This is a genomic window from Sutcliffiella horikoshii, assembly GCF_008180725.1.
Taxonomy (GTDB): Bacteria; Bacillota; Bacilli; order Bacillales; family Bacillaceae_I; genus Sutcliffiella_A; species Sutcliffiella_A horikoshii_B.
In genome coordinates, this window is the sequence record NZ_VTEV01000008.1 from 56,976 (window position 1) to 168,150 (window position 111,175).

At 39.4% G+C, this 111,175-nt stretch carries 110 protein-coding genes and 6 riboswitches (1 of these 116 running past the window's edge); of the genes, 65 read left to right on the forward strand and 45 right to left on the reverse strand.

Features of this window, described 5'->3' with window-relative positions; all coding sequences use genetic code 11:
- A protein-coding gene (locus tag FZC76_RS18355; protein WP_148989628.1) for an RluA family pseudouridine synthase crosses the window boundary here: on the reverse strand, nucleotides 1-444 show its beginning. Its footprint begins 453 nt before the window's first position; 444 of the gene's 897 nt are visible here — the first part of the coding sequence; it begins with the start codon at nucleotides 442-444; its stop codon lies off the left edge, out of view.
- Nucleotides 445-604: 160 nt separating this feature from the next.
- Here FZC76_RS18355 and FZC76_RS18360 point away from each other — a divergent pair, with 160 nt between their 5' ends.
- Nucleotides 605-1,018 (forward strand): DUF5365 family protein, encoded by a 414-nt coding sequence (locus tag FZC76_RS18360; protein ID WP_148989629.1) that lies wholly within the window; start codon nucleotides 605-607, stop codon nucleotides 1,016-1,018.
- A gap of 188 nt (nucleotides 1,019-1,206) precedes the next feature.
- On the opposite strand, the gene FZC76_RS18365 is transcribed toward FZC76_RS18360, so the two are convergent.
- Together FZC76_RS18365 and FZC76_RS18370 are read right to left on the reverse strand one after the other, a co-directional pair.
- Nucleotides 1,207-1,689 (reverse strand): thioredoxin family protein, encoded by a 483-nt coding sequence (locus FZC76_RS18365; protein ID WP_148989630.1) that lies wholly within the window; start codon nucleotides 1,687-1,689, stop codon nucleotides 1,207-1,209.
- Between the two features lie 2 nt (nucleotides 1,690-1,691).
- Nucleotides 1,692-2,126, reverse strand: a complete 435-nt coding sequence (locus tag FZC76_RS18370; protein WP_148989631.1) for a disulfide oxidoreductase — start codon at nucleotides 2,124-2,126, stop codon at nucleotides 1,692-1,694.
- Between the two features lie 227 nt (nucleotides 2,127-2,353).
- On the opposite strand from FZC76_RS18370, the gene FZC76_RS18375 reads away from it, so the two are divergent.
- Both FZC76_RS18375 and FZC76_RS18380 read left to right on the forward strand, forming a co-directional pair.
- Nucleotides 2,354-4,030 carry a glycoside hydrolase family 13 protein gene (locus FZC76_RS18375; RefSeq protein ID WP_148989632.1) on the forward strand — a complete coding sequence of 559 codons (1,677 nt, stop codon included), beginning with the start codon at nucleotides 2,354-2,356 and terminating at the stop codon, nucleotides 4,028-4,030.
- A 168-nt stretch (nucleotides 4,031-4,198) separates the two neighbouring features.
- Nucleotides 4,199-5,740, forward strand: a complete 1,542-nt coding sequence (locus FZC76_RS18380) for a bifunctional GNAT family N-acetyltransferase/carbon-nitrogen hydrolase family protein (RefSeq protein WP_148989726.1) — start codon at nucleotides 4,199-4,201, stop codon at nucleotides 5,738-5,740.
- A 617-nt stretch (nucleotides 5,741-6,357) separates the two neighbouring features.
- Here the strand turns inward: FZC76_RS18380 and FZC76_RS18385 are convergent.
- Nucleotides 6,358-6,774, reverse strand: a complete 417-nt coding sequence (locus tag FZC76_RS18385) for a DUF4395 domain-containing protein (RefSeq protein ID WP_148989633.1) — start codon at nucleotides 6,772-6,774, stop codon at nucleotides 6,358-6,360.
- A 175-nt stretch (nucleotides 6,775-6,949) separates the two neighbouring features.
- On the opposite strand from FZC76_RS18385, the gene FZC76_RS18390 reads away from it, so the two are divergent.
- The 8 genes from FZC76_RS18390 (at nucleotide 6,950) to FZC76_RS18425 (ending at nucleotide 16,597) form a co-directional block, all read left to right on the forward strand.
- A complete protein-coding gene (locus FZC76_RS18390; RefSeq protein ID WP_148989634.1) occupies nucleotides 6,950-7,852 on the forward strand; it encodes an AEC family transporter in 903 nt (300 codons plus the stop codon).
- A gap of 86 nt (nucleotides 7,853-7,938) precedes the next feature.
- Nucleotides 7,939-8,496, forward strand: a complete 558-nt coding sequence (locus FZC76_RS18395) for a glycerol-3-phosphate responsive antiterminator (protein WP_148989635.1) — start codon at nucleotides 7,939-7,941, stop codon at nucleotides 8,494-8,496.
- Between the two features lie 21 nt (nucleotides 8,497-8,517).
- Entirely contained in the window at nucleotides 8,518-10,008 is a 1,491-nt protein-coding gene (gene glpK / locus FZC76_RS18400; protein WP_148989636.1) for a glycerol kinase GlpK, read from the forward strand.
- A 148-nt stretch (nucleotides 10,009-10,156) separates the two neighbouring features.
- Nucleotides 10,157-11,863, forward strand: coding sequence for a glycerol-3-phosphate dehydrogenase/oxidase (locus FZC76_RS18405; RefSeq protein WP_222928520.1), 1,707 nt, complete (start codon nucleotides 10,157-10,159; stop codon nucleotides 11,861-11,863).
- Between the two features lie 178 nt (nucleotides 11,864-12,041).
- Nucleotides 12,042-13,805 carry a phospho-sugar mutase gene (locus FZC76_RS18410; protein WP_148989637.1) on the forward strand — a complete coding sequence of 588 codons (1,764 nt, stop codon included), beginning with the start codon at nucleotides 12,042-12,044 and terminating at the stop codon, nucleotides 13,803-13,805.
- A gap of 355 nt (nucleotides 13,806-14,160) precedes the next feature.
- Nucleotides 14,161-15,300, forward strand: coding sequence for a GAF domain-containing sensor histidine kinase (locus tag FZC76_RS18415; protein WP_148989638.1), 1,140 nt, complete (start codon nucleotides 14,161-14,163; stop codon nucleotides 15,298-15,300).
- Nucleotides 15,297-15,929 carry a response regulator gene (locus FZC76_RS18420; protein WP_148989639.1) on the forward strand — a complete coding sequence of 211 codons (633 nt, stop codon included), beginning with the start codon at nucleotides 15,297-15,299 and terminating at the stop codon, nucleotides 15,927-15,929. Before FZC76_RS18415 ends, FZC76_RS18420 begins: the two co-directional genes overlap by 4 nt.
- A gap of 128 nt (nucleotides 15,930-16,057) precedes the next feature.
- Complete coding sequence (locus FZC76_RS18425; protein WP_148989640.1) at nucleotides 16,058-16,597, forward strand: NADPH-dependent FMN reductase; 540 nt, start codon at nucleotides 16,058-16,060, stop codon at nucleotides 16,595-16,597.
- 541 nt (nucleotides 16,598-17,138) lie between these two features.
- Here FZC76_RS18425 and FZC76_RS18430 read toward each other — a convergent pair.
- A complete protein-coding gene (locus tag FZC76_RS18430; protein WP_060667079.1) occupies nucleotides 17,139-17,396 on the reverse strand; it encodes a YhdB family protein in 258 nt (85 codons plus the stop codon).
- A gap of 139 nt (nucleotides 17,397-17,535) precedes the next feature.
- On the opposite strand from FZC76_RS18430, the gene FZC76_RS18435 reads away from it, so the two are divergent.
- Together FZC76_RS18435 and mgtE are read left to right on the forward strand one after the other, a co-directional pair.
- On the forward strand, nucleotides 17,536-18,564 hold the full coding sequence (locus FZC76_RS18435) for a M14 family zinc carboxypeptidase (RefSeq protein WP_148989641.1): 1,029 nt from the start codon (nucleotides 17,536-17,538) through the stop codon (nucleotides 18,562-18,564).
- A gap of 415 nt (nucleotides 18,565-18,979) precedes the next feature.
- Nucleotides 18,980-20,338, forward strand: a complete 1,359-nt coding sequence (gene mgtE, locus FZC76_RS18440) for a magnesium transporter (RefSeq protein WP_148989642.1) — start codon at nucleotides 18,980-18,982, stop codon at nucleotides 20,336-20,338.
- 63 nt (nucleotides 20,339-20,401) lie between these two features.
- On the opposite strand, the gene FZC76_RS18445 is transcribed toward mgtE, so the two are convergent.
- Nucleotides 20,402-21,274: a sulfite exporter TauE/SafE family protein gene (locus FZC76_RS18445; protein ID WP_148989643.1), complete on the reverse strand. Its 873-nt coding sequence runs from the start codon at nucleotides 21,272-21,274 to the stop codon at nucleotides 20,402-20,404.
- A gap of 156 nt (nucleotides 21,275-21,430) precedes the next feature.
- On the opposite strand from FZC76_RS18445, the gene FZC76_RS18450 reads away from it, so the two are divergent.
- Nucleotides 21,431-22,846 carry a SpoVR family protein gene (locus FZC76_RS18450; protein ID WP_148989644.1) on the forward strand — a complete coding sequence of 472 codons (1,416 nt, stop codon included), beginning with the start codon at nucleotides 21,431-21,433 and terminating at the stop codon, nucleotides 22,844-22,846.
- Between the two features lie 25 nt (nucleotides 22,847-22,871).
- Here FZC76_RS18450 and FZC76_RS18455 read toward each other — a convergent pair whose 3' ends face one another.
- Nucleotides 22,872-23,477, reverse strand: coding sequence for an MEDS domain-containing protein (locus tag FZC76_RS18455; protein ID WP_262372720.1), 606 nt, complete (start codon nucleotides 23,475-23,477; stop codon nucleotides 22,872-22,874).
- Nucleotides 23,478-23,796: 319 nt separating this feature from the next.
- Between FZC76_RS18455 and FZC76_RS18460 the strand changes: the two genes are divergently transcribed.
- The 4 genes from FZC76_RS18460 (at nucleotide 23,797) to FZC76_RS18475 (ending at nucleotide 28,970) form a co-directional block, all read left to right on the forward strand.
- Nucleotides 23,797-24,543 (forward strand): DeoR/GlpR family DNA-binding transcription regulator, encoded by a 747-nt coding sequence (locus FZC76_RS18460; RefSeq protein WP_148989645.1) that lies wholly within the window; start codon nucleotides 23,797-23,799, stop codon nucleotides 24,541-24,543.
- Between the two features lie 4 nt (nucleotides 24,544-24,547).
- Complete coding sequence (pfkB, locus tag FZC76_RS18465; RefSeq protein ID WP_148989646.1) at nucleotides 24,548-25,459, forward strand: 1-phosphofructokinase; 912 nt, start codon at nucleotides 24,548-24,550, stop codon at nucleotides 25,457-25,459.
- A 14-nt stretch (nucleotides 25,460-25,473) separates the two neighbouring features.
- Nucleotides 25,474-27,339 carry a PTS fructose transporter subunit IIABC gene (locus FZC76_RS18470; protein WP_148989647.1) on the forward strand — a complete coding sequence of 622 codons (1,866 nt, stop codon included), beginning with the start codon at nucleotides 25,474-25,476 and terminating at the stop codon, nucleotides 27,337-27,339.
- Nucleotides 27,340-27,467: 128 nt separating this feature from the next.
- The gene (locus FZC76_RS18475; RefSeq protein WP_148989648.1) at nucleotides 27,468-28,970 is read left to right on the forward strand and encodes a phytoene desaturase family protein; all 1,503 of its coding nucleotides are present in this window, start codon (nucleotides 27,468-27,470) and stop codon (nucleotides 28,968-28,970) included.
- 30 nt (nucleotides 28,971-29,000) lie between these two features.
- Here the strand turns inward: FZC76_RS18475 and FZC76_RS18480 are convergent, their stop codons facing one another.
- The 3 genes from FZC76_RS18480 to FZC76_RS18490 form a co-directional block, all read right to left on the reverse strand.
- Nucleotides 29,001-29,711, reverse strand: coding sequence for a DUF421 domain-containing protein (locus tag FZC76_RS18480; protein WP_148989649.1), 711 nt, complete (start codon nucleotides 29,709-29,711; stop codon nucleotides 29,001-29,003).
- A gap of 704 nt (nucleotides 29,712-30,415) precedes the next feature.
- Nucleotides 30,416-31,603: a chromate transporter gene (locus FZC76_RS18485; RefSeq protein WP_148989650.1), complete on the reverse strand. Its 1,188-nt coding sequence runs from the start codon at nucleotides 31,601-31,603 to the stop codon at nucleotides 30,416-30,418.
- Nucleotides 31,590-31,919, reverse strand: a complete 330-nt coding sequence (locus FZC76_RS18490) for a PadR family transcriptional regulator (RefSeq protein WP_148989651.1) — start codon at nucleotides 31,917-31,919, stop codon at nucleotides 31,590-31,592. Before FZC76_RS18490 ends, FZC76_RS18485 begins: the two co-directional genes overlap by 14 nt.
- Nucleotides 31,920-32,427: 508 nt before the next feature.
- Between FZC76_RS18490 and FZC76_RS18495 the strand changes: the two genes are divergently transcribed.
- From FZC76_RS18495 to FZC76_RS18510, 4 genes are all read left to right on the forward strand, one after another.
- Nucleotides 32,428-32,865 carry a DUF6376 family protein gene (locus FZC76_RS18495; RefSeq protein WP_148989652.1) on the forward strand — a complete coding sequence of 146 codons (438 nt, stop codon included), beginning with the start codon at nucleotides 32,428-32,430 and terminating at the stop codon, nucleotides 32,863-32,865.
- 27 nt (nucleotides 32,866-32,892) lie between these two features.
- Complete coding sequence (locus tag FZC76_RS18500; RefSeq protein WP_148989653.1) at nucleotides 32,893-33,534, forward strand: protein kinase family protein; 642 nt, start codon at nucleotides 32,893-32,895, stop codon at nucleotides 33,532-33,534.
- Between the two features lie 306 nt (nucleotides 33,535-33,840).
- On the forward strand, nucleotides 33,841-34,083 hold the full coding sequence (locus tag FZC76_RS18505; RefSeq protein WP_148989654.1) for a hypothetical protein: 243 nt from the start codon (nucleotides 33,841-33,843) through the stop codon (nucleotides 34,081-34,083).
- A gap of 2 nt (nucleotides 34,084-34,085) precedes the next feature.
- The gene (locus FZC76_RS18510; RefSeq protein ID WP_148989655.1) at nucleotides 34,086-36,041 is read left to right on the forward strand and encodes an insertion element protein; all 1,956 of its coding nucleotides are present in this window, start codon (nucleotides 34,086-34,088) and stop codon (nucleotides 36,039-36,041) included.
- A gap of 128 nt (nucleotides 36,042-36,169) precedes the next feature.
- On the opposite strand, the gene FZC76_RS18515 is transcribed toward FZC76_RS18510, so the two are convergent.
- On the reverse strand, nucleotides 36,170-37,054 hold the full coding sequence (locus tag FZC76_RS18515; RefSeq protein WP_148989656.1) for an alpha/beta hydrolase family protein: 885 nt from the start codon (nucleotides 37,052-37,054) through the stop codon (nucleotides 36,170-36,172).
- 240 nt (nucleotides 37,055-37,294) lie between these two features.
- Here FZC76_RS18515 and FZC76_RS18520 point away from each other — a divergent pair, with 240 nt between their 5' ends.
- The 6 genes from FZC76_RS18520 to FZC76_RS18540 all read left to right on the forward strand — a co-directional run bounded on the left by FZC76_RS18520 (nucleotide 37,295) and on the right by FZC76_RS18540 (nucleotide 41,856).
- Nucleotides 37,295-37,816, forward strand: coding sequence for a hypothetical protein (locus FZC76_RS18520; protein ID WP_148989657.1), 522 nt, complete (start codon nucleotides 37,295-37,297; stop codon nucleotides 37,814-37,816).
- 307 nt (nucleotides 37,817-38,123) lie between these two features.
- Nucleotides 38,124-38,648, forward strand: a complete 525-nt coding sequence (locus FZC76_RS18525; RefSeq protein WP_148989658.1) for an RNA polymerase sigma factor — start codon at nucleotides 38,124-38,126, stop codon at nucleotides 38,646-38,648.
- Nucleotides 38,641-39,879, forward strand: coding sequence for a DUF4825 domain-containing protein (locus tag FZC76_RS18530; protein ID WP_148989659.1), 1,239 nt, complete (start codon nucleotides 38,641-38,643; stop codon nucleotides 39,877-39,879). Before FZC76_RS18525 ends, FZC76_RS18530 begins: the two co-directional genes overlap by 8 nt.
- Before the next feature lie 184 nt (nucleotides 39,880-40,063).
- The gene (locus FZC76_RS23240) at nucleotides 40,064-40,213 is read left to right on the forward strand and encodes a hypothetical protein (protein ID WP_187442146.1); all 150 of its coding nucleotides are present in this window, start codon (nucleotides 40,064-40,066) and stop codon (nucleotides 40,211-40,213) included.
- A 389-nt stretch (nucleotides 40,214-40,602) separates the two neighbouring features.
- Entirely contained in the window at nucleotides 40,603-41,238 is a 636-nt protein-coding gene (locus FZC76_RS18535) for an FMN-dependent NADH-azoreductase (RefSeq protein ID WP_148989660.1), read from the forward strand.
- 144 nt (nucleotides 41,239-41,382) lie between these two features.
- Nucleotides 41,383-41,856 carry a hypothetical protein gene (locus FZC76_RS18540; protein ID WP_148989661.1) on the forward strand — a complete coding sequence of 158 codons (474 nt, stop codon included), beginning with the start codon at nucleotides 41,383-41,385 and terminating at the stop codon, nucleotides 41,854-41,856.
- Between the two features lie 232 nt (nucleotides 41,857-42,088).
- Here the strand turns inward: FZC76_RS18540 and FZC76_RS18545 are convergent, their stop codons facing one another.
- Both FZC76_RS18545 and FZC76_RS18550 read right to left on the reverse strand, forming a co-directional pair.
- Nucleotides 42,089-43,411: a TrkH family potassium uptake protein gene (locus tag FZC76_RS18545; protein WP_148989662.1), complete on the reverse strand. Its 1,323-nt coding sequence runs from the start codon at nucleotides 43,409-43,411 to the stop codon at nucleotides 42,089-42,091.
- Nucleotides 43,412-43,413: 2 nt separating this feature from the next.
- Nucleotides 43,414-44,070, reverse strand: coding sequence for a potassium channel family protein (locus FZC76_RS18550; protein ID WP_148989663.1), 657 nt, complete (start codon nucleotides 44,068-44,070; stop codon nucleotides 43,414-43,416).
- 273 nt (nucleotides 44,071-44,343) lie between these two features.
- A riboswitch (cyclic di-AMP (ydaO/yuaA leader) is annotated at nucleotides 44,344-44,493 on the reverse strand.
- Nucleotides 44,494-44,909: 416 nt separating this feature from the next.
- Between FZC76_RS18550 and FZC76_RS18555 the strand changes: the two genes are divergently transcribed.
- Entirely contained in the window at nucleotides 44,910-45,485 is a 576-nt protein-coding gene (locus FZC76_RS18555; RefSeq protein WP_148989664.1) for a TVP38/TMEM64 family protein, read from the forward strand.
- Between the two features lie 56 nt (nucleotides 45,486-45,541).
- On the opposite strand, the gene FZC76_RS18560 is transcribed toward FZC76_RS18555, so the two are convergent.
- Nucleotides 45,542-45,907 carry a hypothetical protein gene (locus FZC76_RS18560; RefSeq protein WP_148989665.1) on the reverse strand — a complete coding sequence of 122 codons (366 nt, stop codon included), beginning with the start codon at nucleotides 45,905-45,907 and terminating at the stop codon, nucleotides 45,542-45,544.
- Between the two features lie 149 nt (nucleotides 45,908-46,056).
- Here FZC76_RS18560 and FZC76_RS18565 point away from each other — a divergent pair, with 149 nt between their 5' ends.
- The 5 genes from FZC76_RS18565 to FZC76_RS18585 all read left to right on the forward strand — a co-directional run bounded on the left by FZC76_RS18565 (nucleotide 46,057) and on the right by FZC76_RS18585 (nucleotide 51,742).
- On the forward strand, nucleotides 46,057-46,788 hold the full coding sequence (locus FZC76_RS18565; protein WP_148989666.1) for a DUF3784 domain-containing protein: 732 nt from the start codon (nucleotides 46,057-46,059) through the stop codon (nucleotides 46,786-46,788).
- Nucleotides 46,789-46,826: 38 nt separating this feature from the next.
- Nucleotides 46,827-47,780: a calcium/sodium antiporter gene (locus FZC76_RS18570; RefSeq protein WP_148989667.1), complete on the forward strand. Its 954-nt coding sequence runs from the start codon at nucleotides 46,827-46,829 to the stop codon at nucleotides 47,778-47,780.
- Nucleotides 47,781-47,792: 12 nt separating this feature from the next.
- Entirely contained in the window at nucleotides 47,793-48,605 is an 813-nt protein-coding gene (locus tag FZC76_RS18575; RefSeq protein ID WP_148989668.1) for an undecaprenyl-diphosphate phosphatase, read from the forward strand.
- A gap of 1,040 nt (nucleotides 48,606-49,645) precedes the next feature.
- Nucleotides 49,646-50,194, forward strand: coding sequence for a tyrosine-type recombinase/integrase (locus FZC76_RS18580; RefSeq protein ID WP_148989669.1), 549 nt, complete (start codon nucleotides 49,646-49,648; stop codon nucleotides 50,192-50,194).
- A 12-nt stretch (nucleotides 50,195-50,206) separates the two neighbouring features.
- On the forward strand, nucleotides 50,207-51,742 hold the full coding sequence (locus tag FZC76_RS18585; protein WP_148989670.1) for a potassium/proton antiporter: 1,536 nt from the start codon (nucleotides 50,207-50,209) through the stop codon (nucleotides 51,740-51,742).
- Between the two features lie 36 nt (nucleotides 51,743-51,778).
- Here FZC76_RS18585 and FZC76_RS18590 read toward each other — a convergent pair whose 3' ends face one another.
- The 4 genes from FZC76_RS18590 to FZC76_RS18605 all read right to left on the reverse strand — a co-directional run bounded on the left by FZC76_RS18590 (nucleotide 51,779) and on the right by FZC76_RS18605 (nucleotide 55,395).
- Nucleotides 51,779-52,333, reverse strand: a complete 555-nt coding sequence (locus tag FZC76_RS18590) for a CBO0543 family protein (RefSeq protein ID WP_148989671.1) — start codon at nucleotides 52,331-52,333, stop codon at nucleotides 51,779-51,781.
- 121 nt (nucleotides 52,334-52,454) lie between these two features.
- On the reverse strand, nucleotides 52,455-53,984 hold the full coding sequence (locus tag FZC76_RS18595) for an NCS2 family permease (protein ID WP_148989672.1): 1,530 nt from the start codon (nucleotides 53,982-53,984) through the stop codon (nucleotides 52,455-52,457).
- An 18-nt stretch (nucleotides 53,985-54,002) separates the two neighbouring features.
- The gene (locus FZC76_RS18600; RefSeq protein WP_148989673.1) at nucleotides 54,003-54,596 is read right to left on the reverse strand and encodes a xanthine phosphoribosyltransferase; all 594 of its coding nucleotides are present in this window, start codon (nucleotides 54,594-54,596) and stop codon (nucleotides 54,003-54,005) included.
- Between the two features lie 118 nt (nucleotides 54,597-54,714).
- Nucleotides 54,715-54,816, reverse strand: a riboswitch (purine riboswitch).
- 144 nt (nucleotides 54,817-54,960) lie between these two features.
- Complete coding sequence (locus FZC76_RS18605; protein WP_148989674.1) at nucleotides 54,961-55,395, reverse strand: hypothetical protein; 435 nt, start codon at nucleotides 55,393-55,395, stop codon at nucleotides 54,961-54,963.
- A gap of 218 nt (nucleotides 55,396-55,613) precedes the next feature.
- Between FZC76_RS18605 and FZC76_RS18610 the strand changes: the two genes are divergently transcribed.
- Nucleotides 55,614-56,606, forward strand: coding sequence for a hypothetical protein (locus FZC76_RS18610; protein ID WP_148989675.1), 993 nt, complete (start codon nucleotides 55,614-55,616; stop codon nucleotides 56,604-56,606).
- Nucleotides 56,607-56,749: 143 nt separating this feature from the next.
- Here FZC76_RS18610 and FZC76_RS18615 read toward each other — a convergent pair whose 3' ends face one another.
- The 4 genes from FZC76_RS18615 to FZC76_RS18630 form a co-directional block, all read right to left on the reverse strand.
- Nucleotides 56,750-56,944, reverse strand: coding sequence for a hypothetical protein (locus FZC76_RS18615; RefSeq protein WP_148989676.1), 195 nt, complete (start codon nucleotides 56,942-56,944; stop codon nucleotides 56,750-56,752).
- A gap of 232 nt (nucleotides 56,945-57,176) precedes the next feature.
- Entirely contained in the window at nucleotides 57,177-57,845 is a 669-nt protein-coding gene (locus tag FZC76_RS18620) for a hypothetical protein (protein ID WP_148989677.1), read from the reverse strand.
- A gap of 60 nt (nucleotides 57,846-57,905) precedes the next feature.
- Nucleotides 57,906-58,316, reverse strand: coding sequence for a hypothetical protein (locus tag FZC76_RS18625; RefSeq protein ID WP_148989678.1), 411 nt, complete (start codon nucleotides 58,314-58,316; stop codon nucleotides 57,906-57,908).
- Nucleotides 58,317-58,614: 298 nt separating this feature from the next.
- On the reverse strand, nucleotides 58,615-58,968 hold the full coding sequence (locus FZC76_RS18630) for a hypothetical protein (protein ID WP_148989679.1): 354 nt from the start codon (nucleotides 58,966-58,968) through the stop codon (nucleotides 58,615-58,617).
- Nucleotides 58,969-59,095: 127 nt separating this feature from the next.
- Here FZC76_RS18630 and FZC76_RS18635 point away from each other — a divergent pair, with 127 nt between their 5' ends.
- Nucleotides 59,096-59,683, forward strand: a complete 588-nt coding sequence (locus tag FZC76_RS18635; RefSeq protein ID WP_148989680.1) for a DedA family protein — start codon at nucleotides 59,096-59,098, stop codon at nucleotides 59,681-59,683.
- Nucleotides 59,684-59,698: 15 nt separating this feature from the next.
- The gene (locus FZC76_RS18640) at nucleotides 59,699-60,478 is read left to right on the forward strand and encodes an undecaprenyl-diphosphate phosphatase (RefSeq protein ID WP_148989681.1); all 780 of its coding nucleotides are present in this window, start codon (nucleotides 59,699-59,701) and stop codon (nucleotides 60,476-60,478) included.
- Between the two features lie 223 nt (nucleotides 60,479-60,701).
- Here FZC76_RS18640 and FZC76_RS18645 read toward each other — a convergent pair whose 3' ends face one another.
- The 3 genes from FZC76_RS18645 to FZC76_RS18660 form a co-directional block, all read right to left on the reverse strand.
- The gene (locus tag FZC76_RS18645) at nucleotides 60,702-61,745 is read right to left on the reverse strand and encodes a ribonucleotide-diphosphate reductase subunit beta (protein WP_148989682.1); all 1,044 of its coding nucleotides are present in this window, start codon (nucleotides 61,743-61,745) and stop codon (nucleotides 60,702-60,704) included.
- Between the two features lie 46 nt (nucleotides 61,746-61,791).
- On the reverse strand, nucleotides 61,792-64,053 hold the full coding sequence (locus FZC76_RS18650; RefSeq protein ID WP_148989683.1) for a ribonucleoside-diphosphate reductase subunit alpha: 2,262 nt from the start codon (nucleotides 64,051-64,053) through the stop codon (nucleotides 61,792-61,794).
- 454 nt (nucleotides 64,054-64,507) lie between these two features.
- Nucleotides 64,508-64,703, reverse strand: a riboswitch (cobalamin riboswitch).
- Between the two features lie 165 nt (nucleotides 64,704-64,868).
- The gene (locus FZC76_RS18660; protein ID WP_148989685.1) at nucleotides 64,869-65,696 is read right to left on the reverse strand and encodes an STAS domain-containing protein; all 828 of its coding nucleotides are present in this window, start codon (nucleotides 65,694-65,696) and stop codon (nucleotides 64,869-64,871) included.
- A gap of 167 nt (nucleotides 65,697-65,863) precedes the next feature.
- On the opposite strand from FZC76_RS18660, the gene FZC76_RS18665 reads away from it, so the two are divergent.
- Entirely contained in the window at nucleotides 65,864-66,766 is a 903-nt protein-coding gene (locus FZC76_RS18665) for an aldo/keto reductase (protein ID WP_148989686.1), read from the forward strand.
- 86 nt (nucleotides 66,767-66,852) lie between these two features.
- Here the strand turns inward: FZC76_RS18665 and FZC76_RS18670 are convergent, their stop codons facing one another.
- Nucleotides 66,853-67,083, reverse strand: coding sequence for a hypothetical protein (locus FZC76_RS18670; protein ID WP_148989687.1), 231 nt, complete (start codon nucleotides 67,081-67,083; stop codon nucleotides 66,853-66,855).
- A gap of 315 nt (nucleotides 67,084-67,398) precedes the next feature.
- On the opposite strand from FZC76_RS18670, the gene FZC76_RS18675 reads away from it, so the two are divergent.
- Entirely contained in the window at nucleotides 67,399-68,649 is a 1,251-nt protein-coding gene (locus FZC76_RS18675) for a dicarboxylate/amino acid:cation symporter (RefSeq protein ID WP_148989729.1), read from the forward strand.
- Between the two features lie 42 nt (nucleotides 68,650-68,691).
- On the opposite strand, the gene FZC76_RS18680 is transcribed toward FZC76_RS18675, so the two are convergent.
- From FZC76_RS18680 to FZC76_RS18690, 3 genes are read right to left on the reverse strand one after another with little or no spacing between them, the layout of a single operon-like run.
- Nucleotides 68,692-69,006 (reverse strand): DMT family transporter, encoded by a 315-nt coding sequence (locus FZC76_RS18680; protein ID WP_148989688.1) that lies wholly within the window; start codon nucleotides 69,004-69,006, stop codon nucleotides 68,692-68,694.
- Nucleotide 69,007: 1 nt separating this feature from the next.
- Nucleotides 69,008-69,364: a DMT family transporter gene (locus tag FZC76_RS18685; protein ID WP_148989689.1), complete on the reverse strand. Its 357-nt coding sequence runs from the start codon at nucleotides 69,362-69,364 to the stop codon at nucleotides 69,008-69,010.
- A gap of 2 nt (nucleotides 69,365-69,366) precedes the next feature.
- Nucleotides 69,367-69,960, reverse strand: a complete 594-nt coding sequence (locus tag FZC76_RS18690) for a TetR/AcrR family transcriptional regulator (RefSeq protein ID WP_148989690.1) — start codon at nucleotides 69,958-69,960, stop codon at nucleotides 69,367-69,369.
- Between the two features lie 147 nt (nucleotides 69,961-70,107).
- On the opposite strand from FZC76_RS18690, the gene FZC76_RS23245 reads away from it, so the two are divergent.
- A complete protein-coding gene (locus tag FZC76_RS23245) occupies nucleotides 70,108-70,263 on the forward strand; it encodes a hypothetical protein (RefSeq protein ID WP_187442147.1) in 156 nt (51 codons plus the stop codon).
- Nucleotides 70,264-70,325: 62 nt separating this feature from the next.
- Here FZC76_RS23245 and FZC76_RS18695 read toward each other — a convergent pair whose 3' ends face one another.
- The 3 genes from FZC76_RS18695 to ade form a co-directional block, all read right to left on the reverse strand.
- Entirely contained in the window at nucleotides 70,326-70,775 is a 450-nt protein-coding gene (locus FZC76_RS18695; protein ID WP_148989691.1) for a hypothetical protein, read from the reverse strand.
- Between the two features lie 134 nt (nucleotides 70,776-70,909).
- Nucleotides 70,910-71,425: a universal stress protein gene (locus FZC76_RS18700; protein WP_148989692.1), complete on the reverse strand. Its 516-nt coding sequence runs from the start codon at nucleotides 71,423-71,425 to the stop codon at nucleotides 70,910-70,912.
- A gap of 114 nt (nucleotides 71,426-71,539) precedes the next feature.
- Complete coding sequence (gene ade, locus FZC76_RS18705; RefSeq protein WP_148989693.1) at nucleotides 71,540-73,312, reverse strand: adenine deaminase; 1,773 nt, start codon at nucleotides 73,310-73,312, stop codon at nucleotides 71,540-71,542.
- Between the two features lie 44 nt (nucleotides 73,313-73,356).
- A riboswitch (purine riboswitch) is annotated at nucleotides 73,357-73,458 on the reverse strand.
- 260 nt (nucleotides 73,459-73,718) lie between these two features.
- Here ade and FZC76_RS18710 point away from each other — a divergent pair.
- The 15 genes from FZC76_RS18710 to FZC76_RS18780 all read left to right on the forward strand — a co-directional run bounded on the left by FZC76_RS18710 (nucleotide 73,719) and on the right by FZC76_RS18780 (nucleotide 87,939).
- Nucleotides 73,719-75,743, forward strand: a complete 2,025-nt coding sequence (locus FZC76_RS18710; RefSeq protein ID WP_148989694.1) for a transglycosylase domain-containing protein — start codon at nucleotides 73,719-73,721, stop codon at nucleotides 75,741-75,743.
- A gap of 116 nt (nucleotides 75,744-75,859) precedes the next feature.
- Nucleotides 75,860-76,825, forward strand: a complete 966-nt coding sequence (locus FZC76_RS18715) for a quinone oxidoreductase family protein (protein WP_148989695.1) — start codon at nucleotides 75,860-75,862, stop codon at nucleotides 76,823-76,825.
- Nucleotides 76,826-76,952: 127 nt separating this feature from the next.
- A complete protein-coding gene (locus FZC76_RS18720; RefSeq protein WP_148989696.1) occupies nucleotides 76,953-78,233 on the forward strand; it encodes an MFS transporter in 1,281 nt (426 codons plus the stop codon).
- A gap of 74 nt (nucleotides 78,234-78,307) precedes the next feature.
- A riboswitch (TPP riboswitch) is annotated at nucleotides 78,308-78,414 on the forward strand.
- 102 nt (nucleotides 78,415-78,516) lie between these two features.
- Nucleotides 78,517-79,200, forward strand: coding sequence for a thiaminase II (tenA, locus tag FZC76_RS18725; protein WP_148989697.1), 684 nt, complete (start codon nucleotides 78,517-78,519; stop codon nucleotides 79,198-79,200).
- 13 nt (nucleotides 79,201-79,213) lie between these two features.
- Nucleotides 79,214-79,795 carry an ECF transporter S component gene (locus FZC76_RS18730; protein WP_148989698.1) on the forward strand — a complete coding sequence of 194 codons (582 nt, stop codon included), beginning with the start codon at nucleotides 79,214-79,216 and terminating at the stop codon, nucleotides 79,793-79,795.
- Nucleotides 79,796-79,805: 10 nt separating this feature from the next.
- Nucleotides 79,806-81,263: an ABC transporter ATP-binding protein gene (locus tag FZC76_RS18735; protein WP_148989699.1), complete on the forward strand. Its 1,458-nt coding sequence runs from the start codon at nucleotides 79,806-79,808 to the stop codon at nucleotides 81,261-81,263.
- Nucleotides 81,244-82,038, forward strand: coding sequence for an energy-coupling factor transporter transmembrane component T family protein (locus FZC76_RS18740; protein WP_148989700.1), 795 nt, complete (start codon nucleotides 81,244-81,246; stop codon nucleotides 82,036-82,038). The genes FZC76_RS18735 and FZC76_RS18740 overlap by 20 nt, the downstream gene beginning before the upstream one ends.
- 60 nt (nucleotides 82,039-82,098) lie before the next feature.
- Nucleotides 82,099-82,205: riboswitch (TPP riboswitch) on the forward strand.
- A 99-nt stretch (nucleotides 82,206-82,304) separates the two neighbouring features.
- The gene (gene tenI / locus FZC76_RS18745) at nucleotides 82,305-82,919 is read left to right on the forward strand and encodes a thiazole tautomerase TenI (protein WP_148989701.1); all 615 of its coding nucleotides are present in this window, start codon (nucleotides 82,305-82,307) and stop codon (nucleotides 82,917-82,919) included.
- Nucleotides 82,916-84,046, forward strand: a complete 1,131-nt coding sequence (gene thiO, locus FZC76_RS18750; protein ID WP_148989702.1) for a glycine oxidase ThiO — start codon at nucleotides 82,916-82,918, stop codon at nucleotides 84,044-84,046. The genes tenI and thiO overlap by 4 nt, the downstream gene beginning before the upstream one ends.
- Complete coding sequence (gene thiS / locus FZC76_RS18755; RefSeq protein WP_392396855.1) at nucleotides 84,039-84,251, forward strand: sulfur carrier protein ThiS; 213 nt, start codon at nucleotides 84,039-84,041, stop codon at nucleotides 84,249-84,251. Before thiO ends, thiS begins: the two co-directional genes overlap by 8 nt.
- A gap of 1 nt (nucleotide 84,252) precedes the next feature.
- Nucleotides 84,253-85,020, forward strand: a complete 768-nt coding sequence (locus FZC76_RS18760; protein ID WP_148989704.1) for a thiazole synthase — start codon at nucleotides 84,253-84,255, stop codon at nucleotides 85,018-85,020.
- Nucleotides 85,020-86,048, forward strand: coding sequence for a thiazole biosynthesis adenylyltransferase ThiF (locus tag FZC76_RS18765; protein WP_148989705.1), 1,029 nt, complete (start codon nucleotides 85,020-85,022; stop codon nucleotides 86,046-86,048). The genes FZC76_RS18760 and FZC76_RS18765 overlap by 1 nt, the downstream gene beginning before the upstream one ends.
- A gap of 15 nt (nucleotides 86,049-86,063) precedes the next feature.
- Entirely contained in the window at nucleotides 86,064-86,867 is an 804-nt protein-coding gene (thiD, locus tag FZC76_RS18770; RefSeq protein ID WP_148989706.1) for a bifunctional hydroxymethylpyrimidine kinase/phosphomethylpyrimidine kinase, read from the forward strand.
- Entirely contained in the window at nucleotides 86,864-87,514 is a 651-nt protein-coding gene (thiE, locus tag FZC76_RS18775; RefSeq protein WP_148989707.1) for a thiamine phosphate synthase, read from the forward strand. Before thiD ends, thiE begins: the two co-directional genes overlap by 4 nt.
- Nucleotides 87,515-87,729: 215 nt before the next feature.
- Entirely contained in the window at nucleotides 87,730-87,939 is a 210-nt protein-coding gene (locus tag FZC76_RS18780) for a hypothetical protein (protein ID WP_148989708.1), read from the forward strand.
- A gap of 194 nt (nucleotides 87,940-88,133) precedes the next feature.
- Here the strand turns inward: FZC76_RS18780 and hmpA are convergent, their stop codons facing one another.
- Both hmpA and FZC76_RS18790 read right to left on the reverse strand, forming a co-directional pair.
- On the reverse strand, nucleotides 88,134-89,363 hold the full coding sequence (gene hmpA / locus FZC76_RS18785) for an NO-inducible flavohemoprotein (RefSeq protein ID WP_148989709.1): 1,230 nt from the start codon (nucleotides 89,361-89,363) through the stop codon (nucleotides 88,134-88,136).
- 221 nt (nucleotides 89,364-89,584) lie between these two features.
- Nucleotides 89,585-89,785, reverse strand: a complete 201-nt coding sequence (locus FZC76_RS18790; RefSeq protein ID WP_010198513.1) for a cold-shock protein — start codon at nucleotides 89,783-89,785, stop codon at nucleotides 89,585-89,587.
- Between the two features lie 803 nt (nucleotides 89,786-90,588).
- Between FZC76_RS18790 and FZC76_RS18795 the strand changes: the two genes are divergently transcribed.
- From FZC76_RS18795 to FZC76_RS18820, 6 genes are all read left to right on the forward strand, one after another.
- Entirely contained in the window at nucleotides 90,589-92,346 is a 1,758-nt protein-coding gene (locus FZC76_RS18795; RefSeq protein ID WP_148989710.1) for an ABC transporter ATP-binding protein, read from the forward strand.
- Nucleotides 92,347-92,360: 14 nt separating this feature from the next.
- Nucleotides 92,361-94,379, forward strand: a complete 2,019-nt coding sequence (locus FZC76_RS18800; protein WP_148989730.1) for an ABC transporter ATP-binding protein — start codon at nucleotides 92,361-92,363, stop codon at nucleotides 94,377-94,379.
- Between the two features lie 172 nt (nucleotides 94,380-94,551).
- A complete protein-coding gene (locus tag FZC76_RS18805) occupies nucleotides 94,552-95,370 on the forward strand; it encodes an amino acid ABC transporter substrate-binding protein (RefSeq protein WP_148989711.1) in 819 nt (272 codons plus the stop codon).
- On the forward strand, nucleotides 95,357-96,058 hold the full coding sequence (locus FZC76_RS18810) for an amino acid ABC transporter permease (RefSeq protein ID WP_148989731.1): 702 nt from the start codon (nucleotides 95,357-95,359) through the stop codon (nucleotides 96,056-96,058). The genes FZC76_RS18805 and FZC76_RS18810 overlap by 14 nt, the downstream gene beginning before the upstream one ends.
- A 40-nt stretch (nucleotides 96,059-96,098) precedes the next feature.
- Nucleotides 96,099-96,842: an amino acid ABC transporter ATP-binding protein gene (locus FZC76_RS18815; RefSeq protein WP_148989712.1), complete on the forward strand. Its 744-nt coding sequence runs from the start codon at nucleotides 96,099-96,101 to the stop codon at nucleotides 96,840-96,842.
- Between the two features lie 83 nt (nucleotides 96,843-96,925).
- Nucleotides 96,926-97,201, forward strand: coding sequence for a hypothetical protein (locus FZC76_RS18820; protein ID WP_148989713.1), 276 nt, complete (start codon nucleotides 96,926-96,928; stop codon nucleotides 97,199-97,201).
- A gap of 16 nt (nucleotides 97,202-97,217) precedes the next feature.
- Here the strand turns inward: FZC76_RS18820 and FZC76_RS18825 are convergent, their stop codons facing one another.
- A complete protein-coding gene (locus FZC76_RS18825; protein WP_187442148.1) occupies nucleotides 97,218-98,294 on the reverse strand; it encodes an FAD-dependent oxidoreductase in 1,077 nt (358 codons plus the stop codon).
- A 142-nt stretch (nucleotides 98,295-98,436) separates the two neighbouring features.
- Entirely contained in the window at nucleotides 98,437-98,637 is a 201-nt protein-coding gene (locus FZC76_RS18830) for an alpha/beta-type small acid-soluble spore protein (protein ID WP_148989714.1), read from the reverse strand.
- 261 nt (nucleotides 98,638-98,898) lie between these two features.
- Between FZC76_RS18830 and FZC76_RS18835 the strand changes: the two genes are divergently transcribed.
- A complete protein-coding gene (locus FZC76_RS18835; protein WP_148989715.1) occupies nucleotides 98,899-99,141 on the forward strand; it encodes a hypothetical protein in 243 nt (80 codons plus the stop codon).
- A 38-nt stretch (nucleotides 99,142-99,179) separates the two neighbouring features.
- Here FZC76_RS18835 and FZC76_RS18840 read toward each other — a convergent pair whose 3' ends face one another.
- The 8 genes from FZC76_RS18840 to FZC76_RS18875 form a co-directional block, all read right to left on the reverse strand.
- Entirely contained in the window at nucleotides 99,180-100,283 is a 1,104-nt protein-coding gene (locus FZC76_RS18840; RefSeq protein ID WP_148989716.1) for an ABC transporter ATP-binding protein, read from the reverse strand.
- Nucleotides 100,284-100,741: 458 nt separating this feature from the next.
- A complete protein-coding gene (locus FZC76_RS18845) occupies nucleotides 100,742-101,647 on the reverse strand; it encodes a PucR family transcriptional regulator (protein ID WP_148989717.1) in 906 nt (301 codons plus the stop codon).
- Between the two features lie 319 nt (nucleotides 101,648-101,966).
- Nucleotides 101,967-102,152 (reverse strand): hypothetical protein, encoded by a 186-nt coding sequence (locus tag FZC76_RS18850; protein WP_148989718.1) that lies wholly within the window; start codon nucleotides 102,150-102,152, stop codon nucleotides 101,967-101,969.
- A gap of 51 nt (nucleotides 102,153-102,203) precedes the next feature.
- Nucleotides 102,204-102,416, reverse strand: a complete 213-nt coding sequence (locus FZC76_RS18855) for a YheE family protein (protein ID WP_148989719.1) — start codon at nucleotides 102,414-102,416, stop codon at nucleotides 102,204-102,206.
- 48 nt (nucleotides 102,417-102,464) lie between these two features.
- Complete coding sequence (locus tag FZC76_RS18860; protein ID WP_148989720.1) at nucleotides 102,465-103,658, reverse strand: YheC/YheD family protein; 1,194 nt, start codon at nucleotides 103,656-103,658, stop codon at nucleotides 102,465-102,467.
- On the reverse strand, nucleotides 103,655-105,019 hold the full coding sequence (locus FZC76_RS18865; RefSeq protein WP_262372728.1) for a YheC/YheD family endospore coat-associated protein: 1,365 nt from the start codon (nucleotides 105,017-105,019) through the stop codon (nucleotides 103,655-103,657). Before FZC76_RS18865 ends, FZC76_RS18860 begins: the two co-directional genes overlap by 4 nt.
- A 14-nt stretch (nucleotides 105,020-105,033) precedes the next feature.
- Nucleotides 105,034-106,092, reverse strand: coding sequence for a YheC/YheD family endospore coat-associated protein (locus FZC76_RS18870; RefSeq protein WP_148989721.1), 1,059 nt, complete (start codon nucleotides 106,090-106,092; stop codon nucleotides 105,034-105,036).
- Nucleotide 106,093: 1 nt separating this feature from the next.
- Nucleotides 106,094-107,470 carry a YheC/YheD family endospore coat-associated protein gene (locus FZC76_RS18875; RefSeq protein WP_148989722.1) on the reverse strand — a complete coding sequence of 459 codons (1,377 nt, stop codon included), beginning with the start codon at nucleotides 107,468-107,470 and terminating at the stop codon, nucleotides 106,094-106,096.
- Between the two features lie 118 nt (nucleotides 107,471-107,588).
- On the opposite strand from FZC76_RS18875, the gene FZC76_RS18880 reads away from it, so the two are divergent.
- The 3 genes from FZC76_RS18880 (at nucleotide 107,589) to FZC76_RS18890 (ending at nucleotide 110,631) form a co-directional block, all read left to right on the forward strand.
- Nucleotides 107,589-108,722: a DUF445 domain-containing protein gene (locus FZC76_RS18880; protein ID WP_148989723.1), complete on the forward strand. Its 1,134-nt coding sequence runs from the start codon at nucleotides 107,589-107,591 to the stop codon at nucleotides 108,720-108,722.
- Nucleotides 108,723-109,270: 548 nt separating this feature from the next.
- Nucleotides 109,271-109,630 carry a YlbF family regulator gene (locus FZC76_RS18885; protein WP_060665311.1) on the forward strand — a complete coding sequence of 120 codons (360 nt, stop codon included), beginning with the start codon at nucleotides 109,271-109,273 and terminating at the stop codon, nucleotides 109,628-109,630.
- Between the two features lie 140 nt (nucleotides 109,631-109,770).
- Nucleotides 109,771-110,631 carry a Cof-type HAD-IIB family hydrolase gene (locus tag FZC76_RS18890; protein ID WP_148989724.1) on the forward strand — a complete coding sequence of 287 codons (861 nt, stop codon included), beginning with the start codon at nucleotides 109,771-109,773 and terminating at the stop codon, nucleotides 110,629-110,631.
- Between the two features lie 311 nt (nucleotides 110,632-110,942).
- Here the strand turns inward: FZC76_RS18890 and FZC76_RS18895 are convergent.
- A partial coding sequence (locus tag FZC76_RS18895; protein WP_148989062.1) for an IS3 family transposase occupies nucleotides 110,943-111,175 on the reverse strand: 233 nt, incomplete at its 5' end.

Here is a 111,175-nt window from a genome sequence, read left to right on the forward strand (position 1 = left end):
AATGGCATGCTTTGCGAACAGAATTGCTCCGCTAGTGTCTTTATCCAACCGATGTACATGACGAACTTTAGAAGAAATTCCGTTCTTCTTGAAATAATGTGCCACTCCATTAGAAAGAGAGCGTAAGTCTTGATCTGAGGAGGGATGAGTGTCCTTTCCAGCTACCTTATTCACTACCAATAAGTGTTCCGTCTCGTAAATAATATCAATATCCATTTCGGTAGCAATTGGTGAAATCTCTTCTGGTAAAATAGGGATAAAAATTTGGTCGCCTTCTTGAAGTGGCTTTGTCCAATTAGGAGTATCTCGATTCACCAAAACTTGTTTGGACATCCTAAGTTCATGAAGAAGTCCTTTGGGGATGCCAATCACATCTTTTAGATAATTTTGTAATGGGAGGGACTGATTATTGGTTACGGAAAATGTTAGCATCTGTCTGTTCATTATTAGCTCCTTTCATGATTTACTTCTATGTGGATGTTCCTTGGAATGTCAAATTATATTGTCGTAATGAGTCTATGGATTCCATTAACTACCTACCCAAATAAAGATACATTTATGTTACTCTTTTGTTATAGAGAAGTTACAAGGGTGGTTTTAATTCGTGAAAGTAGTATACGCTTCAACTCCAGAGCAGGAGGACCATATTGGGGAATTGGTCCAACACCTCTTAACGAACATTCTTCCTTATTATTTCACAGATAAAGAGATAGAAAACCTTGCACAGCAATTATCCCTTCACACTGGAGAAGTCCATGATACTTTTTCCGATTATAATGGAACATTGAAAGAAGCATTTCATATCATATCATGTCTTCAAGCAATTATTGCAGTTATTGAAACAATCCAAGAAGAGGACTTACTTACCAAGCATCGTGAAATATTTAAGCGGAATGTCAATATGTTAAGGGAGTATGGATTTTCATTTCCATTTTCGATTGATCAGTTTGTCCAAAAACCTAGCAAGCCGAACATTTTCAGTAAGTTCATTCAGCCTTCCAATCATTTTTTGATTTAAAAAATTGGTAAAACCGCTGTTTCATTCCGCAAATGGCTTCGCTTTCCGCGGGAGGGTGCTTGAGCCTCCTCACAACGCTTCAGGGGTCTCAATATACCGTTGCTCCCCCGCTGGAGTCTAAGCTTTTGCTCCAATCAACAGCTAGTAAACTTCATATGCACATGCAAAACAGAAGAAACTCCTGGCGATTATTCGCTAGGAGTTTCTTTTACTTTTTCGAACCATTCGGTGTAGACGTTGCTGTCTTGGTGGTAGTTCTCTAAGCGTTCTACTTCTTGGCCATCTACGAAATGGATGAAGGTAGGAGTAGAATTAATGCGGTAATCGTCCCAGCCTTGTTCGAATTCCTGTAGATTGTAGAGCTCCATATCTATTCCCATCTCTTCAGCCATCGGTACAACAACAGGGCTTGTTTGCTTACACGCAGGGCAAGTTGAGCTGTAGAAGTAAATAGTTTTCGTTTCACCAGCATCGAGATTTTCTTTTAATTGATCAGGAGTGATAATGTTTTGGTAAAGTGGATCATCCAGCTGCTTTTGTGTTTCTGTATGAAGCTTGTCTTTACCAAAAGGATTCCCTTCCACGTTTTGCTTTTGCTGAATATTAGTTACCACAACAAGTGCTATAAAGATGGCCATGATGACCGCCATAATGATGATGAGTTTTTTCAAAATTAATTACCTGCTTTCTTTGAAAGTTTTTTTACATAAAACAATATTGCCGTAATGGATGTAAAACCGATAAGTGCTAAAAATGGGATAGTGATAAAACCTAGCCAATTGATATATTGACCAGTACACGGTACAACTCCACAAGAAACGGAGTTCTCGCTGAAAAATGCAACTTTTTGAACCAAGTAATGATAAATGGAAATGGTTCCTCCTATTATGGATAAGGGAAGGACGTAAGTTGCAATACCAGCATCTTTTTTAACCGCAGCAATTCCAAGCAGTATGACTAACGGATACATTAATATCCGTTGATACCAACATAGCTCACAAGGTATGTATAACAATACTTCGGAAAAATATAAGCTACCAAGGGAAGCAACAAGGGCAATGATTGCTGAGGCAAGCAATAGATTCTCTATTTTTTTGGAATAATCCACGGTAACTCTCCTCTTTTGAATTCAAGATACTTTTCCTAAAATTATAGTCGTTACTTTTCATTATTGCAAAACTAATCCTATCCTTTTATTGTGAACTTTTTTTGACTTTAAGAAAGAAAGCGGTTTCCAACAGAAGTTATATCTTGTACAATAATTATGGAATCGATTTCATTTTGTGAACAAGAAAATTAACAATAGATAAACTTAGGTAAGGAGAGAAATTTTTAATGCCAACTCGACAATGGTGGAAAGAAGCAGTAGTTTATCAAATTTACCCACGAAGCTTTAATGATTCAAATGGAGATGGAGTAGGGGATATTCAAGGGATCATTGAGAAACTTGACTACTTAAAAGAACTAGGCGTAGATGTAATCTGGCTTTCCCCTGTATATAAATCTCCCAACGACGATAATGGCTATGACATAAGTGACTATCGCAATATTATGGATGAGTTCGGGACTATGGATGATTGGGAAGAGATGCTTGCACAAATGCATAAGAGGGGCATCAAATTGATTATGGATCTTGTGGTAAACCATAGTTCAGATGAACATGAATGGTTTAAGGAGTCACGTAAGTCAAAAGATAATCCTTATCGTGACTATTACATTTGGAGACCGGGGAAAGAGGGTGCTGAGCCAAATAACTGGGAAGCAACATTTGGCGGTTCGGTTTGGGAATATGATGAGCAGACAGATGAATACTTCCTGCATCTTTTTTCAAAAAAACAACCAGATTTGAACTGGGAGAATCCAAAGCTTCGACAAGAAGTATACGACATGATGAAGTTCTGGCTGGATAAAGGAATTGACGGATTCAGAATGGATGTCATTAACTTTATCTCCAAAGTGGACGGTTTGCCAGATGGTGAAAAGGTTGAAGGGAAGAAATACGTCTCCGGTCATCAGTATTTCATGAATGGACCTCGTATCCATGAATTTCTACAAGAGATGAATGAGAAGGTACTGTCGGATTATAATGTCATGACGGTTGGAGAAATGCCAGGGGTATCTCCTGAAGAAGGAAAACTTTATACAGGAGAAGAGCGCAAGGAATTAAACATGGTTTTCCAATTTGAACATATGGATCTTGATACACAACCAGGAAAGCATAAGTGGCACTTAAAGCCATTGGACTTGCGTGACTTAAAAAGATCACTTGGCAAATGGCAGTCAGAACTTGAAGACGGTGGATGGAACAGCTTATATTGGAACAACCATGACCAGCCACGTATCGTATCAAGATGGGGAAATGACAAGCAATACCGCGTCACTTCTGCTAAAATGTTGGCAACATGTCTGCATATGATGAAAGGGACGCCATACATTTACCAAGGGGAAGAGCTTGGGATGACCAATATCAAGTTCGACTCGATTGAGGATTATAAGGATATTGAAACCTTGAATATGTACAATGAGCGTGTAGTTGAAAATGGAGAAAATCCACAAGAAATCATGCAATCCATTTATACAAAAGGCCGCGATAACGCTAGAACTCCAGTTCAGTGGAATGAATCGGAAAACGCCGGGTTCACATCCGGTACTCCTTGGATCAGGGTGAATGAAAATTATAAAGAAATCAATGCAGTAAGAGCGATGGCAGAGGAAGATTCTATCTTCCATTATTACCGTAAATTGATCCAACTTCGTAAGCAACACGAGATTATTGTGTACGGTTCATTTGAAATGTTGTACGATGACCATGCTGAAATCTTTGCCTATACTCGTACGCTTGGAGACGAAACTTTACTTGTTGTGACAAATTTCTCGGGAAATAATCATCAATTCGACAGTTCTAAAGACCTAAACAATGCAGAACTACTTATTTGTAACTATGAAACAGCTGAAAAAAAAGCAAATTCTTTTGAGTTGCGCCCTTGGGAAGCTAGGGTGTACAAGATTTGATATAGCAGGGACAGGTTCCTTGACCCACTAAGGTGGGCAGGGAGCCTGTCCTTTATTGTTTTTTGTTTCATTATGATAAAATTGGGGAATAAGTAATATTGGGCAATTCTCCGTTTTACATTAGAACTGGCCCCATTTTTATTTGTTTGTACATAAGGATAGGAGATGATGGCATTGTCAAAAATCGATTTATCTAAATTTGAGAAAAAAATGATTATCAGAAACATAGAAATGAAAGACATAGATGATATTATTGCCCTTCAGCACTTGTGCTTTCCAGGCATGCAGCCATGGAAGCCGGAACATCTCGAAAGCCATTTGAACATGTTCCCAGAAGGACAGCTTTGCGCGGAGTATGATGGGGAAATAATCGGGTCGTGCTCAAGCTTGTTAATAAACTTTGATGAATATGATGACCGTCATACTTGGGATGACATAACAGATGAAGGGTACATCACCAACCATAATCCAGATGGTTATAACCTTTATGGAATTGAAGTAATGGTGCATCCAGGCTTCCGGCGGATGAAGGTGGGGCACAGGCTGTACGAAGCTAGAAAAGATCTTGCACGCAGGCTTAATTTGAAAAGTATCATTATTGGCGGTCGAATTCCTAACTATCACAAATATGCGGATGAGATGACTCCTAGGGAATATGTTAGACAAGTAATGCGTCATAAAATTTATGATCCCGTGCTTTCCTTCCAATTATTGAACGAGTTTACTTTAATGCGTATTAACCCGGGGTATTTACCTGATGATGTAGCATCGAACAAATATGCGACACTAATGGAATGGAACAATGTAGAATACATCCCGCAAACTAAGCGTCATTTCAAAACTTCTTTCCCTGTAAGGATTTGTGTCGTTCAGTACATGATGAAATCCATCAGCTCCTTTGAAGAGTTTGCCACACAAGTGGAGTATTACACGGATGTCGCTTCAGATGCTGGTTCTGATTTTGCTGTGTTCCCAGAAATATTTACAACTCAATTGATGAGCTTCCTTCATGAGAAGGTACCTAGCAAAGCCGTTCAGCGCCTAACGGAGTTTACAGAACAGTACATCCAACTGTTCACAGATCTTGCAGTAAAATATAACGTGAATATCATTGGTGGATCTCATTTCGTTGAGGAAGATGAAAAGGTGTTTAACATCGCTTACCTCTTCCGTCGTGATGGAACGATTGAAAAACAATACAAATTGCATATTACACCGAATGAACGAAAATGGTGGGGAATTAGCCGCGGTGACAGTGTCCGTGTCTTTGATACGGATTGTGGAAAAATTGCAATCCAAATCTGCTATGATATCGAGTTCCCTGAGCTTGCCCGCATAGCAACAGAAAAAGGAGCAAACATCATCTTCTGTCCATTTAATACAGAAGATCGCCAGGGCTACTTACGTGTTCGTTATTGTGCGCAAGCACGAGCTGTGGAAAACCAAATTTACACGGTTATCGCAGGAACATGTGGAAACCTACCTCAGGTGGAGAACATGGATATTCAGTACTCCCAGTCGGCTATCTTCGCTCCATCGGACTTTGAATTTGCAAGGGACGGGATTGTAGGAGAATGTAATCCGAATATTGAAATGGTTATTATCGGGGATGTAGACTTAGAAATCCTCCGTCGCCAACGTCAATCTGGTACGGTTCGTCAATTGAAAGACCGACGTAGAGATGTTTATGAGATTAAGTATAAAAAATAATCTGTGTGTAAAAGCGATCCTTTTGTGGGGTCGCTTTTTTGTTCGTTGTGATGAAGACCTCCGTGACGAGGAAAAAGGAGAAGAGAGGTCCTCATCACCGTTATGAAGACCTCGGTGACGAGGAAAAAGGAGAAGAGAGGTCCTCATCACCGTTATGAAGACCTCGGTGACGAGGAAAAAGGAGAAGAGAGGTCCTCATCACCGTTATGAAGACCTCGGTGACGAGGAAAAAGGAGAAGAGAGGTCCTCATCACCATTATGAAGACCTTGGTGACGAGGAAAAAGGAGAAGAGAGGTCCTCATCACCGTTATGAAGACCTCCGTGACGAGGAAAAAGGAGAAGAGAGGTCCTCATCACCGTTATGAAGACCTCGGTGACGCGGAAAAAGGAGAAGAGAGGTCCTCATCACCGTTATGAAGACCTCGGTGACGAGGAAAAAGGAGAAGAGAGGTCCTCATCACCGTTATGAAGACCTCCGTGACGAGGAAAAAGGAGAAGAGAGGTCCTCATCGCCCTAAACAAAACCAAACAATATTACCATACGTTCTCAAGAATGAATTCAATAAAAAAATGAACCCCATAATGGAGTTCATATCAAAAATATTCATAGCATTGTTTAGCTTGCCCTACGATATCTATACTGTTGCCATTGAAACCTGAGAAAACAACCTACGCAAAAGCCCATCAAAGCAACTCCTGACGCAACAGCTACCATGATGGCAAACACAAAACCAATTACAACAAATCCGGAATAAAAACCAAAAAGCGCCAGTGCCAAGCAGATTACCGCAATGCTCTGATTGAATTGCAGCTGGGCAACGTCTTCCTGAGGATAAGATCCTGCAGGTTTAGATAGAAATTTCCTTGCAACAATAAGCACTGGATTCGATTTAAACAACAATCCCATCAGCCCAGCAAGGAGTGGAAAAGCCATCAGAAAGTATAACCCTGTAGCAAGAGAAAGAAGGACAGTCGTCAATATAAACCATTGATTAAAAGTGACCAAGGGTTTAGGTATAGTACTATTTTTCATATGCAATTAATCCCACCTGTATTATCGGATATTTGTTATCAACATCATACTCGAAAAAGTGTGAGAAGTGCAATGAATAAAAACTGGTAAGAAGATAAATGTCTAAATATTTGATAGTATAGTAGAAGCAAAACAGACACAATTTCAACTAACTTAAAGATTTGAGGAGAGCAGTTTGATATTTTTTGAGGTGATATTACCGGTTTTTATGATATTTGCCATTGGATTTATTGGACAAAAAACCATTGGGTTTGATGTAAAAGCATTGTCGAAGATGGCGATGTACCTTTTGTCGCCTGTTCTTGTATTTAGGACTTTTTACGTGAACGAATTTTCCAGTGACCATTTTTATATAATCATATATTGCTGTTTACTTTGTTTTTCATTAATTATTTTTACTTACTTTATTGCTTGGGTAAGGAAGTATTCTAAATCGGAAACATGCGGACTGATTCTATCTTCTAGTTTTATGAACAATGGAAATTACGGGACACCAGTTGCCTTGCTACTCTTTGGTACAGTAGGATTTGAATATGCAATCGTGCTTATGGTCATTCAGTCCCTGCTGATGGCAACAGTTGGAGTATACTATGCAGCAAAGGGGAGTCCAGCCAACGATGGTATCCGTTCTGCACTGATGTCGGTAGTGAAAATGCCAATTATGTATGGAGCAGTTACAGGACTCTTTTTCCAATGGCTATCGGTACCAGTTTCAAGACCAATTATGCAGGCGGTGCACTTGGTGGCAGATGCAACCATTCCTGTTATCATGGTCATTCTTGGCATGCAGCTTGCGAAAATAACTATCCGTACGACAGCTAAGGAGAAATTGTTATACGCTCTTTCTATAAAACTGATAGTGTCGCCATTCATTGCATTTCTATTTACCCTGGTTCTTCCGGTAGATCCGATGATCAAACAGTTGATGATCATCATGGCGGCAATGCCGGCCGCGGCGAACACGACTATGTATGCACTGGAGTTCAATACAGAGCCTGAATTCGTCTCAAGTGCAACATTAGTTAGTACGTTATTAACTCTTTTTACTTTGCCATTGATGTTTTGGTTGGTACTTTAAAACTTGCCTAGTTTTCAATTTGTAAAGGTTCGGCTTTTACTTTTGACTGAATGATATTATAATTTTTTTAAAAGTGGAGGATATCTATGACATTCCAAAACCAAACCATACTACCAGCTATAAAAAACGGCAAAACACTAGAAAGATTTTTGCAAAGCAACTACGAATATGGTGTGATATTAGACAGTCAACTCTCACAAATTCCAAATTATATAAAAGCAGCTAAAAAAGAAAAGAAAAAGCTGTTTGTCCATGTGGACCTTATCCAAGGAATAAAAAATGATGAACATGCGGCAGAATTCCTTTGTCAAACCTTAAAACCTGCAGGGCTCGTCTCCACGAGAGCGGCAGTGATTGCAAAAGCCAAACAAAGGGGTATCTATGCTATACAGCGTCTTTTCTTACTTGATTCCAATGCAGTGGAAAAGAGTTATCAAGTAATCGAAAAGGTCCAGCCCGACTTTATAGAAGTATTACCTGGGGTTGTGCCTCATATGATAAGGGAAGTAAAAGAGAAAACAGGCATTCCTGTATTTGCTGGAGGTTTGATCCGTTCCGTGGAAGATGTGGATTGTGCGATTGAAGCAGGAGCGACAGCAGTTACCACATCCAAACAGGATCTTTGGGAGCATTATTCAAAATAGATGTTAGGGAGAGTGCTAGAAATGGAAACTTATATTTTATCATTAGACCAGGGAACCACAAGTTCACGAGCGATTCTTTTTAATAAAAATGGGGAGCCGGTATATACGGCGCAAAAAGAATTTCAACAGTACTTTCCAAAGTCTGGCTGGGTGGAACATAATGCGAACGAAATATGGAGTTCCATCTTGTCTGTAATTGCATCTTGCTTGTCTGAGTCAGGGGTAAAGCCTAACCAGATAGCTGGTATTGGTATCACCAATCAACGTGAAACGACTGTTGTGTGGGATAAAGAGACGGGGCAACCGATACATAATGCGATTGTTTGGCAGTCCAGGCAGACATCCGCTATTTGTGACGCATTAAAAGAAGCGGGTCATGAACAGACCTTTCGAGACAAAACGGGATTGTTAATCGATGCTTATTTCTCCGGCACAAAAGTGAAGTGGCTGCTTGATCATGTCGATGGTGCACGAGAGCGGGCGGAAAAGGGTGAGTTGCTTTTTGGAACCATTGATACGTGGTTGATCTGGAAGCTATCAGGCGGAAAGGCACATGTGACGGATTATTCCAATGCTTCAAGAACGCTTCTTTACAATATTCATGAATTGAAATGGGATCAAGAATTACTGGAAATTTTAGATGTTCCTTCAAGTATGCTTCCTGAAGTGAAGCCATCATCGGAAATTTACGCACATACTGTGGACTATCACTTCTTCGGTCAGGAAATTCCGATTGCAGGTGCAGCGGGTGATCAGCAAGCAGCGCTATTTGGACAGGCTTGCTATGAAGAAGGGATGGCCAAGAACACTTACGGGACAGGTTGTTTTATGCTTATGAATACAGGAGACAACCCGATCAAATCAGAGAGCGGTCTGCTTACTACCATTGCATGGGGAATTGATGGGAAAGTAACTTACGCATTGGAAGGCAGTATTTTTGTAGCAGGTTCCGCTATTCAGTGGCTACGTGATGGACTCCGCATGTTCAAGGACGCCAGTCAAAGTGAAGAGTATGCGACAAAAGTAGACTCTACTGAAGGTGTTTATGTAGTGCCTGCATTTGTCGGATTAGGCACACCTTATTGGGATAGCGATGTGCGCGGAGCGGCGTTTGGTTTAACGAGGGGTACATCTAAAGAGCATTTTATCCGCGCAACTTTGGAATCGTTGGCCTATCAAACAAAAGATGTGTTGACGGCGATGGAACATGATTCAGGTATCTCATTAAAAACGCTCCGTGTTGATGGGGGAGCAGTGAAGAATAATTTCTTAATGCAATTCCAAAGTGATATGCTCAGGGTTGGAGTGGAGCGACCGTCTGTCAATGAAACGACAGCACTTGGAGCAGCGTATTTAGCTGGTCTGGCTGTTGGCTATTGGAAAAATAAAGAGGAAATCGCCTCACAGTGGCAGGTTGAATCAACCTTTGAAGTAGAGATGGAGACACAAGTACAAGAAGAATTGTACAGTGGTTGGAAAAAAGCAGTGAAAGCAACTATTGCTTTCAAGTAAGCGTTGCATATGATATACTAAAGATAAGTTAATATTTCGGTTGGAGATTAGGAGAGACCACAGAACGTATTCAGAGCAAAAGCTTTGTCTATGTTTTCTGTGGTCTCTTTTTGTATATATACCTACTAAGAGGATGGAGGCAACTAATATGAGAAAATTGAATTTTGCGAGCTTTAACAGAAGCCTTATTTTAGAAAAAATGACAGAAGAGACTTATGACGTATTAGTAATCGGCGGTGGTATAACAGGTAGTGGTATCGCCTTGGATGCTGCAACACGTGGAGTAAAAACGGCTGTTGTTGAAATGCAGGACTTTGCTGCCGGTACATCCAGCCGTTCCACTAAGCTTGTTCACGGTGGACTTCGATACTTAAAACAATTAGAAGTGAAAATGGTGGCGGAAGTAGGGAAGGAACGTGCCGTCGTATATGAGAATGGCCCACATGTAACGACACCTGAATGGATGCTGTTGCCGATCCAACAAGGAGGAACATTTGGAAAGTTCTCTACTTCCTTAGGTTTAAGGGTGTATGACTTCTTGGCAAATGTAAAAAAATCAGAACGCCGCAAAATGTTGAATGCACAAGAAACGTTAACTCTTGAGCCTCTATTAAACAGCAACGGCTTAAAAGGTGGAGGCGTATATGTGGAATACCGCACGGATGACGCACGCCTTACCATTGAAGTAATGAAAGAAGCGGTCAAAAGAGGTGCAGAAGCAGTTAACTATGCAAAAGTAGAAGAACTCCTTTATGAAAACGGCAAAGTAGTAGGGGCAAAAGTGGTTGATCAATTATCAAACAAGGCTTACACTATTCGCGCGAAAAAAATCGTCAATGCTGCAGGGCCATGGGTAGATACACTGCGTGAAATAGACGGTTCGAAAAAAGGAAAGCATCTGCAACTGACAAAAGGGATTCATTTAGTATTTGACCAAAAGAAATTCCCGTTAAAGCAGGCGATCTATTTTGACACACAAGACAAGCGAATGATTTTTGCCATTCCGCGTGATGGAAAAACTTATGTTGGAACAACGGATACGGTTTACAAAGAAGATATGGTCCATCCACGAATGACCAAAGAGGATAAAACGTATGTACTGGAAGCAATAGCTTACATGTTTCCTTCCTTAAAGTTGAAGGAGTCTGACATTGAATCCAGTTGGACTGGATTACGCCCGTTAATTCACGAAGAAGGAAAATCCGCTTCTGAAATTTCCAGAAAAGACGAAGTGTGGATCTCAGACTCTGGGTTGATAACCATCGCAGGAGGAAAGCTGACAGGTTATCGAAAAATGGCTGAAATGGTTGTGGACCTAATCAATAAACAGTTTGTAAAAGAAACGGATAAAAACTTTGGCAAATCCAAAACAAAGAATATGCCGATTTCAGGTGGAGATGTTGGAGGGTCTCATAACTTCCCTTCATTTTTAAAAAAGAAAGTGAAAGAAGGAATGGAACTAGGGTTTACGGAAGAAACAGCAACGAAGCTTTCTTCTATGTATGGTTCTAATGTGGATAAACTTTACTCCATTGCTGCAACAGGTGCGGGCCAAGCAAAAAAAGCAGGATTGCCATTAGAAGTGTATGCACAGGTTGTATATGCATTAAGTGAAGAAATGACGGCAACTCCTGCTGACTTTTTCATCCGCAGAACGGGCGCCTTGTTTTTCGACATGGACTGGGTTAAGAATTGGAAAACAAAAGTATTGGATTTGATGGCCAAGGAATTAGTTTGGAGCAGAGAGCAAAAAGAGCAAAATCGAACCTTGTTAGAGCGTCATTTACATGATGCAGTAAGAGCGGTGGACGAAGAACAGGGTTTTGATCAAAAGGTTTCCAATAGAATCAGTTAAGATTCTAATTGAAAAGGAATTGCATAGGGCAATTCCTTTTCTTTTTTAGTATAATAATGAGTGAAAACGTTCACGAACGCGTAATTTGTCATAATTCGACGTATTTTTTTTGCAGGAAGCATTAGTAGGTAAGTAGAAGTTATACTATATCCTGATAAACGCAAGGAGGAAAAGACAGATGAAATGGATGGAGAAATTTGACCTTTGGGAGTCACACACGAACCTTGATGAAGAAATGGTTAAGCTGATTCAAGAAATGAAGCATGATGAAAAGGCCAAAGAAGAAAGCTTTTATAAAGAATTAGAATTTGGTACAGGTGGAATGCGCGGGGAAATCGGCGCAGGTACAAACCGAATGAATATATATACTGTTCGTAAAGCGTCCGAAGGATTGGCACGATACATAGAATCCTTCGGTGAGGATGCGAAAAAAGGCGGAGTGGCGATCGCTTATGATTGCCGTCATAAATCTCCAGAGTTTGCAATGGAAGCAGCCAAAACATTGGCAAGCCATGGCATTCAAACGTATGTATTTGAAAGCCTGCGTCCGACGCCGGTGCTTTCTTTTGCTGTTCGATACTTAGGAGCATTCTCCGGAATTGTAGTAACGGCAAGCCATAACCCTCCTGAATATAACGGTTATAAAGTGTATGGTCCAGACGGAGGACAATTACCGTTGTTTGAAGCGGATCAGGTTATCTCCAAAGTTAATGAAGTAGAAAACGAGCTGGAAATCCAAGTTGCTTCCGAAGATGAACTGAAAAATAAAGGCCTGATTAAGATCATCGGCGAAGAGTTGGACAAGGAGTACTTAAAGCAACTTACTACCATTAGTGTACACCCTGAGTTAGGGGAAGAGATGGGCGAGGATGTAAAGGTGGTATTTACCCCATTACATGGGACAGCTAACCTACCAGTACGCGAAGGTCTAGATGCCCTCGGATATAAAAATGTGAAAGTGGTGGCAGAGCAGGAACAGCCAGACCCTAACTTCTCTACTGTTTCCTCTCCAAACCCAGAGGAGCATGCTGCATTTGAATTGGCTATTCGTGACGGCAAGGCAATAGATGCCGATATCCTAATAGCAACAGATCCGGATGCAGACCGTCTTGGAGTAGCCGTGAAAGATGCTGACGGGGAGTATGTAGTGTTGACTGGTAACCAAACAGGCGCCCTGTTCTTACACTATTTATTGTCTGAGAAGAAGGCAACAGGTACCCTTCCTGAGAATGGTGTCATGTTGAAAACGATTGTAACGTCAGAGTTTGGCCGTGTCATTGCAGATAGTTATGGTGTGAAAACTGTAGACACGTTAACAGGGTTTAAGTTCATCGGGGAGAAAATCAAGCAGTATGAAGAGAGCGGGGAATACACCTTCTTATTTGGTTATGAAGAGAGCTATGGTTCCTTGATTGCTGATTTCGCCCGCGATAAAGACGCGGTTCAAGCATGCATCATGGCAGTGGAAATATGCGCATTCTACAAGAGACTTGGCAAGACGATGTATGAAGGGTTAATGGAGTTGTATAAAGAGTACGGTTACTACTTAGAAGGCATGAAGTCCCTAACTTTAAAAGGAAAAGAAGGAGCAGAGCAGATTGCAAACCTTCTGACGGCTTTCCGGAACACGCCTCCAGTTAAAGTGGGAGGATACGCAGTTACAGCAATTGAAGATTACTCCACACAAGAAAGAGTGGTTGTAAAAACAAAAGCTGTGGAGAAAATGGAACTTCCAAAATCAAACGTGCTAAAGTATTTCCTAGAAGACGGTACATGGGTATGTGTAAGACCATCTGGCACAGAGCCGAAGATTAAGTTTTACTTTGGAACGCAGTCTGAGACAATGGAAGACAGCAAGAAGAAATTAGAAACTATCTCTACTTCCTTGATGGAGAAAGTGGATCAGTTTTTAAATAGCATGAATTCTGTAGGAAAAGCTTAAAGATTGTAGCGGAGATGGAAAGGCGAGGTTAGTCGCCTTTCCATTTTTTTATTGGAGACAATTTTAAGGTGGAATTTTAGGGGGATAAGGTAGTTTGGCACGAACTCGTCTACTTTTGGCATCAACTCACCTCATTTTGGCACGAACTCTAACTGAGAAGGGAAAATTACATACTAAAAGGTTTCTTTATTAGGTGCTTTTGGCTTGAAACGGTTTTATGTTGAGATACAACACATCTACGACCAAAGTCGTAAAAAAACTCCAGACTTTATGCGAAAGCCAAAAGGTATTCCCATTGTTACAATAGAAAGATAATAGGTGGCGTCAACCATCATATGACAGGGGGACATGAAACGTGGTCCAGGAAAATCAAAGAATTCAAGAACTGCGCGCACTGAAGATCATTGCGGAATCGCTTAATCAAGCGAATGATTTACCAAAAATGCTAGACAGTGTGTTAAAAGAACTTCTTCAAGTTACAAGCCTCCAAACAGGCTGGATATATTTAATAGATGAAAAAGGGAATTACGAATTGGCGGCAGAACACGAGCTTCCAGATGCACTAAAAAGCCACAATAAAAAACCGATGTGCGAGGGCGGGTGTTGGTGCCTTGATCGTTATCAAGACGGTCGTCTGAAGCGCGCATCCAATATCATTGCCTGCAAAAGGCTAGAGGATGCAATAAAGTTTGAATGGGGGGATACCAACGATATTACCCACCATGCAACAGTTCCATTACGTGCAGGCGAGGAAAAGTTTGGCCTTCTAAATGTTGCTGCTCCTTCCAAAACCCATTTTTCCGATACAGAACTTGCGCTATTAGAGTCTGTTGCCTATCAAATTGGAACGGCAATCAAGCGTATCAGGCTTTCTGAAAACGAGCAGCACCTTTCCATTTTGGCAGAAAGAAACCGCTTAGCCAGGGATTTGCATGATTCGGTCAACCAACTTCTTTTCTCTCTTATGCTAACGGCAAGAGGGACAAAAGAGCTGACAAAAGACGCACAAATTTTAGAAATGCTAACGTATATGCAAGAACTTTCTCAAGAAGCATTAAGTGAAATGAGAGCGCTCATTTGGCAACTGAGGCCAGAAGGTTTGGAAAATGGGGTAGTGAGTGCACTGCTCAATTATGGAAAAGTGCTTGGGTTAAGCATTCATTCCGAGGTGAAAGGAGTCATCGATTTGCCAAATCATATGGAAGAATGCTTATGGAGGATAGGACAAGAAGCGCTTAACAATTGTAAAAAGCATGCAGGAAAAAAAGAGGCATGCTTGTTAATTGAAGTGAAAAATAAACAAGTTTCCATGGAGATAAAAGATACAGGGACAGGCTTTTCTTTTACACAAAGTGAAGAGATTCCTTCTTTAGGATTAAGAAGTATGAAAGAGAGAACCGAAGCGCTTGGAGGAAAGTTTATTCTTTTAAGTCAGTTAGGAAAAGGCACAATGGTACGTGTGGAAATGCCAGTCACAAAGGGGGAGAGAAAATGATCAGGATTGTAATCGCAGATGATCATCATGTGGTGAGAAGGGGCTTGCTTTTTTTCTTGAAAACTCAAAAGGATATAGAAATTGTCGGGGAGGCTAAAAACGGGAAGGAAGCAGTAGAGCTTGCTGAGGTTTTGAAACCTGATGTTATTCTAATGGATTTGATAATGCCGGAAATGGATGGAATTGAAGCAACGAAGCAGATCATGGAAAGAAAGATACCATCCAAGGTGTTAATATTGACCAGTTTCGCTGACCAAGATCATGTCATTCCTGCTATTCGTGCTGGTGCGACTGGCTATCAACTGAAGGATGTCGAACCTGACCAACTAATTGAATCCATTCGAGCGGTTCATCGAGGGGAAAGTCAACTGCATCCTAAAATCACATCACATGTCATGTCCCATTTTGCTAAAGGATTTGAAAGTAGAAACTTACATGAAGAACTGACCAAACGAGAGCTGGAAGTATTAGCGGAGATAGCAAAAGGAAAGAGCAACAAAGAAATTGCTTCATCATTGTTTATTACCGAAAAGACTGTGAAAACCCATGTTTCAAACATTTTAGCGAAGCTAGAAGTGGCAGATCGGACCCAAGCAGCATTATATGCAGTGAAACATGGCATTGCTTGATCTACGACTTTAGTTGTAGAAAAAATGATTCGTTTTTCGTAGGGGAAGTTAGCTATTTCTTCCGATTTGCCAATGAACAATGTGGAATATACTAAATGTATAAAGACAGTTGGAGGGAGTAAATAGTTATGAAAATTTTAGCGATAAACGGTAGTCCAAGGAAAAAAGGTCGTACTGGAATAGCCGCACGATTTCTTCAAAATAAATATGGTGTGGAAGTTATTGATTTAAGTGATGGTGACATTCCGTTATATAATGGAGAGTCTTATCAGGCGGAGTTGGAAAACGTAGCGGCCTTGAGGGCGAAGGTTAAAGAAGCTGACGGAGTTGTGCTTTTGTCTCCTGAGTACCATAGTGGGATGAGCGGTGCGTTGAAGAACGCGTTAGATTTCCTTGGGAGCGAGCAGTTCCATAGCAAGCCTGTTGGATTGTTGGCAGTAGCTGGTGGTGGAAAAGGCGGAATTAATGCCTTGAACAACATGCGTGTGGTTGGCCGTGGGGTCTATGCGAATGTGATACCAAGACAATTGGTTTTGGATCCACATTGTTTTGATTATGAAAATGATTCTGTGAATGAAGAGAGTGCAGAGTTGGTTGATGCACTATTTAAAGAGTTAGTGATGTATGTAAAAATGCGTGAATATATGATGCAGAGTAAAGAGGCCTAATTAGAGGTCTTTTTTTTGTTTAGGAAACGATAAAACGAATTGCGGTCGGTATGAAGACTTGAGTAGCAGAAAATAGGACGAGAGAGGTCTTCATGATTGGTATGAAGACCTGAGTGGCAAGAAAATAGGACGAGAGAGGTCTTCATGGTCGGTATGAAGACCTGAGTGGCAAGAAAATAGGACGAGAGAGGTCATCATGGTCGGTATGAAGACCTGAGTGGCAAGGAAATAGGACGAGAGAGGTCTTCATAGCTGGTATGAAGACCTGAGTGGCAAAAAAATAGGACGAGAGAGGTCTTCATGGTCGGTATGAAGACCTGAGTGGCAAGAAAATAGGACGAGAGAGGTTATCATGGTCGTCTCTTTTCATCTAGGGGAGATACTTTTTTTGTTACTTCGTCAATATTCATTAACCTCTTGGAATTCCGTACGTGTAAAGCCTCATTAGCACAAAATAATATTGCACAATGGAAATTTTAGATATAAAAACAGCAACCCAAGGCTCTTAACACCTCGGATCACTGTTTGTTTAAGAAATGATTTACACCATATATCCGTGACTGATTTCATCCAATTGATCTTCTGTGCTCCTTGTTACAGCGTGATCAATATATCGAAGCAACTGATAGAGATTGTTCTCGATTTCCTTATAATCCTTAGAGAAATTGTAGGAGTGAAGGAAATGCTCGATATTCTTGGAGAGGAAGTCATCTTTAGTCCGCACCATCAGGATAAGCAAGTTGTCCCATTCAGATCGGTGCGTGTAATATAAGGCGCGGTCATAATCAACGGTGTTCATCTGGAATCCTCGCCTCCTCTTGTTAAGGAGTGTTATTATTTTGTGTCAAAAAGTGATGTTTCCACCGTTGAAAATGTTGGTCGTATCTCCAAACGAAAATTTACACAAAATAACTGAAATGCAATGTTGAGGTGTATAAATGAAGCGATGGAAACTGATTGTTTTACTGTTTATTTTTGTGCAAATTAACCCAGTCATATCAGCTGCAGAGCAAATAGTGAATGCTCAAGAATGGTATACATATGACAGAATGCGGGAAGATTTGAGACTTTTGAATAGAAAGTATAAGGAAGAGATACAAATCAAGTTAATTGGAAAATCAGAGTTTGGTCAAAATATCTGGGCTGCAAAAATAGGTAAAGGTAAAGAAAACATCATTATTCTCGGTGGTCACCATGGAAGAGAATGGCTTACGACAAGTCTTGTCATGACAAAGTTGGAATATTACCTAGAAGCGTATAATAGCGGTCAAGATATATTTGGTTACAATTCACAGCTATTAGATGATGTTTCCATTTGGTTTGTCCCGATGGTCAATCCTGATGGAATACGAATTCAACAAGAAGGTATAGGTTTTTTGCCTAAACATCATCAAACTCGATTAATCCACATGAATGAGAATAGTACGGATTTTGATCGCTGGAAAGCAAATGGGATGGGAATTGATTTGAACAGGCAATACCCCGCAGGCTGGAAACACATTAAAGAAAAAACGGCAGTTCCATCCTATCAATATTATAAGGGGAAAAATCCGCTGCAAGCTAAAGAGGTTCAGGCAGTTGTACATTTTACAAAGGAATTAGAGCCGTTAATGGCGGTTACCTATCACTCCTCTGGGAGAGTTCTGTATTGGTACTTCAAAAATAATCAAGCAGTGGTAAAACGGGATAAGAAAATTGCAGATCACTTATCGAAGTTAACAGGGTATGAACTAGACCAACCCGAGGAGCATGCCGTTGGTGGTGGGTTTTCCGATTGGTTTGTTTTAGAATTCAATAGGCCTTCCTTCACACCGGAGATCTCTTATTTTGTGGAAGATACCAATCCCCCGATATCGGTTTTTCAGGAAGAATGGAAGCGGAATAAAAAGGTGGGTATATACCTTGCGGCTCAAGCAAAAATTCTGTTTCTAGACCGTAATGAATTTAAAATTAATGAGGCAGAATAATCGTATTGGTTTTTCAAAAGAAAAAAGGGGTATTTAATTTGATAAGTGATTTATTTAAGAGTATGTAAAAAAGGTTGACACCGTCCGTTTTTCCCTTGTAGAGTAGTAAATATGAAAAACAAAATCAACTCATAAAACCTTCGTTAGGGGGCTTCATGCACCTTCATTCGACCAAAATGACAGGTGCTTTTTTAATGAATGAAACCTCATTCCCACCTGGAACGAAAGGAAACAGGGAGTTACATTAATATACAAATTTCAAGGTGGTGGTAACGAAAATGGATAGTAGTCCAAGTCCGAGGACGAATTTAATAAGAAGTACTGGAACATACATATCATTATTCGTTACCACCCACATGGTAAAATAAAGATTGTAATTCCTGGTACTCCTTAGCATGCAGGGGAGGCAAAGCTCATGGTGAAAAACATGACAGAGGATCAAATCATTCTAAACATCATCAACTTCTTAAAAGATGGAAAGCGAAAAGCTTTTCAAGATATCATTGAAGAACTTCAACCTTATGACACAGGAGTCATTTATCAACAGCTTCCTGAAAAACATAAAGTGAGATTTTTAACATACCTTTCAATCGAACAACTAACAGCACTAATTCAAGAACTAAATCAGGAATTGCAACTGGAAATATTACAAAAAATCGGTGTGGAAAAATCGGCAAAAGTAATGGACCGAATGGACAATGATGACTTAGCCACATTATTCGATGAAATGGATCCGGAAGTTAAGAGCCGATTTTTAGCAAAAATGAACAAAGAAGAATCTACCGCCGTTCAGGACTTAATGAAGTATGAAGCGGAAACTGCTGGCCGATTGATGACAAACCGGTACGTGTGGATACCTCAGGAATACAAAGTCCGGGAAGTGGTCGATAAACTTAAATCTTTTGCGGAACTGGCGGAGACCATCAACTACTTGTATGTCATTGATGAAGAAAAAAGGCTTGTAGGCGTTGTCTCTTACCGTGATCTTATATTGGCAGACGCGCATGAAAAGATTCAGGAAATTATGTTTTCAAGGGTAATCTCCGTCCATGTTGACACAGACCAAGAAGAAGTGGCAAATGTCATCGAGCGATATGACTTCTTAGCGGTCCCTGTTGTGGACGATGAAAAAACTTTAATTGGAATCATTACAGTCGATGATGTCATCGACGTCGTCATTCAAGAAGCAAATGAAGATATTGAAAAACTATCTGCATCTGGTAAAGATATTGACTTTGATACACCTGCCCTAGTGGCTTCTGCAAGACGTTTGCCGTGGTTGATCTTATTATTGTTTATTGGACTTATTTCAGGCAGTATCATAAGCGGATTTGAAGACACATTAGGTACAGTTGTGGCGCTGGCATTTTTTATGCCGATGATAGCTGGGATGACAGGTAACACGGGTACACAGTCCCTTGCAGTGATTGTTCGTGGACTAATATCTCGTGATTTGGATAAAAAGCTGGTTACAAAAGTTGTTCTCCGTGAACTTGGAGTGGGAATAACAATTGGAATTACATGTGCTATCTTAATTGCCATCATTGCTTTTGTATGGCGAGGCGATTTGATTTTGGGAATGGTTGTAGGGGTTTCTTTATTTTTCACTCTTATCATCGGTACACTCGCGGGTACTATCATTCCTTTAATTCTCTATAAACTGAACATAGACCCGGCCATTGCATCCGGTCCCCTTATCACAACCGTGAACGATATCCTATCTTTATTGATTTATTTTGGAATTGCAACAGCATTTTTATCATACTTGGCTTAATGATTCAACAAAAAAGACCTTCCTTGTTAACAGTTCAATGTTAAAAGGAAGGTCTTTTCTTTTTTACAAATGAGATGGCTGTACTTTCTTCTTTAAAAGTCTTGTCAGCAAGAAGATATTAATAAATACGGTGTAACATCCTAAGACCACCAAGCCAACTGTAGACAGTTCTATCATCTCTAAAATAAGACTAAGCATGGTAACAATATATAGAAACCCCAACAATTTTTGTATACTTCTGCTTTTAAAGAAAGATGTAGCTTTTGCGCCTAATTGAGAACCAACGATGGCCCCGGCAATCAAAAATAATCCTACCTTTAAATTTATTGGATTGTTTACTGCATATGTAATGAATCCTGCACTCACAATTAAAATGACTCCTGCAAGGCTTGTTGCTACCGCTTGTTTTGAAGAAAAACCGTAGTATGCAATCAATAATGGGACAATGATAAATCCACCACCCACACCTAGGGTAGTAGAAAGAAATCCTGCAATGACTCCTATGAAAATAAACTTCCAGAAGCTCTGCTTGTTCGAAGTGGCATCATAAGCAACTGGATTCTCCCCGTTTTCATTCTTCAACATTTTATATGCAAAATAGGTAAGTAAGAGAAGATAAAGAATTGGTACAACAGTGGTATCATACCCATTGGACTCTAGCCAGCTTACAACAGGGTAAGCAATTTGTGTGGCAACGACTCCACTTGCCCCAATTATGAGTGCTGCCTTCCATTGAATGTTTTTCATTTTGAAATGGGCATATACACCTGCCACAGAGGTCCCGATGGTATAAAGAAGACTTGTAGAAATTGCTTCAATGGGTGTGTTGCCAATAAGAAGCAAGACCGGCGTCAGTACGAGACCGCCTCCTATTCCAAAAAAACCGGAAAGCATGCTGATTGAAAATCCTAGTAGTATAAATAATATAAATTCCATATATGTATTCTCCTTCGAAACCGCTTATCTATAGTATAACATTGAGCTAAAGTTTGGTGGTTGGTAACAGAAAAATGTCGCAATCGAACAATCCCTTCTCATGATATTGTCACCTTGTTCATACATTGTGATAAGAGGAAAAGGGAGGTAGTTTTGATGAGAGCAAATGATGAAAAGGCCTTATTTCACGCCATTGATGAAATTACCGAGATTGCCAAAGGGTTTGGACTGGACTTTTATCCAATGCGTTATGAAATTTGTCCTGCTGATATCATCTATACTTTTGGAGCATACGGCATGCCGACACGCTTTTCCCACTGGAGCTTTGGGAAGCAATTTCACAAGATGAAACTGCACTATGATTTGGGACTCAGTAAGATATATGAATTGGTTATTAACTCGAATCCATGTTATGCCTTTCTTTTAGATACTAACTCACTTATTCAAAACAAACTAATTGTTGCGCATGTTCTTGCCCACTGTGACTTTTTTAAGAATAACTGCCGGTTCCAGAATACGAACAGGGACATGGTGGAGAGTATGGCGGCAACTGCTGAGAGAATTAAGCAATATGAACAAGATTATGGAAAAAAAGAAGTAGAGGACTTCTTGAATGCGGTCCTAGCCATACAGGAACACATCGATCCTTCTCTTATTCGATCCAAGCTTGCCTGGAGCATGGAGGATATGGAGGAAGAGGAAGAAGCACCAAAGAAGGCGAGTCAATATGATGACTTGTGGAATTTGGATAATCGTAGTAAACCGAAAGCAGTTCCAAAGAAAAGAAAAAAGAAATTTCCTCCTCAACCGGAAAAAGACATTCTTCTCTTTATTGAACAATACAGTAGTGAGCTTGAAGACTGGCAACGTGATATCCTCACAATGATGCGTGAGGAGATGCTTTATTTCTGGCCGCAAATGGAAACGAAAATCATGAATGAAGGCTGGGCCTCCTACTGGCATCAACGAATTCTCCGCGAAATGGATCTTACAAGTGATGAGGCATTGGAATATGCAAAATTGAATGCGGGGGTCGTGCAACCTTCAAAAACAAGTATCAATCCATACTATCTTGGCATTAAAATTTTTGAGGATATCGAGGAACGTTACAACAACCCGACGGAATCAATGCTCCGTGATGGAGTAAAACCAGGATCTGGGCGTGAGAAGATGTTTGAGGTAAGGGAAGTAGAGTCGGATATTTCCTTCCTGCGCAACTATCTAAATAAGGATTTAGTCATGCGTGAGGATATGTATCTTTTCCAAAAACAGGGAAAAGATTATAAAATTGTCGATAAGGCATGGGAACAAGTACGCGATCAACTCGTGAATATGCGTGTAAACGGTGGGTTCCCATATATTACCGTTAATGACGGAGACTACCTAAGAGCAGGGGAACTTTATTTAAAGCATTGGTTTGAGGGAATTGAACTCGACCTAAAATATCTAGAAAAAGTAATGCCGTATATTTTCCAGATTTGGGGTAGGCCAGTCCATATGGAATCGGTGATTGAGACGAAGAATGTATTGTTTACGTATGACGGGAAGAGTGTGCAGCGAAAGTATATATAACAAAAACCTTGAGGGAATTGACCCCTCAAGGTTTTTTATATAGGTTGGATATTTCAAAACTGTCATCAGTCATTTGATAATAATGCAATTTTTTCAATATCTTATCTAAATTTGGAGTGATGGAGTTGCTGGAGTAAGCACACACTGAAACCATTCGTTCATCAAGTACAAAATCGTCGATGGTTGCTTCATAAAGCTTTAACTTTTCCGCATCAGGGTCATCTGAAGCCCATTCCACATTGGCCCATGTCCTAATTGAGTTGTTTTCCCGATTAAATAAAATTACATCTTTAGCAAAGTGATCTAGCATTGCCTTTGTATTAAAGTCCCCGCTTGCAAAATAGTAATCAAAATTACTCACTACTCTGATATTTGATTTCTCTTCCTCATTAAAATGGTTATTTAGTTCATTGTTTATTTTGGCAATGTTTTTCATGCTCTCAATGATAAGAACATTTTCCCTGGTCTTAATTCCTGCTTTTACAAAAGATATTAAGTTTTCCAGATAGACGTCTTTATCCTGAAAGAGATAATAGACGTGACCTATATTTAAACTCTCTAGACTTTGGAGTGTAGAAACAGTAATTGGTCTCACCTCTAAAATAGATTTGATTTCAACCAAAATAAACATTATGGCAATAACTCAGATGATAATCAAAAGCATCGTGTCATGAACATCATATGTTTTTTCTAGAGGATATCCTATCAAGTATAACATTAATTCTATATATTTCATTGACAGTGGGATGTAATAGCTCCTACGTTGACTGGAAAGCGGTATTAGTAATGGGAATACTAGAAAAATTAACCTAAAGGTTATGGAAGTGCGTGAAAGGTTTTGGATGATATTAAACGCTTTTGATTCATTTTGATTGATTATGATTGATTTTTGAAAGAGCTTACATTACAATATAACTACATACAAACGAATAAAGGAAAAGGTGATTTCCATGTTAACACCAGAGCGCCAGCAAGTAATACTTGAATTAGTTCAAAAGCATGAAGTAGTGAAACTCCAGAATTTTGTAGACGCAACAGGAGCATCAGAATCAACAATCCGCCGGGATCTCAGTCAGCTAGAGGAACAGAATAAACTGAAAAGAGTTCACGGTGGGGCTGCGAGAATACTTCAAAAGGGGGAGGAACCAAGCATACTGGAGAAGGCGTCCATTAACTTGTATGAAAAGAAGAAGGTTGCTAAAAGGGCAGCTGATCTTGTCAATGATGGCGATTGTATCTTCCTTGATGCCGGGACCACTACATTTCAAATGATTCCCTATCTAGAAAGCAAGCAGATAACGGTTGTTACTAATGGGTTTGCACATATTCAATCTTTAATGGAAAAAGGGCTGGAAACTTACATTGTCGGAGGTTTCATGAAAAATAAAACGGGTGCGATTATCGGAAGCAAAGCTAGTCAATCCTTGCTAGAGTACAATTTTGATAAAGCTTTCATTGGGGCAAACGGAATCCATCCCAAAACTGGTTATACCACTCCTGATCCTGAAGAGGCCAGTATAAAGAGTTTGGCCATTAAACTTGCTAATGAAGCTTTCATTCTAGCGGATTCTTCTAAGATCAATGAAGTTGCGTTTGCAAAAATTGCGCCACTTCAATCAGGAACGCTCATAACCAATCAATTTGAAGAGGTGCTTGCCCCAACTTTCAGAGATAAAACAACTGTGATAGAGGTGTGAATTAATGATATATACCATTACATTGAATCCTTCCATTGATTATGTAATAGAGGTGGAAGGGTTTGAAGAAGGTACCATAAATAGAGCCAACAAAACACATTATTATCCCGGTGGTAAAGGTATCAATGTTTCCAGAGTCTTAAAAAGGCTCGGTGCAGATACGAAGGCGCTAGGCTTTGCGGCAGGGTTTACCGGTAATTTTATAAAAGAGAAGCTAATAGAGGAACAAGTGGCGGTCAGGCTTTTAGAAGTGGATGGACATTCCCGTATCAATGTAAAACTGAAAGCGTATAAGGAAACAGAAATCAATGGAACTGGTCCTTTAGTAGATGATGATGCGGTGAAGAGATTGCTTCAACAGCTGAACCAGCTTTCAAGTGAAGATATCGTTGTACTTGCCGGGAGCATTCCAAGCACAGTTCCATCTAATATTTATGAAACGCTCATTCAAAAATGTCAGCAGCATGGAGCAAAAGTAGTAATGGATACTGGAGGGCAAACATTAAAATCACTCCTTTCATACAAACCCTTCCTTATTAAACCAAACCATCATGAACTTGGTGATCTGTTTGACGTCACCATTCAATCTCAAGGTGATGTCATCCATTACGCAGGCAAGATTCATAAACAGGGTGTCGAGAATGTGGTTGTGTCCATGGCTGGAGAAGGAGCAATTCTGTACACAAGGGATGGTGTTTATTCCGCAAAAGCGCCTGATGGGAAAGTGAAAAATTCCGTAGGTGCAGGGGACTCGCTTGTCGCCGGTTTCCTTGTGGGGTATGTAAACTCAAGGAAAAGTGAAGAAGCGTTGCGTTACGGAATTGCCTCCGGAAGTGCCACAGCATTTTCTCATGACCTTTGCGAAAAAACAGATGTTAATAGACTGATAAATCTAGTGAAAATAGAAAAGTTATAAAGGGGGAAAGGATCATGAAAATTACAGATTTACTAACAAAAGAAACAGTTACCCTTGAGTTAAGATCAAGTAAGAAACCTGATGTTATTAAGGAATTAATTGACTCCTTGGATGGTGCAGGAAAGCTAGCAGACAAAGGGAAGTATGAAGAAGCAATCCTTGCCAGAGAGGCACAAAGTACAACTGGAATCGGTGAGGGAATAGCGATCCCGCACGCGAAAACGGATGCTGTGAGGACTCCGGCAATTGCATTTGGTGTGGCAAAGGCTGGAGTGGATTACGAGTCACTGGACGGCCTACCAAGTCGGCTGTTTTTTATGATAGCAGCAAGTGAAGGGGCCAACAACGAACACTTAGAAACTTTATCTCGTTTGTCTTCAATGCTTATGGATATTGAATTCCGGAATGCATTATTAGCAGCATCATCTAAGGAGGAAGTTATCAGATTAATAGATAACAAGGAAAAGGAATTGTTTGAAGAGGAAAAAGTAGAAGCAGCTTCTTCTACTGACAAAGGGCTGATACTTGCAGTAACCGCCTGTCCCACTGGAATCGCACATACTTACATGGCGGCAGATGCGTTAAAGCAGAAAGCGAAAGAACTGGGTATAGAATTAAAGGTGGAAACGAATGGATCAAGTGGTGTGAAAAATCAACTGACCCAAGAAGAGATTGACAACGCTTCCGGAATTATCGTCGCTGCCGATAAGCAAGTAGAAATGGAACGGTTTAATGGCAAAAAGATTATTCAGGTACCTGTCGCTCAAGCAATCCGGAAGCCTGAGGAACTTTTATCAAAAGCAAGCCGTGGCGAAGGGGAAACATACAAGGGATCTGGTAGCTCAAGTACAGAAGGGAAAAAGGGTCGATCTGGTTTCTATAAGCATTTGATGAGCGGAGTTTCCAATATGTTACCGTTTGTTGTAGGAGGCGGTATTCTTATTGCTATTTCCTTCATGTTTGGAATCAATGCATCAGATCCTAATGATCCTAGCTATCACTGGTTTGCTGAAGCTCTTATGACAATTGGGGGCGGGAATGCCTTTTACTTAATGATTCCTGTACTTGCTGGCTTTATTGCCATGAGTATTGCGGACCGTCCTGGATTTGCTGCAGGAATGGTAGGGGGTTTGATTGCATACACGGGTGAAGCTGGTTTCTTGGGTGGCCTAATTGCGGGTTTCCTTGCAGGTTATCTCGTTCTGGGTTTAAAGAAAGCTTTCAGTGGGTTACCAGCATCTCTCGAAGGGATTAAGCCTGTTCTCCTTTACCCATTATTCGGTATCTTTTTTACAGGAATAATCATGCTGCAATTGGTGACTCCTTTGAAAGCGTTTAATCAAGGGTTGACATCTTGGTTAGGTGATTTAGGCTCTGGAAATTTAGTTGTGTTAGGAATTATATTAGGTGCCATGATGGCCATTGATATGGGTGGACCTATAAACAAAGCGGCCTTCACATTCGGTATCGCGATGATTGATGCAGGAAACTACGCACCGCATGCAGCTATCATGGCAGGGGGAATGGTGCCTCCATTGGGTTTGGCCCTTGCTACAACCATCTTTAGAAATAAATTCAATAAACAAGAGAAGGAAGTAGGAAAAACATGTTATGTCATGGGGGCTTCCTTTATCACAGAAGGAGCTATTCCATTTGCAGCTGCCGATCCATTACGTGTCATCCCTTCTGCGGTGGTAGGTTCTGCTGTAGCCGGTGCGCTGGCCATGTTATTTGGAATTGGCCTTCCTGCGCCTCATGGTGGAATCTTTGTTATTCCGATTGTAACCGGTGGAATCTTCATGTATGTGTTAGCAATCTTGGTAGGAGCTATTGTGACAGCTGTCATGGTGGGGTTGCTAAAAAGAAAAGTCACTGTGTAGTTCTGAAAAGAAAGTGGTGGGATATCCCATCACTTTTTTCCATTAAACTTTCAAACACATTCATGGTTAGCGACTTCATAACCATTCTATATAATAAAAGTAATACATGAAGGAAAGAAGGAAACAGCATGCTTAAAGATGCAATAGTTATCGGAACTGGCTTTGGTGGAATTACAGCAGCAGCTCTTCTTGCAAAAGCAGGGTACGATGTTCTGACACTTGAAGCTGCAAGCGAGCTTGGTGGGTGTGCGAGCAAATTTGAGCGTTCAGGTTACCGGTTCAGTGCAGGTGCAACAGTTGGCATGGGTTTTGAAGAAGGTGGGATGCTAAAAAGACTTTTTGAAGAGCTGGATGCCCCAATTCCCCCAATGAGAAAACTTGATGAAATAATGAATGTGTACCTTCCTGACCGGACGGTTACTTATTTCTCAGATAAAGAGAGATGGTATAAAGAAGTCATGGATAAATTTGAGTGTGATCAAGACCGTATCCATGCATTTTTTGAAGAAGTATTTAAGGTAGCCGAGATATTGCAGAAATTTGTAGAGAAACGGGCTATCTTTCCACCAGCCACTGTTTCAGAATTCTTTGTGTTATTAAGAAGTTTGGATGTAAAACTTCTAGGGTTGGCCCCATATTTAACTCAATCATTACAAGACCGACTATCCAAATACGGTTTAACTAAAAACAAGCCGTTTATGACGTTTATCAATGGTCAGCTGATGGATAGTGTTCAAACGACAGCTGCTTCCAGTCCTTCTTTGTTAGGTTATATGGCATTAAGTATTTTTCATAAAGGAGCATTTTACGTGGAGGGTGGCCTTGCTTCTATCATCCATGCCTTAGCGGAAAACTATCATACTTCTGGCGGGGAAATGCGCCTGCGACATAAAGTGGTCAGTATAGCCAAACAGGGGGATGTCTGGACGGTTATGACGAAACGTGGACAGGTATTCAGAACAAAGCAGGTGATTATGAATGCCCCGGTTCATAATATATTTTCGTTGTTGGAGCCTGAGTTGCATATTGATTTACCTTTAAAAGAGGAGAAAGAAAAACAAAAATATGCTTGGGGAGCTTTTACGCTTTATATTGGAGCAGATCCCTCATTCTTGATACCTGAATCAAGTTCCATTCCTTTTCACCAATTTATCTCATCCTATGAATCCCCTTTATCAGAAGGGAATCAATTCTTGTTTTCAATGTCACAAGAAGGAGATACAAAGTTCGCACCAATAGGAAAAAGATCCATTACTATCTCTACCCATACAAATGTGGACAAATGGTGGGATAGGGAAAAGTATGACAGTAGAAAAGAAGAATACATGGAAAGAATAATTGATTCTATTGATAAGAGGTTCCCGAGTTTCTCTTCTAAAATTGATATAAAGATGGCGGGAACTCCCGTTACTTTTAAGCGCTATACCCAACGAGCAGATGGAAAGGTAGGCGGTTATATTCCTTCGGGTAAGTATAGTTTATTGAAAAATTACTCTCCAAACTCTCGTGTGGATGGGCTATGGTTTTGTGGAGATACCGTTTTTCCAGGAGCAGGTTCATTAGGAAGTAGCTTGAGCGGCTGGATGGTGGCTGATGCAATAAAAGGAAAGCACCCTAGTTACGGCATGTGATTTTGCCTTCCGGGTGCTTTACTTTAGTAGTTATTCCTTATCTACTGGAGAAGGGATGTTATCGTCATAATAGTCGAAATAAAGGTATCCGTTAGAGGAACGTACCGCATAAAAAATATTATCTAATTTGATACTCCGTTTTCTTACCTCTCCTTTCAGCCATTCGATGGAAAGGGCATGTTCCTCCAAATTTTTATTAATAATCTTTCCATCCATAATTAGTTCAATGGGCAATCCACTTTCACTTGTGGGCTGAAGTTGAAGATCCTTGGGGGTTACATCCCTGTACAATGGCTTTTTTAATACTGTCAAGGTTCCATTCGGTTCAACCATTGCATATAATACTTCTCCTATTTCAAAAACATCCTTTTCCCTTAGTTGCTGGTTTAAATAATCAAGAGTATATCTCATCTTTCTCATGTTTTCTTCCAGGATTTTGCCGTCTTGGATGATAACGGTTGGGTCACCAGCAAGAAACTTTCGAGCTTTTCTGCTTTTCATCGAGATATATGCAGTAACAAATAGAATAAAAATGAACATAAAGAGTGAAATAAGGAAATGGTGAATATCAATCGTGAGATTAAAAGCTAAGTTCGCTGTAATCGCCCCTAAGGAAATTCCTGCAATAAAATCAAATAATGTCATTTGTGAGATGGTTTGCTTTCCTAATATTCTTGTTCCTATCAGAAGGGTACTAAAGGCGAGAATGGAGCGTAAGACAACTTCGAAGTGTTCGGGCATGAATTCATCTCCTTAGCGAAAGGCTTAGAGTTTTATTCCATTAGTATGGACATTAACAGGTTTGATTAAAAACTTTGCACCATAGTGTATAAATTATGCACTAACAAAACAACCGACTTCTCGTGTGAGAAGCCGGTTGTTATTCTTCACTATTTGTGTAATGACTTTCTATGGCAACAAAAAATTTCAACCAGTGTCTTGGTAGAGTTGTAATGACTACCGGAAGAGGTGAAAACCCGTGAACATTGTCCTCATAGGGAAGCAATGACGCCCGGAGAAGGTGAAAACTCGAGAACATTGTCCTCATAGGGAAGCAATGACGCCCGGAGAAGGTGAAAACTCGAGAACATTGTCCTCATAGGGAAGCAATGACGCCCGGAAGAGGTGAAAACCCGTGAACATTGTCCTCATAGGGAAGCAATGACGCCCGGAGGAGGTGAAAACTCGAGAACATTGTCCTCATAGGGAAGCAATGACGCCCGGAGAAGGTGAAAACTCGAGAACATTGTCCTCATAGGGAAGCAATGACGCCCGGAGAAGGTGAAAACTCGAGAACATTGTCCTCATAGGGAAGCAATGACGCCCAGAGTAAGTAAAATTCCGTAAACATTGTCCTCATACGAGAGCAAAGAAGCCCGCTAGTAGTGAAATCCCCCAAACATTGTGCTCATAGGCAAAACTCCATGCATCTCACATTCCATTAATCAAAGCAACAATCCCATCAATGTTCCTCCAATGGCACCTGTTAATACAATCATCCAAGGTGGAAGCTTCCAATAGACAAGCATGCTGAACAAAATAGCTGCAAAAGCAAAATCAATGGGAGCTAAAATCGAGCTAGTCCAAATGGGAAAGTAGAAAGCAGAAATCAAAATTCCAACAACTGCAGCATTTACTCCCATTAATGCAGCTTTCACTTTGGAATTACGACGCAAGGAATCCCAAAATGGCAATGTACCAAGAATCAATAGGAAGGCAGGAAGGAAGATAGCGAATGTTGCTAACAGTCCACCCTTCCAGCCATCAATGACTGCACCGATATAAGCGGCGAATGTAAATAACGGACCAGGGACTGCCTGCGCAGCACCATACCCAGCAAGAAATGCTTCTTCACTAATCCAACCAGTTGGAACAAATTCGCGCTCTAGTAAAGGAAGAACAACATGCCCTCCACCGAATACTAAGGATCCAGATCGGTAGAAGCTATCAAACAGTGCCACCCAATTCAAAGAAGTAGGTTCTCTTAAAATAGGTAACAAAATTAGGAGACCGAAGAATAGAGTTAAACAAATTACTGCTAAACGCTTGGAGATTGGAAACTCCATACGAGAGTCGTCCGCAGTGATATGTTGTTTAAATAAGAAAAAACCAATGACAGCTGCAACAAGTATTACTCCAACTTGGGAGAATGCGGTTTGCCACAATAAAGTAATTACTAGTGCAAATAATGCAATTGCTTTTCTTTTTAAATCTGGCGTCAAATTGTTTGCCATCCCTAAAATGGCATGAGCGACAACAGCTACCGCGACAATCTTCAATCCATGAATCCATCCGGCATTACCTACGTCAAACCCCTGCAGGATGATAGCGAATATAATTAATGCTAAGACTGATGGTAACGTGAATCCTAAAAAGGAAACAATGCCACCAAATACTCCTGCACGCATCACGCCAATTCCTATTCCAACCTGACTGCTCGCAGGACCAGGCAAGAATTGACATAAGGCTACAAGGTCAGCATAACTTTTTTCATCTAACCATTTTCTACGGCGTACATATTCATTATGGAAGTAACCGAGATGGGCTACTGGTCCACCGAAAGAAGTAAGACCTAGTCTTGTTGATACAATTAAGATTTCTAATAATGATATTAATTTGTTAGGTTTCTTCATGTTGATCACCTTCTTTAATTTCTTTAAAAAGCTCATAAGCTTTGTTTCTTGCTTCCTTTAGAATCAGATTTCCTTTTTCTGTAGTGGTATAGTTTTTTCGGATTTTTCCCTCTACATTTAGGTCCTCCCTATGTAAAAGGCCGTCCTTTTCCATTGTGTGCAAGATAGGATACAATGTTCCAGCACTTATGGAGTATCCATGTTCCCTTAACTCTTCTAGCATCCAGGCACCATATACTGGATGTTCTTTTGCGTGATGAAGAATATGGATTTGAATAAAACCGAGGAACAATTTTCTAAGTACTCTTTCTTCCAAATGACGTCCTCCTTTATGAAAAGATGGATTTAGTTTACGAAACACGATATCGATTTTCGATATTAATATATCACACTTTTTATTATGCCCCAATATTTAATGTGAAATTTTACAAACCATTTACAAACTCTATGTAAAGTTGACGTTTTCAGCCTAATCGGCTAGAATAAACATAATATAATCACGTTTATCCCAAAGGGGAGTAGCTTTTTCAGCAAAGTCGTCATTACGGGACATGATGTCCTCGGCTTTGTTGGCAACAATGCGTTGTTAGCGAGACCTTTGTCAGCTTCATTAATCTGGCAAAGGTCTGTTGTATAGAGGGACCTTTCGCCATTATGGTGAAGGGTCTTTTTCATTGGGATAAAATTTGGGAGGTCACAACAATGATTAAAAAACTCTTTAAAGCATTTATTTTGAAAGAAGGCGCAAAGATTGCGAAAAAGAAGGTCTTGCCAGTGGTAATGAAAGAAGTAAAAAAACGAATGAAGAAATAGGAGGGATTTATATGCGTAAAGTTATCATTACATTTGCATTGTTATCATCTATTCTATTAAGCGGTTGTTCTGTTTTGGAAGAAGTTAATAGTTCATTGGAATATGTCAACGAAGCAACGGAGCATATTAATACTTGGAAGGACTTTGGAGAGGAAGCACCTCAAATGATCCAAGATGCAGCTACAGATGTCAATGCAAAGGAAGAATTGGAAACGAGACTAAATGAAATGCTTGTTGAAATAGATGAATTTAATAACACCGAGGCTCCAGCTATCGCAGAAAGTGTTCATCAACAGATTGTAGATAAAAATCAAGAACTTAAAAATGTAATCGAAAACGCTATGGTAGATGGGGAAGTGGCACTTGAGAAACTGCAAGATTCCGAGCTTTACACCTTAATTAATGAAGTGACAACAATGATGAACCTCTTGGAGGAATTAGGGTCTTAATGTATCTAGGAGAGTAGGGGATGCCAGATGAGGGGAACTACAGAAATTGACATTTCTTATCAGCAACTTGCAGATTCTGTTGTTTTTAAGCGAACTCCTAAAAATGTTGTAGTTGATTCTTTCAACGATCAGCAGCTGACTATAGCCGGTTCTGGTAGAAGTGCATATGTTTTTAAGCTTAAGAATGCAGAAAAAGTGCTAAAAGTGTTCTACCCTCCTTTTGAACATTTAGCTAAAAGAGAAGCGAAAATATACGATAAGCTAAAGGGAATCCCTTTCTTTCCTGTGATGCATGCCTCAGGGGAGAATTATATAGTCATTGACTTTATAGAAGGATCTACTCTGTTTGAATGCTTGGTAATGGGAAAGCATATCGAGGAGAATGTGTTGAAGGAAGTAGATCATGCCATTTTGTTAGCAAAAAACAGAGGGCTAAATCCATCCGACATCCATCTCCATAACATACTTATTAACCCGGATGGAAAGGTAAAGCTTATTGATGTGGTGCGTTTTGAACAGGATAAACATTGTACTCAATGGAATGATTTAAAGAGAGGGTATTATAAATATTATAAAAAGAGGATATTTCCAAAAAAATTACCTTCTAGGTTATTATTGTTGATTGCCTATTTTTATAAAAGAGACCTTTTAAATAGGTTTGTAACGTAAGTAAGGTTTGTAACGTAAGTAGGGCCGTTCCTGGTGAAATATAACTCGTTCGGTTGAGAGGGAGAAAACAGCTAATTACAACATGATTTGCAATACAAATTGAACACCATTTTGTATTTTAAATTTTTGTTAGTATATATGAATTTAAGACTATTTTTATTAACTTTTGTATGGTTTTTGCACAGTAAATTGCACCCCTAATTGCACTATCGCATAAATTTATGCGGTGGTGTATTTAGGGGTTTATTTTGTGTTGCAATTTGGTATGCTGTTTACTATGCAAATAAATCAAGGGTGTGAGAGATTGTGAAATTCATCGAACCATTATACAAAAATGCTGAAGAAGTGGACTGGCGTATTTCTGAGCGAGTAAGACATTTAATCCATTATTATTCCGAATACACCGAACGGACCGAAGGTGAAATTGTAGATACTTTTTTATTGAATTTGCTTGAAGATGAAAAGTTTCTTGAGTGGATTAAAAGTAAACGTAGTAACAAGAGAATTGCTCAACATCTTGAAATAGAAGACAAAATTGGAGATGAATAACATTGGCCCTTCAAAAACGATTATCAAGTAAAGACGATGTAATTGTTGAAATTATCCCTCCTGTTTCAGAAGAGGAACTCAAAGAACGTCATAATAACTACCACTTAATCCCCCCGAAGAAATTCGCATTTGAATATAGGGGGCATCTCCATCGACCTGTAACTATCCGGTGGAAGGAAAGAACATTTGAGATTCAACTTAATCACTGTATTAACCCCTTTTGCAAGTCGTATTTCCTGCCTCAAAAAAGATACGAAACAAAAGGTAAGCCCAGCCGTTATAAATTAGGTACTCCGTCTAATGGTGACTGGAGTGTTAAACAAATCTATTGTAATACTGTGCCTGACAGTACCGAGGTAGGAATGTCTTTAAATTGTAAATCCTTAGCCCTTTCCAATTGGTCTATTGCAGATGAAATTAGTAGACTCGTCAGAATTAATACACCTCTAGACAATAAGCCACAATACATATTTCATAAGGAAGAATGCCCATTTCAAAAGAATGATCCATTTGTTCATCCCAATACTTTTTATAAACAAGGTCTCAGCAGCACTGGCTCCCAAAGGTATCAGTGCAAATCTTGTAAGAAAAAGACATCATTAACCCCTAAAAGAGAAGAGTCCATAACATACAATCAAAAAAGGCATGATGTGTTGCACCTTTTCGCAAAGCTATTATTGAATAAAACTCCTATTTCTAGGGCTTGTGACATTCTGGATATTGGAAAAGGAACCTATTATGAGAAATTGAAATTCCTTTATAGGAGATGTTTAGAGTTTTTAGAGAGGCATGAAACCAATAAACTTTCAAAGACGAAATTTAGTGAAATTTGGTTGAGTACAGATCAGATGCTTTATTATTTAAGTAATGAACGAAAAAAAGGGATGGGAAGTAAAAACTTCGATGATTTAGATGAATTGAACTTCCAAACAAGGATCATCATCACCTCTGATGCAAACTCCAGATATGTATTCAGAAGTGATATCGCTTATGACTGGGATATTAACTTTTCTGATATCGAAGAGGATACCAAATTTTTTAAATCTGACCATTTAAACGATTTGATGAAAAGATACGCTAGAATTATTAAATTTAAGCACTTCCCGCAACCTCCAACACAAAATGATACACAATCAAAATCTGAGTACAATTCCCTCTTACGGAAGGTAAAACAAAGAGAAAAATACAAACACGGATTACATGTTAGTCCAACTTATACTGCTATTGCTCATTTCTGGCTTATTAAGCACCTTTTAAATGTTTCTGAATGGCGATTTGTTACAGATCAAGATAAATCACTTATGTCCGCGATTTATCGGGTGTTTGGGAAAGAGATACGATTAAGTGATGCTCATCATTTTCTGTGCCAAACAGACAAAGCCAAATCTAGGACACAATCTACAAGAGAATATCAACAAGCACTAGCAGATTTGCAAAATTGGGGAATCGAGAAAGGATACGAGCAGGAAAGTGCAAAACAGTTAGCGATATTGCAACTAGAAGAACTTTTTAGAACACATAAGTTTCATGAAGTAAAACATACTTCTAAAGGCTCCTTTAACACTTATGCCGACAATCCAATAGAACACCCTTTAGCCTCTCCAGACCGGGGGTACCGTTGGATAGATTGCACTACAGACCTTTCATCATTAGAACCCTTGAACATTGCCAAATTAGCGGTAAATGTTTCGGATCAGTCTACAGATGCTTTCATTCAGCTTATTCGAAGACGGTTATCTCCTTTAGAAAGGCCAATTCACTCTGCCAAAGCTGATAAGAAGAATTATATGTATTCAAACAGCAACCCTGAATATGCTCAAATGGCAGTAACGATATTACGTACCTACTATAATTTTTGTTTTCCGATAAAAACAAAGAGTGGTAAAAAGACACCTGCACAAAGGTTGGGTATAACTGATAAGCAGTTTGATTTAAAAGATATCATTTACCTTAGATGACCTTCTTTCCACACAACAGACCCGGTTCTCTTTTCTGAGAAAAAATCATCAATATCTGAAAAAAAAATAGTGCAAATATCAATTTTCAGCATCTAAAAAAGCAACCATCATGGTTGCTTTTTTATAGATTAATGTAAGTGATGATCAAACCAAGCAAAAATTTCTTTATGAGACTCTTCAAAATGTGTATTTAATAAATGGTCTCCTTCTTCATACTCAACAAATTTGAACTCTTTATTTTCTTCTTCTAATCTATTCGCTAATTCTCTCGCCTGAGAAACAGGAACTTTCGTATCATTTTCTCCGTGAAGTATTAAAGTAGGTACATTTAATTTTTCTGCCCAAAAAATAGCCGACCTTTTTTTAAATTCTTCTTCGTTTGTTTCTGGATTTCCCACTAACTTATTCAACATAGGTTTAATTCCATCATTTCTAAACTCGTAAAAGTCAAACAAATCTGTTATACCACCTATAACCGCAATTGCTTTTATATTTGCATTATTTTTATTGCTCAAATAAGCCATCATTCCACCTCGTGATACTCCTAACATAGCTACTTTCGAAGCATCCGTGTATTCAAGTTCTTCAGCAACATGTAAAAGATTTAATATGTCATTTACATCACTTCCTCCAAACTCATCCGTGCCCTCACTGCCATTACTACCTCTATATTGGGAAGCCAAAACAACATATCCTTGATTAGCCCAATTAGACAAGTAACCCAACGTATCAGCAGTAACCATGCCATCATTCTGGTTACCACCGCGATTGAAGATTAGAACAGGCAAACTTGCATCGGTATCCATTTTGGGTTTAAGCATATACCCAACTACTGTATGTTCATCACTTAGATATTCTAACCGTGATACTTCCACTCCGTCCGCAACGTTCCGCACATCAACACTTTCTAATGAAACTATTGGGTTTTGTGTTGTATTCTCCTTACTACATCCTGAAACTAACCCTAAAACAATAATTCCAATTGCACATAATATAAGATTAATTTTTTTCATTAATCCAACCCCCTTGTCCTGTCAAACAACATATATTTTTCTCTTACCATTTTTATCTAAGGTAAATTATATCATTTATTTTTGCTCTTTTTGTAAAGGTTGTTGTATTTAAAATAACAAGGAAAAATTTACTTTTTATGGTATGATATTTACATATGGTTATTCAACAAACGGGCAGGATTGTTGAGGAAACTACAAAAATTAAATTGTATCTTATGTAGAAATTAATTGGGGGTTATTATGAAATTAAAATTATGTTTGTTCAGCTTTATCAGTTTAGTCTTTTTAGTGGCTTGTTCTGAAGAGACTTACGATAAAAATGAGTTAATAGCAACCTTTAAAGGTGTGGATATAAAAGTAAATGATATCCTTACACAGTATCCAATTGAAGACGAGTATATAGAAATTTTCTTGAAAGAAGAAATCGTTATAAATGAAGCTAAGACTATAGGAATTACAGTATCTCAACAAAAGTTGGAAGAACTAAAACAAACCTATTACCCCAGTGGCGAAGGTATTCAGATAGAAGATTTTCATAAGGAACAAGCAGAAATTTTAGGTATCACACCTAAGGAATACTATGAGATGTGGTCTTTAACATATCTTGAAAGAAATGAATATATACAAGAGTATATTAAAACTAAATTTGATGAACCAGCATCCATTGAAGACGGTGAAAAATGGGGAAAAGAGATTGAAGAACATATAAACAAATTATTTACCAATTATATAGATAACAATGATTTAATAATATATATATAAAAATGAGTATAATTTCTTCTTCAATAATCTAGGGCTTTAATTGAATAACGCATAATATAAAAGAGGAGCTGTAATGTCGTTTGCAGCTCCTCTTTTTTTGCATTTTTTCATTCATTTTACCCTTCAAAACCGCTTGCAAAAGGTTGTATGTTTTTAGCTACAAAAAGAACTACATATATGCTTTTTCTCCCTCTCAACCGAACGGGTTATGGTGAAATAGGAAGGGCTCTTTTTTTCGTTTAAACTGCGATAAAATGAAAAATGATTCGTCTAAACAAATAGAGTCTGCAACAAACGGGGGAAAAGGATGTCCAATAAACAAGTCATTTCGGAATGGTTTTATTTATATAGTGATGATATTTATCAATTTCTATTGTACCGATTGCATTCCAAACATCATGATGTTGAGGATTTAGTACAGGAAGTGTTTATACGTGCACTGAACAGTCTGGATCGTTATAAGGGGGAAGCTGCCCCTAAAACATGGCTTTATAGTATTGCAAGAAACATTGCAATTGATGCCCATCGAAAAAATAAGCGCGATAAATGGAAATGGTTGTTACAGTTTGAAAGCGGAACAGTACCTGAGAACACCGAAAAAGCTACACCGGAACACTTATACTTTGTCACAGAAGAGCAGAGGGAATTATTAAACGCGATTAGGAGTCTAAAAGAATCCTATCAGGAAGTACTGATTATGAGGAGTATTAAAGAGTTATCTGTACAAGAAACCGCTGCAGCTATGGGATGGACTGAGAATAAAGTACGCTCCACCCTTCATCGTGCAAAATCGGCCCTGCAAAAAAAGTTGGGAGGGAATGTAGTTGAGTAAAGAATTGGATAAAAAGCTTCAAACATTGCCCAAGCCAAAACTAAATGAAGAAACAAAAGATCAGTTACATCATGCCATTATGAAACATAAGCAGAATACGACGCGTGTAGGATGGTTGCCCAAAGTAAGGTCTGCCGTATTGTTGACCGTCAGTGTCGTAGCTTTAGCATTATTTTCATTTATCCTCTTCACGGGTAGCGAAGGGGAACCTCCAAGATCTTCTGCGCCGGAGGAAGAAAAGAGTTACGAGAATTATATCGCTTATCTAAAATCTATTAAGGTCCATGATCAAATAGATGCTGACCGAGCATATATTGGCAACAACGGTGCACTTGGCAAGTATCACGGTCAAGTTTTGCCTGGCAGTTATTATGCAAATGGAATGGAATTACAGACAACAGAAGAACCGATGGGAATTCACATGTACTATAAGGTGACGGAAGACACTTCTGCTACAGGCTTCGAAAAAGAAGTATTTCATGTGTCCAATCTTCCGTGGACCATCACCTTTAATGCAACAGCTTACTTTACATTTTTCAAAAATGGAGACTATGTTACCTTTGATATTGATTATTATGGTGAAAATAGAAAATATACTTTAACTAGACAGCATATTGAAGACTTATATGAACGTGACGTAAAAGATTTTGTAGATAATCAGGAATTATGGGATGAGGAAGTTATTGAAAAGACACTTCAAAACGAAAATAAGGTACAAGATTTTATGGAGAGAATTAGGGTTGCCAATACAGGATCGAGAGAACCTAAAGATATGGTAACTACTTCTAAAAAGTATGTAGAAGTGGATGGTAAAAGTTATCTTGTCCCATCTGATATGCACTCTCCCCCTGTTAAGGGAGAAGTGAAAGAGAATATTTATTCATTTAGCGAAATGCTTTATGAGTTTTACGATAAAGGGTGGGGGGAACAGGTGCATGTTGCCAGAAGCTTTAACATGTGGGAAACCATTAAAGTTAGCGGAGAACTCCAAACTATCGCATATGATGATACAACCAATCAATCGACCCTTAGCTTTGCTCCACAGCAATCGTATAGTATGGTTTTTGACGGGGATCTCACGACTGAATACGAACCTGGGGATGTTTTAATATTTGAATTTCAATTTGTTCCACTAATAGATGAAACATATGAGTTTGTTCAATTGGATTATGATGCAGCACTCGAATCCGGGCAAAAATTAGATATAAGTGAATATTTACTAGGGGAATAATGTAGTATCAAAGAGCAACTGTCTAGGGCAGTTGTTCTTTAATATAAAAAAGCTAAGAAAAGTGGAAACTTCATATCATAACTGGAGGAATTTTCTTTTTGTCCCAAAAACATCTATCTAAACGCAGTATAAAATAGTACAATAGTAGTATAAACTAACCATACAATTGTAGGGGGTGTTGTTGATGGAAGGAAAGCCAAACCATTATGATGGCAGTGTCCAGTCTGATTTGAAAGAAAATGTAGCCGATGCTTTGAATGAGTCATTTGTACTGACTGACGATATGAGAAAACATATCGGCGGTAATCCATATATCCTACATAACGAAGAATAAGAACTTTCTTTAAGACCTATCATGTATTGATGATGGGTCTATTTTTTTGTTTGGCTCTGTTAAAGCATACTGTTGATTTTTGCAGCAACCTAGCTGTTGATGGAGCAATAGGCGAAGACTCCTGAGGGAGATAGCGTTTAGGGGAGACCCCGCAGGTGCTTTTCCGAGGAGGCTCCCCAAACGCCCCTAGGAAAGCGAAGCCTAGTGCGGAAATCAACAGCGGTGTTTAACAGAGACTTTAGTTAAGAGCAAGTTACTTGCAAAAAAGAATTATTTCCTATATTATTATCTCGAATTAATAATAATTTAATTCAAGATAGTTGGTAAGTTATGCCTTTTGGTAGCAAACTAAAATAAACTACTTCAAACAAAGAGAGGAAAGATACAAAATGGCAAAAGTTTTATACATCACGGCACATCCACATGATGACACACAATCTTACAGCATGTCAGTAGGGAAAGCATTTATTGACACTTATAAAGAAGCGAACCCAGGGGATGAAATAGTCCATGTAGATCTATACAAAGAACATATCCCGCATATTGATGCAGATGTATTCAGCGGTTGGGGAAAATTGCAAACAGGTAAAGGATTTGAAGAGCTTTCTGAAGAAGAAAAAGGAAAAGTGAGCCGATTGTCCGAGTTAACGGAACAGTTTATAGGAGCAGATAAATATGTGTTTGTAACACCACTTTGGAACTTCTCCTTTCCACCAGTAATGAAGGCTTATCTTGACTCCGTTGCTGTGGCAGGTAAAACGTTTAAATACACAGCAGAAGGTCCTGTTGGTTTGTTGACGGATAAGAAAGCAATCCATATCCAGGCTCGTGGAGGTATTTATTCAGAAGGTCCTGCTGCAGGCATGGAAATGGGGCATCGTTATTTAACAGTACTTATGCAATTTTTCGGCGTTCCGTCTTTTGAAGGTATCTTTGTGGAAGGTCATGCAGCAATGCCTGATAAAGCTGACGAGATTAAAGCGGACGCCATTGCGCGTGCGAAAGATAAAGCACAAACATTTTAAGTATTTGATGAACCGGGCAGTTGCAAGGCTGCCCGGTAATATATCAACCAACTTTAAGATATCCCCATGTAACTCCGTTCCTTTCCTTCAATCAAGTCAAGTGCTATAATGTACCGAAAGAATCTTACATAACATGGAGGCATTATGCTAACTTTTGAACAAAAACTTGAACTAATACAATCTTTTCCCCAATTAACAAGAAAAGACGTATCTCTTAAACGGGTAAACTTCCAATATGAAGAAAGTCAAAGCGATAAGAAAAACGTAGTCTATCACTTACACCCAAATGGCAACGGATTTGTTTATGCTAAGGGAATCAAAGGCTATAAGACTGACGATAAAGGAATGGTGAATATTCGTGAGTTTAGTGCGGATGAACTGAGCGAACTTATTAATAAATCCATTGAGCTCTTGGGAAGAGAGTATGAAGTAGAAGTAAATACAGAGGAATTTGAAGAAGAGCGTTGGGCAAACGATGAAGGACATTCTTTAAATTTGGTATTGGAAGACGATATGTGGAATGTGTATGCAGGAAAAAATTTAGACGGAACATTTCCTTCTTATAATGAAGCAAAGCAGTATTTAATGGAGGAAGGATTCCGTAAGAGATACTATTAATATTTGATTTAAAAAAGTCATTGATTATAGATGTGGTTCAGTCACCGCTGTTGATTTCGGCAAATGGCTTCGCTTTCTTAGGGGCGGTGCTTGAGCCTCCTCACTCCGTTGCGGGGTCTCAAGCTACCGCTATCTCCCTTAGGAGTCTTCGCCATGTGCTCCAATCAACAGCTATGGTTTTTCTTTACAAAAAATAAAGCTCCCAACGTTTGTTGATGGGAGCTTTTTTACTTTATCCTGTTAGCAAGTCCTCGTTTGGATATCTTACTTTTGCAGGTTTTGGTTTGGCTAGGGAATAGGCCAAAGTCAATGGTCCGAGTTTTCCCAGCAGCATAATGAAAACAATTACGCATTTGCCTATATCCGTTAAATCTCCCGTAATTCCCATCGATAATCCCACAGTACCAAAAGCTGAAATGACTTCAAATAATAATAAAAGAAATTCTGCTTGTTCCGTTATCGTCAGGATGAACAAAGAGAAGAAAATGAATAATATACTGATGGTTGAAATCGCAAGAGCTTTTATCACATAATTTTGGTGAATAGATCGTTTGAAAATGACAATTTCATGCTTGCCTTTTATAAAAGTGTTCACAGCTAAAATGATAATAACAAATGTTGTTAGTTTAATTCCTCCACCTGTTGAAGTACTCCCTGCTCCGATGAACATAAGCAGAAGCGTCCACATAACAGAGGCAGTTTCCATTGCTCCGATGTCTATTGTGTTAAAGCCTGCGGTTCGGGTTGTAACCGCCTGAAAATAAGAAGCCCATATTTTTTCCATTAAGGTGAAATTTCCTAGAGTACTAGGGTTGAAGTATTCCAACACAAAGAATACAAACATAGCAAGTATATTAATACCTAATGTTCCAAACAGCATAATCTTTGTATGCAGGGCAAGCTTACGAAACTCCTTTGTGTACCAGAGATCGGTTAGTACAGTGAATCCAATTCCACCAATGATGAAGAGAAAAGAAATCACAATGTTCACAACAGGGTCTCCAACATATTGCATTAAGCTATCAGACCAAATGGAAAAACCAGCGTTGTTGAATGCGGAAATAGCATGGAAGACACTATAGTAAAAGCCGTCCCACCACCCGTACTCAGGAATCCATCGATAGGACAACAGTAATACTGCTATTCCTTCAATAAGGAAAGAGAAGATAATAATTCTTCGGACCAGTAAGATAATCCCTCCGACAGAGGTTTGATTCAGTGCCTGTTGCAAAATTAATCTTTCTTGAAAACCGATTTTTTTCCCGAGCATGATAAAAATCAGGACTGCAAACGTCATAATACCAATTCCGCCAACTTGAATAAGAGACAAGATGACAATTTGGCCAAATAAGGTGTATGCAGTGCCGGTATCCACAACAGCAAGCCCTGTAACCGTCATTGCAGATGTGGCAGTAAAAAAGGCATCCACTAGTGTAATGGATTCCGTGGTGGAAACCGGTAACATTAATAGTAACGTGCCTAAAAGTCCAAAAAAGATAAAGACTACAATTAATAGCTGCGGTGGACTGAGATTAATAAAAGGACGGCGCCACATTGTTAGATCCCTACATCCTCAAAACGATGAATGTCTTCATTCCGTCCAAGGATGATCAGTAAATCCCCTTCTCGGATAATTTCATCTGCGGGAGGAGAGATAATGATATCTCCGTCTCTTTGTATACCGATAAGCGTACATCCGAACCTAGCACGCAGATCTAAATCTGTCAGGCTTTTATTACTTACTTTTTTCGTCGCGAAAAGCTCGGCGATGCAATGGTTATCAGACAGCTCGATGTAGTCGAAGATTTTATCCGATACAACGTGGTGGGCAACTCTTTTGGCCATATCCCGTTCAGGCTGGATGATCCGATCCACGCCAATCTTCTCTAAAACCTTTTGGTGATATTTATTGGTTGCCTTTACCCACACTTGTTTAATGCCCATCTCCTTTAGAAGCAAGCTTGTAAGTATGCTTGATTCAATGTCATCCCCCATGGATACAATGGCATGATCGAAATTCCGGATTCCCAGAGAATTAAGTGTTGCTTCGTCTGTTGCATTTGCCTGAACGGCATGTGTTGCATATTCGCTAATTTTGTTGATGTTGTCTTCGTTTTTGTCTATAGCGAGGACTTCTACTCCAAGTGTGGAGAATTCTTCCACGATGCTGCCTCCAAAACGACCTAATCCAATGACAACAAATTGCTTTTTCATTATTATTCCTTCTCTCTTGAAAAATGGGGGCGGGTTTAAACTCCATGTTTCCTTTCGTTCCGGGTGTTCGGTTATCCTTTGGGCGGTGCTTGAGCCTCCTTACTACGTTGCGGGGTCTCAAGCTACCGCTATCTCCCTCAGGAGTCTCACACCCTTCACTTCAGTCAACATGGGGTTTACCTACAACTCTAAGTTACATATTCCCGTTCTAGAAACATCAGAAAAAGACCAATCTTTGCAACTCAAAGAATGGTCTCTTTTATAACAATCAGACCCTTCTCTCAATACGCTTACGAGGTTAGCTGTCGGGTTAGAGGATGAGAGTCCTCTTCGTATATGTACGATTCACCCCTAGATATACCGATATTTATCAGGATATCAATATGGTTCCCCCGCTCTGTAAAGATTAAGCAATAGGTTAAAATGTATGAAATGATGATACTAAATTTACTCCCCTTTTTTCGATTCGTCAATAGGGTATTTGTAAAAATTATGTAAAGCGTTTTCAATCTAAAAACTGTGGCGGAAAAATGACCTAAATAAAAAATAAATTAGTAGGCTGAGAGTGAGATGGTACTTTATTACGATAAAATTGCTATAATTATGTAAAGTACTCTAGGAAAGTCGAAACTATTAAAAAATTACTCATTTTGTGTTCATATTCTCATAAAATTTGTATATGGTAGAAATCAGTAGCTATCTTTGACTAAGATCAGGCAGGGGAGGGAGCATCTATACACACTCATAAGATCTGGAGGGTAGTAACCTTCATAGTAGTAGTATGTTCTTTAATATGGGTTGTTCAAACAGAATGGTTTTCCATTTTTAGAAGTGGAGATATGGATCAAATTCAATTGATGCTGGAAGAGGAAATATATTTCTTGCTTTTATTAACCTTCTCATTAATGCTCATTCAAAACCTCTTTACGCTTATACCAATTGTGGGGATAATTGTCATTAATATCGCTTTGTTTGGACTTGTTTGCGGATATATATGGAGTCTTGCTACTAGTTTAATTGGGGCGTTGGTCGCGTTCATCGTCTTTCGTTATTGGTTTCAATCACTCCTCATTAACAAAGTAAAAAAATCGTACTTAGAAAAGCTGGAACAGAATGGAGTTCTGTTTGTTTTATTATTGCGATTGATCCCATTTGTTCCTTCAAGTTTAATTAATATTACAGGTGGAGTAAGTTCCATCAGATTAATGCCCTTTCTGATAGCTACTTTTATAGGAAATGCACTTTATTTATTATTATTAAGTTTTATTGCCAACGGATTGTTATCAGCAGAAATGGAGAGCTATGTGTTTGTTGCATTAGTTGTTGCAATACTGCCGAGCATTTACTTGTACCGATATCTTAAAAAGAAAATTGGTATAGTTGAAAATCAGAAAAAAAAGGTAAGAGGCGGTTAAACAAGAACCGGGCGAATGTAACTATTCGCCCGGTTCTTGTTGTATCCTTATTTAAATTATTCGTTCCGCCTAACCTTTCGTTGATAGAAAATAAAGATGGGTAGAGGGATGATGATCCAACCAAAACTCTTTATCAATGTATTCCAGGCCATTTCCTTGCTTCGCTCTTTTTCTTGAGCGACTACTGTGTTATATTCGGCAAGCAGTTCGTCATCATCAATATTTGGTTCCGAAATGGGTTTGCCTGACTCATCATATTTTGTTTTGTTGACAATTTTCATCTCCTTATATTCGCTATAAGTTTGATAATAGCTAGACGGGGAAACAATATCTGCAATTGCCATGAATGCTGCAACGCTTCCTCCGATGGTCATCATTAAAGTCATGAACAAGATTACATAGTAATAGACTACTCTTATCATACCAATGCTCCTTTCTTTTCAATAATTTAAGACCTTCCTAGGTGACTCATCATGAACTAGAGCTACTAATAAGATATTTCAAAAATGAAACATATAGAATGTAAAATACGTAAGAATAGTAATTAATGAAGGGTTTGGAGGTAAAATAAATGTTTATATTATTTTTTATACAACTGATGGTGGTGCTGGTTTTTTTATTAATTGGATGGGCTATTGTAAAAAAAGAAGCATATGGATTGATATCAAGTTTTCATTCACGTCCTAAAGAAGAGCAAGAAGAATTGCTTCATAATGGCTACCCTCAAAAAACAGGAATGCTGCTAATTTTAACTGCATTCGTCTTACTAATTTTACTTCCGTTAATCTTCACTCCTTTCTCCTACGCTTTAGAAATTCAAATAGGGGTAATGGTTATTATGTTGTTGGGAGGATTCATTTACCTTTCCAAATTTGAGGTTTCTCAAAAGCGAAAAAAAAGTTACATCATTAGTATTTCTGTTGCTGTCGTAACGTTCGGCATTTTATTTGGTGTTTTCTACTTAGGGTTTCAAGAGGCTGAGATGACTTTAAAAGAAAATTCATTTGAAATTAGCGGTGTTTATGGAGATCAGTGGGAATATGAGGAGATCACCAAGGTCGAGTTATTGGAAGAAATGCCTGAGGTACTAATTCGCACAAATGGATATGGAATGCAATCCATCTCTAAAGGACATTTTAAGGTCAAAGGCTTTGGTAGCAGCTTGCTGTTCATTAATAAAGATCATTCTCCCTATTTATTAATAAAAACAGCTGATGATACTATCTTCCTTAACTCAAAAGATGCAGAAAAAACAAAAGATTGGTATCATCAATTAGTAGAGCAGTTAGATAAAGCAGAATAGTATTAATCATATATTTTCCAAGAAAGGAAAGTTAAGTTATGACCTATTTATTGTTAATTGTCGGTTTCGCATTGTTAATCAAAGGAGCGGATTGGTTTGTGGATGGTGCTTCTAGCATTGCCAAGATCCTCCGTATTTCCCCGTTATTGATTGGGTTGACCATTGTAGCATTTGGAACAAGTTCCCCAGAAGCGACAGTAAGTATTCTCGCAGCGTTAGAGGGGAGTGCAGAAGTTTCACTGGGAAATGTTATTGGAAGTAATATCTTCAATATTACTCTTGTAGTAGGACTAACAGCATTATTGAATCCATTAAAAGTAGAGAGTGAGACAATTAGAAAGGAAATACCATTTACCTTATTAGGAAGTGCTGTGCTACTTGTATTAATCAGTGATATTGCCCTTCAAGGATTTTCAGAAAACTTGCTTACTAGAAGTGATGGATTGATATTTCTATTGATTTTCACTGTGTTTATGTATTATATTTTTGAAGTTGCAAGAAACAATCGTGATAAAATTCCTGTGGAAGAAACTTCTGAGAAGCCGACCTGGGGTAAGAATATCTTCCGAACTGTCATTGGACTTGCTGCCATCATATTCGGTGGAGAATTAGTTGTAAGAAATAGTACGGAAATTGCTGTATCATTAGGTATGAGTGAAACGCTTGTAGGATTGACTATCGTAGCAATCGGAACTTCTCTGCCAGAACTTGTTACATCGATTATGGCAGCGATCAAGAAACAAAGTGAAATTGCCCTTGGGAATATCGTAGGAAGTAATATTTTTAATATATTATTCGTATTGGGAACTTCTTCACTAATAACTCCGCTTCCCGTTAACAGCAAAATATTTGTTGATATCGGTCTTTTAGTAGTGTTAACGGTGATTCTCTTGGTATTTTCAAGAACAAATTTCCGGATTGGGAAAATAGAAGGAACCTTTTTGGCTATAGCTTACGTCATATATTTAGTGTTTATTATTATAAGAAATTGAGGTTTAAATGGTATGGAAGAATTTTTGGTTTTATTGAAGTACATATTCCTTGGAATCTTTCAAGGAATTACTGAGCCTATTCCCGTCTCTTCAAGTGGCCATGTAATGATTTTACAAAATCTTATGGGGATGGAATTGGAAGGCTTAACATTTGAAATTGTTGTTAATGCAGCATCCTTGATTGCTATTCTAATTATTTATCGTGAATCAATAGCAAGGCTCTTCTTTGGTGCGTTGAGATTCGTGGCCAAAAAAGACAAAGAAGATAAAGCTGACTTTATGTTTGTCATCTACCTGATCATAGCTACTATCCCAGCAGGAGTGATTGGTGTTGTTTTTGGTGATGTCATATCAGATGCATTAGAAAATATTAAAGTCATCGGTATTACGTTGATTTTGACAGGGATTGCACTTTGGCTAATTCGTAACCTCCGAGGCAGGAAGAATGATGCGGAACTTTCCTTCAAGGACGCTACCATTGTTGGTTTTGCACAGGCAGTTGCCTTGATACCTGGTATAAGTCGTTCGGGAGCAACAATTGTTGCTGCAATGGCTCGTGGAATGAAACAGGAGACAGCATTGAAATTTTCTTTCTTGCTTTTTATCCCTGTTAGTGTGGGGAGTATCCTGTTAGCAATAAAAGATATTTTGGGAATGGATAATGTTAATGAAATTCTTTTACCTTACTCCTTGGCATTTATTGCTTCTCTTATAGCTTCATATTTCTCTTTAAAATGGTTTATGGGAATAATGGCCAGAGGTAATTTAATTTATTTCTCGATCTATTGTTTTATTGTCGGAACGTTAGTAGTGCTCTTTTTATAATGCTTTTTACAAAACATCACTTTCGAGTGGTGTTTTTTTATGTTTAGGAAAATTAAATTGAATGGTGGACTAGTCGTCAAAGGTAATTCTTAATCGTCTGGATGAGGTTGTGAGTGACGAAGAAAAAGGAAGAGGAAGGATATCATGGTCATCATGAAGACCTGTGTGACGAGGAAAAGGTTGTAGAGAGGTCCTCATCGCCGATATGAAGACCTCAGTGACGAGGAAAAGGTTGGAGAGAAGTCCTCATCGCCGATATGAAGACCTGCGTGACGAGGATAAAGTTGAAGAGAGGTCCCCATCGTCAATATGAAGACCTGTGTGACGAGGAAAAGGTTGAAGAGAGGTCCTCATCGTCAATATGAAGACCTGTGTGACGAGAAAAAAGTTGAAGAGAGGTCCTCAACGCCGATATGAAGACCTGTGTGACGAGGATAAAGTTGAAGAGAGGCCCTCATCGCCGATATGAAGACCTCAGTGACGAGGAAAAGGTTGTAGAGAGGTCCTCATCACCGATATGAAGACCTCAATGACGAGGAAAAGGTTGAAGAGAGGTCCTCAACGCCGATATGAAGACCTGCGTGACGAGGATAAAGTTGAAGAGAGGTCCTCATCGTCGATATGAAGACCTGCGTGACGAGGAAAAGGTTGAAGAGAAGTCCTCATTGCCGATATGAAGACCTCAATGACGAGGAAAAGGTTGAAGAGAGGTCCTCATCGCCGATATGAAGACCTCAATGACGAGGAAAAGGTTGGAGAGAAGTCCTCATCGCCGATATGAAGACCTCAGTGATGAGGAAAAGGTTGTAGAGAGGTCCTTATCGTTAATATGCAGCAGACCCTTTTGACCATGAAAATTTTATCAAAATGGTCAAGGAGGAAGCACTAAGGCAAGTCCTGCCAATGTTTCAAAACTTCTTTTAACCCAAAGAAAGGCCGGGCGTTTTTGCCCGGTTTTGATTTTTCTTATTGCATATTATTAAAATGTTACATATATATATGTTATAATGGAGTTATGTAACATTAAGGAGGAGAATCATATGGAATATGTTGAGGCTTTAAAAGATCGCAAATTCATCCTTGAAATTAAAGCATATTTAAAAAACTACTCCTTAAGAGATTACTTGTTTTTTGTAATGGGCATTAATATGGGTCTAAGAATCAGTGAACTTCTACATGTTAAAGTAGAAAATGTGATACAGGATGGAAAAGTTAATGACTATTATCTATTGGAAAATGGGCACATAATTTATTTAAATAAACATGTTAAACAAGCGATAGGGGATTATCTACACAAAAGAAACCTTGAGCCAGAGGATTACCTATTTAAATCCCAAAAGTGTAGCTCACCAATTACAAGGCAACAAGCATATCGCATCATTAATAAAGCAGCGAAAGAAGTAGGTGTTCCTGGTAAAGTGGGTACACATACTTTGCGCAAAACCTTCGGCTACCATGCATATAGAAGCGGTGTTGCTGTTTCTCTTCTCCAAAAACATTTTAACCACACTTCACCTTCTGAAACACTCCGTTATCTGGGAATAGATAAGCGTGAGAAATTATCTGTAAGAATTGATGTCAACTTATAAAGGGGGAATTAGATGGGACAAGGTGCATTTAATGTAGATTATTTTATTTTGCTTACAGCATTTCTTCTAATTGTCGGAGTTATAACAACCAAATTCTCTTCAAAACTGGGTGTTCCAGCCCTTGTATTGTTCATCATTGTTGGGATGATGGCAGGGAGTGATGGACTTGGTTTTATCTATTTTGATAATGTAAAATATGCGCAATTAATTGGTATCTTTGCGCTCGTCATTATCCTATTTGAAGGTGGTTTGCAAACAAAATGGGGGACGGTACGGAAAGTGATTAAGCCATCCTTATCATTAGCCACTTTTGGAGTGATTTTGACTTCTGCACTTGTGGCAGCATCTGCTAAGCTTATCCTCGATGTGTCTTGGTTAGAAGCATTCCTATTTGGAGCTATCGTTGGATCTACAGATGCAGCTGCGGTATTTGCAGTTCTAAAAGGGCAAAACATTAAAGCACGTATGGGAGCAACTCTTGAAGCTGAGTCCGGTACGAATGATCCGATGGCAGTGTTTTTGACATTATCCTTTATTGAATTGCTTACTGCCTCAAATCCTAGCTACATAGGTTTTATCGGAAGCTTCTTTTGGCAGATGGGAATTGGTTTATTATTGGGGTTAGGACTTGGCAAGCTCGCTTCTTATTCCATTAATAAGATAAATCTCGATTCTTCTGGATTATATCCTGTCTTTGCCATGGCATTCGCGCTTTTAACTTATAGTATCGCAGCGCTGATAGGAGCGAGTGGACTATTAGCGGTGTATGTGGCAGCATTGATCATAGGGAACAATGAACTAACCTATCGACAGTCGATTTTCCGCTTCAATGAAGGGTTTGCATGGATGATGCAAATTCTAATGTTTATCATATTGGGACTATTGGTCTTCCCTGGGCAATTGTTCCAGTGGGACATTATGCTTAAAGGCTTGTTATTATCGGTAATTTTAATAGTAGTAGCCAGACCTATAGCGGTATTCCTTTCAACAATAGGAATGAATTTCAGTATCAAAGAAAAAGTGTTTCTATCATGGGCGGGTCTGCGTGGTGCCGTACCAATCGTTCTCGCTACCTTTCCGATGATTGCTGGCATTCCAAATGCTCAACTATTTTTTAATGTCGTATTCTTCGTCGTCTTAACCTCTACTCTAGTTCAAGGATCAACCATTACGATGCTTGCAAAAAAACTAGATTTAACAGGACCTAAGAAAATTGCACCTATTCATTCTTTAGAGTTGGTTTCCATCGGTAAAGCAAATGCGGAGATTATTGAGTTCCAAGTGGAAAAGGATCTCGATTTGGTCGGAAAGACACTTGCTGAACTGGAATTTCCAGATAAAACGCTTATCAATGCCATCATTAGAGCGGGAAACCTTGTGACCCCATCAGGTGATACGGTTATTAGAGATAAGGATTTCATGTATATTCTTACAGCTAGACAAAGTAAACTTGCTTTAGAAGATTTCCTCAAAAAGAAGAAAGCAGTCGAAACAGATGCAGAGAAGGAAGAGTTAAGCGAAAAAGAAGAAGTAAAAGAAACCGTTTAAAAACTAGGATAGCCTAATGGTTATCCTAGTTTTTATTTAGTCTATATTTAAAATGGATCGACAAATTTCTTCGGTAATTACTTTTAAAATGTAAGCAATCAAGATATATAACGGAACGGAAATATAAAAACTCCAGTGAAAAGGGATGTATAGTCCCAGTTTTTCAGCGACTGGTTCTGCTATGAAAGATGCTCCAACTGCCAAAGCGATGTTTGCATATAAAAATCCCTTCCCATTTTGAAAGTATTGATAAAGGAGCATATACGTAATGGGGATGAGACAATAATCAAATATATACGACTTAGGTAAAAAGGGACTTAGATTGTATGTGTATCCCCATAACCCAAGCTCATAACCCAAGCCATCCAGGTTAGAGGCTACAATAATCCAAAACAGTCCATATATGGTGATTCTGGGGAGATGCTTAGATTTTTTTAGTTTCCAGAATAATGTCCATAAAATAATAAAGATAGCAACCATCGTCCACCATCGCCAAGAGAACACTACATGTTCAAGCCAGAAATTCACATGGGCTTGGACTGAAGATTGATTTTTATTAAAGATTTCTATGTACTGTTGCTTGATAGACATAAATAAGCCTACTCTCAAAGTAAAGGATAAAGATAGTTTTTCTATTTAAATAAAAATGATACACGAAGTACTAAAATGAACAAGAACCGGGAATAGTTCCCGGTTCTTGTTACACTTTCACTTATGACGCTACTTTCTGATTAACGGAAATTTTGTTCTGAGCATTTGTTACCATGCTTGAAGAACGTTGGTACGAACAATAAACAAGAAATACTGCAATTAACACATAACCTATAGCAAAATCCGGTGCTGCGTTCAAAGCAAGCTTTGGTGCATGCATGAACCCGACGAAAGATAAGAAGGCACCAATCAAAGCGAAATAGGAGGCGCGACGGTAATTTTGATCAATAATATAGACGGTAATAGCACCGAGCACAATCGCAGTAAACATGGCTCCTTGGCCAAGAGGAACAATACCTTCTGAAATACCGGAAACAACTTCACCTGCACTGTTATTAAAACGTGTCATTACATAATTAGCGAAATAAGGAAGCATGGCTATTGCAACTGCTGGAAAATATTTTTTGTCATTGGATCCAAAAGCTGTTGCCACCATGGAAATTCCGACAAATACTAGTATTGGTGCTACTGCAGCAAGCGGTATAATCGCTGCAAGGGCGGCAATAACTCCTGTCATGGCAGCAAGGCCGAAGACAATTGCATTCAGTATGCTATATCCTCTACCTGCACCCATCCATTTAGAACCTACTGTTGCAATGTAAACAGTAGTAGGGAAGAGTCCGCCAAAAATAGCCCCAAGCATTGTTCCAACTCCATCCACAGCTTGACATTCACGAACATCATAAGAATCTCCCTCTGCTGCCATAGCATCCACGTTATTCATCGTTTCAATGGCATTGTATAACGTAATAGGGAGGATGATTGCTAATAGACCAATAAGTGCCCCAAACAGATAGGTCATCCCCTCAAAAGCCGCAAAAGATGGCAATATTGGATAAAATCCAATGTTATTTAATCCATCTGCTATTTGAGATGGAGATTGATAGCCTAATGTGAAAGCTAGAACAGTACCTATAATAACAGCAAACAGGGAAGCAGGGATTCTGAAAGGCATGACCATTTTTCCTACAACCCCAGCAATAATAATTACTAAAGCAACTAACCCTACAACCGGGATGGAGAAAGTATTGAAAAGCATCTCCCCTGCAATAAAGGTAAGGGCAACACCAGCTAAAGCTCCAAGCATAGCAGCACGTGGCAAATGATTTCTTACCCAGTTTCCTGTAAAGCTTACTAGAGTCTCGATTAACCCGCTTAAAAACGCAGCAGCTACAGCAATTTTCCACGCAAGTTCGGGGTTACCTGTTAGGGCATTAGCAGGAGCTAATACTCCAAATAGAAAAACGAACATAACCGGGGTACTTATCCCATAAGAGAGGGCGGTCACATCTGTCCTTCCCTCTTTTTGTGCAAGGCGCTTAGCCATGAATGCATAGTATAGATTCCCGACCATAACAGCAACTGCCGCACCAGGGATAACTTTACCAAATACGATGCTTGTAGGAAAACCCATACCAAGCATGGTTACGGCAATGATGACGAAATTTGCCAAGTTGTTTTGAAAAAGGGCGAAGAATGCATCTGTATCTTCTTTTTTATACCATGGATAATGTATTGTAGTAGTTTTCATAGGATGACCTCCATAAGGTTAGTTGGTGACGCTAATAGGTTCTTCTACAAATGTTATTTGTTCGTCTTGTAGCGATTTGATTCTAGCTAGTGATTCTACACGATATCCTTTGTCCTCTAGAATCTGTCGTCCTGGTTGGAAAGTTTTTTCAATGACAATACCGATACCTGCTACAGACGCACCTGCTTGTTTTACAACATCAATCAATCCTTGTGCTGCCTGCCCATTTGCCAGGAAGTCATCAATAATTAGTACTCTATCGTTTTCAGCTAAGAATTCCTTTGCCACTGTGATTTCACTTGTTTCTTGTTTGGTAAAAGAGAAAACTTCGCTAGTATAAACATTATCTTTCAAGGTCAGTGATTTCTTTTTTCTTGCAAAAATTAGGGGAACTCCAAGTGTATGAGCAGCGAAAAAACTTGGTGCAATTCCTGAAGACTCAATGGTTATCACTTTATTAATGTTTGAATCAGAAAATCGTTCTGCAAATTCCTTTCCTATCTCAATCATTAAATCAGTGTCGATTTGATGATTTAAGAAAGTATTAACTTTTAACACGCCGTTAGGTAAAACCGTCCCTTTTTCAAGAATGGTTTGTTGTAGAAGTTTCATGTAAGTTCCTCCTTGAAAATAAAAAATCCCGAAAGTTGTAAGCGTCACAAGATCTACAAGTGACCACTTTTAACTTTCAGGAATGCAAATAATTGACTCAGGTTAAACCTAAGTATTGGAAAATTAAAGTATCACTCATAGTCAAGCCATTTACGGTAGCTTGGTAGAAACTTGTAGGCCATATTCCCACTATTATACGAGTTATTTATTATATTGTTTGGTTTATGAAGTGATTATAAAGGAAAAAGTTCGCTTTGAAAAGGTTTTTTGTAGAAAAACACGAATGAAAATAAAAAAAAGTAAATGTAAATTCGGCAATAGTAAAATAACCAGGTTTATATACCCGGTTATTTTAGTGAACTAGCTATGATTTTTTAATTGTCTCTTTCATCTTTTTCATTTCCGTGTAGATATCTTCTTTCTTTACATTTAACTCTTTCGCAATGTCCTTGAAGGATTGGCCATTTTCTTTCTTTGTCAAAATTTCTTTTAGATCCACTTTACCTAGTTTGGAAAGGATGGATGCTTTTACCAATGTGTGCAATTCCGCTCCGTTTTGAAGAAGCTTTTCAATTTCCGGCTGTTCTTTGTTTAAATAGTCAGAAAGGTAAGGAATCACTTTATCCTTGTTTTGTTCTAAGTATTCATTATATTTTTTCCAATGTCGATAGTGATCATTTCTGTATTCATTATGATGTCCGTGCGTTTCCTCAGGAGAAGCGATTACATTTGGAACAAAAATTGTGGATGCTGAAAATAGCAACAAGGATAAGATAGATAAACTAAATAGTCTTTGCATCTTTTTTCCTCCTTTATATATGTTTATTTTAATTTCTCCCCAAAAAAGAAAAATATTCCATTATAGATGATTATGAAAGTGGTCAACTGAAATTAGGAATGATTGAACAAAAACCAAATTTACTTTCCCAATAGTCTTTCATCACCGTTTACCTTAAAATGGAATTAGGGCTTTGGAACTATATTTTGTTTGCAGTAATGGAACAGGAGGTAAAGATTTTGAAGAGAATTCTCTTGCTCATTTCATTGGCAAGTATGGTAGTGATCATTGCTTATTCGATCTATGAATATACCCGTTTTACCATATTAAATTCTGAAAGAGGCATCACTGATTTTATCCAAGTACATTTGGGGGAGCCGGATAAAACACCCTTGCTATTGGAAACGTATCCGATTAAACATACAAAAAAAGTGGTTGCTACATTTGAACATAATGAAAATAAATTAGGAGCAGTCATTTTTCAAAAAGGTTTTTATGGGAAATTGAAACCTGAAAAAATAATGCTCGATCGTTCCTTTTATTCGGAAATTATAGATACGAAGAAAGGAACATGTATCCTGTTCATTGGAGAAAATAAACAAACTGCCATACAGACCATCGTAACGGATATCGTTAGCAGTGGGGAAAGAGTAAAGTTAGCTGTACCCCCACAAAAATATTTTTCCCAGATTAAGAAAATGGAAGATATCATAAAAATTGATACTGAACCTAACTACATTTACCGAACACTGAAAGAAGCTATTTCAGGTGCCGCTGATAATATGGAGGGGATGGAGTTGATGTTTGTGGACGAAGAGCATCAATCCTTTCTGATTTATTCTGAAGAGGATTCTGTATTAAAAACGGTTCTAGGTGTTTATGATTATAATGATCATGGCTTTGAAGTAACTGGTTTGGAGAAACCCAACTTCTATACGATGAAAGAAGAAAAAGACTTCTGCTTTGAAGAAAAAAAAGTGAACGTAGACAAGATTGAGCATACATATATTCATGGGTTGGTACCACAACATGAAGATGTACAAAAAGTGGTGCTTGAAGTACAAAGGAAAGAGGAAGTAGTTTACCAAATTTCAAGCGATGTCGTCGCCAACCAATTTCTCCTGCATATATCTACACCAGAGCTTCTAGAAGCGGATGCAAAGGTCATAAAGAAATTTCATTTTTATAATAAAGAAGGAAAGTATATACGAACAGAATTAAAAGCTGGCTGAATCGCTGGCTTTTATTTATCATTTATTCTTATGTAGGAATTGTGTTGGTGATTGGTGAATTAGAGGGGATTTACATATAAAGGGGAGAACATTGAGTATTATTTTAGACAAGACCGCTTAATGTTTCTCTCGCAGGAAGCGGCCTAACTTTTAATGGGTTCATCGCTTGTGGAAATATGTTTGTACACGGAGATGTTTTGAAGAATACTGACAACCATAAGAACGAACATCATCCAAAAATAACCTATGTCTTGAATGACGAATGCAATAACGGATGCCACTAGCATAAGAAAGCTTGCCATAATACTAATTACAAAGACTATTTTACTCAGACCCAAAGCTACATCTCCTCCTTAACTATAGAAGTATAACATAGTAAAAAGTATTCGGTACCTTTATACCCATGATTAGGGAAAGGTATGTTTGTAATTATACAATAAAATTGGTAATTTCATCATTACAGTTATGTAAAAAATTCGCAAAACGAAGTATTCAATAAAATGGACGATAAATAAAAGGAAAAGGTTCTTCAAAAATGGAATAGGAATCTAAAAATGAAAGATAAAATTATTATCTTTCATTAATTTTTATTAACTTATGAACATCTTTTAATACTTCCGCTTCCACTTCATGTCGGATCCACCCTACATTTGGTGCAAAAGCTGAATTGCCCTTGCGTAAAGTGTTTCCATCCTTGTCTTTCTCTTCGAAATCAATAACTATACAATCTTTAAAAGTCTTGGCAGGGGTTTTTATTTCCGCATCGACTTCCCGAATGTGATACGTTATCTTAAGATCAAAATCTTTCATTTCCTCAGTCCACGAATTGCTTGCTTCCAAGGGATAGGCTATAATTTTTGTTTTTGGGAATTTCTTAATATCTGTAGCATCCCACTCAGAGGGGAATTCTTCAGACAATACGATATATCCATATATTCCATCTTTTGTTTCTTCATAAAAGTTGCTTGTTTCCTTAATATCAGATGAAGATTCGGCAGACTCCAGGTCAATGACAGTTCTAACTTCAACTATTTCACTATTTGGAACTCGACTGTATACTACTCTATAATCTGTATGCCCTTTTTCCTCTATATAGCGTCGGAAAGAATAATCCCCTGAAGTTGGTAATATTGGAGCTGGATCTTTTGCCTTTGTTTGGCTTCCTTCGCTTTCTGTCCCGCACCCAGCCGGAAGTATGGTACAAAGCGCAATGAAAAGAATAATAAGTACATTTCTCAATTCAACTCCTCCTTGAAAGGTTAAAGTTGAAGATAGTGTACCCATTATCCCATTTTTTAGTTAATCTATTCCCAGCATTTCTAAAAACGGTTCGGAATCTTCACTAAAGTAGTAAAACATAGGTTGATCTTTCTCGTTGAAGATTAGCATATAGGGCTTTACTGCATCCGGAAAAATAAAAATAACTTGATTGACAGGCTGTTTAAATACTTTCGTTTCAATTTCTTCAGCAGGATCAAAAATAACTTTAATCATAAACCCAGTTTTAGGGGTAGGGTTAAGGTTTGGATACAGGGAATCTGCACTTTTTACAAGCTTTAGTGTTTCTTCCTTGTTTTTCTCATTCAGAGGGACGGATTTAATAACTTTTCCTTGAGTAACATCAAAGACTTCTATTGGAAGCGGCTGAGCAGTAAAGGTCATGGGAAAAGCACCACAGAAGAGCAATAGAAGCAAAAATATCTTCTTCATCAATATCACCTCTCTTGTAGTATGAAGCAAAAGAAGTGAAATCATGAGATACTTTAGTCTTCGTGTCCTAGAAACCGATATCCGATGTATAAAATCAGAAGGCAGCCCAAGGTAATTAAGATTAAATCATAACCGACACATGAAGATTGTAGACATAGTTCTCCCATAAAAATCCTCCCAATTACAATTTTTTAACTATATGAAAAAGAAGGTAAGTTTATGCAGTGGTAAGCGGTTACAGGAAGTTGTATATAAATCGAAGTCGAACGGAAGCAGATGCCTTTGTTCGACTTTTTGTTTATTCCACTTTTTCTTTTTCGTCTTGAATTTTTTCTTTCAATAACGTGACAGCCTCTTCCTTGTCGTAGGTGAATAAAATCATGTCGTCGGTAAGATACCCTGTATATTCAAACACTATATAAGCGGGAGTATTCTCTATGTTGTAATCTGGATACTTCTCCGCTGCCTCATCTAACCCGATGACTAGGTCACTACCCCTGAGGATGCTTTCGATACCCTCGATCTCTGATAGTGATTCCTCTTCTTTTTGTTCGACCACTTCAATATAAGAAAAACGATCAGGAATGTGTGTAGGCATACCACAGGCTGTTAGAAAAAGGAGGAATAAGGATAGAATAAAGATTTTCTTCATTTATCAGCACCTCCATTCTTTTAATATTCGACATAATTAGTAAAAACCCTTTTCTGATTTTAGTGCTTTTCGTGGACGTGCTCTCATACATTGTTAGGGACAACTCTCTTACAAATGAGGTGAGGATATGGAACAATTTTTTTTATCTGTTTTTGAATTTTTCACCACATTGGGAGTTTGGGGGATCGCTCTCGGTTTAATGGTGGAGGTCATTCCTAGCGAAATCGTCCTTGGATATGGTGGTTATTTAATTTCTATTGGGGAGATAGGATTTATGGGAGCGATGCTAGCAGGCGTGGTAGGGGGTACACTGGCTCAGCTGTTTTTATACTGGGCAGGAAGTATTGGCGGTAGGCCATTTCTTGATAAGTATGGAAAGTACATATTGATTAAGCCAAAGCATTTGGACATTTCGGAAAAGTGGTTTCAAAATTACGGACCGATTGTCATTTTCACAGCACGTTTTATCCCGGTGGTTAGGCACGCTATTTCCATTCCAGCTGGGATAGCCAAAATGAAATTTTTTATTTTTTTGCTCTATACAGTGGCGGCGGTTATTCCGTGGACCTTTTTATTTTTATATATCGGCCTTCAACTAGGGGAAAATTGGCGGGACATTAAACATGCTGCACAACCGCTAATCATTCCATTAATGATATTAATCATACTTGGCGCCATCACTTATTTTGTATTTGATAGAAAAAGAACGGAATAGGAAGGGGGAGAGGGTATGTCCAAAATTGAAGCCTTTATATTGGGGGTTATTCAAGGATTAACGGAATTCCTGCCAATTTCAAGTACAGGTCACCTATATTTAGGAAGAAACCTATTTGGTTTGCAAGAAGCAGGGTTATTGCTTGATACGATGCTTCACTTTGGAACGTTGATAGCTGTTCTTTATTTTTATCGAGAAGAATTTTATAAAATCATACGCAATCCTTTTCATAAATTATCATTTTTGTTGGTTATCGGGACCATTCCGGCAGTTATTATTGGACTTGCTTTTAAAGATTATTTTGAGGAGATTTCCAAAACAGGCGTGACAATTGGCTGGGAGTTTCTGATTACAGGCGCTTTTCTTTGGTTTGCGGGTTCCATTAAAAAGGGTGCAAAAAAGATGGAGGATATTACCTGGAAGGACGCATTATTTATTGGATCTTTCCAGGCTGCTGCGATATTTCCGGCCATTTCAAGATCAGGGTTGACGATTGTAGCAGGTTTGTTTCGGAAGTTGGATAGGGAAACAGCGGCATATTTTTCATTCTTGCTTTCAACACCGGCGATAGCAGGGGCTGTGTTTTTACAAACTGTGGAAGTGGCTCAGGTCGGCAGGGAGGACATTTCTTTATCCTCGTTGATTATCGGAATTCTAGCATCTTGTTTCTTTGGGTATATTGCTGTGAAGTGGATGATTAACTATTTGAAAAAGCATTCTCTTCGTATGTTTGCGGTGTATGTGTGGGTTTTGGGAGTAGTGATTTTAGGGCTTCAATATTTTGGGTTGTTTTAATCAGGATAGGCCGTGTGCGTAAGAGGTACACGGCCTATTTTAGGAAAGTCAGAAAGTATATATTACGGTTGATTTCCGTTTCAGGCGCTTCGCTTGCCTGCGGGCGGTCCGTGAGCCTCCTCGCTACGCTGCGGGGTCTCACCTGTCCCTTCCTCCCGCGGGCGTCTGCGCGCCTTCCACTCCAATCAACTTAGATATCCCATCCACGAATAGCTACTATTATTTATAATTCATCAAATCCGTTGTCTACTACGTTTACTTTCGTGTATTGTCTGGACTTTTGTTCGAAGAAGTCGGACTTTCCTAGGTCAACGTCTTCGTATGCTTTAATCCATTTCAAAGGATTGGTGCGGTAGCCTTCAAAAGGGCGCTTGAAACCAAGTTGATGGGCACGGACGTTGGCATAAAATTTAATATATGCTTCCACATCTTCCAGTTCAATCCCTGCAAATTGATCACCGATAATATGTCTTGCCCACTCAATCTCCAGTTGTGCCGCCTCTTGAAAAGTCTCCTCCACAAATAGTTCCAGTCTATCTGTGTTGTGTTCTGGATATTCTTGAAGCACCTCTTTGAAGATTTTCACAAACAAATCCACGTGAATTTGTTCATCCCTGTTAATGTAATTGATCATCGTACTGGAAGAGACCATTTTTTGATTTCTCGCCAGGTGATAAAAGAATGCAAAGCCTGAGTAGAAGAAGAGGCCTTCCAAGATCACATCATACACAATGGACTTTAGCAAATTTTCTACCGAGGGTGCTTCAGAGAATGCTTTGTATCCATCGGTAATAAAGTCATTTCTTTTTCTAAGGATGGGTTCTGTTCGCCAGTAATCAAACACTTCTTCTTGTTTCTTTCTCGGCACAAGGCTTGATAGGACGTAGGAGTAGGAATGGTTATGGATTACCTCTTGCTGAGCTAACATAATCATTAAGGCGTTTAGACTGGAATCGGTCAAATAGTCCGCCACTTTTCCCGCATAGTCTGTCTGAATGCTGTCAAGAAGTGCAAGGAGTCCGATAATTTTTAAGAATGCCTCCTGTTCCTGTGGAGACAGGTGAGGAAACTGCTTGATATCTTGGGACATATTTATTTCAAATGGCGACCAAAAGTTGGCGAGCATTTTTTTATATTTTGGATAAGCCCATGAAAATGCGACATCGTCCCAATTTAAGACATTGGAGCTTTTTCCGTTTATGATTTTGGTCGATCTATTTGGTGCATCCACATCCATTAAGATGCGTGTGTTTAGGTGAGCACTCATATTTCATTCTCCTTTTTAGTTTGCTGAGTTCATGACTGATATCTGACTAACTTGAACATGATTCACATTCCTCTAAATCTGAAGAGGTGGATCGCACGTAGTAAGTTGTTTTCAATTTTTGCTTCCATGCATCAAGGTGAAGTTCAAGTAGAGCTTTGGCCTTCACAGTGTTCGTTACATAGAGATTAAAGGAAATGGCTTGGTCGATATGCTTTTGCCTTGCTGCATTCTGGGCAATGCTCCAGTGCTGATCAATATGATAAGCCGATTTATAAAACCAGGTTGTCTCTGCATTAAGGTCAGGTGCCGTAACTGGAATCTTGTAATCTTTTTTCTCTTCTGAATACACTTTAAGGAAAATAGGATCAATGCTAGCCGTGCTACCGGCAATGATGGATGTGGTCGCATTGGGGGCAACCGCCATAAGATAACCGTTTCGGACCCCGTAATTGGTCACTTGTTCTTGAAGTTTTTTCCAATCTAGATTTGAGTCTGACCCATAATTCCGTTTATGGAAGTACTCACCGGTTTGCCAATCAGAACCTTCAAACGCAGGATATGATCCTTTTTCTTTTGCGAGAAGTGAGCTTGCTTGGATCGTGTAATAGGCAATTTTTTCGTAAAGCTCGTTTGCATAGTGCACTGCCTCGGTGGATTCCCATTTAATCCCTTCTAGGGCTAGCAAATGATGCCAACCGAATGTCCCCAATCCAACGGCACGATATTTTTCATTGGTCATCTTTGCCTGTAGTACAGGTATGATGTTCAAATCAATAACATTATCAAGCATCCGAACTTGAATGGGAATAAGGCGTTCCAGTTGGCCTTCTTTCACAATCCGAGCAAGGTTAATGGAAGATAAATTACATACGACAAAGTCACCGGGGGTTTTAACAGTTATGATAGAGCCATTCTCTACATATTGCGTTTTCGTTGTGGTGGCACTTTGATTTTGTGTAATTTCCGTACATAAATTCGTGCAATAGATCATTCCTTTATGATGGTTTGGATTCATTCTGTTCACTTCATCACGATAAAACATGAATGGACTGCCAGTTTCCAGTTGCCCCTTCATGATTGCTTTCATAATTTCAATGGCCGGCACTTTTTCTTTTGGGAGCGCAGGGTGATTGACACATTCCTTATATTTTTCTCGGAAGCTGCCGCTACCTGTATTCTCATCAAAATAGTCCTCTAGTGAATAACCCATTAATTGCCTGACTTCATGTGGATCAAATAAATACCAGTCTCCTCTGTTTTCTACCTGCTCCATAAAAATGTCAGGAATACACACCCCAGTGAAGAGGTCATGTGTACGCATACGTTCATCCCCATTGTTGAGCTTACTGTCTAGAAAAGAAAAGATGTCTTTATGCCACACATCTAGATAGACTGAAATGGCCCCTTTTCGCTGACCTAGTTGATCGACACTTACGGCCGTATTGTTCAATTGTTTCATCCATGGAATCACTCCACTTGAAACGCCTTTGAAGCCACGAATATCACTGCCCCGACTCCGTATTTTTCCAAGATAGACACCAAGGCCACCACCGGATTTTGAAAGATTAGCAATGTCTGTATTACTGTCGTAAATCCCTTGCAAGCTGTCATCAACTGTATCAATAAAGCAGCTTGAGAGCTGTCCGTAAGTTTTTCCAGCATTGGCAAACGTCGGCGTGGCAACAGTCATATACAAATTGCTTAATGCCCAATAAGTTTCTTTCACATAATGTAATCTGTTGTGCTCTTCTTTTTGCATAAGGGTCATGGCAATAATCATGAATCGTTCTTGAGGCAATTCGAGTAAACGTTTATGATGATCCCGTGTTAAATAGCGGTCGGCTAACGTTTTAAGTCCGATATAGGTAAATAGATAATCTTTTTCAGGTTCAATGAAAGCCTCTAATTCTTTAATGTCATCAGGTGTGTATGCTTGAAGAATTTGAGTTTGATAGATTTTTTGTTCTGTTAAGCTTTTGATCAATGAATAAAAATCGGTATAGGGTTTAGTGATCTTCCTGTTTTGACACACTTCTAGCTGTAGCTTTTTTGATAGTAGCCGTGATGCGACATAGGTCCAGTCTGGTTCAAGTTCGTCCACATGATTGAGAGCTTCTAGAATTAGTTGGTTTGTAAGTTCATGTTGATTGGATTGAAGGAGCAGTTTGTCCATAATCTTTTTAGCTTTTTGTAAAAAAGCGTTCGTATCTAGCATTGGAAACTCTGATAAAACAGTTTCTATAAGTTTCTGGTAATCTTGAAAGTTAGGTGCATTTTCTGTAGGTTCAGTCTTGGTATGTAAGGTCATCTCTTCCACGCTCCACTTCGTTTAAAATAAAGGCTCTGTTAAACACCGCTGTTGATGTACGCACTAGGCTTCGCTTTCCTAGGGGCGTTTGGGGAGCCTCCTCGGAAAAGCGCCTGCCGGGGTCTCCCCTAAACGCCATCTCCCTCAGGACAAGGAAGGCTTCGACAGCGAAACATCGCACGAAGAAAATGCGTAGCATTTTCGAGGAGTCTTCGCCTATTGCTCCAATCAACAGCTAGGTAGCTGCAAAAATCAAGAGTAGGGTTATACAGAGCCAAAATAAAAAAATCCACTCAATGGTTGAGTGGATCAAACGATCATAGATAGAAGGAAAGAATGCAGGGAGGGGTTCGTAAAGAAATAGGTGAAGGGTATCACCAAAAATCAAAGAAAACCCTGTTCTGCTTTTACCATGTTCTATGTATCGTTTCATCTTCTCAACTCCCGAAGAAAAGAAACTAAATCGGTAAAGGCAGGTCTCCTGACTCGTGCTTCTTCCTATTCTGAGCCTTCCCATACAAGAGCCGTTAAGCGTTCATGTACAGTGGTTTCTCAAAATCGTCTGCACTTACAGTTGCGGGGACAGTTCCGGATTCTCACCGGATTCCCTATTAAGTCTATAAAAAGACACCTTTAACGTAGAATGTCGAAATACTATATGTAGTTGTTAAGTTATCAGAAATCGTCTATATATGGTATGAATAAGAACGATAGTACTATCATAAAGGAATCACAAACAAATGGCAAGACATTTTATGGAGGGTTCGACGTGAAGGCGGAAAATCCTGCCGGGGTCTGACCCCGGCAGGATTTTTTTATTGTTCCTGTAATATTTGCGCAATAGAACCGCAGATTTGAATGTCTTTTAGGTTGAGGCCGGAGGTGATGAATTGTAGGCTGAGTTCTGGTCGCAGGCCTGTTATGATTGGTGTAATGCCGATTAGTTTGAGAGATCGAATCAGTAGATCCATGGTGTGCAGAACTGTTTCGTCTAACCGATAAACACCTGAAAAATCAATGATAAGGTTGGATATTGCAAGGTTCTTGCTTTTTTCCAGTGTTTCTTCTATCAATATTCCAGCGCGAACCTCATCAATTTCTCCCACAAGTGGCAGTACCCCTAACCCTTTTTGTAAAGGGACTATTGGAATGGATAGTCGAATGTAGGAAGCCTTTGTTTCTATCAATTTCTGTTCAGTAGCAATAGAGAAGGCATGACTGAATCCATAGACAATAATATTGAAGATTTCATCTATTAGAATAAAAATATCTGTAATCTGGTTCATGTTAAGCCCATCTTGGAGACCTTCCCTTTGAATAAAGGCCCATAGACATTTTTTATATAACGTCATATTAGAAAGTGTTTCTTCAAGTGATCCGCCAGACTTCACAGATATGAATCCTACAGATTCTCCCCATTCTTTGGCACGGTCTAAGACTTTATTTTCAGGGTCTTGGACATATTCGCCCAAAAATACTACTAATATTCCAAAGATTTCCTTTATCTGAAACTCAATGGATTCCTCTCGATAATGCGGTACATTAGGATAAGCATTTTGAATTTCCAATAGCATGCTGGCAGCGACTTCATTCTGCGAATCTATTAATTTTTGACCTATAAGGTAGTGGGACGTCTTAGTCATGGTAAGATCCTTTCTTAATTCCAGTTGTACTTTATTATCTATTTTAATTTAAAGTCCAAAAGATGTATATCTTTTACTAGGTAAGAATAGGAAATAAGCAGTATTTTTGGCTAATTGTCCTAAAAAGAGGTATAATTTTTTAATATTGAATTTATAGGAGTGTTAATATGGAAAGAGTTCAGTTAGCAGAAGATGTTTCCCTGTCTAGAATTGTTCATGGAATGTGGCGTTTGAATGATTGGGGTTACAGCAATGCAGAGGTTGTGGATTTTATAGAAGACTGTTTGGATCTAGGCGTTACGAGCTTTGATCATGCAGATATCTACGGTAATTACACAGTGGAAGAGAAATTTGGCGAAGCACTAACGTTAAAGCCATCCTTAAGAGAAAAGATTGAAATAGTGACAAAGTGTGGAATCAAGTTGATTTCCTCCAATAGACCGGAGCATAAAATCAAATATTATGATACAGGCAAAGAGCACATCATTCAATCTGCAGAACGATCATTAATAAATTTCCAAACAGACTATATTGATGTCTTATTAATACATAGACCAGACCCAATGATGGATCCAAGTGAAGTGGCTGAGGCATTCACTCAGTTAAAAAGAGAAGGAAAGGTAAAACGTTTTGGCGTATCCAACTTTGCTCCTTCACAATTTAAGCTGCTCAACTCCTACTTAGACGAACCGTTGGTGACAAATCAAATTGAAATTGCGGCTACTCATTTGGAACACTTTGAAAAAGGTACTATCGAACAGTGTCAAATGGATCGAATTTCTCCAATGGCATGGTCGCCTCTAGGCGGAGGAAGTATCTTCACTAGTACAGATGACAATGTTAGTCGAGTGAGAAATGTGTTAGAGAAAATACAAGGTGAAACTGGTGCAACATCCATGGACCAGGTTCTATATGCTTGGTTATTAACGCACCCTGCTAAAATTATTCCGATAGTTGGCTCAGGAAAGATAGAAAGAGTGAAGTCGGCGGTTTCATCATTGAATATCGAACTTTCTAAACAGCAGTGGTTTGAAATTTTAGAAGCGTCTAAAGGAAAAGAAGTAGATTAACTTTCATTATATTTTAATAATAAAAAACCAGGACGATTGTCCTGGTTTTTTATGTAGGTAATAACCATAATTTGGCTTTTATTCCACTAAAATTTTAACTGGTTGTTTCGTTTTTTCATATGTTTTTTATAGATATCCGAAAAAAACATCATTCCTATAAAACCAAAAATCAAATAGGATAAATTAAAATACAATGCTGGATCAATTCTAATATGATCGCCACCGGCAGCAACCTTAATTATTTGATAAGAGTCCAAAGCCAGTTTTGCAACAATAAGAACAAATATTGCTACGATTACCCTCCATAGTAGTTTCATTTAAACCCCTCCATTAATTGCATGAAAAATTTTCTATTTGTAAATGCTATAAAAGTTAAAATAATGGGTAATTAAAAATAGAAATCAGTTGTTAAATATATCAAATTTTTAAAAGTAAAACAACCCGACTTTCGGTCTTTTTATTGTGTATTATAACAGGTGTAAGGAAAATGGTCTATCATAAATCACTTTACATAAATAAAAATACGCCGTAGAATGAAAAAAGTCGCCTTTTGTCGATTCAAAGGGGAAGTCTCCAATGTTTGAAGAGAGAAATTTTATTAGTATAACAAAAGGGAGGATTTCGATGTGAAAATGACATTGACGAAGAAAATAATTATTGGTCTTATCTTAGGTATTCTAGTTGGTCTTGCATTAAATGTTTATGCACCATCTTTATTTGAACCATTAGATACATATTTGTTCCAACCACTAGGGAAAATCTTTTTAAACCTCATTACAATGCTGGTTGTTCCAATCGTACTAATCTCTATTACTCTAGGAGTGGTAGGACTTGGGGATACGAAAAAGCTTGGTAGTATCGGTCTGAAAACCATTCTTTTCTTCCTTATCACAACTTGTATTGCCATTACCATCGGACTTACACTTGCTTCCGTTATTCAACCAGGCCTTGCCGGTGACTTTGAAAGTATGTTAGTTGATGAATTGGCTGAAGAGGATACACCTGAAAAAGCTCCCCCGGTTATGGAAACATTATTAAACATTATTCCAACAAATCCAATTAAAGCAATGGCAGAAGGGGAAATGCTGCAAATTATTTCATTTTCCGTCTTACTTGGATTTGCCATCAATGCTTTAGGTGAAAAAGCGGGTAAGGTAAAAACTTTGCTTGAACAAGCGAATGATATCGTAATGCTGCTAGTAAATATCGTAATTAAAACAGCTCCTTATGGGGCATTCGGTTTAATTGCCTCAGCAGTTGGCGGACTGGGGTTAGATGCTATCAAAGCAATGGGAGCATACTTTTTAGTCGTCATTTTAGCCTTATTTATACATTTCTTCGTCACATATGGAATTGCATTATTCTTACTCGGAAAAATCAATCCAATTATTTTCTTTAAACGATTTATTCCTGCTATGAGTGTCGCTTTTAGTACATCAAGTAGTAACGCAACATTACCGATGTCCATGGATGTCGCTCAAGAAAACCTGGGTGTGCCAAAAAGGATCAGTAGCTTCGTACAACCATTGGGTGCAACTATTAATATGGATGGCACGGCAATCATGCAAGGTGTTGCCACCGTGTTTATTGCTCAAGTGTACGGTATTGATTTAACTTTGACACAGCTTCTGACGGTCGTTGGCTTAGCTGTTGTGGCGAGTATCGGTACAGCTGGTGTTCCAGGGGTAGGGTTCATCCTTCTTGCCATGGTACTAGGACAGGTCGGCCTTCCGGTTGAAGGAATTGCCTTAATATTAGGTATAGACCGTTTACTAGATATGACTAGAACAGCTGTCAATATTACTGGAGATGCCGCTTGTGCTTATATTGTGGCAAGATCTGAAGATGGAGAAGTTAAAATACCTAAAGAACAAAGAATATAAATCAAAAGCCATTCCAGATAGAAAATTTGGAATGGCTTTTTTTTATTGTGCTAACTTCAGACCAACAACACCGATTATGATCAATGAAAGCAAAAAAATGCGAATTCTATCTTTAGATTCATGAAAGAAAATCATTCCAAGAAGTACACTGCCCGCCGAACCTATTCCCGTCCAGACAGCATAAGCAGTTCCCATTGGTATTTCTTTTAAGGCAAGGGAAAGAAAATAAAAGCTAGACAAGCCAATTACAACAAAACAAATAGAAGGAATAAGTCTTTTGAAACCTTCTGCTAATTTTAGTGATGCAACTGCCCCAATTTCACAAATGCCAGCTATAGTAAGAAAAATCCATGCCAATCTATTTCCCCTCCTCTAACACTTCTGTTTCGGTTGTTTCATCAGAAGTAGTCATTTTCAATCCAATAATTCCAATTAACATAAGACTAAGAAAAAACAATTTGAAGGGACTTGCTGACTCTCCAAAATATAATATCCCTACAATTGCGGTCCCTGCTGCACCTAGTCCTGTGAAAATGGCATATGCAGTCCCTATAGGCAAATATTTTAATGACTTAGAAAACAAGTAGAAACTAATTGCTAATGTAATCAGGGTTATTATACTTGGTGTTAGAACAGTGAATCCTTCGGAATACCTTAGTCCTATTACCCAAATAATTTCTAGTAGACCTGCGATAAAAATAAGTATCCATTGCATGGCTACCTTCCTCCTATCTCAGTTGCTTTCCAAAAATGTTCAAAAGCATGCTCGACTTTCTTGTCGAATTCAGAACTTGAATATAAGAAACGTTGAACAAACAATCCATCAATTAAGCAATAATATGCATCAATTAGAGGTTCCAATGGTTGTGGCGGCACTTCACCAATGTGTTGTCCTTTTGTAAAGATTTTAGACAAAATATCAGTTGTATAGATTTCTGTTTGAAGAAATTGTTCATGGATGGATGAACGAAATTTTTCTTCTGGGAAAAGAAGAGTCCGTTTATACAATAGACCCAATGTTTCATCTTTCCAGAAATCTACCATATTAATTAGAAAACGATACAACAATGCTCTTGTCGTATTCGACTCCAACTCGGCGGAATCAATTGTGACACGTTTGACAAAATGGTCCATCAGGTCTTGCAGAATGGTTATATACAGATCATCTTTATTTTTGAAATGAGCATACAGAGAAGGCTTTTTTATACCAACTAGTGATGCTACCTCATTTAAAGATGTACCAAAATATCCTTTTTGAGCAAAAAGCTGAAGTGCGTGCTGCTTTATGCGATCGGCTGTGGAACTAGACATTATTGTTTTCCCTCCTAAGTCTTAACTACCTACCGTTCGTTAGGTTGGTCATGACACATATTATATGATAGCTAACCCAAAAAATCAATGTGTTTTATTTTGGACAAAATGGGTACTTATTAGGTAAGAGATGAGGGAGGAATTGATGTGAATAAGAGGTTGAAGGCCAAGTTGGAGAAGAGGCAGGCGCTATTTAAATCCCAGACAGAGCATAGAGCCATTGGGAAAACAGAGCGTTTAGCAGCCTCACGACAAGGAGCTAAAAGCAATACACATCGACTCACAACCAGAGAATCACAATAACAAAAACACACCGCAGTTAACTGTGGTGTGTTGCTTTTTAAATAGTCTATCTCTTTAATGTATCACACGCATTGGAAAGAACGAATTCGATTAGAGTCTATTCCGAAATACATCCAAGTAAAGAAGAACCAGCGATAACCAGCGACAGACCTTCTTCCAATAAAGGTAGGATAAAACCAGAATTGCTCCCCATTATTTAACCGAACCCATGTATAGCGGTATAAACATCCATAGAATGCACCTGGATCCACTGCCAATGCTGTTGGTCCACCTGGTGCGCCGAAACTAGCGGTTTGGGGTGGTGGAGTAGATGGTGGTGGTCCTGGTGGTGGGCCACTTCCGGGACCTCCACCAGGTGCTCCGCCAGGCGGTCCAAATCCAGGGCCTCCACCAGGTCCACCCGGTGGTCCAAATCCAGGAGGTCCACCAGAAGGCGGCCCAAAACCAGGTCCTTGACCGCCACCGGGAGGCGGTCCGAATGGCGGAAAACTAAGTTGACGATAAGGATACATAGGATTGCTCCCTTCTAATAAATTCTCTATACGGTATGCAGGCGCCCAGAGGTTGGTGAATTTTTTATTACCATAAAAAATATCAGATTCCAAAGCGGAACCTGATAGATAGAAAGCAACATATATATTTATGCCTATTTTGCAATCAGTACTGGACAATTAGCAGTATTCGTAACTTTATCACTTACACTCCCAAGTATCAATTTCTTTAATCCTCCAAGCCCTCTACTTCCTATAATAATTAGGTCATTTTCATTTGTGTCGGCATAGTTGCAAATAGTTTTTGCAGGATCTCCTTGCATCACTTCGACTGGTGCCTCCACTCTTTCTTGGGCTAATAAGGAATGCACTTCGCTAAGTGATTGCGAGATGTAATCTTCATCGGCAGTAGCAACACGCTGCTGACTCGGTACCGTTTCTTTCACATTATTTGTATAAATATTCAATCCATCCACATTGCCCATTCCTCCTGCAGGTAGTGTGTCAGGTCTTGTAGCTGGTATTGGGACATTTACAGATGTTTCTTCTAAGACATGTAAGATGGTAAGGTGTGAGTGTAGCTTTTTTTTCATATCTATCCCCATTTGCACTGCTTTCAAGCTGCTCTTGGAACCGTCATAAGCAATTAGGATATTAGTGAAAGTTTCCATTCTCCATCGTCTCCTTTTCCATTATTTTAAGTAAGTTTATTGTTGTAAATTAAGTACCCTAAGCAACAACTTTTAAAACTAGAAAGAAGTGATGGAAAACATGCCAAACTTATTCTACTTAGCTTGAATGGGAATATGCTCAAACTTTCTTACATCAAAAAGTCCTGTATCAGTCAACTTCAATTCCGGGATAACAGGAAGACTTAAAAAAGATAGTGCTACAAAAGGGTTAAAGCTTTTTTGACTTCCAATGAGGTGAAGGGCTTCGTGAAGCTCTTTTAGAGAAGAAAGAGTATTTTCTGTAGTCAAATTGGCCATCAAACCCGAAATCTCTAAGGGCAATGAGGCTACTACTTTTTCCTCACAAACAACCACCAAGCCTCCATTAATCTGTTCCATTGCCTTGACTGCAACTAACATATCTTCATCACTGGTGCCAACTGTAACAATATTATGAGAGTCATGTGCTACGGTAGATGCTATTGCTCCATTCTTTATCTGAAACCCTTTAACGATACCAAGACCAACATGCCCAAGACATTTATGTCTTTCAATTACTGCAAGTTTTAATTGATCATTATCAATGCTTGAAATAAATTCCCCTTTATAGGTTGTGACAGTTTCTTTTATGTGCTTGGTAACAAGGCTGTTGGGGATGATTTCTATCATGTTGCATGGTTGATCGGTTCTCACACTTATTTTTAGGTCATCCTTATTAATAGGTTTCATATTTACAGAGTCCTGTAGGAGATTTGGAACAGGAATAGGTGAGAATGGGCCTTTTCCTTTTGTTATTATGCCGTTCTTATAGACATCTTTGATAGTGAAGTTCTCAAGGTTATCGATGAATAATAAATCTGCACGATACCCTGGTGCAACCGCGCCTCGATCCGTTAATGAAAAACATTCTGCAGCATTCAAAGTAGCGATTTGAATGGCTAGCAGAGGGTCAAGTCCTTCCTGAATGGAGATGCGGACATTATGGTCAATGCTACCTTCGTTTACTAAGTCATCAAGGTGTTTATCGTCTGTACAGAATAGGAAACGTCTTGCATTTCGTTCATTTACAAGAGGGATCAAGGCTCTAACGTCTTTCGCGACAGTTCCTTCCCGCATCATGACATACATTCCCCGCTTAAGTCTTTCCTTTGCTTCTTGTGCTGTGACGCATTCATGATCAGTTTTTATGTTGGCGGATGCGTAAATATTTATGTCTTCAGGAGCAAGTCCTGCGCCATGTCCATCGATTTTTTTGTTAATCCTAGATGCTTGTGTCAATTTTGCTATCATGGCTGCGTTACCGTCACGGACTGCAGGGAAATCCATCACTTCGGCCAAACCTATAACTCTGTCATGTTCGTATAATGGAGCAAGGTCTTCTGCTTGAATGGAGGCTCCATTATGCTCAAAGGATGTAGCGGGGACACAAGAAGGTAGCATGAAGAATACATCAACTGGGGCCTTCTCAGTGGCATCTAGCATAAATTGTATCCCGGCAGTACCACTTACATTTGCAATTTCATGAGGATCAGTCACAATGGTTGTGACTCCATGTTCTAATATTGTCTGGGTGAAATGGTATGGATGTATCATAGAAGATTCCATATGTACATGACCATCAATAAGGCCAGGACAAATGAATGCGCCGTTAGCATCTACCTCTTCAATCCCCTCATATTGGCCTAAGCCGATAATCATGCCGTCATTAATGGCAATGTCTGCTTCTATTATCTCTAAATTAAATACATCTATTATTCTCCCGTTTTTAATAACAAGGTCTGCTTTCTTCTTTTTTGCTGCTGCTTTTATCATAGATTCTAAGTTTAATGTCATTTTTTTCCCTCCAAAATAGATAAAACTCCAAGCAATAACTTGGAGTTCGACCATGGAGAATACCCCTTAATCTTTTAGCACTCTTATTGGTGTTACAATAAGAGGGTGGGAATTCTCGTAGTCAAACTCTTTACGGTAGTTTGGTAGAAACTTATGGACCATATCTCCAAGATTATACGAGTAGTTCTAAATGAGTATTTTTCCCATTATAGTGGGGTGGAGGAATTAACGTCAAGTCTCTAGTTATAGCCGGAAAATTTCGAATATGAGAATAGGGGTTCACTTTTGTTGAAAAAGGGTATGTAATAGTGTTTAAGTTGGAGGAATGGTATGATCTACAATGATGAATGGCTCATACATATTCTAATATGGCCATTCTTTGAATATGCATGTCACCCTAAAAAAGAGGGGGCGGCATTCGAATAACTATAATTAGTTTTGTTGCATATAGGGGGTTCTTATGGCTGAAAGAGCAAGTAAGCATAAACGAAAAGTTAGTTTTAGAGCGCTACTTCTTATTACGGGATTGATGGCTCTCATTATATTGCTGGGAATGCAATTATATATAAATACACGGGACGTAAGTGCCCTGACAGACCCACTTCCCCAATCATCTGTGCTTTATGACCGATATGGGGAAGTAGCAAGCAGAATTACATCCAATCAGATTGAAGGAGTTCCATCTGATGAAATTCCTGAAGTGATGAAGCAGGCTGTTGTAGCCGTTGAAGATCAGCGCTTTTACGAACATGATGGGTTTGACTTTGTAGGGACTCTCCGTGCCCTTACAACAAATGTTAAAGCTGGAGGCTATGTACAGGGTGGAAGTACGATTACCCAACAATTGGCAAAAAACGTCTTTTTATCTCATGATAAGACATTAAAACGAAAAGCTGATGAATTCTTCTTAGCAAAAAAGGTGGAAAAATCCTATTCGAAGGACCAAATCATCAGTTTATATCTCAATCAGATTTACTTTGGTGAAGGAGCTTGGGGCATTAAGCGTGCTGCAGCGGTTTATTTTGCAAAAGACCCGAAAGATCTGACACTTGCAGAATCTGCAACGTTAGCTGGATTAATTAAAGCTCCATCTGCGCTTTCTCCATTAAATAATGAGGAACGCTCCATTCAACGAAGAAACTTGGTGCTTTCACTCATGCATCAACAAGGATTCATCACAGCAGAAGAAGTGGAAGTGGCAAAAGAAGAGGAATTAAAGCTAGAAACAAGACATGTAGATCCACATAAAGGGAAATACCCAAGTTTTACGGATTACATTATTGAGGAAGCAGAAAGAATGTATGGCATCAGTGAAAGTGAACTTCTAGCTGGTGGATACCGAATTTATACGACACTCGAACCTAAGGTGCAAGAAGCACTGGAAAAAGTGTATGCAGATCCAGCAAATTTTCCTACCGGTAAATCAGGAGAAGTGGCGCAAAGCAGCGGGGTACTACTTGATCCTAAAACAGGCGGAATTCTAGGAATGATTGGTGGCCGGGATTATCAATTCCGCGATTTTAACCGCGCATCCAAGCTCAAGAAACCGCCTGGATCAACAGCAAAACCGTTACTCGTTTATACACCGGCTCTTGAAGAGGGCTATGATGTGTATGACATGTTAAACGACTCACCAACGAATTTTGGAAACTATACCCCACAAAATCATACCTTGGATTTCCGTGGAGAGGTTTCTATGTATGATGCGGTGTTAAATTCTTATAATATTCCTGCGGTTTCCCTGCTGTATGATATGGGAATCCAAAAAGGAATGGACGCAGCGAAAAAGCTATACTTGCCAGTAGATGAAAAAGAAGACCGTACACTTGGAAATATCGCTTTGGGCGGATTTCATGGTGTTTCCCCGAAACATATGGCCGAAGCGTATTCTGTCTATGCCAATAACGGGGAAATTATTGAATCTCATGGAATTGTTAAAATTGAAACAGTAACAGGAAAAGAAGTGGCTTCTTTTGAAGAGGAAAAAGAACGAGTATTCTCTGAAGAAGCTGTGCAAAAGATGAATTTCATGCTTAAAGGTGTTGTAGAAGAAGGAAGCGGGAAAAACGCTATCATTGATGGACGGGAAGTTGCGGGGAAAACAGGTTCTACTCAAACCGCTGATAATAATCACAGCGCCACTTCTAATCAATGGTTTGTTGGTTTCACTCCACAGATTGTTGGGGCATTCTGGATTGGGTTTGATAAAGAATCCGCTGAAAACGTCCTTCCAATCATCTCTGGAGCGGGTAGTCCTTCTGCCAAAGTCTTCCAACAGGTTGTAAGTGAAGCCCTTGAAGGGGAGCCGGTGGAAACCTTCAATTTGCCTGGATCCCTTCAGAAGAAGAAAGAACAAGCTAAGAAGGAACAAGATAGAAAACGAGAAGAAGTATCCAAAAAAGAAGAAAAAAAGAGAGACAAGAAAGAACGCAAAAAGAAAGATCGAGATGATGACGATGACGAAGAAGATGATGACGACGATTAATAACGAACACCTTTCTCGTGTATAGAGAAGGGTGTTTTTTTTTGCAACATAAAACCTTTGTGTATAGTATGGTAATATAATGAATTTACCAATACATAAAACAAAGAGGTGTCCCAATGAAAGCTTTAACTTTTAATAAATTCGGTGATCCGGATGTATTACAGTATAGCGAAATCCCACAGCCATCAATCTGTGAAAACGATGTACTTGTACAAACAAAGGCGATAGGCCTCAATTTTGCTGATATATACAGAAGAAAAGGTAACTATCATCTAGTGGGAGAGCCTCCATATATTCTTGGATATGAAGGGGCAGGAATGGTTGTTAAAGTTGGTACTTCCATAAAAGATATTAAAGTAGGTGACAGAATAGCTTTTGCAGATGTCCCGCATGCCAATGCAGAACTGGTTTCTGTTCCACATGACAAAGCAATTCCAATTCCGGATGGAGTGACGTATGAACATGCTGCCTCTCTTTTGCTGCAAGGACTTACGGCACATTATCTTGTTCATGACAGCTACCAAGTGAAAAATGGTGATACAGTTCTTATTCACGCTGCTGCAGGGGGTGTAGGACAATTACTGACACAGCTAGTGACAATTCTTGGAGGTAGTTCCATTGGGCTTACTTCCTCAAAAGAGAAATCCGACGTTGCAAAAAGGGCAGGAGCAAAAGAGGTATTGCTTTATGAAACATCATGGTCAGAAAAAGTAAAAGAATTAACAGCTGGAGAAGGTGTAGATGTCGTGTACGAATCGGTAGGGTCTACACTTATGGATAGTTTCCAAGCCACAAGAATTGGAGGGACGGTTGTCTTTTATGGAATGGCTGGAGGAGACCCAGTACATATTGATCCCCGTATGCTTATGGATACTTCCAAAACGTTGACAGGCGGGGATTTATGGAATGTGCTAAAGACTAGAGAAATACGAATGGAAAGAGCTGCTCAACTATTTCAATGGTTACAGGAGGACAAACTGCGTATTGAAACACCTACATTGTTTGCATTAGAGGACGGAGCAAAAGCCCATGAACTGTTAGAGAGCAGGAAAAGTACCGGAAAAATTGTGTTGATTCCCTAACATGTGTTTTTTCCAGTAACCAAAACCACCTCCACCTCCAGACGGAGAGAAAAAGACCCAAAAGTCTGTTACCAATCATTACTAATTAAGGTAAGATAACCTTAAATTATGATTGATGGGGGAAAAGATGAGAAATATGATGGAGATATTCAAAAAACCAAATTACAGTTTGTTGTTCTGGTCTTCTTTTACATCAACCATGGGGAGCATTGTTGGTATTGCCGCTTTGATGCTGTATTTGTTGGACCGGTATACCGATCAGCCATTCTATGCCGCTTTGACGGAATTAATGTATTCCTTGCCGACACTCGCAGTATTCTTCCTAGTAGGGGTACTTGCAGATAGAATGGATCGTCAAAAGATAGCTGTTTACAGTGATGTAATTTGTGCTGTGTTGTCACTTGCTCTTATGGGTGCTATTTACATTGATTGGATGCCGTTGGTTTTTGCACTGTTGTTTTTAAGAAGTGCGGTATCTAAATTCTTCCACCCGGCTCAAGCAGCAATTATTCAAGGGATACTGACAAAAGATGAGTACACCGTTGCAGCAGGGTTGAATCAGATGACAAGCAGCTTGTTCATGTTGTTTGGTAATGCACTTGGAATCTTCATTTACTGGACGGTTGGGCTTCAGGGAGCGATCTTTGTATGCTTTGTCACTTATATGGTCAGTGCGATACTAATCCATGCGTGTAAATTGGAAGACCATGTTGTCCTCCCCAATGGACGTCACAAATTGACTCAACTAAATGTTAAGTTTGTGGCAAATGATTTTAAAGATGGGATGCTGTATATTTTAAAAAATCCTTTGTTGGTCTTTCTTATTATCGGCTTCTTTGTATTCGGAATTGTGAACGGTGGTCTCTCTGTTATGCCAGCGTATATACTTAAATACAAACTTGCTCCAACAGACTATGAGCAGCTTATGATGGTAATGGGGGTAGTATTTGGCATCTCGGTTATGGTTGGAAGCATTGTTGCCTCTATGTTGGCGAAAAAGCTGAAACTATATCAAATGGTCATCATAGGATTAAGTGTTTCTGGTGCATTTGTCGTGGCAAGTGGATATAGCCCAGATATGTATTATTATTTGGCATTTACTGCTTTGATTGGCATTGGTCTGCCTTTTGTCAACATTGGAATTGGTGGATGGTTACCAAGGATTGTAGATCCTAAAATGATGGGCCGGGTACAGGGCTGGATTACTCCTTTGATGATGTTGTCTCAATCTGTTACTCTCGGAGTGATTGCGTTGACTTTTCAAAAAATCCTTACAGTGGAAGGGCTTCATCTTCTTGTTGGTGGCTGTTTAATGTTTGTTGGGTTGTTCTATATGTTTACTTTGCCTAAACATGCTACAGAAGAGGAAGAGACGACGGAGAGATTGGAAAATTCCGCTTCTGTGTAAAATTAATCTTTGACAAATTAGAAAAAGCAAATTAACATAGATATCAGAAATTGCTTTCCAACAACTTTATACGAATTTACCACTAGGGGTGCCTTTATAAGGCTGAGATTGAAGTGTGACTTCAAGACTCTTAGAACCTGATCTGGTTAACACCAGCGTAGGGAAGTGGGGTCGAAACACTAAATTTTTTATCTTCAGCTATATTAGTGAATTCACCACCTTCTTTGCGCAAGCGAGGAAGGTGGTTTTTTGCATTTACAAACAATTTTGGGAGGAATCGAGAATGAAATTTTCACAGCTTGTAAGAGAAAAAGCAGGTCATATTTGGGAGGCAAGCTTTCATCATCCATTTGTACAAGGGATAGCAGATGGAAACTTATCTTTAGAGTCGTTTAAGTATTATGTATTGCAGGATGCCTATTATTTGAGCCACTTTGCAAAAGTGCAAGCTTACGCAGGTGCAAAAGCATATGACCTACATACGACGGCAAGGATGGCAGCACATGCACAAGGTACATACGAGGCAGAATTATCCTTACATGAAAACTTTTCAAAACGTCTTGGCGTGACAGAGGCGGAAAAGGCCGCTTTCCAGGCAGCTCCTACAGCACACGCTTATACTTCCCATATGTATCGTGCCGTGTTGACCGGCGGTTTGGGAGAAGTGATTGCAGCTCTTCTTCCTTGCTACTGGTTATATTATGAAATTGGTGAAAGATTAAAAGATTGTTCTCCAGCTGAACCAATCTATCAGGAATGGATTGCAGCATATGGTGGTGAATGGTTCAGGGAGCTAGTGGAAGAGCAAATCAATAGATTGGATGAGTTGGCAGACAAGGCGACAGAAGAAGAGAAGGCTAGAATGCTTGAATATTTCATCATTAGCAGCCAGTATGAATATTCATTTTGGGAAATGGCCTACACTCTTGAGCAGTGGCCTGTAACAGATACAACAATCAAGGCATAGGAGGGATAAGCATATGAACAAAGGATTAAAACTTACAGATATATTGGTGACAGTCATCATTGCATTGGTATTTGGGATTGTATATAAAATCTGGGCTCCGGTTTATAACGTGTTGGCGCCATTTGGATTGCAGCTTCAAGAGTTAACGTACGGTATGTGGTTTATTGCCGCCACTGTTGCTTATCTTTTGATCAGGAAAGCGGGTGTCGCTTTTCTTGCGGAAGTGGCAGCTGCATCCGGTGAATTTTTGGTAGGTTCGGAATATGGTTTGATGGTTCTGATATATGGCGTGATTCAAGGCCTGTTTGCAGAAATGGTTTTCATGGCTTTTAGGTATAGACGGTTTGATTTGCTTGTCGCATCTCTTGCAGGTGCAGCAGCAGGTGTCGGCTCGCTTCTATTAGACCTTTTCAGAGGATACCTGTTTGATTATGTATGGTGGAATGTGGCATTGCTGATTTCTTTCCGCTTGATCGGAGCGGTGCTTTTAGCAGGAGTACTTGCTTATGTATTGGTAAAAGCGCTGGAAGCAACGGGAGTAACAAGTCTTCTAAGACCAGTGAACAAGGATGAATATGATTCCTTAAGGCAATAAGGAGGCAGAAATGGAACCAATCATACAATTAAACCATTTAAGGCTGAAATATCCAGGTGGAGAACGGTTATTTGATGACTTGTCCATTGAAATCCAAAAAGGGGAAAAGGTATTAATCCTAGGTCCCTCCGGAAGCGGTAAATCCACGCTTATTCAAGTTTTGGCAGGGCTGATTCCGAATGTGGTGGAAGTGCCGATGCTTGTAGAGGAACACACTTTTCCGGAATCTTGGGGCTATGTTTTTCAAGACCCGGATGCACAGTTTTGTATGCCGTATGTGGATGAAGAGTTAGCGTTTGTACTAGAGAACCTCGGTGTACCAAGAAAGAAGATGCCTAGCAGAATAGCGGAAGCATTGAAATTGGTGGGGTTACACTTGTCTAATCCCCACACGAAAATACAACAGCTGTCTGGAGGGATGAAGCAACGACTTGCCATTGCTTCGATCCTCTCAATGGAGCCAGATGTGCTCTTTTTGGATGAACCGACCGCGTTACTAGATCCAGAAGGTACCAGGGGAGTTTGGGACACCATTAAGAAAGTCGCAGATGATAAAACAGTCATCATCGTGGAGCATAAAGTGGAGCACCTTCTAGACTTTGTAGAGAGAATTATCGTATTAGATTCGCATGGGGAAATTGTTGCTGATGGCGCAAGTGCTGATGTATTTCACCATTCCGCTACCTTGCTAAACGAATATGGCATTTGGTACCCGGGTGCCTGGGAGAGTTATTTGAACACAAGAAAACACTTTTCAAAGGGTAACACAACAGTTGAACCAGTATTAAGAGTGAAGGAACTGTCAGGTTTTCGTGGTAAGGAAAAAAAGATTTATGTGGACGAAGCGGAAGTTCACAAGGGCGAATGGATTTCCGTTATAGGGGAAAATGGGGCAGGAAAAAGCACCTTGCTCGAATCGTTCATGAAGCTGTTAAAGACAGAAGGCGCTCTTGAAATCAATGGAGAAAAGGTCAAAAAAATCCCCACTGACATGATCACCTTCGTTTTTCAAAATCCTGAATTTCAGTTTGTTACCAAATCTGTGGAAGCGGAAGTAGCCTATACACTGCATCTAAAGAAAATGGCCGAAGATTTAGTCTTGGAAAAAGTGGAGGAAATGCTGAGACTTTTTCAACTAGACCACGTTCGTCATCACCATCCTTATCAACTTTCTCTAGGCCAAAAACGCAGACTGAGTGTAGCGGCTGCTGTCATTCACCAGCCGAGTGTCCTTCTGTTGGATGAACCGACATTCGGCCAGGACAGCAGAAATACGTTTGCCATGCTTGGATGGTTAGAAAGGTTAAAGAAAGCAGGCGTCGCAATTTTAATGGTCACACATGATGAACATATTGTAGAAGAGTTTTCGGACACTATCTGGACAGTAAAGAATGGTGTGTTAATAGATAAGAAGAGTAATGAGAGATTAAGAGGCAGGGGAAAAAAGGATGCAGTTGGAGCTATATAAAAACAAAACGTGGATGCATGAAATAAATCCAAGCTTCAAGCTTTTGGCGATGGTCCTTTTATTTATAAGTGTCCTATTTATTCATAATATCAATGTGATGCTGAACTTAACCACATTACTATTGTTAGTCTATCTATTAATGACGGGGCAAACCTATAAGCTGAAGCTTCTTTTATTGATACCATTTGTCTTTTTATTTTTCACATCGGCAATCTCCATGGTGCTGTTTGGAAAAGGAAATACAACCTGGTTAGAATTTGGATTGATAAACGTATCGGAAGAAAGTTTCTATCGAGGAATTCACTTAGGTTTACGTTCACTTGCCTTTGCATTTTGCGGGCTGATATTCGCCTTGACGACCCAGCCGGTTTATTTATTCTATTCCTTAATGCAACAGTGGAAGCTACCGCCGAAATATGCTTATAGCTTTATGGCGGGGATTCGTCTCCTACCGTTGATCCTGGAGGAATTTCTTACCTTAAGGAAGGCGCTTATTGTAAGAGGAGTAGAGCAAAGGGGCGGTTTGTTGAACAAGGTTTATTTTTACAGCATCCCTTTACTTTCCCAGAGCATCCGACGAGCACATCGAATTGCAGTGGCCATGGAAGCAAAGCGTTTCAGTAATCAAAAAAATCGGACTTATTATTATGAATTGGGTTACTCCCGAATGGATTTATGGTTTATATTATTAATCCTCTTGATGATTGCTTTGTCCCTTTATCTTGGCATAAGTTTACCTTATGTTCCTGTAACGGATGTCAGATTCAGCGGATAGCATGTATTTCTTTTGAAAATTAGGAATTGTGTGCTATACTGAAGCCATCAATTGAATAACTCGTAACACTAGGGGAGTCAATAGTGACTGAGATGGAAAGAGTGATTTCCAGACCCTTTGAACCTGATCTAGTTTGTACTAGCGTAGGGAAGTGGAAATGTTCTATCACTGTTGGCTATACTTACCACACATAGATGAAACCCACTCTTTACGTTAAAGAGTGGGTTTTTTGCGTTAAAAAATGATGTAAAAAAGGGTGAGGATCTTTGCAATTACATCTAATTACAGATGGTAAAAAAACGAAGGAAGAGCTTGTTGCCATCTTGTGTAAAGTCAATGAGTCAGTGGATTTCATCCATATAAGAGAAAAACACCGAAGTGCAATGGAAGTCTTTGAACTGGTTGATGAGCTAATTAGATCAGGAGTCCGGCCTGAAAAAATTATCATAAACGACCGAGTAGATGTTGCCCATGTGCTTAATGTAGGCGGAGTAAACCTGGCCTATCACAGTCTTGGAGTGTCTGATATTTGCAGAAATTTTCCGAACTTAAGGGTTGGTAAGTCGGTACATAATTACGATGAAGCAATACAGGCAGAAATGGACGGGGCTGATTTTATCCTATATGGCCATATTTATCTGACCAATTCCAAGAAGGGGTTGATACCTAAAGGACTGATGGAATTAAGAAAACTAACAAGATCTTTAAAGATACCCGTCATTGCCATAGGTGGAATAACTCCTGACAAACTGAAGGAGCTTAGGATTTCAGGGGCTGGAGGAATTGCGGTTATGTCCGGAATCATGAATGCAGAAGATAACGTTCATGCAGCGAATGCCTTTCAAGCAGCATTGCTCGCTGAAAAGGAGGAGATTGGATGAATAATAACTATGACGTAATAATTATTGGTGGTGGTGTTAACGGTTGTTCCATTGCATATTACCTTGCTCGTGAAGGCAAAAGTGTATTGCTTTTGGAAAGGGAAAAGTTGGCGGGTAAGGCATCGAGTGCAGCAGCAGGTATGCTCGGAGCACAAGTGGAAGTGACAGAAGAGGGAGCACTTTTTGAAATTGCCAAGGAAAGCAGGGCGATGTTTCCCTCTCTTCAATACGAATTGAAAGAGCACTCGGGTATTGACATAGAACTTGTGCAGAAAGGGATGCTGAAGCTTGCAAGGAGTGAGGAAGAGGTTAGGCACTTGAAAAGCACGATTGCCTTCCAACAAAAATTAGGGGAGAGGGCAGAATGGCTTAATTCGGAACAAGTAATGGAAAGGGAAGGGCAGCTTTCTCAGGCTGTGATAGGGGCTATGAATATTCCTATGGATGGTCATGTCAATCCCGTTCGACTGACACAAGCATTTGCGAAATCGGCTATCAACCTTGGAGCGGAAGTGAAAGAGTATGTAGAGGCGTACTCGCTAATCATGGATGGAAATGCTATTAGGGGTGTGGAAACTAACAACGGAATTTTTTATGGGGAAAATATAATAGTGGCAGCAGGTGCTTGGAGTAAAAGGCTGCTTGAGGAGTGTGGTGTGAGTATTCCTGCTTATCCGGTAAAGGGGGAGTGCTTCTCTGTCTTTACAGATCGACCATTGCTCACAAGTACTATTTTTACGGAAAGCTGTTACCTTGTTCCGAAGAGTGGAAACAGACTGGTTATTGGAGCAACGATGATACCTGACACTTTTTCCGAGAATGTAACGGTAGGAGGGCTTTTTCAGCTAATGGAGGAGGCTGCACGTGTACTTCCTGCTTTGAAAAGTGCCACTTTTGAACGTTCCTGGTCGGGGATACGACCTCAAACAGGGGATGGTCTTCCATATCTCGGGCAGCATCCAAAGTATAAGAATCTCATCATCGCAACCGGTCATTACCGGAATGGGATCCTGCTTTCACCTATAACAGGTAAACTTGTATCAAAAATGATTGGGGATGCGCGTATGCCAGCATATATGGAAGCATTCAAGATAGATAGATTAAAAGAATATGCAAAGGGTGAGTAGTTTGAAACTGATTATTAATGGTGACGCTATCGAAATTCCAGATTCAGTGAAAACCGTATCGGAACTTTTAGAACATTTTCAACTAAACCAGAAGGTAGTCATAGTGGAAAAGAACAAAGAGATTCTGCAAAAGGAACATCATGTAACAGAGAACGTGCAAGATGGAGATCAATTAGAATTAGTACATTTCGTAGGAGGCGGTTAATATGTTGAAAATTGGTACATATTCATTTAATTCCAGGTTGTTGTTGGGAACTGGGAAATACCCGGACTTTGATATTCAAAAGCAGGCGGTGAATGTTTCCGAATCGGAAATACTGACATTCGCGGTTAGAAGAATGAACATCTTTGAAGCAAGTCAGCCAAACTTTTTAGAAAAGCTAGATCTACAGAAATACACGCTGTTACCAAACACAGCAGGTGCTAAAACGGCCGAAGAAGCTGTAAGGATTGCCAAGCTTGCGAAGGCTTCCGGTCTCTGCGACATGATCAAGGTGGAAGTCATCGGGTGTTGGAAAACACTACTGCCAGATCCGGTAGAGACGTTAAAGGCCACGGAAGAACTATTAAAAGAAGGCTTTACGGTTCTACCATACACTTCAGATGATGTCGTGCTTGCTAGAAAACTAGAAGAACTTGGTGCCCACGCCATCATGCCAGGAGCCTCCCCAATCGGCTCTGGACAAGGAATCATTAACGAGTTGAACTTGGGCTTTATTATTGAACAATCCCATGTGCCTGTTATCGTGGATGCAGGAATTGGTTCCCCAGCTGATGCCGCGAAGGCGATGGAATTGGGAGCGGATGGAGTGCTATTGAATACGGCTGTTTCAGCAGCAAAAGATCCTGTGAAAATGGCAGAGGCCATGAAACTTGCGATTGAAGCTGGGCGTCTCGGGTATGAGGCTGGAAGAATGGAAAAGAAACGTTACGCGACAGCCAGCAGCCCAAGTGAAGGAATGAGTATCGGGTAATGGACCGATATTCACGACAGACTCTGTTCGCACCGATTGGATTGGAAGGCCAAAAAAGCATCGGTGACAAACACGTGTTGCTCATCGGTGCAGGGGCGTTGGGTACAGGAAATGCGGAGGCACTAGTCAGAGCGGGAGTCGGAAAGCTCACGATAATAGATAGAGATTATGTGGAGTGGAGCAACCTGCAACGCCAACAGCTTTATTCTGAGCAGGATGCACATGAAAAGCTTCCTAAAGCGGTGGCAGCAAAAGAGCGGCTTCAGCAAATCAATTCAGAAGTGGAAATAGAAGCACAGATTGCGGATGTGACTACAGAAATGTTGGATACATTAGTGAAAAAAGAGAGGTTTGATCTGTTGCTTGATGCGACTGATAACTTTGATATTCGCATGATTATGAATGATATTAGTCAAAAGCATGTTATCCCTTGGATATATGGAGCCTGTGTAGGGAGCTACGGCATCACTTTTACCATTTTTCCAGGGGACACCCCCTGCTTGCAGTGTTTGCTGAAAACCGTTCCACTCGGTGGGGCAACCTGCGATACAGCCGGAATTATTGCCCCTGCTGTCGGGACGGTGGTCGCCCATCAAGTTGCAGAGGCATTGAAAATATTATCCGGGAACCTTGAAGACTGCAATCGAAAGCTTGTTTCCTTTGATCTTTGGAAGAATCAGTATGTCACCTTGAATGTAGAAAAATTAAGGGACCCTGAGTGCCTAAGCTGTGGAGAAAATAGGGTGTATCCCCATTTATCTTTTGAAAACCAAACGAAAACGGCTGTCCTCTGTGGAAGGGATTCTGTACAGATACGGCCTGCGGAGACTTTTTCTGGAGGCAGGAGTCTGAAGGGAGTTAAAGAACTTTTGTCATCCCAAGGTATAAAAGTGGAAGCTAATCCATATTTGGTAGCTTTTCAAGCAGAAGGCCATCGCTTGGTAGCTTTCCAGGACGGTAGAGTGCTAGTTCATGGAACAAAAGATATTGCTAGGGCAAAAACATTGTATCACCGATATTTAGGATAAGGGAATGAGATACCTATGGTAGCAAAAGTATTAACAATAGCAGGTTCCGATAGTGGCGGAGGGGCCGGGATCCAGGCAGACATCAAAACATTTCAGGAGCTGGATGTGTATGGTATGTCTGCCATCACAGCCTTAACAGCCCAAAACACATTAGGGGTTCAAAACGTCTATCCGATACCTGTTGACATGGTATTAGAGCAATTGAATTCCATTGCAGAGGATTTGCGTCCGGATGCTTTAAAGACTGGAATGCTTTTCAGTGGCGTTATTATTGAATCGGTAGCCGATAAAATCGCCGAACAAGGATGGGGAAATGTAGTGGTAGACCCAGTAATGATAGCCAAAGGGGGAGCAAGACTTTTGCAAGAGGATGCGATCAGGGCCATTCGAGAAAAGCTTTTACCGCTAGCAACCGTATCGACACCAAATATTCCTGAGGCAGAGGTGCTGACGGAAATGACCTTGGATACCATGGATCGGAGGAAGAAAGCAGCTAAAATTCTTCATAAACTTGGCTCTTCCCATGTTGTCATCAAAGGCGGACATGGGCAAGAGGAAGAGTTAGTGGACCTTGTTTATGATGGCAATAGATTTTTTGAGATGAAAAGTATGCGCATTGATACAAGGCACACTCATGGTACAGGGTGTACATTTGCAGCAGCTATCACTTCAGGTCTTGCAAAAGGTTGTACAGCAGAGGATGCCATATTGACGGCGAAACGATTTATTCATCGTGCCATTGAGGTACAGCTTGGAATTGGTAGTGGTCATGGTCCAACTAATCATTGGGCATACCGGAAAGCTGGCATTGGGGTATGAAAAGGGATTGGTTGAGTGTTTATTTAGTGATGGGCAGTGTAGATTGCAATGGTCGCGACCCGAGGGATGTGCTGCAGGAAGCCATCAGCGGAGGGATAACTTTTTTTCAGTTTCGTGAAAAAGGGAACGGTGCCAAGGTGGGGATGGAAAAAAGGAAGCTTGCATGGGAGCTAAAGAATATTTGTAAGAGGCATGAAATTCCCTTTATTGTGAATGATGATATCGCATTAGCGATGGAGGTTGAAGCGGATGGCGTGCATATAGGCCAAGAAGATACACCCTTTTCTGTTGTGGAGGAACGTGTAACACCTGAAATGATTATCGGTGTTTCTTGTCACTCCTTGGAAGAGGCTGTTGCGGCTGTGAATGATGGTGCAGACTATATCGGAGTCGGTCCTATGTATTTCACTACCACTAAAAAAGACATCAGGGAAGTGAAGGGGCCAGAAGTTATTAAGGAGATTAGGAATGCTGGTTTGACGGTTCCCATAGTGGGCATTGGCGGTATTACCGTTGGAAACGCGACAGAGGTGTTTGCGGCTGGAGCTGATGGAGTTGCAGTGATTTCTGCGATTTCAAAAGCAGAATCCGCTTTTGAAGCCGCTAAAGAGTTTTCTCAATGTGTAGGAAAAGGTGTAGAGAACTAATTCAATTTAATTCTTCTTTGTTATGGTGGGTGCAGGAAGAAACTCTGAATTTTGTTGAAATTTGGTATCAAAAGTGCACCATTTGAGCCAAAATTCCTCTCGGAAAATTCGTTTGGACAATATTCTCCAAGCTTCGGACAATCGATATGTATTAATGATTGGGGTTCGGACATTTGTACTAGGTCTTCGGTCAAGAAGTTGAGGTGTTTGGACATTTGAAAATTTTGTTCGGTCAACTTTCCGAAATCTTTGGACAACTTCTGAAAATCTTCGGTCAATTTTTAAAAAATTTCGGTCAAAAACCCGGAAACTTTGGACAATTGAGCTCAGCAACCATTATAAAGCTGGGCGGACCATCTACATTCACCACCATAACTATCGGCCCAACATCAATTAATAGCGCTATTATCACTATGAAATCTTAAACGATTAAATTTAACCCTATTCACAACATTGTCAAAAATTAATCACTAATTCTACTAATCAATGATATAATTAAATTACCATTTGCTTTATAACATGTTTGCATGTAGTCCCCTGTTCTTAATTTGAGAGCAGGGGTATTTTTCTGAGGAAATAAAGAGCCTGCCGACTAAATACAGCAAGCCCTCATCACATATTATTTTACAACCGCTTCTTCCTTGTTCATATCAATGGAAGGTCCGAAAAATTCGAATTTAATGTTTTCCTCAGGTACTCCAAGTTTTCCAAGCATAGAGATGATAAACTTCATGAATGGAACCGGTCCACATACAAAATACAGAGCATCATTATCTATGTTCATCGCTTTAAACATATGTTCCGTGATGTAACCTTGTTCATGGAAAGCCCCTAATCTGATATCCTCTTCTAATGGATTTTCATAAACAAAAAGCTTCCTCCCGTTTTCCATCATATCAATGGCTTCCCTGACCTCATCTTTAAAAGCATGTAGAGAGCCATTTTTGGAAGCATGAATGAAAGTGGTCGGTCTTGCTGGTTGTTCTTTGGCGATGGTCTTCAACATACTTACCATTGGCGTGATACCGACACCTCCACTTATTAAGTACACTGGTGTGTCTTGATTTGTTTCAAGAATGAAGTCACCAGCTGGTGCAGTCACTTCTAATGTATTTCCTTTTTCTACATGTTCGTGAAGATAATTGGAAACGGCCCCAGCGGGATCTCCCATTTCTCTTTTAACAGAAATTCTAAAAAATTCACCATTAGATGCGTCTGATAAACTATATTGACGGTTGAATAGATTCATTTCACCAGGAATGGAGAGTCTGATGGTAATGTATTGTCCAGGGGTAAAAGAAGGGACTGCGGATCCGTCGGACGGTTTCAAGTAGAAGGAAGTAATGAGCTCGCTTTCCTCGATTTTTTCCACTACTTCAAAGTTTTTGAAATCCTTCCAGCCGCCCGTTTGTTGCGCTGCTGCTTCATACATCTCCTTCTCAACAGAAATGAAGACGTCTGCAATTATTCCATATGCTTCTCCCCATGCTGCAATAATTTCATCTGTTGCTGCATCTCCAAGAACAGCTTTGATTGCTTTAAGTAAATGATCACCAACTATAGGATAATGTTCTGGTTTAACAGCCAAGCTTCTATGTTTATGGGCAATCTGTTTGACAGCTGGTAAAAGGACTTCCAATTGATCGATGTAAGTAGCTGCTGCATATATCGTGTTTGCTAAAGCGGTTTGCTGACGACCTTTCTTTTGGTTGGCATGATTAAAAACATTTAATAATTCAGGGTGGTTGGTAAATAGTGTTTTATAAAAATGCGTTGTGATCTCTTCACCTTTTACGGCTAACACTGGAGCAGTTGATTTAACAATTTGAATAGTGGTTGAGCTTAGCATTGGAATGCCTCCCTATTTTAGAAAAGATATATTTTAAATGCATCTTTATTATAAAATAGAGAGAGGATAAAAGTAATATATAAAATACATCTTTAATAAATTGGTCACATGTCAGGCTTAGAATTGAACTCAAATTTATTTACATATTCTCTAATATACTAGTCATAGGCAAAACAAAAAGGCCCCCATCGCTGGGAGCCTTTTATTTGCTGTGCTATAAATTATGCTTTGTTAACGTTAGCAGCTTGGTCGCCACGGTTACCTTGAACGATTTCAAATGTAACAGATTGACCTTCTTCTAAAGATTTGAAACCTTCGCCTTGGATCGCTGAGAAGTGAACGAATACGTCGTCTCCGTCTTGGCGCTCGATGAATCCGAAACCTTTTTCTGCGTTAAACCATTTTACTGTACCTTGTAACATGTTGTTACCTCCTAGTGTGCTTACCACACAATGTATTACTATTCTTGCTCTTAGAAATATCAAGGCGAAAGTTAAATCTTAACTTTGAATCCTTACATACCGAACAAAAATAATTCTTCTTAAGAATAACAGTTAAATCCAAAAATAGCAACCCACGAGCACAAAACCCCAATTGTGCGTGTGCCTATTATATAGGTGGGAATTTTCCTGTGCGGGTCTGACCCCTTCTTTTAATTTAATAAATGTAACATCAGTGAAATATTTAAATTATTTTAATTTTGGTAATTTTGGTGATTGACAAGTGCTTGTCTAGGGTGGTAAGTTTAAAAAGTGGAAATTATATGAAACTAAATCAAATTTTAAGGAAAGGGAGGGTTCGAGGATGATTAAGTTAATGACAATTGAAGTTGTAGATCGTAAGTCTAATAATTTAATAAATCTCGTGACCTGTCCTGTTAGAAATTCGGTTATTGTATTCTAATCGAATTATCTATTCCTTTTTACGTATAGCCGTATAAGGATATCTTTGTAGGAAACACAGGTCACCATCAGGGCGTGACGTGTGCTTTTTTTATGGAGAAAAAAGGTGGCATACCGAGGAACGTTCGGTATGCCACCTTTTTGTTTTGATTTATTTCTATAATTTTCCAAAATATTATTAAATGGAATTAACAACACTTCCATATATAACAGGAGGAATACAAAATGGGAAATATTTATGTTCGGTTAATGATGTACAAAGTGGCTTCGGATGGAGGGTAGCAAGAAACTAGAATTCAGCATAGAAGGGAGAATTTATCATTATGTTTTCAGTACTAGGAAAATTGGGTTGGTTTTTTAAGGAACATTGGAAGAGGTACACAATAGCAATAGCATTGCTTATTTTTGCAGGGATCTTAGAGGTTATTCCACCAAAAATGATTGGAATGGCCATTGATGATATCCAGGTAGGCGCGTTTACACCTGAAAAATTGATGCAATATGTAATTTTTCTAACCATATTGGCGATAGTCATTTATGGGATCACATACACTTGGATGTATCAGCTTTTTGGAAGCTCCTTCTTGGTGGAAAGATCACTAAGATCGAAATTGATGGGCCATCTATTAAAGATGACACCTACTTTTTATGAGAAAAACCGTACTGGGGATTTAATGGCCAGGGCAACCAATGACCTGAAAGCCATTTCCACTACAGCGGGCTTTGGAGTATTAACACTCATTGACTCCAGTGTGTTCATGCTAATCATCTTGGGGACGATGGGCTTTATGATAAGTTGGAAGCTGACATTAGCGGCTATCATTCCACTACCATTAATGGCACTGGCCATGAATATTTATGGAAAGAAAATTCACCAGCGTTTTACAGAGGCACAAGATGCATTTGGTGATATGAATGACAAAGTGCTTGAATCAATAGCCGGAGTCCGTGTTATACGCGCTTATGTGCAGGAAAGAGCGGACCAGGGCAGATTTCATCAAATGACAGATGATGTGTATAAGAAGAATGTAAAGGTTGCCATCATCGATTCACTCTTTGAGCCGACCATTAAATTGCTTGTCGGCGCAAGTTACTTGATTGGACTTGGCTATGGGGCATACTTGGTATTCCATAAATCAATTACACTAGGGGAACTTGTGGCGTTCAACGTTTATTTAGGAATGTTAATTTGGCCGATGTTTGCAATTGGTGAATTGATTAATGTTATGCAAAGGGGTAATGCATCGCTCGATCGTGTTAACGAGACACTATCGTACAAAGAGGATGTCCGAGATTACCCTGAACCGATAAATGTTTCTACACCAAAAATCATTGAATTTAATCACGTTACATTCAAATACCCCACTTCCACAGTGGATAATTTAAAGAATGTCTCTTTCCACTTAAAAGCAGGGCAAACACTAGGGATTGTAGGGAAAACGGGTAGTGGGAAAACGACATTGATTAAGCAACTCTTAAGAGAGTACCCGCTTGGTACAGGTACTATCAGTATAAATGAGGTAGACCTGCAAAAAATCCCATTGCATACCATTCAAGGCTGGATTGGCTATGTGCCACAGGATCATATCCTCTTCTCACGGTCTGTTAAAGAAAACATCTTATTTGGGAAAGAAGATGCAACAGATGAAGAAATTGCGCAAGCGATCAGATCGTCTGCTTTTGAAAAAGATCTAGAGATGCTTGCTGAAGGGCTTCAAACCTTGGTTGGAGAAAAAGGTGTATCGCTTTCTGGAGGGCAGAAACAGCGTATTTCCATTGCGAGGGCCCTTATTGCCGATCCTGAGATTTTAATTCTAGATGATTCATTATCTGCAGTCGATGCAAAAACGGAAGCAACGATTATTGAAAATATTAGAAATGAACGCGCTGGAAAAACAACATTAATTACCACTCACCGCTTATCAGGGGTACAGCATGCCGATTGGATTATTGTTTTGGAAGACGGAGAAATAGTAGAGTCTGGTATGCATGATCAATTGATGGCCGTTGGAGGCTGGTACAAAGAACAGTTTGAAAGGCAGCAAGTTCAATCGCCAAAAGGAGGCGAGGTTTTAACATGAATGAAATCAAAAAAATAAAATCAGGCAAACGCCTGTTTCAATATGCACTAACGCAAAAGAAAATCATTATTATTGCATTGTTGATGCTGTCCGTTGCGGTTGCAGCAGAGTTGACAGGTCCTTTTATCGCAAAAAGGATGATAGACAATCATATTCTTGGGATTGAAAAAGCTTGGATTGAAACAGAGCAAGATGGAGAAAATCGAGTATATTTCGAAGGGAAGTATTATGGAAGGGAAGACCGCGAAGCAGTAGGTGCAACTCCAGAAAATAAGGCTCGGATTCTCCAAGTAGGTAGAGAATATTATTTCCTGCCATCAGACATCAGCTTTGATGGGGAAAGATCTGCTGGAAATGGCGAGGTAACCATTAAAAGAGGGGTAGAGGTGCAAAGCTATCCTGCTCAAAGATTGACAAATAGTGAACTGATTAACTTTTATCAACCAGAAGTGAAATATATTATCTATCTTGTAGGATTATATTTTGGCTTGCTTGTATTGGCCTCTTTCTTCCAATACGGTCAAAGTTATTACCTGCAGACATCGGCCAACCGCATTATTCAAAAAATGAGAGAGGATGTTTTCGGGCAAATACAGAAATTACCGATTCAATATTTTGATCATCTTCCTGCTGGTAAGGTAGTATCAAGGATTACCAATGACACGGAAACGATTAAGGAATTATATGTAACAGTCCTTGCCACTTTCTTTTCTGGGCTGATTTATATAACAGGGATTTATATCGCTTTATTTTTACTTGATGTAAGATTGGCGTTAATTTGCTTGACCTTGATCCCAATTCTTATTGTATGGTTTATCTTTTATCGAAAGTATGCGTCCGTTTATAACCACAAAATACGGGCACTTCTTAGCGATATTAACGGTAATATTAATGAGTCTATTCAAGGAATGACCATTATCCAAGCTTTTAGACGTCAAAAGAAGGCAACAGCAGAGTTCGAGGGATGGAATGAACAGCATTTCACTTTCCAAAATAAACTGTTAAGCCTTAATGCTTTAACTTCCCATAATCTTGTAGGAGTACTTAGAAATATTTCATTTGTTGTGGTGATTTGGTATTTCGGAGGTGCTTCATTAGGGATTGGCACTGTCGTTTCCCTAGGGGTGCTTTATGCATTTGTTGACTATTTAGGTAGAATGTTCGGGCCGATTACCGGAATGGTTAATCAATTGGCAAATCTTGAACAGGCACGTGTGTCCGCGGTCCGAGTGTTTGAACTAATGGATGAAGCGGGAATTCAAGTTTCCGACGTAAAACATCCACGTTATGAAGGAAATGTCTCCTTTGAATCTGTCTGGTTTGGCTACAAGGAAAATGAATATGTTTTAAAGGATATCTCCTTCACAGCTTCAAAAGGGGAAACCGTAGCATTGGTCGGTCATACTGGATCGGGTAAAAGCTCCATCATGAATCTTTTATTTCGTTTTTATGATATCGAAAAAGGTAAAATCATTATTGATGGGGAAAACATTCAGGAACTTCCTAAACAGGCAATCAGGCAGCACATGGGAATCGTCCTACAAGATCCGTTCTTGTTTACGGGTACCATTTCCTCCAATGTAAGCCTTGATGATCCCACTATCTCCGTTGATCGCGTGAAAAAAGCGCTTGAGGATGTAGGAGCAATGGAATTTATCAATGCACTGCCTAATGGATTAGATGAGCCAGTCATTGAAAAAGGAAGTACGTTATCTTCCGGACAACGTCAATTGATTTCCTTCGCACGTGCGTTGGCGTTCGACCCGGCCATCTTGATTCTTGATGAGGCAACAGCAAGTATTGATACAGAAACAGAAGCCGTCATCCAGCAGGCGTTGGAGGTCTTGAAGAAAGGAAGAACCACTTTCATCATTGCCCACCGACTTTCTACTATTAAAAACGCAGACCAAATTCTTGTTCTGGACCGAGGAGAAATAGTCGAGCGAGGTAATCATTCTGAACTGATGGAGAGAAAAGGCAAGTATTATCAGATGTACGAATTACAGCAGGGTACCAAGGACCTTGCTGTCTAAGAGCATTAGGCTATGGGGGAAAATTACCCCTGTAGCCTTTTTGTTATTTTTACGGATATTGGGAGAAAATAAAAAGGAAGACAAAGTCTTTGACAAGCTTCAAGACTTCTTATACTATACAGTATGTTGCAATAAAAAATAATTCATATAAGAATACTGGGGGTTTAACAGAATGAAAAAAATCTTATCTATATTCACATTACTTTTACTATCTGCGGTAGTGTTGACCGCATGTGGTACAACAAACAATAATGGTGCTACAGGAGAAACTCCGAAAGAGGAAACGGACAATCTGCTAAGCAAGGTGGAAGAAGAAGGGGAACTTCTAGTTGGGACGGAAGGTACATACCCTCCTTTCACATTCCATGATGAGTCTGGAAAGTTGACAGGCTTTGATGTAGAAATTGCAGAAGCGATTGCTGAAAAAATGGGTGTAGAAGTTAAATTTATGGAAACACAATGGGATGCTATGTTTGCTGGTCTTGATTCAAAGCGTTTTGATATGATTGCAAACCAAGTGGGTATTCGTGAAGATCGTTTAGAAAAATATGATTTCTCCGACCACTATATTACATCAGCTGCAGTTCTTGTAACAAAAGAAGATAATGAAGAAATCAAAAGCTTTGAAGACATTGAAGGCAAAAAATCTGCGCAATCTTTAACAAGTAACTATGCGGATATCGCCCGAGAATATAAGGCGGAAATAGAAGGGGTAGAAGGTTTTAACCAAGCAATTGAATTGATTAACTCCAACCGTGTAGATGTTACAATCAACGATAAATTATCCGTTCTTGATTTCCAAAAAAATCGTCCAAATGCAGCAATTAAAATTGTTGATGAAGCGGGAGATGCGGCGCAAAGTGGTATGATGTTCCGCAAAGGCAGTGACGAATTGGTAGAAGCAGTAAACAACGCACTTGCTGAAATTATTGAAGATGGAACGTATGAAGAAATTTCAGAGAAATGGTTTGGTGAAAATGTACTTAACTAATATCCTGACAGATCCGGAACGTTTAGATAGATGGATGACAATTGCACAAAGTTCCCTTCTCCCTTTGGTGAAGGGAGCTTTGTCTTATACCATACCGTTGACGCTTCTTTCATTCAGTTTTGGGCTGATGATTGCGATTGTAACGGCATTGGCACGTATTTCTCCGATTAAACCATTGCAAATTGTAGCTAGAATCTATGTATCCATTATTCGAGGAACCCCTCTTTTAGTGCAATTATTTATTATTTTCTATGGATTGCCATCCATCGGGGTTACCATTGATTCATTTCCAGCAGCAGTTATTGCGTTTTCCTTGAATGTTGGAGCATATGCATCGGAAATAATCCGAGCAGCAATCCTATCAACACCAAAAGGACAATGGGAAGCGGCTTATTCCATGGGGATGAGTTACCCACAAGCACTTAGGAGAATCATATTACCACAGGCGGCACGAGTCTCTATTCCACCATTGTCCAATTCATTTATTAGTTTGGTGAAGGATACCTCTCTTGCTTCCTTGATTCTTGTGACAGAAATGTTCAGGGTGGCACAGCAAATTGCTGCAACTAACTATGAATTCCTGTTGCTATATGCACAAGCAGGGGCTATCTATTGGGTAATATGTTTTTGCTTATCTCTCGTTCAAGGAAGAGTAGAACGTCGTTTGGACAGGTATGTTGCAAAATGATTTTATTAAGAAAACAGCTATTTATAAAGGAGCTCAAGATATGATTTCAGTACAGAGCTTATACAAGCAATTTGGAGAATTAGAAGTTTTAAAAGGTATAGATTTAAACGTGGAGCAGGGGAAGGTTGTAGTAGTAATAGGGCCATCCGGTTCAGGTAAAACTACCCTCCTGCGTTGCTTAAATATATTGGAAACTCCTACTTCTGGGAAGGTGGAGATTGAACACCAATCGCTTGATTTCTCCGAAAAGGTTTCATCAAATAAAATTGCCAGCTTTAGAAGGCTAACAGGAATGGTTTTTCAAAGTTATAATCTATTCCCTCACATGACGGCCCTTCAGAATGTGATGGAAGGTCCGATTACAGTGAAAAAAGAAGCAAAGTCAAAGGTGGAAGATCGTGCTAGGATGTTGCTTGAAAAGGTAGGACTTGGGGATAAACTGGATTTTTACCCTTTTCAACTTTCCGGTGGACAGCAGCAACGTGTAGGAATTGCCCGTGCACTTGCTATGGAACCAAAAGTGATGCTATTTGATGAACCTACCTCTGCTTTAGATCCCGAACTTGTCGGTGAAGTGTTAAGAGTAATGAAGGAACTGGCACAAGAAGGGATGACAATGGTGGTAGTTACCCATGAAATGAAATTTGCCAAGGAAGTGGCTGATGAAGTGATTTTCATGGATGATGGAAGGATTGTCGAGAAGGGGAAACCAGCGGAAATATTTGAGAACCCCAAAGCAGATAGAACGAAGCAATTTTTACGTATGATTGAAAGTGGAGTTTGACTTTTTGGGATCCCCGTTACTGTTACAAGTGACGGGGATTTTATTTACTTTTAACTTCGTTGGCCTGTCTGTTTGTGGTGACGATGAAAAATGCTATAGTTTTTAAGGAAAATGCCTCAAATTTTGCTGTGATAATTTGGTTCGGACAAATTGCTTCAACCTTTGGACAAAAAACGGTGTACTTTGTAAAAGTTTTGGACAAATTTCCACGGACTACGGACAACTTTTACAGGGGCTTCGGTCATTTAGATTTTTGGTTCGGTCAAATATCCCAAAACTTTGGTCAACTTTCCCAAAACTTTGGTCAAGATTGGAAAAACTTCGGTCAAAAATCAAAAATCTTCGGACAATTAATCTGACTAAGCACAAATCACTTCAAATGTATTTCTTCATATAGCTTACATCAATCTTATTCTTGAGCTTCCATGCAAGCTTGTTGTGAGCGGTAAATCGTCCATATTGAAGTAAGGCTTCTTTATTACCTGTTGAGAGTATAGATAAAAAATGCCGTTGGGGAGAGAATGGCGTACATTTTTCTCCTTGTAGATAGCTTGTGATGTTTTTCCAAAGCAACTCTGCTTGTCTCACTGCATATACACCGTTTTTAGGTAGGTCAGGAAACGCTTCTAATGTCATGCAATCACCTGCACCGAAAATAAACGGCAGCCCTTTAGCTTGAAGAGTCTTCTCAACCAAGAGAAAGCCATTCTGATCACAAGGAAGAGAACTTCTCTTAAAGATGTCAGGTGAACTAGGGCCAGTCAACCACAGAACTTGAGAATGAGGGAGATTGCTTCCGTTTTGTGTTAAAACATGACTCTCATTCATTTCTTCTACACTATCATCTTCGATTACTGATAGTCCTTTTCGCATAGTAATTTCTCTTATCAATCTGGAAGCTTTGCTGGAGGAAGAGGGCAACAGCTTTGAAGAAGTAATCAGCGCGACATTAGTAGGGTAGCCGTTTTTCTTCCTCCAAGCAGTAATCGCTAAAGCAATTTCTACCCCTGAAGCCCCTCCTCCGACCACTACTGGAAACTCAACATTACGGTATTCCTTCATTTTTTCTACAAAAAGGTAATTTGGTTTAATTTGAACAAGATAATCCTTAAAAGAGGAAGGTCCCTCTATCAATGAGCCTGTATCAAAAGAGACTACACTGAATGGAATACTGGTCCCAGCCTTTGTCATGAGTGTTTTATCAGAAATAGAAACCTCTGTAACCTTATCTTCAATGAAAGTTACCCCTGCTTCTTCAGCCATGTATTTTAAATCAATTCTTATTTCATCTATTGAGTATAAGCCTTCGGTATATCCTGAGAACATTCCTGAGTAATATTGATACCGATTGGGTGAAATTAACAGGATGTTATGTTTAGAAAGAGTCTTCTTCCGTATATCTAATAAACACTTTAAGTGGGCGTGGCCTCCACCAACTAATACAATACTCAAAACCTATCCACACCTTCGTTTACATATTTAAATACATTTTAACTTAGGATAGTAATAATAGCGAAAAAAAAGCAAGGCACCCCAAAACTGAGGTGCCTCTAGCCATACATATAAAATTATGTTGCTACATAAAAACGAAAACTTATCTTCCGCCTAGGGATTGCTCAGCCATTTGAACTAGACGCTTAGTGATTTCTCCACCAACAGATCCGTTAGCGCGAGCAGTTGTTTCTGCACCAAGACTAACTCCAAACTCAGTTGCGATTTCGTACTTCATTTGGTCGATAGCTGCTTGAGCTCCAGGTGCTACTAATTGATTTGACGAATTGTTTCTGCTTGCCATGATGTGATTCATCTCCTCGTAATATAGTTTTGGCTGGACCAACTGGGATTGCACCAGTAAGTGCAGAGGTCTCTGCTGCCGTCTAGGCTTGGTCCATTGCTTGATAAGTTGTTACTTGTATTATAGGAATTTCATAATATCTTTATCCATTTATTTTTAGGTAATTTATGGATATTTTCTATTTCAGTATTAAGGCATATTTGAAGGTAAGATGTAAAAATTAATGAAAAGCAGAAGATGCAAGGAACTGGAGGAGCTTTTATGGAGATATGTCCGCTATGTAATGGGTTGGAAGATTATCAAGGGAATTGCGCGTCGTGCGGCAGCATGGTTGTTGATATGGGGAAGGTGACGGATTATTTGGATGATTATAGTGCGTATATGGAAATAAATCTGATGAAGATGGTGGATGGGGATTTAAATAGTTTGGAAAATCATGTTTGCGTACATTTGTTCAATTGTCCTGTTTGTCAAAAAGAGCAAATCATATCTATACAAGAATAAAAAAACAGGTCGGTTAGGACCTGTTTTTTAATACAGTATTATTTAGAACGTACACGAGATTCTGTTTCCATGTCGAAGAAGTGGCATTTGTTCATGTCTAACGCAAGTTGAAGCTTTTGTTGAGGCTTCACATCTGTACGGGAATCAACACGTGCTACGAAATCCTGGCCGTTAATTTGGGAATAAAGCATAGATTCTGCACCAAGAAGCTCAGATACTTCAATGACAGCTGTAATTGTAGTTCCAACAGATGATTCAATGAAGACTGGCTCATCGTGGATATCTTCTGGACGAATTCCAAGGATGATTTCTTTTCCTACATACCCTTGGTCACGTAGAACTTTCATTTTTCCTTCTGGAACTGCAATTTTCTGTTCGCCGATTAGGAATGTTCCATCCTCAAGTTTACCATTGAAGAAGTTCATGGCAGGAGATCCAATGAATCCACCTACGAATACGTTTTCTGGGTTCTCGTAAACTTCTTTAGGTGAACCAACTTGTTGGATGATACCATCTTTCATTACAACTAGGCGTGTTGCCATTGTCATTGCTTCTGTTTGGTCATGCGTTACATAGATTGTTGTGGTTTGTAGACGTTGGTGAAGCTTAGAAATTTCTGCACGCATCGCTACACGAAGCTTTGCATCAAGGTTGGATAAAGGCTCATCCATTAAGAATACTTTTGCATCACGAACGATTGCACGGCCTAGTGCTACACGCTGACGTTGACCTCCTGATAATGCTTTTGGTTTACGGTCAAGGTATTGTTCCAAGCCAAGGATTGCTGCAGCTTCTTTTACGCGGCGGTCAATCTCTTCTTTAGGGAACTTACGTAATTTTAATCCGAATGCCATGTTGTCATAGACATTCATGTGAGGATATAGTGCATAGTTTTGGAATACCATTGCGATGTCGCGGTCTTTTGGTGCAACGTCGTTCATTCTTTTGCCGTCGATTACGAAGTCACCTTTTGAGATTTCCTCAAGACCTGCAATCATACGTAGAGTTGTGGATTTACCGCAACCTGATGGACCAACGAATACGATAAATTCTTTGTCTTTGATGTGTAGGTTGAAGTCTTTAACTGCTGTTACGTCGCCTTCATACACTTTGTATATATGATCTAATTGTAATTCTGCCATGTGTGTTTCCTCCTATGAAATCGTTTTCTTAATCTGTTATTAGTTTACCGAAAACGCATACATTTCGTAAATGTACAAGGTGCACAAAAAAAAAGCAACGTCTTTGTGCAACGTTACTTAGGTTTTCTAAAAACGGTTGATTTCCGTTTCAGGCGCTTCGCTTGCCTGCAGGTGGGCCGTGAGCTTCCTCGCTTAGTTGGAAGCCACTGAAAAAGTCTCTGATTTATGGAGTTGTTTTAGACGCCACTGTTGATTTCCGCAAATGGCTTCGCTTTCCTAGGGGCGGTGCTTGAGCTTCCTCTGCTTCGCCTGTGGGGTCTCAAGCTACCGCTATCTCCCTAAGGAGTCTTCGCCTGTTGCTGCAATCCACAGCTAGAAATCACTAATTACTTGATATTTCATTTTTTTAGGCCGCAGGAGTCTTCGCGCCTTTCACTTCAATCAACTAGGGTTTTGCATTACATAGCGTTACTTTCCATGATTATTATTGCTAGGTAGGCGGCCATGGCTCCTTGGAAGTTTTTGATGTCTATGTCTGTCCGTTCTATGAATTTATCGATTCGGTATTGAAGACTGTTACGGTGCATAAACAGTTTCTTGGCTGTTAATGATACATTCATATTATTTTCTATATAGACTTTTACGCTTTGTAAAAGTTCTTTTTCATCATCTAGCATTGTGCCAAACATATTTTTGATATAAGAGGTTTGTTGAGCATCTATGTTTTCTGTCAGCATAAAAGGGAGGGCGTGTTGAAATGTATGTATGTTTGCCTGCTTCCTTGCTTTTACGGATCGTTCAAAGCAATTTTGTTCCCAGTGAAATATGTCTGCCAATTTTTCTTCTAAATTGGTGTATGCTCCGATATACAACTTTACATTCGTATAGAAGTCAGAAGCAGTGATGTCAATAATGTCATGGAGAGGAACAGTTTCCTCTTCTTTCACTTCAGACAGAAAGTCCACAATCACTCCGGAAGTAAAGTTTTTCCATACAATCTCCATGTCGCTATCAAAAAACGCAACTAAAGCTTCTCTCCATTCTTCCTTGTTTAATAGTGGTTCGGAGAATTCAAAATGGATGAAGCGGAAAGACCTTGGGTAAGTATATGGTGTCTTTTGGGGAGCGCGGCCAAATAATAATTCATACCACCACTGTTCCTTTTCACTCCTAGACAGTTGATGTTCTTCTACCTTTTGCAAAAATGTTTCTAACAACAAAATATCTTTTGTAGACAATGCTTCTTTTTCTATTCCAAAATATTCATTTGCTGATGAAGTGAACCATAGATAATGTGAAAAATTATATGGGGAGGATGTCTGGATAAGAGCATCGTTAAATATTTTTTTTAGTTGGTTGTACATGTTTAATCCCTTTCCTTCTAAGCTATTCCTTCTATTATATCGAAGAGGACACGGTATACAAAGGAATAAAAAAATCCTCCGAAAAAGGGAGGCCACTGAAAAAGTCTTTGATTTTAGATTTTATTTAGACACCGCTGTGGATTTCCGCAAATGGCTTCGCTTTCCTAGGGGCTGTGCTTGAGCCTCCTCGCTTCACTGCGGGGTCTTAAGCTACAGCTATCTCCCTCAGGAGTCTTCGCCTTTTGCTCCAATCCACAGCTAGAAATTACTAATTACATGATGATTCAGTTTTTCAGTGGCCTCAAAAAGGGGAAGGGTTTCATCGTTCTTCTATAGGTGGTTCTTCTTTTTCTAAATTACGTGCTTCTTCTATGTTAGTGTATTGGTCCCGTTCAAAGACAGTTCCACCTGCTAACCCTTCATTGATATACCTGTCAACATCCATGAAATATTCATCTCTGCCTTCATATTGTGGGCCTTTATCGGTCTTTTTCTTATCTTTCATAAAAATTCCCTCCTTTTTAGTTAGTTTATCTAAAGGAGGGGAAATGATTCTTCAATCGTAAACGTGAAATAGCATCAGTTCATGAATCTGAGCTTCTACGGCTTGTTTTTCTTCTTCGGAAAAGGTTTGTGATTCTGGCCATTCTATGGAACCGTTTTTGTGATAGACGGCTTTTACGGAGTGACCTTTATAAAAAAAGGAAAGATGCCATCCTGGCAGTTGGTTATTTTGATAGAAAGGTTTTAATTGAAAGTGTGAAATCATGCCTTTTCCTCCTCATGGTGTAATGACGACTTGTAACATTATTCGACATTATGTGGAGGATTCCTGCATGGAAAAACCAGATCGTTCATAGAATACCTTGGTAATATTTTCAGTTGCACGTTGCTTTATCGGAGGCTCATCAAAATCCATTGGCTTGGCATTCAATTCAAAGATAAAATGATTTCCTTCAGGTGTTATTCCAATGTCTGCCGAGAATTCCCCTATATCATCATAAAAAGAAGAAAGCTGTTTTCCACATTGGTATATAAGTTGTTCGATTGTTTCATGGTCTGTTTTAACTGGTAGCTCTTCCGTTCCCACAATTACTCCACCTGCAGGGACGTGGGTGGTTACCTGCTGTTTTTTCGCCATTCGAACGCCTACTCCTGTAATAGCAAAACGATTTCCGCTTGAGTGGGCCAAAACGCGGTAATCAAATTTCTTGCCTCTCATCGGCAATGTAGTGATGGCTTCCTGAATAATATAAGAGTTTAAAGGTTCTTCTTTTTCAAAATAACGGGCAAGTTTATTTATAGATGGAAAAAGGACGGTAGTGGTGGATGTTGACTTCATCAAGTACGTGTTTCCATTTTTGGTTATCAGAAAAACTCCTTTTCCTCTCTTGCTTTTTCTTTTTTTTATATATACTTCCGGGTAGGTCGAGAGATACTCTGCTAATGTTTCTTCTGATAGAAGGTCTGTTTTTGGTAAGTGATGTGACAACATGTCGTTATCATTAAGCTGTAAGTATAACTCCCATTTATCAAAAAAATGTGGGTTGAAAACTGGTATATGATAAAGAGAGGTAAGCTTTTCTGTTTGCTCTAAGAAAAGTTTTTCGTCCTCATATCGTGACAAGCGATTATATAAAAGATCAGGAAGTGGGGTTTGTATCTTGATCCAATGGTCGTGTGTTGGCAGATAACAAAAACCGTTTATTCCATCTTCTGTAAGTTGTTGTGGAGTAACGACCACAGATAATCCACCAGATTGTTGTATCGTTCGCTGTATTCTTTTAAAAAGACCGATATTCCCTATAAAACCATCCTGTTTGGGACTTGCCAAAATACCGATAAGCGGACCGGCTTTCATGTCCTTAAGGAGGAACGGGAAGCTAATATGCTTTGAGGTATGCTCCATTTTATATGGAACAGAAAAGTACTTTCCCAATGTTACTTTTTTACCTTCATCAAATTGATGGTACCACGTCTGGGAGGTAATCTCATAAAATAGTTCAATCATGAAAAAACACCTTCCGGATTTTTTATTGTATGCTCAGTCAAATAAACCGCATATTCAATGGACAGCTTGCGAGTTAAAATATCTTCGTTCCTCAATTTTGGATGATAGAAGATGGAACGGCCAGGCTTGGAGTTTGCTTCAAACATCCAAAGCTTGTGTTCTTTATCAAGCCCGAAATCAAAACCGATTTCCCCGATAAATCCAGGCATATGAGTATCAATGGCATTACTTATTAAAAGGGAGGCTTGTGACAATTTACTGATGACTGCTTCTTTTTCATCTTTTTCTGTAAATATTTCAGAAATCGTCTTGATCACTCCGCCGCTGTTGGCGTGGGTGGTTATGCTCCCTTTGCCGCTAAGCTTGGCAGCCATCGCACTCACAACCCAATTTCCGTGTTCATCCTTATTCGTATGAACACGAAAATCAACGAAGGATTCCTCTACTTTTAACAACGGAATACCTTGTTGAATGAGATATGAGGACAGGTCCTTGTTTTTAAGGACATGTGCCAACAGGGCTTCAAGAGAGGAAGAACGCTGCAGCTTATTAACAAAATCCTCATTTTTATAGCGAGCATAATAGGCTTCTTCTTCACGGTTATAAATAATTTTGTAAACACCTAGTCCTAAACTCCCATTTGTAGGTTTTAGGTATATGAAAGGATATTTAGATAATAATTTTTCCATTTTCGCAATGGACACGTTATTATGTGTCTCTGGTAGATAAGGGACAATATTTTCTTCAATCATAAGCTTCTGATGAATATCCCATTTGTTGAAGAAACCTGGGTTGAACCAGGGAATGGCATAATCCTTTTGCATTTTTTCTCTTGTATGTGCAAGAAGCCTATGTTTCTCTGTCCGCCTGTTAGGAAGGCGATCGTAAACAACATGAGGAAATGGGAGTGTCCTTTTTCTCCAACCCTGCTCTGTAAACATGAAGCCTTCCATCGTACCCTCTTCCCAATCAATATGATTAGCACCGAATAGAAACATATAAGCACCAACTTTTCTCTCCGTTGCCAGCAGTTTGGAGAAGAATAATGAACGTTCACCTATTGGTCTAATCATGGAGCTAGTAAACCCTGCTGTGAAAATTCCAATCAGCGGGCCAAGATGAAGTGTGCCCTCATGAACAAATACATGGATGTTACCTTCATAAGGAACAAGCAACTTTTTAAACAATGGTTCAGAAAGATAGAGAGAATGCCCTCCATGTGAGATCCCATGGCAGGCATACTGATGTGTTCCAAAAGCGATCGATTCTATATGGACGTTGCTAATCTCTTCCGGAACAAGAATTTGGTGTTCTTTTAAGTCATCTCTGCATTTAACATGTATGAGTGCTTTCAACATCATCAACTCCCGTTTGCTCACCTTTTAATAGACGACAAGTACATGCAGTACTTGCTCGGGGCTTCATAAATTTCTGTCTGTACAGAAGGAGAAGCCATTGTTACTATCTTATGACCGGGCTTTGAATTAATATCTAAAATCCATAAATTATAGTCAGGATCGATCCCAATGTCTATCCCCAATTCGAAAAGTGGAGAGATCATCTGGTCAATCGCCAAAGGAAGATGTTCTACAATGACCTGCAGCTTCCTTTCTAATTCTTCTTTTTTCGTACGTCGCAAGCCTTGAGTAATGACAGTGAAAGGAAGCATTTCCCCGCCACCGGCAAGATTGGATGTGATATGATTCTGTTGGCCTGTCCGGATACAACGCACTCTTTCCGTCCAGTTTCCTTCATCATTTTTTTGTAGAAATATCCTTAAATCAAATGGAACATCCTTTTTATTTTGCAAAGGTAGAAAAGGTTGAAAAATATACTCTGTATCCTTCATGCGACTATGCAGCCACTTTTTTAGGTGATTATCTGTCTTAAAGATATAGAGTGATTCTCCTGGTTGAACCACCTCTTTTACGATATATTGGCCATCGATCCTTTCTACCTTTATTAACCCTCTCCCTTGGGAGCCATTGGTGGGTTTAAGTAGCCAACCATTCTTTTGACGGAAGTGTGATAACAAAAATGTGACGCTTGTTAGTTTCTTTGTTAGAGGAAAGAAAGATTGAATTTCCTGTATCGTTGATAATTTGTTATAGACTTCCCATTTATTTGGGAGGCCGTATCCTAGGAACTGTACATTTTCCTGTAACTTCAATGAGTCTGTTCCTGGCTTAAAGAGTTGCGCTTCCTTGGTTCCATAATAACAACGATCATAAATAAACGAAGGAATGGGAAATGTGGAGTCCTTCCATTCCTTCTTGTTTGAAGTGTACACTAGGCCAGATACGTGAGATGTCCTTTCTGTTAATTGAGTTGGTGAAATGATGCATATCATGACACCATTTTTCGCAGCATGTTCGGCTATTTTTGTAAGATAAAAAGTCGGTTGTGAAAATGAGAGGACACCTAGGGTGATCATATTATCTCTCCTTTAAGTGTTCGTGTATAAGATATAAACAGTAGATAATAACAGCTTTGGCAGAAGGGCGGATACTCCTTGCGTTTACTGGTTGATCTAAATTCTTGGATGGTTTTGTATTTACCTCAATGATCCAAGGATGGCCAGTGGTATCAATTGCAAGGTCAATACCCAATTCTCCAAAAAGTCCATCTGAGGCAGCCCCGATTTCGTTTGCCACTTCAAGTGCCAATTCCTTTAGGAGTTTTCGAATTTGCGGTAGTTCTCTTGTGTCAAATTTCGTTCGAAGTACATGTTGGACTGAAAGCATTTCTCCTCCCTGGGCAAGGTTTGATACGAATGATCCGCTCTTTGAGGCCCTGGCGGTAGAAGAGGTAACCTGCCAACGATTATTTTCGGTGCGATGACACAGATAGCGAAAATCCACGGGCCTCCCATCTAAATGAAGAAGGTCTAACCCTTGCTGAAGGATGTATTGCCTTTTCTTGATCTCAGGAGAAAGTCGCTTGTACAAATCAGTTATACTGCTATATTTTTGGGATACTTGTTGTTGAAGGGAAGAGTAATCCAGTGTGTACCCATCTTGAGTTTTGCAAACTTTAAATATCTGTTTACCTTGACTGCCATTGATTGGTTTCAAAAAAAGAGTAGAATGAATTTCTAACCAAGATTCCAGTCGTTTGGCAGAAAATAGTGCTGTCTCTGGCAAATAAGGAGTCAAATGGTCTGCATGGACAAGCTGTTCATGTACGGTCCATTTGTTTAGGAAATGATCATTAAAGTATGGAATCTCCCATTCTTGCAATTGATCAGTAAATTCACGAAACATTTCACTCTTCTCGTTCGTACGTTTATGGAGGCGATTGTGCACGACTTGAGGATATGGAAGCAGAGCTTTGTTCCAGATGTTGTTCTCCAAGTAGTACCCCTCAATATGTCTTTCTTTCCATTGATCGTGAAGCGTGAAAACATAGAAGATAACACCGATATCTTCCGAATAGTTGGCAAGCTCCATGCAATACTCTTCAATAGATTTAAGATCGATACATTCTTCGTCCTTCATTCCTATTTCTGTGAGGAGGGCGATAACAGGGCCGATATGGAGTGTGTTCGATTCTGTGTTAAATGTGATGAGGTAAGATCGTTCCTCATCAAAAAGTAACAAAGATTTCTGGATAATTTGGTCCAGTTTCAACACGTTTTCTTCTATATTGATAGTTACGATATTACATGTCATTGTATTCCGGCTACATTGAATCGTACATAAAGATATATGTTCAGGAAGCTTTAATTTTTTTGCTAAAGTTTCACTTACTTGTATAATTGGTACAAGTGAATTATTTTCAATAGGAATTACCCTTGCAGCTAAAAAATTCATGTTTTTCCCTCATTTTTTGTCTAAGGTTAGGCTGTTTAGGAGAAACAGGGGAATTTGCCCCACAATCTATAGTATTGAAATGCAGATAAATCGGTGATTAGAAAGAGGTTGACGATAGATGGATATCTTGTTTGTTATTGTAATGATGATGGCGATTGGCGCCTTAATAGGCGGGGTTACCAATTCCCTTGCGATTCGAATGCTGTTCAGACCTTATAACCCAATCTATATCTTTGGGAAAAGAGTTCCATTTACACCTGGATTGATACCGAAGAGAAGATCTGAACTTGCAGATCAACTTGGGAAATTGGTGATGGAACATCTTCTGACTGCAGAAAGCATGAAAAGAAGATTAATGAATAGTTCTTTTCAGGAAAAGTCAGAGCAATGGATAAAAGAAGAATTGGACCGATACCTCGATAAAGGGGTAAGTGTTCAAGAAGTATTAAAGAAGTTTGGGATAGAGGACGCAGAAACCCTTTTTCAAGAAAATTTACATCAAATCGTGGAAAGAAAATATGAAGAAGTAATGGGGCAATTGCGTTCGAAACCTATTCAACAAGTGTTGCCGGCGAATATGTTGCATTCTGTGGAGAGCAATATTCCCGCAGTGTCTGAATTCATCTTGAATAAAGCAATCTACCATTTTGAAAGTGTGGAAGGAAAACGGCAGTTGTCTAAAATGATCAACGACTTTATCGCTACCCGAGGCAAATTGGGAAGTGTTGTTCAAATGTTTATGGGCAACTATCCTTTGGTCGATAAGGTGCAGCCTGAAATTATCAAATTCCTCAAGCATGATGGCACAAAAGATGTCTTAATTAATGTCTTGTATCGGGAATGGAACAAACTGAAGGAGATGGAGATGCAGGAAGTCGAAAATAAAGTTTCCAAGGAAGCAATTCTTTCCTCTCTTCATACAGTAGTAGAACGCACAGTGGATGTTCCAAAGTGGATGAACAAAACCGTGAAGGAAGCAATAGAACCTATTTATCCTTGGATGATGGAAAAGTTAATTCCTTCTGCATTCTCTACAGGCAGTGAACTTTTGCTCGAGAAATTGGAAGAACTGCTTGTAAGATTGAAACTAGAAGAAGTGGTGCGAGATCAGGTCGAATCCTTCTCTCTTCAAGAAGTAGAAGAAATGGTACTATCCGTCTCCCGTCGCGAACTTAAACTAATCACCTATCTCGGAGCTCTACTTGGTGGCCTAATAGGACTACTACAAGGATTACTAGTGCTGGTTCTTTAGAGAGTTTCCCTTTAGATTGAAGTGTAAGGTATGAGACCCCGCAGGCGTAGCTAGGCCACTGAAAAACTGAAATATTATGTTCTAGTAATCTTTAGCTGTAGATTGTAGCAAAAGGCGAAGACTCCTGAGGGAGATAGCGGTAGCTTGAGACCCCGCAGCGGAGCGAGGAGGCTCAAGCACAGCCCCTAGGAAAGCGAAGCCATTTGCGGAAATTAACAGCGGTTTTCCAATCAGCAACCTTAATTCAAATAGTTTTTCAGTGGCCTCGGCGTAGCCGAGGAGGCTCACGTCAGCCCCTTGGAAAGCGAAGTCATTTGCGGAAATCTACAGCGGAGTCTAAACATTTTAAAAAATAAAAGACTTTTTCAGTGGTCTCCAACGAAGTGAGGGAGGATCAGGCACCGTCCCACGGAAAGCGAATACCTGGAACGGAAATCTACAAGAGTAGGAAAGATTCCCCCATATGGTTTGAATGACTCTGGCATGTTTGTTATACTGGTCACTAGCATGCCTGAAAGATGGGCAAAAAAGGAAGGAATGACGTACAAATGGCAAACAACGTATACGACGTAGCGTACAACCTAGAAACAGCAGTAAAAGAAAGTGATGAGTTCAAAAACCTTCAAACTTTATATAAAGAGGTATTCGCAGACGAAACAACGAAAAGAATGTTTGAGAACTTCCGCAACATTCAACTCGAACTTCAACAAAAACAAATGAGCGGTCAAGAAATTACACAAGAAGAAGTAGAGCAAGCACAAAAAACGGTTGCAGTAGTTCAACAAAACGAAGCGATTGCAAAACTTATGGAAGCAGAGCAACGCATGAGCATGATGGTAAGCGAATTAAATAAAATCATTATGAAGCCTCTAGAAGAATTATATAGCGACGTTGATTCCGCTAACTAATGGATGAGAATAGGTAGGATTAAGACGCACTGAAACTAGTGCGTTTTTTTCTTGCCTGCAAACTCCAAAAGTTCTATTTCTCCTAATCTCCTCATACTCATATCAATAAGTACAAACATCTTAGATAAGGAGGTCTCTCCATGATATACCGCCTGCTCGCCATCAACATAGATGGAACGCTATTGAAATCAAATGGAAGATTGGCTAAGGAAACGAAAGAAGCGATAGAGTATGTGAAAAACAAGGGAGTATACGTAACATTAGTGACCGGCCGAAACTTCGCTTTTGCCAAAAAAGTGGCTAAATCCCTAAAACTTGATACGTTTTTAGTGACGCATGGAGGCTCATTTATTGCCTCTAAACTGGAGCAACCTCTTCATGTAAAGCGACTATCAGAGGATAAAACATTCAATCTTGTTCAAGTGCTCGAAAATTATGATTGTACAGTAAGGATTTTGCATGAAAGATATTCCATTGGAAACAGATTGCGTGGTGCTAATAACTTGATGGCTAGAGCAGTACTTGGTTCTAGTGATCCATTAATCTACCCAATGCAATTTGTAGAATCTTTAGGGGATACGTTAATTGATAATCCAATTGCACCACCGAAAATAGAGGTTTATTTTACAGAGCCAGAAGAAAGAGAAAGAGTGTTAACGACTTTAAAATCTGCGTTTGAGGGAATTGAAATTCTTGTTCATGCTGACGGGAAAGTGGATATTTTACCTGACGGTGGAACGAAGATGGATGGCTTGTTAGCTCTTGGTGAAGTGTTAAAAATTCTACCGCAGGAAATGGTGGTTATTGGGGATACGATGGAAGACCTTCCTATCATTGAAGTCGCAGGATTGGGTGTAGCAATGGGGAACGCCCCAAAAGAAGTGAAGCTTGCAGCTGACTGGATTACTCGTACCAATGATGAAAACGGTGTAGCCTATATGATTAAAGAACATTTCCGTAAACAGCAACGCATCGCGTTTTTAAATAAAATGAAAATATAGTAGGAGAAAGGCAGACTCTGTATGTGGAGTTTGTCTTTTTTGTTTACCAGGAAATTATAAAATAAAGGAATGCTGGAATCGTCTATAGGGTCATCTTTGTTCGTTGGGATGAAGACCTCAGTGAAGAAGAAAAAGGAGGAGAGAGGTCCTCATTGCCATAATGAAGACCTCAGTGACGAGAAAAAAGGAGGAGAGAAGTCCTCATTGCCGTAATGAAGACCTTGGTGACGAGGAAAAAGGGAGGAGAGAGGTCCTCATTGCTATAATGAACTGCCCCCCGTCAAGTAGACACTCGAAATAATAAAACAAGACTAAGCTGTCTTAGCCCTGTATTCTAAAGGGCTAAGGCCGTTTAATCGTTTTTGATAACGGTCATGATTATAAAAATGAATGTACTCATCAATCGCCTCTTTAAGGTCCTCAAACGTTTCATATTTCTCTAAATAATACTTCTCGCATTTCAATGTCCCCCAAAAAGACTCTATTGGTCCATTATCAATACATCGTCCCACTCGGGACATACTATGAGTCATCTTTGCTTTAT

Coding starts and splice junctions, on each gene's coding strand:
- FZC76_RS18595 (WP_148989672.1), bottom strand. CDS start 53,984: ATGAAAACTACTACAATACATTATCCATGGTATAAAAAAGAAGATACA.
- pfkB (WP_148989646.1), top strand. CDS start 24,548: ATGATATATACCATTACATTGAATCCTTCCATTGATTATGTAATAGAG.
- FZC76_RS18410 (WP_148989637.1), top strand. CDS start 12,042: ATGAAATGGATGGAGAAATTTGACCTTTGGGAGTCACACACGAACCTT.
- FZC76_RS18550 (WP_148989663.1), bottom strand. CDS start 44,070: ATGAAAAAGCAATTTGTTGTCATTGGATTAGGTCGTTTTGGAGGCAGC.
- FZC76_RS18545 (WP_148989662.1), bottom strand. CDS start 43,411: ATGTGGCGCCGTCCTTTTATTAATCTCAGTCCACCGCAGCTATTAATT.
- mgtE (WP_148989642.1), top strand. CDS start 18,980: ATGGTGAAAAACATGACAGAGGATCAAATCATTCTAAACATCATCAAC.
- FZC76_RS18860 (WP_148989720.1), bottom strand. CDS start 103,658: ATGATTGAACTATTTTATGAGATTACCTCCCAGACGTGGTACCATCAA.
- FZC76_RS18890 (WP_148989724.1), top strand. CDS start 109,771: ATGATATACCGCCTGCTCGCCATCAACATAGATGGAACGCTATTGAAA.
- FZC76_RS18640 (WP_148989681.1), top strand. CDS start 59,699: ATGTCCAAAATTGAAGCCTTTATATTGGGGGTTATTCAAGGATTAACG.
- FZC76_RS18855 (WP_148989719.1), bottom strand. CDS start 102,416: ATGATTTCACACTTTCAATTAAAACCTTTCTATCAAAATAACCAACTG.
- FZC76_RS18735 (WP_148989699.1), top strand. CDS start 79,806: ATGGAACCAATCATACAATTAAACCATTTAAGGCTGAAATATCCAGGT.
- FZC76_RS18560 (WP_148989665.1), bottom strand. CDS start 45,907: ATGATAAGAGTAGTCTATTACTATGTAATCTTGTTCATGACTTTAATG.
- FZC76_RS18540 (WP_148989661.1), top strand. CDS start 41,383: ATGCTAACTTTTGAACAAAAACTTGAACTAATACAATCTTTTCCCCAA.
- FZC76_RS18555 (WP_148989664.1), top strand. CDS start 44,910: ATGGATCAAATTCAATTGATGCTGGAAGAGGAAATATATTTCTTGCTT.
- FZC76_RS18375 (WP_148989632.1), top strand. CDS start 2,354: ATGCCAACTCGACAATGGTGGAAAGAAGCAGTAGTTTATCAAATTTAC.
- FZC76_RS18525 (WP_148989658.1), top strand. CDS start 38,124: ATGTCCAATAAACAAGTCATTTCGGAATGGTTTTATTTATATAGTGAT.
- FZC76_RS18460 (WP_148989645.1), top strand. CDS start 23,797: ATGTTAACACCAGAGCGCCAGCAAGTAATACTTGAATTAGTTCAAAAG.
- FZC76_RS18675 (WP_148989729.1), top strand. CDS start 67,399: ATGACATTGACGAAGAAAATAATTATTGGTCTTATCTTAGGTATTCTA.
- FZC76_RS18480 (WP_148989649.1), bottom strand. CDS start 29,711: ATGCCCGAACACTTCGAAGTTGTCTTACGCTCCATTCTCGCCTTTAGT.
- FZC76_RS18605 (WP_148989674.1), bottom strand. CDS start 55,395: ATGCAAAGACTATTTAGTTTATCTATCTTATCCTTGTTGCTATTTTCA.
- FZC76_RS18425 (WP_148989640.1), top strand. CDS start 16,058: ATGAAAATTTTAGCGATAAACGGTAGTCCAAGGAAAAAAGGTCGTACT.
- FZC76_RS18665 (WP_148989686.1), top strand. CDS start 65,864: ATGGAAAGAGTTCAGTTAGCAGAAGATGTTTCCCTGTCTAGAATTGTT.
- FZC76_RS18635 (WP_148989680.1), top strand. CDS start 59,096: ATGGAACAATTTTTTTTATCTGTTTTTGAATTTTTCACCACATTGGGA.
- FZC76_RS18760 (WP_148989704.1), top strand. CDS start 84,253: ATGTTGAAAATTGGTACATATTCATTTAATTCCAGGTTGTTGTTGGGA.
- FZC76_RS18585 (WP_148989670.1), top strand. CDS start 50,207: ATGGGACAAGGTGCATTTAATGTAGATTATTTTATTTTGCTTACAGCA.
- FZC76_RS18535 (WP_148989660.1), top strand. CDS start 40,603: ATGGCAAAAGTTTTATACATCACGGCACATCCACATGATGACACACAA.
- FZC76_RS18495 (WP_148989652.1), top strand. CDS start 32,428: ATGCGTAAAGTTATCATTACATTTGCATTGTTATCATCTATTCTATTA.
- FZC76_RS18865 (WP_262372728.1), bottom strand. CDS start 105,019: ATGATGTTGAAAGCACTCATACATGTTAAATGCAGAGATGACTTAAAA.
- FZC76_RS18395 (WP_148989635.1), top strand. CDS start 7,939: ATGACATTCCAAAACCAAACCATACTACCAGCTATAAAAAACGGCAAA.
- FZC76_RS18645 (WP_148989682.1), bottom strand. CDS start 61,745: ATGAGTGCTCACCTAAACACACGCATCTTAATGGATGTGGATGCACCA.
- thiD (WP_148989706.1), top strand. CDS start 86,064: ATGGTAGCAAAAGTATTAACAATAGCAGGTTCCGATAGTGGCGGAGGG.
- tenA (WP_148989697.1), top strand. CDS start 78,517: ATGAAATTTTCACAGCTTGTAAGAGAAAAAGCAGGTCATATTTGGGAG.
- FZC76_RS18720 (WP_148989696.1), top strand. CDS start 76,953: ATGAGAAATATGATGGAGATATTCAAAAAACCAAATTACAGTTTGTTG.
- FZC76_RS18850 (WP_148989718.1), bottom strand. CDS start 102,152: ATGAAAGATAAGAAAAAGACCGATAAAGGCCCACAATATGAAGGCAGA.
- FZC76_RS18575 (WP_148989668.1), top strand. CDS start 47,793: ATGGAAGAATTTTTGGTTTTATTGAAGTACATATTCCTTGGAATCTTT.
- ade (WP_148989693.1), bottom strand. CDS start 73,312: ATGGTCGAACTCCAAGTTATTGCTTGGAGTTTTATCTATTTTGGAGGG.
- FZC76_RS18840 (WP_148989716.1), bottom strand. CDS start 100,283: ATGGCAGAATTACAATTAGATCATATATACAAAGTGTATGAAGGCGAC.
- FZC76_RS18380 (WP_148989726.1), top strand. CDS start 4,199: ATGGCATTGTCAAAAATCGATTTATCTAAATTTGAGAAAAAAATGATT.
- FZC76_RS18790 (WP_010198513.1), bottom strand. CDS start 89,785: ATGTTACAAGGTACAGTAAAATGGTTTAACGCAGAAAAAGGTTTCGGA.
- FZC76_RS18590 (WP_148989671.1), bottom strand. CDS start 52,333: ATGTCTATCAAGCAACAGTACATAGAAATCTTTAATAAAAATCAATCT.
- FZC76_RS18695 (WP_148989691.1), bottom strand. CDS start 70,775: ATGTATCCTTATCGTCAACTTAGTTTTCCGCCATTCGGACCGCCTCCC.
- FZC76_RS18805 (WP_148989711.1), top strand. CDS start 94,552: ATGAAAAAAATCTTATCTATATTCACATTACTTTTACTATCTGCGGTA.
- FZC76_RS18875 (WP_148989722.1), bottom strand. CDS start 107,470: ATGAATTTTTTAGCTGCAAGGGTAATTCCTATTGAAAATAATTCACTT.
- FZC76_RS18835 (WP_148989715.1), top strand. CDS start 98,899: ATGGAGATATGTCCGCTATGTAATGGGTTGGAAGATTATCAAGGGAAT.
- FZC76_RS18570 (WP_148989667.1), top strand. CDS start 46,827: ATGACCTATTTATTGTTAATTGTCGGTTTCGCATTGTTAATCAAAGGA.
- FZC76_RS23240 (WP_187442146.1), top strand. CDS start 40,064: ATGGAAGGAAAGCCAAACCATTATGATGGCAGTGTCCAGTCTGATTTG.
- FZC76_RS18730 (WP_148989698.1), top strand. CDS start 79,214: ATGAACAAAGGATTAAAACTTACAGATATATTGGTGACAGTCATCATT.
- FZC76_RS18880 (WP_148989723.1), top strand. CDS start 107,589: ATGGATATCTTGTTTGTTATTGTAATGATGATGGCGATTGGCGCCTTA.
- FZC76_RS18870 (WP_148989721.1), bottom strand. CDS start 106,092: ATGATCACCCTAGGTGTCCTCTCATTTTCACAACCGACTTTTTATCTT.
- FZC76_RS18830 (WP_148989714.1), bottom strand. CDS start 98,637: ATGGCAAGCAGAAACAATTCGTCAAATCAATTAGTAGCACCTGGAGCT.
- FZC76_RS18845 (WP_148989717.1), bottom strand. CDS start 101,647: ATGTACAACCAACTAAAAAAAATATTTAACGATGCTCTTATCCAGACA.
- FZC76_RS18765 (WP_148989705.1), top strand. CDS start 85,020: ATGGACCGATATTCACGACAGACTCTGTTCGCACCGATTGGATTGGAA.
- FZC76_RS18715 (WP_148989695.1), top strand. CDS start 75,860: ATGAAAGCTTTAACTTTTAATAAATTCGGTGATCCGGATGTATTACAG.
- FZC76_RS18475 (WP_148989648.1), top strand. CDS start 27,468: ATGCTTAAAGATGCAATAGTTATCGGAACTGGCTTTGGTGGAATTACA.
- FZC76_RS18710 (WP_148989694.1), top strand. CDS start 73,719: ATGGCTGAAAGAGCAAGTAAGCATAAACGAAAAGTTAGTTTTAGAGCG.
- FZC76_RS18885 (WP_060665311.1), top strand. CDS start 109,271: ATGGCAAACAACGTATACGACGTAGCGTACAACCTAGAAACAGCAGTA.
- FZC76_RS18815 (WP_148989712.1), top strand. CDS start 96,099: ATGATTTCAGTACAGAGCTTATACAAGCAATTTGGAGAATTAGAAGTT.
- FZC76_RS18630 (WP_148989679.1), bottom strand. CDS start 58,968: ATGAAGAAAATCTTTATTCTATCCTTATTCCTCCTTTTTCTAACAGCC.
- FZC76_RS18580 (WP_148989669.1), top strand. CDS start 49,646: ATGGAATATGTTGAGGCTTTAAAAGATCGCAAATTCATCCTTGAAATT.
- FZC76_RS18500 (WP_148989653.1), top strand. CDS start 32,893: ATGAGGGGAACTACAGAAATTGACATTTCTTATCAGCAACTTGCAGAT.
- FZC76_RS18520 (WP_148989657.1), top strand. CDS start 37,295: ATGAAATTAAAATTATGTTTGTTCAGCTTTATCAGTTTAGTCTTTTTA.
- FZC76_RS18660 (WP_148989685.1), bottom strand. CDS start 65,696: ATGACTAAGACGTCCCACTACCTTATAGGTCAAAAATTAATAGATTCG.
- FZC76_RS18515 (WP_148989656.1), bottom strand. CDS start 37,054: ATGAAAAAAATTAATCTTATATTATGTGCAATTGGAATTATTGTTTTA.
- FZC76_RS18455 (WP_262372720.1), bottom strand. CDS start 23,477: ATGTTTATTTTGGTTGAAATCAAATCTATTTTAGAGGTGAGACCAATT.
- FZC76_RS18600 (WP_148989673.1), bottom strand. CDS start 54,596: ATGAAACTTCTACAACAAACCATTCTTGAAAAAGGGACGGTTTTACCT.
- FZC76_RS18430 (WP_060667079.1), bottom strand. CDS start 17,396: ATGAACACCGTTGATTATGACCGCGCCTTATATTACACGCACCGATCT.
- FZC76_RS18385 (WP_148989633.1), bottom strand. CDS start 6,774: ATGAAAAATAGTACTATACCTAAACCCTTGGTCACTTTTAATCAATGG.
- FZC76_RS18565 (WP_148989666.1), top strand. CDS start 46,057: ATGTTTATATTATTTTTTATACAACTGATGGTGGTGCTGGTTTTTTTA.
- FZC76_RS18485 (WP_148989650.1), bottom strand. CDS start 31,603: ATGAAGAAACCTAACAAATTAATATCATTATTAGAAATCTTAATTGTA.
- thiO (WP_148989702.1), top strand. CDS start 82,916: ATGAATAATAACTATGACGTAATAATTATTGGTGGTGGTGTTAACGGT.
- glpK (WP_148989636.1), top strand. CDS start 8,518: ATGGAAACTTATATTTTATCATTAGACCAGGGAACCACAAGTTCACGA.
- FZC76_RS18700 (WP_148989692.1), bottom strand. CDS start 71,425: ATGGAAACTTTCACTAATATCCTAATTGCTTATGACGGTTCCAAGAGC.
- FZC76_RS18670 (WP_148989687.1), bottom strand. CDS start 67,083: ATGAAACTACTATGGAGGGTAATCGTAGCAATATTTGTTCTTATTGTT.
- FZC76_RS18810 (WP_148989731.1), top strand. CDS start 95,357: ATGTACTTAACTAATATCCTGACAGATCCGGAACGTTTAGATAGATGG.
- FZC76_RS18795 (WP_148989710.1), top strand. CDS start 90,589: ATGTTTTCAGTACTAGGAAAATTGGGTTGGTTTTTTAAGGAACATTGG.
- FZC76_RS18740 (WP_148989700.1), top strand. CDS start 81,244: ATGCAGTTGGAGCTATATAAAAACAAAACGTGGATGCATGAAATAAAT.
- FZC76_RS18435 (WP_148989641.1), top strand. CDS start 17,536: ATGAAGCGATGGAAACTGATTGTTTTACTGTTTATTTTTGTGCAAATT.
- FZC76_RS18420 (WP_148989639.1), top strand. CDS start 15,297: ATGATCAGGATTGTAATCGCAGATGATCATCATGTGGTGAGAAGGGGC.
- FZC76_RS18625 (WP_148989678.1), bottom strand. CDS start 58,316: ATGAAGAAGATATTTTTGCTTCTATTGCTCTTCTGTGGTGCTTTTCCC.
- thiE (WP_148989707.1), top strand. CDS start 86,864: ATGAAAAGGGATTGGTTGAGTGTTTATTTAGTGATGGGCAGTGTAGAT.
- FZC76_RS18450 (WP_148989644.1), top strand. CDS start 21,431: ATGAGAGCAAATGATGAAAAGGCCTTATTTCACGCCATTGATGAAATT.
- FZC76_RS18405 (WP_222928520.1), top strand. CDS start 10,157: ATGAGAAAATTGAATTTTGCGAGCTTTAACAGAAGCCTTATTTTAGAA.
- FZC76_RS18690 (WP_148989690.1), bottom strand. CDS start 69,960: ATGTCTAGTTCCACAGCCGATCGCATAAAGCAGCACGCACTTCAGCTT.
- FZC76_RS18445 (WP_148989643.1), bottom strand. CDS start 21,274: ATGGAATTTATATTATTTATACTACTAGGATTTTCAATCAGCATGCTT.
- FZC76_RS18820 (WP_148989713.1), top strand. CDS start 96,926: ATGAAAAATGCTATAGTTTTTAAGGAAAATGCCTCAAATTTTGCTGTG.
- FZC76_RS18470 (WP_148989647.1), top strand. CDS start 25,474: ATGAAAATTACAGATTTACTAACAAAAGAAACAGTTACCCTTGAGTTA.
- FZC76_RS18650 (WP_148989683.1), bottom strand. CDS start 64,053: ATGACCTTACATACCAAGACTGAACCTACAGAAAATGCACCTAACTTT.
- hmpA (WP_148989709.1), bottom strand. CDS start 89,363: ATGCTAAGCTCAACCACTATTCAAATTGTTAAATCAACTGCTCCAGTG.
- FZC76_RS18685 (WP_148989689.1), bottom strand. CDS start 69,364: ATGCAATGGATACTTATTTTTATCGCAGGTCTACTAGAAATTATTTGG.